This is a genomic window from Anabaena sp. FACHB-595 (assembly GCF_048568275.1).
Lineage (GTDB): Bacteria > Cyanobacteriota > Cyanobacteriia > Cyanobacteriales > Nostocaceae > Trichormus.
In genome coordinates this window covers 5,549,386-5,664,728 of record NZ_CP183473.1, presented here as the reverse complement: position 1 = coordinate 5,664,728, position 115,343 = coordinate 5,549,386, and the positions used below count along the sequence as shown (strand labels likewise).

105 protein-coding genes, 2 tRNA genes, 1 pseudogene and 1 CRISPR repeat array (2 of these 109 only partly in view) are annotated in these 115,343 nt (G+C 41.2%); of the genes and pseudogenes, 54 read left to right on the top strand and 54 right to left on the bottom strand.

Annotated features, from left to right (window positions below; translation table 11 throughout):
• On the bottom strand, positions 1 to 389 hold the 5' end (the start) of the coding sequence (gene pdxA / locus ACN222_RS23760) for a 4-hydroxythreonine-4-phosphate dehydrogenase PdxA (protein ID WP_010998886.1). It extends 700 nt beyond the left edge of the window; only the first 389 of its 1,089 coding nucleotides appear in the window; the start codon lies at positions 387 to 389; its stop codon lies beyond the left edge, outside the window.
• 273 nt (positions 390 to 662) lie between these two features.
• Here pdxA and ACN222_RS23755 point away from each other — a divergent pair, with 273 nt between their 5' ends.
• The 6 genes from ACN222_RS23755 (at position 663) to ACN222_RS23730 (ending at position 5,295) form a co-directional block, all read left to right on the top strand.
• Positions 663 to 767 carry a PetM family cytochrome b6-f complex subunit 7 gene (locus ACN222_RS23755; RefSeq protein WP_010998885.1) on the top strand — a complete coding sequence of 35 codons (105 nt, stop codon included), beginning with the start codon at positions 663 to 665 and terminating at the stop codon, positions 765 to 767.
• A 264-nt stretch (positions 768 to 1,031) separates the two neighbouring features.
• Positions 1,032 to 2,018, top strand: a complete 987-nt coding sequence (locus ACN222_RS23750; protein ID WP_010998883.1) for an SDR family oxidoreductase — start codon at positions 1,032 to 1,034, stop codon at positions 2,016 to 2,018.
• 131 nt (positions 2,019 to 2,149) lie between these two features.
• The gene (locus ACN222_RS23745) at positions 2,150 to 3,067 is read left to right on the top strand and encodes an NAD(+) kinase (RefSeq protein WP_010998882.1); all 918 of its coding nucleotides are present in this window, start codon (positions 2,150 to 2,152) and stop codon (positions 3,065 to 3,067) included.
• 82 nt (positions 3,068 to 3,149) lie between these two features.
• Entirely contained in the window at positions 3,150 to 3,836 is a 687-nt protein-coding gene (nblR, locus tag ACN222_RS23740; protein WP_010998881.1) for a response regulator transcription factor NblR, read from the top strand.
• Positions 3,837 to 4,041: 205 nt separating this feature from the next.
• Complete coding sequence (locus ACN222_RS23735) at positions 4,042 to 4,563, top strand: DUF192 domain-containing protein (protein WP_044522324.1); 522 nt, start codon at positions 4,042 to 4,044, stop codon at positions 4,561 to 4,563.
• 504 nt (positions 4,564 to 5,067) lie between these two features.
• Positions 5,068 to 5,295, top strand: coding sequence for a DUF2949 domain-containing protein (locus ACN222_RS23730; protein WP_010998879.1), 228 nt, complete (start codon positions 5,068 to 5,070; stop codon positions 5,293 to 5,295).
• 228 nt (positions 5,296 to 5,523) lie between these two features.
• Here ACN222_RS23730 and ACN222_RS23725 read toward each other — a convergent pair whose 3' ends face one another.
• The 3 genes from ACN222_RS23725 to lpdA form a co-directional block, all read right to left on the bottom strand.
• The gene (locus ACN222_RS23725) at positions 5,524 to 5,772 is read right to left on the bottom strand and encodes a DUF5340 domain-containing protein (RefSeq protein ID WP_010998878.1); all 249 of its coding nucleotides are present in this window, start codon (positions 5,770 to 5,772) and stop codon (positions 5,524 to 5,526) included.
• Between the two features lie 279 nt (positions 5,773 to 6,051).
• The gene (gene trpC / locus ACN222_RS23720) at positions 6,052 to 6,942 is read right to left on the bottom strand and encodes an indole-3-glycerol phosphate synthase TrpC (RefSeq protein ID WP_010998877.1); all 891 of its coding nucleotides are present in this window, start codon (positions 6,940 to 6,942) and stop codon (positions 6,052 to 6,054) included.
• Positions 6,943 to 7,049: 107 nt separating this feature from the next.
• Positions 7,050 to 8,477, bottom strand: coding sequence for a dihydrolipoyl dehydrogenase (lpdA, locus tag ACN222_RS23715; protein WP_010998876.1), 1,428 nt, complete (start codon positions 8,475 to 8,477; stop codon positions 7,050 to 7,052).
• 289 nt (positions 8,478 to 8,766) lie between these two features.
• Here lpdA and ACN222_RS23710 point away from each other — a divergent pair, with 289 nt between their 5' ends.
• Positions 8,767 to 10,608: an SWIM zinc finger family protein gene (locus tag ACN222_RS23710; RefSeq protein ID WP_010998875.1), complete on the top strand. Its 1,842-nt coding sequence runs from the start codon at positions 8,767 to 8,769 to the stop codon at positions 10,606 to 10,608.
• 174 nt (positions 10,609 to 10,782) lie between these two features.
• Positions 10,783 to 10,974: a hypothetical protein gene (locus tag ACN222_RS23705; protein ID WP_096637207.1), complete on the top strand. Its 192-nt coding sequence runs from the start codon at positions 10,783 to 10,785 to the stop codon at positions 10,972 to 10,974.
• Positions 10,975 to 11,180: 206 nt separating this feature from the next.
• On the opposite strand, the gene ACN222_RS23700 is transcribed toward ACN222_RS23705, so the two are convergent.
• From ACN222_RS23700 to ACN222_RS23685, 4 genes are all read right to left on the bottom strand, one after another.
• Positions 11,181 to 12,767 carry a hypothetical protein gene (locus ACN222_RS23700; protein ID WP_010998873.1) on the bottom strand — a complete coding sequence of 529 codons (1,587 nt, stop codon included), beginning with the start codon at positions 12,765 to 12,767 and terminating at the stop codon, positions 11,181 to 11,183.
• 810 nt (positions 12,768 to 13,577) lie between these two features.
• Positions 13,578 to 15,242 (bottom strand): iron uptake porin, encoded by a 1,665-nt coding sequence (locus ACN222_RS23695; RefSeq protein ID WP_044522318.1) that lies wholly within the window; start codon positions 15,240 to 15,242, stop codon positions 13,578 to 13,580.
• A gap of 167 nt (positions 15,243 to 15,409) precedes the next feature.
• Entirely contained in the window at positions 15,410 to 16,702 is a 1,293-nt protein-coding gene (locus ACN222_RS23690) for a hypothetical protein (protein WP_096637206.1), read from the bottom strand.
• A 158-nt stretch (positions 16,703 to 16,860) separates the two neighbouring features.
• Positions 16,861 to 18,333: a PLP-dependent aminotransferase family protein gene (locus ACN222_RS23685; RefSeq protein ID WP_010998869.1), complete on the bottom strand. Its 1,473-nt coding sequence runs from the start codon at positions 18,331 to 18,333 to the stop codon at positions 16,861 to 16,863.
• Positions 18,334 to 18,431: 98 nt separating this feature from the next.
• Between ACN222_RS23685 and ACN222_RS23680 the strand changes: the two genes are divergently transcribed.
• Together ACN222_RS23680 and ACN222_RS23675 are read left to right on the top strand one after the other, a co-directional pair.
• Positions 18,432 to 19,103, top strand: a complete 672-nt coding sequence (locus tag ACN222_RS23680; protein ID WP_010998868.1) for a pyridoxamine 5'-phosphate oxidase family protein — start codon at positions 18,432 to 18,434, stop codon at positions 19,101 to 19,103.
• Positions 19,104 to 19,287: 184 nt separating this feature from the next.
• A complete protein-coding gene (locus ACN222_RS23675; RefSeq protein ID WP_010998867.1) occupies positions 19,288 to 19,842 on the top strand; it encodes a pyridoxamine 5'-phosphate oxidase family protein in 555 nt (184 codons plus the stop codon).
• 379 nt (positions 19,843 to 20,221) lie between these two features.
• Positions 20,222 to 20,988: direct repeats of the CRISPR family, unit length 36 nt; unit sequence CTTTCCGATCACATCACCCCGAAAGGGGATGGAAAC.
• Positions 20,989 to 21,573: 585 nt separating this feature from the next.
• Here the strand turns inward: ACN222_RS23675 and ACN222_RS23670 are convergent.
• On the bottom strand, positions 21,574 to 22,116 hold the full coding sequence (locus ACN222_RS23670; protein WP_010998865.1) for an REP-associated tyrosine transposase: 543 nt from the start codon (positions 22,114 to 22,116) through the stop codon (positions 21,574 to 21,576).
• Positions 22,117 to 22,298: 182 nt separating this feature from the next.
• On the bottom strand, positions 22,299 to 25,985 hold the full coding sequence (gene bchH, locus ACN222_RS23665) for a magnesium chelatase subunit H (RefSeq protein WP_010998864.1): 3,687 nt from the start codon (positions 25,983 to 25,985) through the stop codon (positions 22,299 to 22,301).
• Between the two features lie 442 nt (positions 25,986 to 26,427).
• Here bchH and ACN222_RS23660 point away from each other — a divergent pair, with 442 nt between their 5' ends.
• The 10 genes from ACN222_RS23660 to folE all read left to right on the top strand — a co-directional run bounded on the left by ACN222_RS23660 (position 26,428) and on the right by folE (position 40,028).
• Complete coding sequence (locus tag ACN222_RS23660; protein ID WP_010998863.1) at positions 26,428 to 28,239, top strand: ABC transporter ATP-binding protein; 1,812 nt, start codon at positions 26,428 to 26,430, stop codon at positions 28,237 to 28,239.
• Positions 28,240 to 28,303: 64 nt separating this feature from the next.
• On the top strand, positions 28,304 to 30,088 hold the full coding sequence (locus tag ACN222_RS23655) for an ABC transporter ATP-binding protein (protein WP_096637276.1): 1,785 nt from the start codon (positions 28,304 to 28,306) through the stop codon (positions 30,086 to 30,088).
• Positions 30,089 to 30,944: 856 nt separating this feature from the next.
• Positions 30,945 to 31,655, top strand: coding sequence for an NYN domain-containing protein (locus ACN222_RS23650; protein WP_010998860.1), 711 nt, complete (start codon positions 30,945 to 30,947; stop codon positions 31,653 to 31,655).
• Positions 31,656 to 31,913: 258 nt separating this feature from the next.
• On the top strand, positions 31,914 to 32,630 hold the full coding sequence (locus ACN222_RS23645; protein WP_010998858.1) for a response regulator transcription factor: 717 nt from the start codon (positions 31,914 to 31,916) through the stop codon (positions 32,628 to 32,630).
• A complete protein-coding gene (locus ACN222_RS23640; RefSeq protein ID WP_010998857.1) occupies positions 32,627 to 33,742 on the top strand; it encodes a sensor histidine kinase in 1,116 nt (371 codons plus the stop codon). The genes ACN222_RS23645 and ACN222_RS23640 overlap by 4 nt, the downstream gene beginning before the upstream one ends.
• Before the next feature lie 112 nt (positions 33,743 to 33,854).
• Positions 33,855 to 34,865, top strand: coding sequence for a porphobilinogen synthase (hemB, locus tag ACN222_RS23635; protein WP_010998856.1), 1,011 nt, complete (start codon positions 33,855 to 33,857; stop codon positions 34,863 to 34,865).
• Between the two features lie 59 nt (positions 34,866 to 34,924).
• On the top strand, positions 34,925 to 36,157 hold the full coding sequence (locus tag ACN222_RS23630) for an FAD/NAD(P)-binding protein (RefSeq protein ID WP_010998855.1): 1,233 nt from the start codon (positions 34,925 to 34,927) through the stop codon (positions 36,155 to 36,157).
• 111 nt (positions 36,158 to 36,268) lie between these two features.
• Entirely contained in the window at positions 36,269 to 38,107 is a 1,839-nt protein-coding gene (thrS, locus tag ACN222_RS23625) for a threonine--tRNA ligase (protein WP_010998854.1), read from the top strand.
• Between the two features lie 110 nt (positions 38,108 to 38,217).
• Positions 38,218 to 39,279: a CobW family GTP-binding protein gene (locus ACN222_RS23620; protein WP_010998853.1), complete on the top strand. Its 1,062-nt coding sequence runs from the start codon at positions 38,218 to 38,220 to the stop codon at positions 39,277 to 39,279.
• 98 nt (positions 39,280 to 39,377) lie between these two features.
• The gene (gene folE, locus ACN222_RS23615) at positions 39,378 to 40,028 is read left to right on the top strand and encodes a GTP cyclohydrolase I FolE (RefSeq protein ID WP_010998852.1); all 651 of its coding nucleotides are present in this window, start codon (positions 39,378 to 39,380) and stop codon (positions 40,026 to 40,028) included.
• Between the two features lie 376 nt (positions 40,029 to 40,404).
• Here the strand turns inward: folE and ACN222_RS23610 are convergent, their stop codons facing one another.
• Positions 40,405 to 40,710 (bottom strand): hypothetical protein, encoded by a 306-nt coding sequence (locus ACN222_RS23610; protein ID WP_010998851.1) that lies wholly within the window; start codon positions 40,708 to 40,710, stop codon positions 40,405 to 40,407.
• Between the two features lie 553 nt (positions 40,711 to 41,263).
• On the opposite strand from ACN222_RS23610, the gene ACN222_RS23605 reads away from it, so the two are divergent.
• Complete coding sequence (locus tag ACN222_RS23605; RefSeq protein WP_044522314.1) at positions 41,264 to 41,941, top strand: sugar transferase; 678 nt, start codon at positions 41,264 to 41,266, stop codon at positions 41,939 to 41,941.
• Between the two features lie 116 nt (positions 41,942 to 42,057).
• Here ACN222_RS23605 and ACN222_RS23600 read toward each other — a convergent pair whose 3' ends face one another.
• The 5 genes from ACN222_RS23600 to ACN222_RS23580 form a co-directional block, all read right to left on the bottom strand.
• Positions 42,058 to 43,338 carry a DEAD/DEAH box helicase gene (locus ACN222_RS23600; protein ID WP_010998849.1) on the bottom strand — a complete coding sequence of 427 codons (1,281 nt, stop codon included), beginning with the start codon at positions 43,336 to 43,338 and terminating at the stop codon, positions 42,058 to 42,060.
• A gap of 240 nt (positions 43,339 to 43,578) precedes the next feature.
• Positions 43,579 to 44,229 carry a HupE/UreJ family protein gene (locus ACN222_RS23595; RefSeq protein WP_010998848.1) on the bottom strand — a complete coding sequence of 217 codons (651 nt, stop codon included), beginning with the start codon at positions 44,227 to 44,229 and terminating at the stop codon, positions 43,579 to 43,581.
• A 135-nt stretch (positions 44,230 to 44,364) separates the two neighbouring features.
• On the bottom strand, positions 44,365 to 45,771 hold the full coding sequence (locus ACN222_RS23590) for a sensor histidine kinase (RefSeq protein ID WP_010998847.1): 1,407 nt from the start codon (positions 45,769 to 45,771) through the stop codon (positions 44,365 to 44,367).
• An 84-nt stretch (positions 45,772 to 45,855) separates the two neighbouring features.
• The gene (locus ACN222_RS23585) at positions 45,856 to 47,607 is read right to left on the bottom strand and encodes an ABC transporter ATP-binding protein (protein WP_010998846.1); all 1,752 of its coding nucleotides are present in this window, start codon (positions 47,605 to 47,607) and stop codon (positions 45,856 to 45,858) included.
• 213 nt (positions 47,608 to 47,820) lie between these two features.
• Positions 47,821 to 48,519, bottom strand: coding sequence for a hypothetical protein (locus ACN222_RS23580; protein WP_010998845.1), 699 nt, complete (start codon positions 48,517 to 48,519; stop codon positions 47,821 to 47,823).
• Between the two features lie 297 nt (positions 48,520 to 48,816).
• Between ACN222_RS23580 and galE the strand changes: the two genes are divergently transcribed.
• The gene (gene galE / locus ACN222_RS23575) at positions 48,817 to 49,815 is read left to right on the top strand and encodes a UDP-glucose 4-epimerase GalE (RefSeq protein ID WP_010998844.1); all 999 of its coding nucleotides are present in this window, start codon (positions 48,817 to 48,819) and stop codon (positions 49,813 to 49,815) included.
• A 60-nt stretch (positions 49,816 to 49,875) separates the two neighbouring features.
• On the opposite strand, the gene ACN222_RS23570 is transcribed toward galE, so the two are convergent.
• Together ACN222_RS23570 and ACN222_RS23565 are read right to left on the bottom strand one after the other, a co-directional pair.
• The gene (locus tag ACN222_RS23570) at positions 49,876 to 50,562 is read right to left on the bottom strand and encodes a hypothetical protein (protein ID WP_010998843.1); all 687 of its coding nucleotides are present in this window, start codon (positions 50,560 to 50,562) and stop codon (positions 49,876 to 49,878) included.
• Positions 50,537 to 51,808 carry a sulfite exporter TauE/SafE family protein gene (locus tag ACN222_RS23565; RefSeq protein WP_010998842.1) on the bottom strand — a complete coding sequence of 424 codons (1,272 nt, stop codon included), beginning with the start codon at positions 51,806 to 51,808 and terminating at the stop codon, positions 50,537 to 50,539. The genes ACN222_RS23570 and ACN222_RS23565 overlap by 26 nt, the downstream gene beginning before the upstream one ends.
• A 178-nt stretch (positions 51,809 to 51,986) precedes the next feature.
• Here ACN222_RS23565 and ACN222_RS23560 point away from each other — a divergent pair, with 178 nt between their 5' ends.
• The 3 genes from ACN222_RS23560 (at position 51,987) to tmk (ending at position 54,423) form a co-directional block, all read left to right on the top strand.
• Positions 51,987 to 52,985: a M28 family peptidase gene (locus ACN222_RS23560; protein WP_044522310.1), complete on the top strand. Its 999-nt coding sequence runs from the start codon at positions 51,987 to 51,989 to the stop codon at positions 52,983 to 52,985.
• Between the two features lie 153 nt (positions 52,986 to 53,138).
• Positions 53,139 to 53,582, top strand: coding sequence for a hypothetical protein (locus ACN222_RS23555; RefSeq protein WP_010998840.1), 444 nt, complete (start codon positions 53,139 to 53,141; stop codon positions 53,580 to 53,582).
• 205 nt (positions 53,583 to 53,787) lie between these two features.
• Positions 53,788 to 54,423, top strand: coding sequence for a dTMP kinase (gene tmk / locus ACN222_RS23550; RefSeq protein ID WP_010998839.1), 636 nt, complete (start codon positions 53,788 to 53,790; stop codon positions 54,421 to 54,423).
• A 390-nt stretch (positions 54,424 to 54,813) separates the two neighbouring features.
• Here tmk and ACN222_RS23545 read toward each other — a convergent pair whose 3' ends face one another.
• Entirely contained in the window at positions 54,814 to 55,056 is a 243-nt protein-coding gene (locus ACN222_RS23545; RefSeq protein WP_010998838.1) for a hypothetical protein, read from the bottom strand.
• Between the two features lie 310 nt (positions 55,057 to 55,366).
• Entirely contained in the window at positions 55,367 to 55,618 is a 252-nt protein-coding gene (locus tag ACN222_RS23540) for a phage tail protein (RefSeq protein WP_044522307.1), read from the bottom strand.
• 234 nt (positions 55,619 to 55,852) lie between these two features.
• On the opposite strand from ACN222_RS23540, the gene holB reads away from it, so the two are divergent.
• Together holB and ACN222_RS23530 are read left to right on the top strand one after the other, a co-directional pair.
• On the top strand, positions 55,853 to 56,815 hold the full coding sequence (gene holB / locus ACN222_RS23535) for a DNA polymerase III subunit delta' (RefSeq protein ID WP_010998836.1): 963 nt from the start codon (positions 55,853 to 55,855) through the stop codon (positions 56,813 to 56,815).
• Between the two features lie 75 nt (positions 56,816 to 56,890).
• Complete coding sequence (locus tag ACN222_RS23530; protein WP_010998835.1) at positions 56,891 to 57,424, top strand: pyridoxamine 5'-phosphate oxidase family protein; 534 nt, start codon at positions 56,891 to 56,893, stop codon at positions 57,422 to 57,424.
• Here the strand turns inward: ACN222_RS23530 and ACN222_RS23525 are convergent.
• The 4 genes from ACN222_RS23525 to coaD all read right to left on the bottom strand — a co-directional run bounded on the left by ACN222_RS23525 (position 57,400) and on the right by coaD (position 62,347).
• Positions 57,400 to 59,091 carry a DNA repair helicase XPB gene (locus ACN222_RS23525; RefSeq protein ID WP_010998834.1) on the bottom strand — a complete coding sequence of 564 codons (1,692 nt, stop codon included), beginning with the start codon at positions 59,089 to 59,091 and terminating at the stop codon, positions 57,400 to 57,402. The two genes, ACN222_RS23530 and ACN222_RS23525, sit on opposite strands and share 25 nt — an antisense overlap.
• A gap of 171 nt (positions 59,092 to 59,262) precedes the next feature.
• On the bottom strand, positions 59,263 to 61,107 hold the full coding sequence (locus ACN222_RS23520; RefSeq protein ID WP_044522304.1) for a helicase-associated domain-containing protein: 1,845 nt from the start codon (positions 61,105 to 61,107) through the stop codon (positions 59,263 to 59,265).
• An 86-nt stretch (positions 61,108 to 61,193) separates the two neighbouring features.
• Complete coding sequence (locus ACN222_RS23515) at positions 61,194 to 61,886, bottom strand: DivIVA domain-containing protein (protein WP_190449749.1); 693 nt, start codon at positions 61,884 to 61,886, stop codon at positions 61,194 to 61,196.
• Positions 61,772 to 62,347, bottom strand: a complete 576-nt coding sequence (coaD, locus tag ACN222_RS23510) for a pantetheine-phosphate adenylyltransferase (RefSeq protein WP_010998831.1) — start codon at positions 62,345 to 62,347, stop codon at positions 61,772 to 61,774. The genes ACN222_RS23515 and coaD overlap by 115 nt, the downstream gene beginning before the upstream one ends.
• 227 nt (positions 62,348 to 62,574) lie before the next feature.
• Between coaD and lgt the strand changes: the two genes are divergently transcribed.
• From lgt to ACN222_RS23495, 3 genes are all read left to right on the top strand, one after another.
• On the top strand, positions 62,575 to 63,426 hold the full coding sequence (gene lgt / locus ACN222_RS23505; RefSeq protein ID WP_010998830.1) for a prolipoprotein diacylglyceryl transferase: 852 nt from the start codon (positions 62,575 to 62,577) through the stop codon (positions 63,424 to 63,426).
• Between the two features lie 251 nt (positions 63,427 to 63,677).
• On the top strand, positions 63,678 to 64,463 hold the full coding sequence (gene cobM, locus ACN222_RS23500; protein ID WP_010998829.1) for a precorrin-4 C(11)-methyltransferase: 786 nt from the start codon (positions 63,678 to 63,680) through the stop codon (positions 64,461 to 64,463).
• Between the two features lie 69 nt (positions 64,464 to 64,532).
• Positions 64,533 to 65,171, top strand: a complete 639-nt coding sequence (locus tag ACN222_RS23495) for a PAP/fibrillin family protein (RefSeq protein WP_096637204.1) — start codon at positions 64,533 to 64,535, stop codon at positions 65,169 to 65,171.
• Between the two features lie 57 nt (positions 65,172 to 65,228).
• Here ACN222_RS23495 and arfB read toward each other — a convergent pair whose 3' ends face one another.
• Both arfB and ACN222_RS23485 read right to left on the bottom strand, forming a co-directional pair.
• Positions 65,229 to 65,642: an alternative ribosome rescue aminoacyl-tRNA hydrolase ArfB gene (gene arfB / locus ACN222_RS23490; protein ID WP_010998827.1), complete on the bottom strand. Its 414-nt coding sequence runs from the start codon at positions 65,640 to 65,642 to the stop codon at positions 65,229 to 65,231.
• 63 nt (positions 65,643 to 65,705) lie between these two features.
• Positions 65,706 to 66,005: a hypothetical protein gene (locus ACN222_RS23485; protein ID WP_010998826.1), complete on the bottom strand. Its 300-nt coding sequence runs from the start codon at positions 66,003 to 66,005 to the stop codon at positions 65,706 to 65,708.
• 257 nt (positions 66,006 to 66,262) lie between these two features.
• On the opposite strand from ACN222_RS23485, the gene ACN222_RS23480 reads away from it, so the two are divergent.
• Complete coding sequence (locus ACN222_RS23480) at positions 66,263 to 66,724, top strand: CYTH domain-containing protein (RefSeq protein ID WP_010998825.1); 462 nt, start codon at positions 66,263 to 66,265, stop codon at positions 66,722 to 66,724.
• 83 nt (positions 66,725 to 66,807) lie between these two features.
• Here the strand turns inward: ACN222_RS23480 and ACN222_RS23475 are convergent, their stop codons facing one another.
• From ACN222_RS23475 to ACN222_RS23465, 3 genes are all read right to left on the bottom strand, one after another.
• Complete coding sequence (locus ACN222_RS23475; RefSeq protein WP_010998824.1) at positions 66,808 to 67,308, bottom strand: sterol desaturase family protein; 501 nt, start codon at positions 67,306 to 67,308, stop codon at positions 66,808 to 66,810.
• A gap of 636 nt (positions 67,309 to 67,944) precedes the next feature.
• Entirely contained in the window at positions 67,945 to 68,412 is a 468-nt protein-coding gene (locus ACN222_RS23470) for a MarR family winged helix-turn-helix transcriptional regulator (RefSeq protein ID WP_010998823.1), read from the bottom strand.
• 96 nt (positions 68,413 to 68,508) lie between these two features.
• Entirely contained in the window at positions 68,509 to 70,134 is a 1,626-nt protein-coding gene (locus tag ACN222_RS23465; protein WP_010998822.1) for an ArnT family glycosyltransferase, read from the bottom strand.
• 265 nt (positions 70,135 to 70,399) lie between these two features.
• Between ACN222_RS23465 and ACN222_RS23460 the strand changes: the two genes are divergently transcribed.
• The 3 genes from ACN222_RS23460 (at position 70,400) to ACN222_RS23450 (ending at position 72,640) form a co-directional block, all read left to right on the top strand.
• On the top strand, positions 70,400 to 71,044 hold the full coding sequence (locus tag ACN222_RS23460; protein WP_096637203.1) for a class I SAM-dependent methyltransferase: 645 nt from the start codon (positions 70,400 to 70,402) through the stop codon (positions 71,042 to 71,044).
• 108 nt (positions 71,045 to 71,152) lie between these two features.
• Positions 71,153 to 71,662: a hypothetical protein gene (locus ACN222_RS23455; RefSeq protein WP_010998820.1), complete on the top strand. Its 510-nt coding sequence runs from the start codon at positions 71,153 to 71,155 to the stop codon at positions 71,660 to 71,662.
• A gap of 90 nt (positions 71,663 to 71,752) precedes the next feature.
• A complete protein-coding gene (locus ACN222_RS23450) occupies positions 71,753 to 72,640 on the top strand; it encodes a hypothetical protein (protein WP_010998819.1) in 888 nt (295 codons plus the stop codon).
• A 1-nt stretch (position 72,641) separates the two neighbouring features.
• Here ACN222_RS23450 and ACN222_RS23445 read toward each other — a convergent pair whose 3' ends face one another.
• Positions 72,642 to 72,803, bottom strand: coding sequence for a hypothetical protein (locus ACN222_RS23445; protein ID WP_158303725.1), 162 nt, complete (start codon positions 72,801 to 72,803; stop codon positions 72,642 to 72,644).
• 359 nt (positions 72,804 to 73,162) lie between these two features.
• Here ACN222_RS23445 and ACN222_RS23440 point away from each other — a divergent pair, with 359 nt between their 5' ends.
• Positions 73,163 to 78,865 carry a trifunctional serine/threonine-protein kinase/ATP-binding protein/sensor histidine kinase gene (locus ACN222_RS23440; RefSeq protein WP_010998818.1) on the top strand — a complete coding sequence of 1,901 codons (5,703 nt, stop codon included), beginning with the start codon at positions 73,163 to 73,165 and terminating at the stop codon, positions 78,863 to 78,865.
• Positions 78,866 to 78,881: 16 nt separating this feature from the next.
• Here the strand turns inward: ACN222_RS23440 and ACN222_RS23435 are convergent, their stop codons facing one another.
• The 6 genes from ACN222_RS23435 to ACN222_RS23410 all read right to left on the bottom strand — a co-directional run bounded on the left by ACN222_RS23435 (position 78,882) and on the right by ACN222_RS23410 (position 85,740).
• On the bottom strand, positions 78,882 to 80,288 hold the full coding sequence (locus ACN222_RS23435; RefSeq protein WP_010998817.1) for a cytochrome P450: 1,407 nt from the start codon (positions 80,286 to 80,288) through the stop codon (positions 78,882 to 78,884).
• 21 nt (positions 80,289 to 80,309) lie between these two features.
• Positions 80,310 to 81,278: a terpene synthase family protein gene (locus ACN222_RS23430; RefSeq protein ID WP_010998816.1), complete on the bottom strand. Its 969-nt coding sequence runs from the start codon at positions 81,276 to 81,278 to the stop codon at positions 80,310 to 80,312.
• A 1,164-nt stretch (positions 81,279 to 82,442) separates the two neighbouring features.
• Entirely contained in the window at positions 82,443 to 83,213 is a 771-nt protein-coding gene (locus tag ACN222_RS23425; protein WP_010998815.1) for a hypothetical protein, read from the bottom strand.
• A gap of 242 nt (positions 83,214 to 83,455) precedes the next feature.
• Entirely contained in the window at positions 83,456 to 83,788 is a 333-nt protein-coding gene (locus ACN222_RS23420; protein ID WP_010998814.1) for an RNA recognition motif domain-containing protein, read from the bottom strand.
• Positions 83,789 to 84,010: 222 nt separating this feature from the next.
• On the bottom strand, positions 84,011 to 84,883 hold the full coding sequence (locus tag ACN222_RS23415) for a 3'(2'),5'-bisphosphate nucleotidase CysQ family protein (RefSeq protein ID WP_010998813.1): 873 nt from the start codon (positions 84,881 to 84,883) through the stop codon (positions 84,011 to 84,013).
• On the bottom strand, positions 84,880 to 85,740 hold the full coding sequence (locus ACN222_RS23410) for a sugar kinase (protein ID WP_010998812.1): 861 nt from the start codon (positions 85,738 to 85,740) through the stop codon (positions 84,880 to 84,882). Before ACN222_RS23410 ends, ACN222_RS23415 begins: the two co-directional genes overlap by 4 nt.
• Before the next feature lie 124 nt (positions 85,741 to 85,864).
• Between ACN222_RS23410 and rsmI the strand changes: the two genes are divergently transcribed.
• Positions 85,865 to 86,722, top strand: a complete 858-nt coding sequence (rsmI, locus tag ACN222_RS23405) for a 16S rRNA (cytidine(1402)-2'-O)-methyltransferase (protein ID WP_010998811.1) — start codon at positions 85,865 to 85,867, stop codon at positions 86,720 to 86,722.
• Positions 86,723 to 86,783: 61 nt separating this feature from the next.
• The gene (locus ACN222_RS23400) at positions 86,784 to 87,473 is read left to right on the top strand and encodes a Uma2 family endonuclease (RefSeq protein ID WP_010998810.1); all 690 of its coding nucleotides are present in this window, start codon (positions 86,784 to 86,786) and stop codon (positions 87,471 to 87,473) included.
• An 89-nt stretch (positions 87,474 to 87,562) separates the two neighbouring features.
• On the opposite strand, the gene ACN222_RS23395 is transcribed toward ACN222_RS23400, so the two are convergent.
• Complete coding sequence (locus ACN222_RS23395; RefSeq protein WP_010998809.1) at positions 87,563 to 87,763, bottom strand: hypothetical protein; 201 nt, start codon at positions 87,761 to 87,763, stop codon at positions 87,563 to 87,565.
• Positions 87,764 to 87,916: 153 nt separating this feature from the next.
• Between ACN222_RS23395 and mnmE the strand changes: the two genes are divergently transcribed.
• Complete coding sequence (mnmE, locus tag ACN222_RS23390; protein WP_044522294.1) at positions 87,917 to 89,308, top strand: tRNA uridine-5-carboxymethylaminomethyl(34) synthesis GTPase MnmE; 1,392 nt, start codon at positions 87,917 to 87,919, stop codon at positions 89,306 to 89,308.
• Positions 89,309 to 89,550: 242 nt separating this feature from the next.
• Here the strand turns inward: mnmE and ACN222_RS23385 are convergent, their stop codons facing one another.
• The gene (locus ACN222_RS23385) at positions 89,551 to 89,727 is read right to left on the bottom strand and encodes a hypothetical protein (protein ID WP_010998807.1); all 177 of its coding nucleotides are present in this window, start codon (positions 89,725 to 89,727) and stop codon (positions 89,551 to 89,553) included.
• Positions 89,728 to 89,967: 240 nt separating this feature from the next.
• Here ACN222_RS23385 and ACN222_RS23380 point away from each other — a divergent pair, with 240 nt between their 5' ends.
• The gene (locus tag ACN222_RS23380) at positions 89,968 to 91,371 is read left to right on the top strand and encodes an RNA-guided endonuclease InsQ/TnpB family protein (protein WP_010998806.1); all 1,404 of its coding nucleotides are present in this window, start codon (positions 89,968 to 89,970) and stop codon (positions 91,369 to 91,371) included.
• A gap of 83 nt (positions 91,372 to 91,454) precedes the next feature.
• On the opposite strand, the gene ACN222_RS23375 is transcribed toward ACN222_RS23380, so the two are convergent.
• Together ACN222_RS23375 and ACN222_RS23370 are read right to left on the bottom strand one after the other, a co-directional pair.
• Positions 91,455 to 91,539, bottom strand: a tRNA-Ser gene (locus tag ACN222_RS23375).
• 79 nt (positions 91,540 to 91,618) lie between these two features.
• Positions 91,619 to 92,578 carry a TIGR04168 family protein gene (locus tag ACN222_RS23370; protein ID WP_010998805.1) on the bottom strand — a complete coding sequence of 320 codons (960 nt, stop codon included), beginning with the start codon at positions 92,576 to 92,578 and terminating at the stop codon, positions 91,619 to 91,621.
• A 117-nt stretch (positions 92,579 to 92,695) separates the two neighbouring features.
• Here ACN222_RS23370 and nadA point away from each other — a divergent pair, with 117 nt between their 5' ends.
• Positions 92,696 to 93,670 (top strand): quinolinate synthase NadA, encoded by a 975-nt coding sequence (gene nadA, locus ACN222_RS23365; RefSeq protein ID WP_010998804.1) that lies wholly within the window; start codon positions 92,696 to 92,698, stop codon positions 93,668 to 93,670.
• 142 nt (positions 93,671 to 93,812) lie between these two features.
• Here nadA and ACN222_RS23360 read toward each other — a convergent pair whose 3' ends face one another.
• Positions 93,813 to 94,751, bottom strand: a complete 939-nt coding sequence (locus ACN222_RS23360) for a hypothetical protein (protein WP_010998803.1) — start codon at positions 94,749 to 94,751, stop codon at positions 93,813 to 93,815.
• Between the two features lie 391 nt (positions 94,752 to 95,142).
• Here ACN222_RS23360 and ACN222_RS23355 point away from each other — a divergent pair, with 391 nt between their 5' ends.
• Positions 95,143 to 95,724: an HD domain-containing protein gene (locus tag ACN222_RS23355; protein WP_010998802.1), complete on the top strand. Its 582-nt coding sequence runs from the start codon at positions 95,143 to 95,145 to the stop codon at positions 95,722 to 95,724.
• 76 nt (positions 95,725 to 95,800) lie between these two features.
• On the opposite strand, the gene ACN222_RS23350 is transcribed toward ACN222_RS23355, so the two are convergent.
• Positions 95,801 to 96,817, bottom strand: a complete 1,017-nt coding sequence (locus ACN222_RS23350) for a ribose-phosphate pyrophosphokinase (RefSeq protein ID WP_044522287.1) — start codon at positions 96,815 to 96,817, stop codon at positions 95,801 to 95,803.
• Positions 96,818 to 97,302: 485 nt separating this feature from the next.
• Positions 97,303 to 97,497, bottom strand: a complete 195-nt coding sequence (locus tag ACN222_RS23345; protein ID WP_010998800.1) for a hypothetical protein — start codon at positions 97,495 to 97,497, stop codon at positions 97,303 to 97,305.
• Between the two features lie 549 nt (positions 97,498 to 98,046).
• Here ACN222_RS23345 and ACN222_RS23340 point away from each other — a divergent pair.
• From ACN222_RS23340 to ACN222_RS23305, 8 genes are all read left to right on the top strand, one after another.
• Complete coding sequence (locus tag ACN222_RS23340) at positions 98,047 to 98,190, top strand: hypothetical protein (RefSeq protein ID WP_158629515.1); 144 nt, start codon at positions 98,047 to 98,049, stop codon at positions 98,188 to 98,190.
• Between the two features lie 216 nt (positions 98,191 to 98,406).
• Positions 98,407 to 100,089: a serine/threonine-protein kinase gene (locus ACN222_RS23335; protein WP_010998799.1), complete on the top strand. Its 1,683-nt coding sequence runs from the start codon at positions 98,407 to 98,409 to the stop codon at positions 100,087 to 100,089.
• Positions 100,090 to 100,301: 212 nt separating this feature from the next.
• Positions 100,302 to 100,979 (top strand): dethiobiotin synthase, encoded by a 678-nt coding sequence (gene bioD / locus ACN222_RS23330; protein ID WP_010998798.1) that lies wholly within the window; start codon positions 100,302 to 100,304, stop codon positions 100,977 to 100,979.
• Between the two features lie 210 nt (positions 100,980 to 101,189).
• Positions 101,190 to 101,564: a type IV pilus biogenesis protein EbsA gene (gene ebsA, locus ACN222_RS23325; protein ID WP_010998797.1), complete on the top strand. Its 375-nt coding sequence runs from the start codon at positions 101,190 to 101,192 to the stop codon at positions 101,562 to 101,564.
• Between the two features lie 507 nt (positions 101,565 to 102,071).
• Positions 102,072 to 103,166 (top strand): phosphotransacetylase family protein, encoded by a 1,095-nt coding sequence (locus ACN222_RS23320; protein WP_010998796.1) that lies wholly within the window; start codon positions 102,072 to 102,074, stop codon positions 103,164 to 103,166.
• Between the two features lie 125 nt (positions 103,167 to 103,291).
• Positions 103,292 to 103,795, top strand: coding sequence for a DNA-processing protein DprA (locus tag ACN222_RS23315; RefSeq protein WP_011318792.1), 504 nt, complete (start codon positions 103,292 to 103,294; stop codon positions 103,793 to 103,795).
• A 65-nt stretch (positions 103,796 to 103,860) separates the two neighbouring features.
• The gene (locus ACN222_RS23310) at positions 103,861 to 104,256 is read left to right on the top strand and encodes an MAPEG family protein (protein ID WP_010998794.1); all 396 of its coding nucleotides are present in this window, start codon (positions 103,861 to 103,863) and stop codon (positions 104,254 to 104,256) included.
• Positions 104,257 to 104,338: 82 nt separating this feature from the next.
• On the top strand, positions 104,339 to 104,830 hold the full coding sequence (locus ACN222_RS23305; protein WP_010998793.1) for a YajQ family cyclic di-GMP-binding protein: 492 nt from the start codon (positions 104,339 to 104,341) through the stop codon (positions 104,828 to 104,830).
• A 141-nt stretch (positions 104,831 to 104,971) separates the two neighbouring features.
• Here the strand turns inward: ACN222_RS23305 and ACN222_RS23300 are convergent, their stop codons facing one another.
• Positions 104,972 to 105,529 carry a glutathione S-transferase family protein gene (locus tag ACN222_RS23300; protein ID WP_010998792.1) on the bottom strand — a complete coding sequence of 186 codons (558 nt, stop codon included), beginning with the start codon at positions 105,527 to 105,529 and terminating at the stop codon, positions 104,972 to 104,974.
• A 12-nt stretch (positions 105,530 to 105,541) separates the two neighbouring features.
• Positions 105,542 to 106,006, bottom strand: coding sequence for a hypothetical protein (locus ACN222_RS23295; RefSeq protein WP_010998791.1), 465 nt, complete (start codon positions 106,004 to 106,006; stop codon positions 105,542 to 105,544).
• 377 nt (positions 106,007 to 106,383) lie between these two features.
• Here ACN222_RS23295 and ACN222_RS23290 point away from each other — a divergent pair, with 377 nt between their 5' ends.
• Positions 106,384 to 107,094, top strand: coding sequence for a tetratricopeptide repeat protein (locus ACN222_RS23290; RefSeq protein WP_010998790.1), 711 nt, complete (start codon positions 106,384 to 106,386; stop codon positions 107,092 to 107,094).
• 138 nt (positions 107,095 to 107,232) lie between these two features.
• Here the strand turns inward: ACN222_RS23290 and ACN222_RS23285 are convergent, their stop codons facing one another.
• On the bottom strand, positions 107,233 to 107,643 hold the full coding sequence (locus tag ACN222_RS23285) for a hypothetical protein (RefSeq protein ID WP_010998789.1): 411 nt from the start codon (positions 107,641 to 107,643) through the stop codon (positions 107,233 to 107,235).
• Between the two features lie 701 nt (positions 107,644 to 108,344).
• Entirely contained in the window at positions 108,345 to 108,467 is a 123-nt protein-coding gene (psaM, locus tag ACN222_RS23280; protein ID WP_010998788.1) for a photosystem I reaction center subunit XII, read from the bottom strand.
• Positions 108,468 to 108,628: 161 nt separating this feature from the next.
• Here psaM and ACN222_RS23275 point away from each other — a divergent pair, with 161 nt between their 5' ends.
• Complete coding sequence (locus ACN222_RS23275) at positions 108,629 to 109,879, top strand: FGGY-family carbohydrate kinase (RefSeq protein WP_010998787.1); 1,251 nt, start codon at positions 108,629 to 108,631, stop codon at positions 109,877 to 109,879.
• Between the two features lie 269 nt (positions 109,880 to 110,148).
• Here ACN222_RS23275 and ACN222_RS23270 read toward each other — a convergent pair whose 3' ends face one another.
• Together ACN222_RS23270 and ACN222_RS23265 are read right to left on the bottom strand one after the other, a co-directional pair.
• Positions 110,149 to 111,111: an N-acetylglucosamine kinase gene (locus ACN222_RS23270; protein ID WP_010998786.1), complete on the bottom strand. Its 963-nt coding sequence runs from the start codon at positions 111,109 to 111,111 to the stop codon at positions 110,149 to 110,151.
• 134 nt (positions 111,112 to 111,245) lie between these two features.
• Positions 111,246 to 111,429, bottom strand: a pseudogene (locus tag ACN222_RS23265) (MFS transporter); the annotation flags it as partial.
• 152 nt (positions 111,430 to 111,581) lie between these two features.
• Here ACN222_RS23265 and ACN222_RS23260 point away from each other — a divergent pair.
• A complete protein-coding gene (locus ACN222_RS23260; RefSeq protein WP_010998785.1) occupies positions 111,582 to 111,857 on the top strand; it encodes a GlsB/YeaQ/YmgE family stress response membrane protein in 276 nt (91 codons plus the stop codon).
• Positions 111,858 to 112,040: 183 nt separating this feature from the next.
• Here ACN222_RS23260 and ACN222_RS23255 read toward each other — a convergent pair whose 3' ends face one another.
• Positions 112,041 to 112,223, bottom strand: coding sequence for a CsbD family protein (locus tag ACN222_RS23255; RefSeq protein WP_010998784.1), 183 nt, complete (start codon positions 112,221 to 112,223; stop codon positions 112,041 to 112,043).
• Positions 112,224 to 112,409: 186 nt separating this feature from the next.
• On the opposite strand from ACN222_RS23255, the gene ACN222_RS23250 reads away from it, so the two are divergent.
• Both ACN222_RS23250 and ACN222_RS23245 read left to right on the top strand, forming a co-directional pair.
• Positions 112,410 to 113,294, top strand: a complete 885-nt coding sequence (locus tag ACN222_RS23250) for a TIGR02587 family membrane protein (protein WP_010998783.1) — start codon at positions 112,410 to 112,412, stop codon at positions 113,292 to 113,294.
• A complete protein-coding gene (locus ACN222_RS23245; protein WP_010998782.1) occupies positions 113,291 to 113,689 on the top strand; it encodes a TIGR02588 family protein in 399 nt (132 codons plus the stop codon). Before ACN222_RS23250 ends, ACN222_RS23245 begins: the two co-directional genes overlap by 4 nt.
• Positions 113,690 to 113,773: 84 nt before the next feature.
• On the opposite strand, the gene ACN222_RS23240 is transcribed toward ACN222_RS23245, so the two are convergent.
• The 4 genes from ACN222_RS23240 to ACN222_RS23225 all read right to left on the bottom strand — a co-directional run.
• Positions 113,774 to 113,847: transfer RNA gene (locus tag ACN222_RS23240), tRNA-Pro, on the bottom strand.
• A 50-nt stretch (positions 113,848 to 113,897) separates the two neighbouring features.
• Entirely contained in the window at positions 113,898 to 114,263 is a 366-nt protein-coding gene (locus tag ACN222_RS23235; protein ID WP_010998781.1) for a DUF1818 family protein, read from the bottom strand.
• A gap of 19 nt (positions 114,264 to 114,282) precedes the next feature.
• On the bottom strand, positions 114,283 to 114,822 hold the full coding sequence (locus ACN222_RS23230) for a hypothetical protein (RefSeq protein ID WP_010998780.1): 540 nt from the start codon (positions 114,820 to 114,822) through the stop codon (positions 114,283 to 114,285).
• Positions 114,823 to 115,147: 325 nt separating this feature from the next.
• Positions 115,148 to 115,343, bottom strand: the 3' portion of a protein-coding gene (locus ACN222_RS23225; RefSeq protein ID WP_010998779.1) for a DNA-directed RNA polymerase subunit omega. It continues 41 nt past the right edge of the window; only the last 196 of its 237 coding nucleotides appear in the window; its start codon lies beyond the right edge, outside the window — the gene reads right to left on this strand; the stop codon is at positions 115,148 to 115,150.

The window sequence follows — 115,343 nt, the reverse complement described above, 5'->3', positions numbered from 1 at the left end:
GTCACAATTCCATCAAAATTACCTGCTAGGGTTTGGGCGATCGCATAATCCATATAGGCGAAACTGGCTGCACCACTAGCCGCGTTACCAGTTCCTAAATTTATCTGTCTGGCAGTTTCTCTATCAACAGTGACATCAATAATTTTTAATAAATTAGGATCAGCCAACGGCAGTAAATTTTCCATCGAGCTTAATTGTTTATAAGTCTCTTGGAGTAAATTTTTATTACTTACTACAGTTAAGTCATAATTATGACCGATTTCTAAATCAGCCAAAGCTTTTAAAATCACTTCCGCCCCAATTCCGCCTGGATCTCCGACTGTTAGTGCTAAACGTGGGCGATATTTTTGAGGTGTATTTACTGTCTGATTCTGATTTAATTGGTACATATAAGTGCTTTGGAGAAGAATTTTTTGCTTGATTCCATCTCCCAATAGTAGGGATTGACTATCAAACTAGTTTAAAATTATTTACACAGGTCTAATCCAATAAAAGTAGGAGTGAGAGGCTAAAAAAGCGGGAGAGCAGAGAAGCAGATGGGGAAGGTGAATAAATTATCATTCAACACTAAATTACTCGGCTCACATTACTTAGCACTTCTGACTCCTGTGCCTAGATAAGACCAAAAAATCAAAATTTATTCGTCAAGGAGAATCACATTAATGAGCGGCGAACTACTGAATGCAGCTTTGTTATCTTTCGGCTTAATCTTCGTAGGTTGGGCTTTGGGTGCTTTATTATTGAAAATTCAAGGCGCAGAAGAATAATTTATCTGTATTTGCCTGCTTTCAACAGATGAGAAGCCTGAATATCACTGGCAAAATAGCTTGTCCAGGTACTCCTTTGAAGAAGCAGACTACCGCAGTCCACCCGGCGCTTCATACCGCGCGTGTGGCTGCACTCACCAGAAAACGCTGTTTTAGTGATTTTTTCAGTATCAATTCTGTTCCTTAAAAACCATTAATTTTTATTTACAGATATAATTCTGTTAAGATTCTTTTCATAAAAGTTTAAAATTTGTTACAACCCTCATGACATTATTAATAGTCGGTGCCACTGGCACCTTAGGAAGACAAGTGGCTCGTCGGGCGATCGATGAGGGATATAAAGTTCGCTGTCTTGTCAGGAGTGCCAAAAGAGCAGCTTTTTTAAAAGAGTGGGGAGCCGAACTCGTAAGAGGAGATTTATGTCAACCCCAGACTCTGGTAGAGGCGCTAGAAGGCGTAACAGCAGTAATTGATGCAGCAACCTCTCGTGCTACAGATTCGCTGACAATTAAGCAAGTAGACTGGGAAGGACAAATAGCCCTAATTCAGGCAGCAAAAGCGGCGGGTGTAGAACGTTTTATATTCTTCTCTATTATTGATGCCGATAAGTATCCAGAAGTCCCACTGATGGAAATTAAACGGTGTACAGAATTATTTTTAGCTGAATCTGGGATAAATTACACTGTTCTGCGCTTGGCCGGCTTCATGCAAGGGTTAATCGGTCAGTATGGCATCCCCATTTTAGAAGGACAGCCTGTTTGGGTAACTGGCGCATCTTCCCCAGTCGCTTATATGGACACTTTAGACATTGCTAAGTTTGCTGTGCGGGCGTTGAGTGTGCCAGAAACAGAAAAACAAGCTTTCCCTGTATTGGGTACTCGTGCCTGGAGTGCCGAAGAAATCATTAACTTATGTGAACGCTTATCTGGCAAAGAAGCGAAAGTTAGACGAATGCCCATCAACCTACTACGAGCCGTGCGCGGTCTTGCCAAATTCTTTCAGTGGGGATGGAATATAGCCGACAGACTCGCATTCACCGAAGTTTTGGCTAGTGGTAGACCGCTAAATGCTTCAATGGATGAAGTTTACACAGTCTTTGGGTTAGAAAAAGAGCAAAGTACTACTTTAGAAAACTATTTACAAGAGTATTTCAGCCGGATTCTGAAGAAGCTCAAACAGTTAGATTACGAGAAAACTAAAATTAAAAAGCAGAAAGACAAAAAAACGCCATTTAAAAAAGTCAATAGTTAATAGTCAACAGTCAGCAATCAACAGTTTTTTACCATAGACTATAGACTTTTGATGCCAAACTAATGACTGGTGATCCAAAATGTGTAACGATTACAAAAGACAAAGCGTCGCTTAAACCTGGATATTTGAGTGTGCCGAAAGTAGGCATTATATACAACGACATTAAACCGGTAGCCGGTCGTGTTGCTATCGAGTTAAAAGATAAGCTAACCGCAGCCGGTTGGGATGTATCTATCACATCTAGTATCGGTGGCATATTGGGCTACTCTAATCCTGAAAGCCCTGTGTGCCACACGCCAATTGACGGTTTGACACCCCCTGGGTTTGATTCAGAAATGAAGTTTGCCATAGTGCTGGGGGGTGACGGTACCGTTTTAGCCGCATCGCGTCAGGTAGCGCCTTGCGGTATTCCGATTTTGGCCATAAATACCGGACACATGGGGTTCTTAACGGAAACTTACCTGAATCAATTACCCCAAGCTATAGATCAGGCGATCGCAGGTGAGTATGAAATCGAAGAACGAGCCATGCTCACGGTCAAAGTGCTGCGAGGAGAGTCAGTACTTTGGGAAGCTCTATGCTTGAACGAAATGGTTTTGCATCGTGAACCATTAACGTCAATGTGTCATTTTGAGATTGCTGTAGGTCGTCATGCGCCAGTTGATATTGCCGCAGATGGGGTAATTGTTTCTACACCTACAGGCTCCACCGCTTACTCTTTAAGCGCAGGTGGGCCAGTTGTTGCCCCCGGTGTACCCGTATTGCAGCTCGTTCCTATTTGTCCCCATTCTTTGGCTTCCAGGGCTTTAGTATTTCCCGATACTGAACCAGTCAATATTTACCCGGTGAACATTCCCCGGTTGGTGATGGTAGTAGATGGCAATGGGGGATGCTATATTTTTCCAGAAGATAGAGTATATCTAGAGCGATCGCCATACAGTGTCAAATTTATTCGCCTCCAACCACCAGAATTTTTCCGTATTTTGCGAGAAAAACTCGGTTGGGGTCTACCGCATATCGCTAAACCAACTTCGGTAGAATTACCTTAGTCAACAGTCAATAGTTATTCTCCTTTTCCCCACTCCCCATTTATTGCCTATACAATTAAACATCCAAATATCCCAAAATCTTATGATAGCTACTCATAGCCCCTGTGTTTTGGTGATCGAAACTGATGATAGCCTAGCGAATCAACTGTCTTTTGATTTACAAGAAGCTGGTTATGATGCTATTTTGGCGAACGATGCGACTACTGGGTTACAATACTGTCGCGATCGCCAGCCTGCTTTAGTTGTATTAGACAGAATGCTGGCGGGCGAATCTGGTCTTTCGTTGTGCAAAAATCTAAGGAATACTGGAGTGCGATCGCCGGTATTAGTCTTAATGGCTAGGGACACAGTTGATGATCGGGTTGCTTGTCTAGAAGCAGGGGCTGATGATTATATTCTTAAACCTTATCGCCCAGAAGATTTTTTAAGACTGATTCGCCTCTACTTGAAACCCGATGTCGATACCACAGAACAGTTACGCTTTGGCGATTTGATTTTAGACCTAGCTAATCGCCGTGCTGTTTACAGTGGACGGAATGTCGAGTTAACAATGAAAGAATTTGAACTTTTAAAGTACTTAATGGAACATCCCCGTGAAGTATTAACCCGCGAACAAATTCTCGAAAACGTCTGGGGTTACGATTTTATGGGTGAATCTAATGTCATAGAAGTATATATTCGCTACTTACGCTTAAAAATTGAAGATGAAGGTCAAAAGCGCTTAATTCAAACGGTGCGAGGCGTTGGTTACGTCCTCAGAGAGTCCTAAAAATTTAACCCTGTAGTAATGCAAATTACATTCTATAATTAAGCACTCCCACTCTTCTACAGGTAAGTGGGATATTTGTTTTATGACAGGCTACATCCAAATTTAACCAGTCTCTTCAACGTGACAGAAAACATAACCCAGAAGCGTGGGCTTTTTCGTTTAATTTCTGTAAAATCGAAGTCTAAATTACAAAATTAAAAATTGTATGATGCGTTGGTTAAGTTTAATTCCGATGCTATTGAGTATTTTACTGATGGCTTGTTCTTCACAAACCACAGCCGAAACACCTACAGATACTGCTAGTTCTCCGCCTGCACTAGTAGTGAATTCTGGACAAACATTACCAATTTCAGCCAAAGCAACTGTTCCTAATGGCACAACTATTGAATTAGAAGTGGCAAAGACACAAGAACAGCAGCAAATGGGACTGATGTATCGGCCAGCTTTACCAGATAACAGGGGAATGCTGTTTCCTTTTTCTTCTCCACAACCAGCTAGATTTTGGATGAAGAATGTACCGGTTGCTTTAGATATGGTGTTTTTGCAAAAGGGTGTAGTCAAGTATATTCAGGCTGCTGCACCTCCTTGCCCTAGTGAGCCTTGTCCTAATTATGGCCCTGACGTACTTATTGATGCAGTCATAGAGTTACGTGCAGGCAGGGCAGCCGAGTTAAATTTGCAGCCAGGCAATAGTATCAAAATTGAGTTTTTAAATAACCGTAATTAACAGTATTAGATCTCTCAATGGCTTGCATTGCAAGATAACCCTGATTTTTACTTCATGATGTTTACGTAAAAAAAATATCAAGTATACGTAAAAGGCAAATTCTGCGGTTACTATTTAGTATGATGTCAAACACAACACAATCTATACACTCTCAAGTGCGATCGCAGCCTAGAGAAACTTTATGCAAAAAATCTTCCTTTTGGCATAAGTGTTACTAGTTGTTTGTAAGGCAGTATTAGCTATGGAATCTTTGCTACTAAAAGTGTATCTAAGTGACACACTAAAGTAAAAAAAGATAAAACATATTTGACCAGAACAACTAACAGCTGCAAAATAAAGCATCTAGATGAAATGACAGCTAAGATTAGCTATAATTCTCTAGTTTTCGTTAGAAAATAGCTGTGTTTGCAGAATTTAAAAAATCGCTCCAGTGATTATCCGGTCATCGTATATTCACGGGTGAAGTAATATTTGCAAAGTTATAGGGAAACAGGAAAACACTAAATGACGATTCAGACTAAACAAGGAGGTGAGTTACAGATGTCACCATCTACTTATTCAAGGCTAATTCATTTTCTACAGGAAGATTTAGCAATTTCTGCGGCATCTTTGGCTGTGGCACTACGCCATCGAGAACAAGACCCAGGGCCTTTGCCTATGATTCTTTGGCAGTACGGTTTAATTAGCTTAGAGCAGTTAGAAAAAATTTATGATTGGTTAGAAACAGCGTAAGGTATGAAGTTCTCGTTGAGGAGAATTAAGATATGTTACAACTGCTCTGTCTTGTGCCGAGACTGAGATACAAAAATTCGGCTCCCGTAAGTTATACTCATTTCAATACAAACAAGCTAAAAGAGCGAGTTGAATGATTAACTCGCTCTTTTAATTTAGCTTTTTTGAAAAAGGGACTAGAGAGAATTATTTCCTACCCAATACCCAATCCCTTATCCCCAATTCCTTTTAATCGGGAGTTGCAACTTGCTGATCATGATGATTGATTGACCAACGATGTTCTACCGATAGGGAAGAACCTAGACAAGAATTTTCTAAGTGTTTTTGCTGGGCTGCCGCTTTTCTTAATGTAATAATTAATTGATTTACTTGATGTCGCAATTCAGGGTTTTTACTGACTGCTGACATGGTTTGCCTTTCTAATAATTGGAGTATGAGTTCGTAATGGATGGGCGAAGGTAGGGGAATTTGCTCCATGTAGTCGATGGGTGGTGTTAAATTAAGGATTTTGTGATGCTTCGTAGTTGTATGTTATTAAGTTAATTTTTACACAATAAATAAATATTAACTATATTTTTTGATATTTAAATAGCTTGATAAAGGTTGTTAACTGCTGACTTTTGATAGTCAACGGTTAACGGTCAATAGATAATAGAATTCAAACAATCAGAAGCATAGGTACGACAGTACACCACCCGCTAGAATTGCAGCACCTACTTTTCTGGTTATAAGTTTCTACATCTGTAAGAATAACTTTTAAACATCACTGGAGTATAGGTTAGCGATCGCTAATTCTGGATCTGGTTGTTTGACTAAAGACTCACCGATTAACACAGCACTAGCACCAGCTTGGGATACTAAACTTAAATCTGCTGGGTTATGTAATCCTGACTCACTCACAACTAAAATATTTCGTTCTTGTAACTGGCTACCTCTGGCGGCTAAAAGTTGACAAGTAGTTTGTAAGTCTACAGAAAAATCTTCTAGATTGCGATTGTTAATTCCTACTAAAGATACACCATCTAAAGCTAATACACGGTCAAGTTCTTCCAGATTATGAACTTCAACCAAAGCTGCCATATTCAAAGCCTTAGCAATTTTGATGAAGTACTGTAAATCTTGATCACTGAGGATGGCGGCAATTAACAACACAGCATCTGCGCCTTGAATCCGTGCCAAATACATTTGATAAGGATAAATGACGAAATCCTTGCAAAGTAATGGTAAATCTACGGCGGCGCGGACTTTAGTTAAGTTGTCAAAACTACCTTGAAAAAACTTTTCATCAGTTAAGACGGAAATACAACTAGCGCCACCTTGTTGGTAGGATAAGGCGATCGCTACTGGGTCAAAATCTTCTCGAAACACGCCTTTACTGGGTGAAGCCTTTTTCACTTCGGCAATTAACGCAGGTGTGGTTCTACCTTGTTTTAAAGCGGCGACAAAATCGCGGGTAGGTGGCGCGATACGTGCCTTCTTTTGCAATTCCAGCAAAGGCAACTTTTCCCGCATTTGGTCAACTTCTACTTCCTTTTGCCAAACGATTTCTTCCAAAATATGTTGTGGTTTGGCATCTGGTACAGCGACTTGGTAGCGCAATATCGATACATTGATAGCAGGATTTGGTTGTCGGCGACGGATTTGCATAGTTGGGGATTGGGGATTGGGGATTTGGGATTGGGCAGGGGGCAGGGGGCAGGGGGAGTATCTTTTTACCCTTACACCCCTACACCCTTACACCCCTATACCCTTATCTAAACGATCGCTCGTTTATACGCTTCATCCAACACTTCGGATAATGTTGGGTGGGCGTGGACTAAATGGGCTAGGGTTTGGACGGTTTGACGATTGGCGACGGCGGCGGATGCTTCGTGGATTAAGTCGGAGGCGTGTAAACCAAAGATATGTACGCCTAAAACTTCCCCGGTATCTTTGCGGTAGATGACTTTGGCTATACCGTCGGCTTCGTTTTCAGCTAAGGCTTTGGAATTGCCTTTGAAGTAACTTCTGCTGGTGGCGACTTCAAAACCTTCAGCTTGGCCTAATTCTTTAGCACCTGTTTCTGTTAAGCCGACATAGCTAACTTCTGGATGGGTAAATGCGGCGGCGGGAATGCTGCGATAGTCTACTGTTCTTTCCCTACCGATGATATTTTCCACGGCGACAATGCCCTGGGCTGAAGCCGCGTGTGCCAGCATCATTTTGCCGTTGGCATCACCAATTGCCCACAAATGGGGTACTACTTCACCTGCTGATAACACTGCCATGCGATCGTCTACAGGAATAAAGTTGCGGCGGTCAAGTTCGACACCAATAGATTCTAAACCCAGGTTTTTTGTAGCTGGGATGCGTCCTGTCGCTACTAGGCAAGCATCTACTTCGATAACATCGACAACTTCCTTGGTTTTGAAATCTGCCAATTCAATTACTACTGGCGAACCAGGAATAACTTTTTTGGCATATATGCCAACTTTGGTTTCAATGTCGCGGGGTGTAATCAGCACTCGTTCCGCGAGTTTGGCAATATCGCGGTCAAATCCTGGCATTAACTGGTCGAGGGCTTCAATCAAGGTGATTTCACAGCCCAAAGCTGAGTAAATATCCGAGAATTCTAAACCAATGTAACCACTACCAATAATTGCTACCCATTCAGGTAAGGTTTCTAACTTTACGCCTTGGTCGCTGGTGAAGACGGTTTTGCCATCTACTTCAATACCTGGAGGTACGAAGGGGACAGAACCAGGGGAAAGGATAATATCCTTAGCGGTGATGGTTTTTTCACCACCATCGCCTGTAACGGTGACTTTTTGTGTCCCCGCGATTTTGCCCCAACCCCTGATGATATCGACTCCCAGACGTTTCAGGCTATTTGTTAAATCTCCTTGAATTTTGGAGACGAGATTATTAGCATGATTAGCGATCGCTTGACGATCAAACTCCACATTACCAATTTGAATCCCCAGAGACTTCAGGTGATGGGCATCGCGTAATTCCCGCACACGTCCAGAAGCAGCTAACAGCGCCTTCGATGGAATACAGCCTCGATTGACACAGGTTCCCCCCATGTCAGCTGCCTCGATAATCGCCGTCTTTAAGCCGCAACTTACCGCGTGTAGGGCTGCGCCATGTCCCCCTACACCAGCGCCTATTATGACTAAATCGTAATCAAATTCATGACTCACGTTAGTTTCCCCGTGTGCTTCGCCTATCTATTTTCAACCCGTCTAGCCATCCTTGCAAGCCTTTAGAGGTGTGGAAGTTACTAAATTGGGGATTGGGGATTGGGGATTGGGGACTGGGGATTGGGGACTGGGGATTGGGGACTGGGGATTGGGGATTGGGTGAAAAGTCTTTTTGTGTCTAGGTTGTATCATCTATTGATGTCCTAACACTACTGGCGACGGCTATAATTTTGAATTTTGAATTTTGAATTGGAGCAAAGTGACTTGACCAATCTCCTAATTGCAATCAATGAGCGGAAAGCCTAAGCTTGATCTAATATTTATCTACGCACAGGTTTTTGCAGGCGATCGCTCGATGTCTCTACCCCAAATCAGTGAATTTACAGTCCGTCGCTACGCTAACGCCAAATCTTTCCAACGTGGGGAGGCTTATTTTGAAGCGGGTGCTGTCACCACAATTACTCAGCGTGGTCAGCAATTGCAGGCAGAAGTAGAAGGCAATGAACGATTACCTTATCGTGTATCTCTAAATTTTGATGACAAGAATATCACTTCGGCCAAGTGTACTTGTGCTTACAATTTGGATGGTTGGTGTAAACACATTGTGGCGACGATGCTTGTATCTACAAGACAGCCAGAAATTATTGAGCAGCGTCCTACGTTAGAACAATTACTAGATCGTCTAGATCATGTCCAGACTCAAAGGCTTGTACAGGAATTAGTTGCCGAACAACCCCAACTAATAGATGTGATTGATCAGCACGTTAGTTGGATGAATAGTCCTGTAGCTAAACCTATATCTACTCAACCAGGACGAGAAATAAGTGTAAATTTGGCAGCCTTTCGCGGACAAGTCAAGCAGATTTTGCGGGAAGCAGTCCGCTACTTTGAAGAAGGGTATGAGGAAGACCCGATTACCGAAGATTTGTTTAGTTTGGTGCAGACTGCTTTAGAATTTTCTCAGCAAGGTGAGAGTAATAATGCGATCGCTATTCTTGAAGCCATTACATCTACCTGTGCGGAAAATTGGGATGAGGTGTCAGAATACGGGGCTGACAATGATGAAATTGCCTGGGAATTAAATCTGGCTTGGTGTGAAGTGATTCTCTCGTCCGAACTGACATCAGCAGAAAAAGTTGATGTGCAAGTGAGTTTGGAAGCTTGGCAAGATGAATGGAATGCCGATTTCAGCATGAGTTTAGATGCGTTGCGCCAAGGTTGGGATGATTCACATTTGCTGCGAGTTCTCCAAGGCGATATCGCCGAAATGGGTGTATGGGAACGGGAAGTTCCTAATTACGCTGATGATTTGGCACAAATTCGCCTCAAAATTCTCGAACGTCAGGAACGCTACCAAGAATATTTGTATTTAGCCCAAGTAGAGGGACAAACCCAAGAATATTTAACGATGTTGGGGCGTTTAGGCAGGGTAGAGGAAGCATTAGCGGCGGCGGAAATGCAGATGAGTTCCACGGAAGAGGCTTTTGCTTTAGCTAAAACCTTAGCTGAACAAGGTTCATTACCGGAAGCATTAGACATAGCCCAAGTTGGTTTTAAGTTACCTGGTAATTGTCGGTATGAATTAGGTATTTGGACAAGCGATTTAGCCGAAGCTGTGGGCAATCCAGAGATTTCTTTACTCGCACTCAAGGAAGCTTTTCAAGTTAAACCCTGCTTTGTTGATTATCAAAAAATGGCAGAATTAGCGGGTGAAAGCTGGGAAAATGTCAAAACAGATTTATTAAGGATTATTCAGAGTTGTAAGACTTGGGGAATAGAATCAGCCAAGGTGGATGTATTTTTATATGAAGGACTGATTGAGGATGCGATCGCTACTGTCAGTGAACTCAGTTCCTATCATTCAGCTTTAATCCACCGAGTCATGGAAGCGGCTATATCACATAAGCCTGATTGGGTGATAACTAATGCCCGTCGCCGTGCTGAAAAAATTATGGATGAGGGTAAGGCAGAATACTATAGCGAAGCAGTGGAGTGGCTAAAAAAAGTACGTGCTGCTTATATACAATCTGGTAGACAAGCAGATTGGTCAAAATATCGAGAAAAGTTAATAGAAATCCACGCCCGTAAACGGAAATTGATGGGAATGTTCAAGGAACGGGGGATGGAATGAGAAAGCAGGGAAGTATAGCATCACGGAAGGGGGAATCATCGCCGTCACTTATAGCACAAACAGCGACTCATTAGACTATGTGATTAAAAAGATACATTTATTTAACAAAGCTTAAAGTTGCTTTATTATATTATTTACCAAGAGGTGTGAGTTGAGTTTTGGAATTTAAAAAAGATGGCTACTGCTACATCTACTGTTTCTGAACGTGAATGCCAAGCTGCTTGGACACGTCATTTAAATAAGTCTTACTACCAAGACGACCAGCAAGTTAAACTGATGAACTTACAAGCAGAGGTGGACTCTCTGCTGGAACAATTACAAAATCTCAAAGAACAACGTTTAGCAGCTACTACCAAAGAAGATTGACACTCCCCTGACTATTTTATGGAGTGTCTTTATCATCTGTTTTTGGGAACGCGCAACTTTAAATCATGAATCTTCACTTTCAAGTTTAGCGATCGCTATCGATACTTGATAAAGATTGTGTGAAGACATCATAAAAAACCTTAACATTATCCAATCAATTTAGTAAATGGGGGGCGGAAAATTTTCTGCCCCCATCATTTTGGCAGTTAATTATCTATATCTGAACTTGGCGCGGAATCATCAATTATGTCTGCTTGAGGACGGAGTTGCTTTGTCAGACCTTGGATATAACTGAGGTTGGCTGTAGAGGTTTTTGCTTGTTCTCCTAACCAGGAATTGGCTTTTACTTCCCCTTGCTGGACTGTTAAAATCAACGCCCCCCAAGCTTGGACGGCTTTTCTGTTGGGGTTAATCTGCATAGCTGCTACCACACGCCGCCATAATCGCCCCTTGTCTGTTTTTAACAAGATGGCTATTTCTTGTGCATTCTGTGGGGATGCGCTAAATACTTGCAAAGCTTTTTCCCAGCGGCCATCGATTAAATCTGCCAGCACTTGTTCACTGGGACTAGCCCATGTTTTATCGGCTTGGATTTTAGTTACTTCGGCGTGGATGCGAATTAAGTCTAATTGTGATTGGGCTGCTGCTGGTAAGCTATTGTTGCGTTGTTTTTTAATAGATGCTAGCCAATCAAAAGCTGGTGTCCATAAGCCATTGCGGCTAAATAAGAGCGCATTTTTGTAACCAGAATCTTTCAACACGGGATTTTGTAGAGAAATTTCTTCCAGTTGAATGGGATTCAGGTATAAGTTTACAGATTTGACTTGGTAAACCTGTAGTCTCGGTTCTAAACCTATAGTTTGATCAACAACTAATTCTTTAGCTTTACTACCTGTGACTTGTTCCCATTTAGGAATGTGTCCACTGGGACTAGTCCAAGATAACATCAGTTGTAAGTTGCTACGGTCTGGATTGTAATATACTATTTGACCGTAGGCGATAGTCCCCGAACCAGAAGTTACCGAGTGATTATCTTGCTGTCGCTGTCCACGCAAATTTAACCAGACACCTGCTGCTGGTGTTCCGGCTTCAAAGCGGTTAACCACATCTAACGGTAAAGGATTGCTCACATCTTCATTTTCTGGTGTATTCTCTACCAAGGAAGCGATCGCATCCTGCCCACCTCTGCTAATTGCAAATGATTCTTCAGGGCCAGTAATTGGTAAACTATTCGCCAAGCGATAAAATTTTTCTGGTTGTGATTCGTATTTTAAATTTTCTAATTGATAAACCCTGAGTTCTACTATTTCCTTACAGTTAGATAGACAATCGGGGCGCTGACGCATGACTGGTAATAGAAATGATTTTTCCTCATCATCTAGAGGAATGGTTTCCCCTGGTATTTGTTGTTTTTGACTCAAACTGATTTGGATTTGAGGTAGGGTTTGGGGATTTTCGCTGTTACCGGGGATGTGCGCCCACTCTGGAAGGAAATTATTCAGCCAACTTACCTGTTCAGGGTGAAATATCAACAGAATCCCAATCCAGGTAGAACTCAGCACTAAACCAGCACTAATGAGTAAAATTGCGATCGCAATTATTGAGGATGGTTTATAGGATTTTGATGGAGAAATCGCTTTCTGTATCTGGGTTTGATTAATTTTTCCCTCACCTTCTTTTGGCAAATCGGTATTACCTACCTGTTGTTGCTGGATTTGAGGTTTCTTCCCTTCCAAATCAGAGCCGTTTTGCTTAGAAGATTTTGGCGTTAGCTTGCGCGAGCGATTTGCCATGTTATTTCTCTGTTAATTTAAGGTATTAATTTGTGTTTGTTTTTTCTTTTATACTCGCGCTTTGATTAGTTGCCTAGAAGTAGGTGGTTTAATTTTCTACACAAAAAGGATGAGTAGATATTTTGGGCGATCGCCTTTAGGTATTGCTTTGCCTAGCACGTTGGGTTTTCCGCAAAATTAGGGTTGTAGTTTAGAGTACTTACGCACCAGAGTCGTTTTAATCCCTGATAGGGATTTTAGAGGGTTTTAACTTTAAGTGGTGGCAGCGCTGCTAGGATTCCTAATAGGTTTCAATCCCTGATAGGGATTTTAGAGGGTTTTAACAATAACTGGATAGCACTAGCAGAAGGGCTAGAAGGTTTCAATCCCTGATAGGGATTTTAGAGGGTTTTAACGTATATCAAGCGGGTACAGGTAACTCAGGAAAAAGTTTCAATCCCTGATAGGGATTTTAGAGGGTTTTAACCGCTCGGCTCTCAAAGCCTTGCTGTATTTGGTTTTCAAGGTTCAGTTGCGTGAATTATGGAGCAAAGATAACTTTTCAGACATGGGATTGTCAAGAGGCGCATGGCAAAAATTAACTCAAAAGCTGTTACAGCAAAGGTTAGAGGTAATTGCGTCAACCACAGTTTTAATGTTATGGGCTGTAACCTAATCAGGGTAAGGCATAGAGGCAAGAAACTGAATCTGTGCCGAAAAACATCTATGGGTTGACCGGAAGAGGCAGGGCGAGGCTTGTACAAGCTTCCGTCACGGATTTCCCCCTTGCTCCCTGCCCCCTGCCCCTTTTCCTCTTGCTGACGCAATATTTTAAAAACTAAAGGTGGTACGGATAGCACCGATGAAAATATCATTGTTGCTGGAAATATGACCAGGGTCAGTGACGAGAAAAAAGCCAGGAGTGATGGCGATATTATCATTGACTAAATAGCGGTAAAAAACTTCGTAGTGAGTGGAATTGCCAGTATCTGCGGTGGGGATTAATACGCCGTTATTTAATTTTGGTGGTAAGCCGTAGAGAAAACCGAATAAGTCGCCTTTTCTGCCAAACGGGTCATATATACCTAAGGAAACTGTATAGGTGCTGCTGAGAACAACTGCATCTGATTTGAGGGAATCTGTCACCATAACACCACCCCAAGCACCAAGGACTAGTTTATTAGTTAGTTGCCATCTCATGCTAGCGTTGAGGGCGTGGATTTGCGAAGGTTCGTTAATTCCCCCTGAAGTATCGGCGTTACTGCTACCAGTACCCGTATCTAAATGACCATTGCTGGAATAGGCGTTGACATAAGCTAAACCTGTGATGAGTGAGGGAGTTGGCTTGTATAAAAACTGCAATCCTAAGGCGCTGTGATCTGCACCAAATAAACCTTGGTTGCTGTCGCTGCTACCCCTTGTACCATAGGCAAATTGCAAACGGATTTCGTCTGACAGTAACCAGTCAAAGCCTAAACCAGCATCTAAGTTACCAATTCTCAAGATAGGTGTTGAACCTGCAAATGCAGATATCGCTCCTTGTCCTGCATCTGCATAGATGGAGTTAGAACTAAGTACACTACCTAAGCTAAATCCTACAGGTTTAAAGGTGAAAACAACGCGATCGCCTAAACCTGCAACTCGATATTCAACGGAGTTAATACTAACTTGATTGTCGTAATTTCCTTGCCAAGCTAATCTCGCCATGTTGGTATTGAAAGCTTGGAGGTTTTCAAAGCTATTATTAGCGGCGTTTCCTGATATTAAGCCGATACGAAAACGGTCTTTTCCTGTGAAAGAGGAAGCTAGTTGTAATTGTGTCAAATAAGTAAAAATTGTGTTGGCTTCTCCATCACCTGGACGATTCCCACCAAAACCACCAGCTAGTCCAAAAATGGTTTGTCCTCCTAATACGACGTTAGGGGAAAATTGTTGAGCCTGGATATCAGCACTACGGGCTTCTAAGGCATCAACTCTACCTCTAGAAATAGCTAATTCAGTAGCAAATTCTTCTTGCAGTTTTCGTAATGTTTCTAAATCAGCATTAGTGACTTTATCTGTTAAGCCAGATGCAATTAATTGATCGACTTTATCTAAAGCAGCATTTAATCCAGCCGCAAATTCGTAACGTGTAATGGCGCGATCGCCTTTAAATGTACCATCAGGATAACCTGCTATAACTCCATAACGTTCTACTAAGGATTGCAAGGCCGCAAAAGCCCAATCACTTGGTTGTACATCAGATAATTGTGATACTGATGTCACCTGTGCCATAGTTTGTTCAGGCGATGTTTGAGAGTAAATATCTGGATTAATAAAAACTTCTTCACCTAAATCTTGAGCATCTTCACTAATCACTTCAGAAGATAAGTTTTCAACATCAGATTTATCTGGCGATCGCCATTCATTCTTGACTATATCTTCCGCCAAAACAGGGACATTTAGTATCAATACTACTATCTGGGATAGTAGCAATAAGTTTATTTTATTTTGCATCACTCCTCACACCTGATCAAAATTAAAATTCTCAATAAGTTATCGTTAAAAAATAGAGAAATCAATAATTGAATACTTTCACCAAATTTTAACAAAATTTAAAGTTTAGGGGGTTAAATTCCCTGCTTCTATCAAGCTGCAAATTTCGTAGTAGGCTATTTAAAAGATTAGCGATCGCGGGCTACACCTGTTGTCAAACTACCACGATAAGGAACTCCTTCTTGTGGATTTTCCCCGTTCACAGCAAAAACTTCTATTTGAGTTATTTGACCGTTAGCATTAATTACAGAACCACTAGCATTATTCCCACTTAATCCCGCCCTATTAGACACGCCTGTATTGCCACCAATATCAATAGTTCGCTGATCAAAATCTACGGAAATATCAACTGGAGAGTTGGGATTATTGTCAGGAATGAAAACAGCATTATTGCCTTGTCTTCGATAAAAAGTACCTGTAACAACTTGTGGGTTTGTAATCCTTACGGAAACTGATGGACGAGGATTCAAATCACCTTCTGTACCATTGAGTGCATCGGCTAAAAATGTCCTGGTAAATCCTCTAAACCTGTCGGACTGTCTTCTCAAAGCGGCTAATGTTTCTATGCGTACAGCTTTGATTGTTTCTTGCACCGGAGTAGTTTCTTGAGCAACTAAATTTTCCTGTCCTGCACCTAGTCCAGAAGCGAGGGCGATACTTTTATAAAAGGCTGGTAAGTCAAATTCTTGAGGATTTCCCACTACACCATTTGTCACTGCTACCGTTTGACCACCAAGCAAAGATACAATTTTTCGTCCTCTTTGATCTGTAATTTTAATATCTCCATCAGTTAGGGCAAAAACTTGTGTTTTTTTGCTTTCTTGATTATGTATTACCATCACTGCACTAGCTTTTTGTGCAGGTGCATATAAATCATTATTTTGGGTTAATTTTGTATTTTTAGAATTAACAATAACAGGGTGGTTAAGTTTGGCAATGGTGTTTTTTCCATTGGAGGTAATTGCTGGATTTGCTGCAAAAATAGTAATCTGACTTTCTGGTGTTTCTATTGCTGTCCCCACACTTCCCGGTGGACTTAAAATTAAAGCTGTCCCACTTTCTAATTTAAATATCATTTCATTCAGGGCAATCAGATTTCGCAACTTAAAGCGACGTAACCCTGGTTCAAAGCGAAAGATACTACTTTGGTCTACCCGAATGAGGGATTTATCATTAAAGAATAGTTGTGCCTCTGAACTGACACCCGTTTTTACTGCATCTTTAGGAACGACAACATCCTTGGGGCGTGCTGGGCGTTGAGTTTGGTTGTGTAGTAGCAGTTCCACAATCTTAGTAAGTTTGTAAACTTCGGCACGAGTCAGAAGCGGATCTGATTGAGCTAAAACGGGAGTTATCCAAGATACCGTAATCACTGTACTAATCAGTAATTTTTTTTGTAATGACCAAATCTGCCCTCTCATCACGATTTACCTTAAGTGATGTTAAATCTACTGATAATGACTCGATTTCATACTACATAGTTTCATATTTATTGTTCTGTTTTGATATTAAGTTTAATTGCAAATTACGTAAGCCTAAGCCTTGCCCTGGCTGCGTAGCTGAATCTGTAAAGGTAGTATTAGCCTTCTAAATTATGAATTACTCTAGCCAGTCGCCGTACCCCTTCTTGAATTTGCTGTTCATTGAGTTCTGCATAGCCAAAGATAAATTCACTACCAGGGCTATCTTTTAAATACTGGGGATAGGCTGCTCCAATACTGACACCGGAAAGATCTGCACTCTGGACTATTTCATCATCGCTGATTTGAGTATCTATTTTTACCATGAGGTGCATTCCTGCATTCTCTCCCAGAATTTTTGCCCTATTGCCAAAATGAGAAAACAAAGACTGCACTAAAGTTTGCCTGCGTTGGTTGTAGAGCGATCGCATTCTTCTGATATGCCTTTCTAAATGTCCTTCTGTAATAAAATCGGTTAGGGCATACTGTTCTAGTAAACTACATTGCCTATCCGCCAACCATTTTGCACGAGCGAATATATTTACTAAATTCTGCGGTAAAACTAAATAACCCAAGCGCAAAGCGGGAAAAAGGACTTTAGAAAATGTCCCGACATAAACCACTGAGTTACCCTGATCTAATCCTTGCAAGGCTGGTATGGGACGCTCACCATAACGGTACTCACTATCATAGTCATCTTCAATAATCATCACCCCTGTTTTGTGCGCCCAAGCCAGTAACTCTAATCTGCGAGGAAGGGATAACACTGCACCTGTAGGAAATTGATGGGAGGGGGTGACGTAAATTAGTTTAAGCTTAGGAATTATACCTGTTGTCAACTTGCTGACTATTAACCCTGATTGATCTACAGGGACAGGAAATAAACTAGCCCCCTGAGCTAAAAAAGCTCGTCTAGCACCTAAATAACCTGGTTCTTCTACAGCAATCCCATCATTAGGATCAATTAAGATACGTGTAATTAAATCAAGACCTTGCTGAGAACCACCGACAATAATAATTTGTTCTGCTTGACAATTAACGGCTCTGGAGCGCGAAAGATAAGCAGCGATCGCCTCCCTTAATGGTTGATATCCCAGGGAATTATCTGTATAGTCAAGCACCTCCGCTTTAGAGTGGCAATGACGCGAGATTAACTTACGCCATAAATCTATCGGGAACTGATCAAAAGCTGGTCGTCCATAACTAAAGCTGATTTCTACTGCTTGTTCTGGTATACGTAAAAACGCTTTATCACTCAAACTTTTACCATAAGCTGATAAAGGTACAAGTGAGTTACTTGGTTGCAATTTTGACTCAATTGGTGCAGTATTTAGTAATTCATCGGGAAGCTGACGACAAACAAACGTCCCCGAACCCACAATAGTTTCTAGATAACCCTCACTCAGCAATAACTCATAACCTTGAGTCACAGTAGCACGAGAAACACCAAGTAATTGAGCAAGCGATCGCGTAGATGGTAGTTTTCCCCCTGAAGTTAACCGTCCTAACAAAATAGCCCGACGTAATTCCTCATAAACTTGGCGATGCAGAGGTAAAGGTGCATCTGGGTCGATATTAATAGCAAAATCCATAAATCACACAAGTGGACTGGTCATATAACTAAAAAGTGGCTCTTGTTTCATGCCAATTACCTGATTACTCTAACCGTATAGAGTAGAAATTTTCCATCATGACTCAACAAAAAGCCCCCAGCCAAAGAACTACAGTTAAACGTGTACCAAAAAGAGCTAACTATGAAAGTGAAACTATTTATCAAATTTTGGACGAAGGATTAGTCTGTCAAGTGGGTTTTGTGGTTGATGGACAGCCTGTTGTGATTCCTACAGCCTATGGAAGAATAGGCGATACATTATATATTCACGGCTCACCGGCTAGCCGGATGTTAAAAACCCTGCAACAAGGTCTTGATGTCTGCGTCACCGTGACTTTAATTGATGGGTTAGTCTTAGCGCGATCGGCGTTTCACCATTCAATGAACTATCGCTCAGTGGTAGTATTTGGGAAAGCCACACTAGTAGAAGATGCAGAGCAAAAATTAGCTGCTCTCAAAGCATTTACAGAACACGTTATTCTAGGGAGGTGGGAAGAAGTGCGATCGCCTAATCGTCACGAATTAGCTGGAACTATAGTATTATCTCTACCCCTAACAGAAGCCTCAGCAAAAGTTCGCACGGGTGAACCGATTGATGATGAAGCTGATTATCAAATACCAGTCTGGGCAGGACAAATTCCTTTAAAATTAACTGCGGCTACACCCATAAATGATTCCCGCTTAGATTCAAGCATAGAATTACCTGTATATGTAAATAATTACACTAGACCACAAAAAGGTGCTGCGTGAAAGTTTGTAATTCGTAGTGGCCTGGCAAGGCTAAATTTGTGCAATAACAGAAGTTCTATCCGCGTTTATCCGCGTGTATCTACGTTTAATTACATCCAAGTCCATTGCATCATTTTAGTCGTGTCAGTCCACTACTTAAGATTTATTTTATGTATAGCCTCTCAGCACTTAATACTTACCACTTATGGCTAAACTTTTCGACCACATCACCAAAGAACTACAAGAATTTATTGCAGCCCAACATCTGTTCTTTGTAGCTTCTGCACCCCTGAGTCCTGATGGCCATGTGAATATGTCTCCCAAAGGACTAAACTGTTTTCGGATTCTTTCCCCTCATCAGGTAGCTTACCTAGATTTAACAGGTAGTGGTAATGAAACCTCAGCCCATCTCCAAGAAAACGGGCGAATTACTCTCATGTTTTGCGCCTTTGAGGGATCACCATTGATTTTGCGTCTCTATGGAACAGGAGAGACCATTTTACCCAGTTCTCCCAATTGGGATTCCTTGTATTCATTATTTCCCCCAATCCCTGGAACTCGGCAAATTATAGTTGCAGATATTGAGCGCGTGCAAACTTCTTGTGGTCTTGGTGTCCCATTATATGAATATCAAGGACAAAGACAGGCTTTAGTTGATTGGGCGCAGAAAAAAGGAGTGCAAGGAGTTAATGACTATCGAAAGCAAAAAAATGTTGTGAGTATTGATGGTTTACCGACTCCACTCAGCAAATTATTTTAAATGGGTTTTAGTGGGGGATTGGTAATTGGTAATCGTAAAAAGCAGTTACCTTTTACCAACCATCTTGTAGCCAGACTTGATATTCATTGAAATGGGCGTGCAATTGCTCAAAATCCACTGTTTTTGTAACGATTATGTAACAAATTTGACAAAAATGACTAATAAATTTTATTTTAAACACTAGCGTATGTCGTTCATCGACACCACTCGCCCGAACCTTGAAAACCTCATAACTTCGTTGACTGGTGTCGATTGCTTACACAGTAAGGATTTCCGGCTGCAAAATTCCCCACTTCTGAAATTTATTTGATTAAATAAAAAAGTGGTGTCGAATTTGGGGTCTGAAACCCTCTCTATACAAGCGTTGTAGAAGTGAACTCTTTCCGATCACATCACCCCGAAAGGGGATGGAAACTTGTCATCTAGAAATGCAGCTTTGTATGCAAGACTTTCCGATCACATCACCCCGAAAGGGGATGGAAACTTATATTGGTAGAGGCTTTTTTAGCTTCGTTTATATCAATGTGCACTTTCCGATCACATCACCCCGAAAGGGGATGGAAACGCAGGTATTGCTGCTTGCACAACGCTTGCAGTAGTTACTTTCCGATCACATCACCCCGAAAGGGGATGGAAACGTTTTTAATCTCCGAAGGACTAATGCTTGGAGCAGGACTTTCCGATCACATCACCCCGAAAGGGGATGGAAACCGTTCCATCTGCTGTTCGTGCAAAAAGCGATGGTCGCTTCTTTCCGATCACATCACCCCGAAAGGGGATGGAAACTCGACGTCCTATTTTCGAGATTCCTCGATAATCATCTTTCCGATCACATCACCCCGAAAGGGGATGGAAACAACAGTCACAAATCCTAGAGTGGCTAAGGGAGCTTTCCGATCACATCACCCCGAAAGGGGATGGAAACATCTTGTAATTTCAGGATATAATGCAAAGATGATTGACTTTCCGATCACATCACCCCGAAAGGGGATGGAAACATCCGACATCGCTATAGAAATTGTTTCCAGTCTCTCCTTTCCGATCACATCACCCCGAAAGGGGATGGAAACCCGATAGCGAATGCCGTTTATCTCCAGGCAAAAGATAAAGCTTTTCGATCGCCTCACCCCGAAAGGGGATATAAACTAGCGATCGCACTTTGCGATCGCATTGTTAAATACGGCGGAAATATTATTTACCTATCAATTAGCCTGAGAAAATATCAGCAAAGATGTAATTGCTTTTGCTACAAAGATGATATTTGTCATAAATAAGTAATTGCCGAAAACAGAAAGCATTTACAACAAATGAGAAAGCAATATCTCTAATTGCTTGCGGAAAACACTGAAATGAATACGCGATCTACTGAAATGAGAAAGCATTTACAGCAAATGAATAAGCAATATGTCTAATTGCTTGCGGAAAACACTGAAATGAGAAAGCATTTAAGGCAAATGAGTAAGCATTTAAGCATTTTGCTTTCTCAAACAGGCAAATTATATAGCTGTTGACGGTTGACAGTTGACAGTTGACGGTGAGGCAGTCGCAGTTAGTTAGTAGGTTGGGTGGAACGAAGTGTAACCCAACAAATAATATTGATAAATTAGCAGATTAAACTACAAAAATACCTCAATTTAATAAATCAAATTAATGCAAAAATCATTTCACTTATTAAAATAAATTTTTACTAATGCTTGTAGCTTAACATTAGATTAAGTACCTACGGATGTTTTATTCATTTCCTATGTCTTGAGAAAATTTGATATCTTCTCCTGTACCCCAGTCAATATTATATCTTTCTCGTTGAACATATAAAATAAAGCTTGAATATTGCCAATCTTTAGGTGCTTTTACATATCCATGCTTGACAGGATTGTAATGTATATAATTAAAATGGTGAGTAAAATCAACTTCATTTTTGATTTGATGTTCCCAAAATCGGCGTTGCCAAACTGCTAATTCGCCTTTATTTTGACGCGATGTGGATATAGTTTCTTGATATTTAATACTGCAATGACGGGTGAAATAGTTTTTAATTAATCGCCAACGATTGGAAAAATTGCTATCTCCTGGTGGTAACGTCCACAGGCAATGAATATGGTTTGGTAAAATGACAATTGCATCTACAGTAAATGGATATTGTGCAATAACTTGTCTGAATGCTTGTCGTAACAACCGAATATTTTCTGGTTCACAAAGAAATTCTCGGCGATTGTGAGTAACAACTGTGAAGAAAAATGTACCCCCTTCTATTTTTGCCCTACGATAGTCCATAAAATAATCTTGGGTAATAGTATTTTGTTTTTTTGAGTAAAAGCGCAATCTCTATTTTTTGTAATTTAATGAAAAAGCTGATTTAGCAATTTAAACTTTGGTGTTGGGTTACGGCGCAAATATAGATTTACCGTTTTGTTGTTAATTTCTCTCACGCGCCTCCACCCAACCTACAACTATATTTAAACCGTTACGCCTTCTAATTGTTCATCAGTCAATTCATACAACTGACGCAACTTATCTAACTTATCTGTATCAGCTTGCCATAAACCCCGTCCATGCGCTTCTAACATCCTGCTGAGGATATTACGAAAAGCTTCTGGGTTGGCTTGGCGTAATTTCTCTGCCATTTCGGGGTCTAAAGCATAAGTATCAGCAGCCTGGTCATAAACCCAATCATCTTTAAAATCAGCCGTACCACCCCAACCAATTAAGGCTGTCATGCGTTGGGAAATTTCGTAAGCACCACCGGAACCTTGACTCGCCATTGCATCAGCCCATTTGGGATTGAGTAACTTGGTGCGGTATTCCATCCGCAATAAATCCTCTAAGTTGCGGGGTGTGGTGTCTTTGGAAAAACTTTCCACAAAGCTAGCCGTAACTTTCTTACCGCTTTGCTTTTCGGCTGCTTTTTTCAAACCGCCGGTGTTGGCGTAATATTCTTGAATATCGGTTAAACCATATTCTACCGAATCTATTTCTTGAACGATGCGATCGCTCGTTTTCAATAATTGCTGCAAAACTTCCGGTCTAGCTTGTCCTTTGTCTTGTCTGCCATAGCTAAACACATTGCGACTTTGCCAAGTATTACCTAACTCTTCCCCAGATTCCCAGTTACCATCAACAACTCTATCATTGACCAAAGAACCAAAATCCCCCGCAGGATTGGAAAATAATCTCGCGGAAGCATTTTCTACACCTTGGGCTTTTAAAGCTAAAGCGTGTTTTCTCACAAAATTCTGGTCTTCTGGTTCATCAGCGTCAGCAGCCCTTTGAAATAAATCATCTAATAATTCGATGATGTTGACGAAACTATCTCTAAAAATCCCTGATAGATTTCCTAATACATCAATGCGCGGATGTCCGACCTCTGCTAAAGGCTTTAATTCATAACGAACAATCCGACCTGTTCCTTCTTTCACAGGTTCAGCCCCAACTAATTCTAAAAGAATCCCCAAAGATTCACCCTTAGTTTTAATTGCATCTAATCCCCACAATAAAACCGCCACCGTTTCAGGATATGTATGATGTTCTTGTAAATGCTGAGCGATGATTTTTTGAGCAATTTCTCGACCCCGTTCATAAGCTGCGGGGGATGGCATTCTATAGGGGTCTAAAGCATGAATATTTCTCCCTGTAGGTAACACACCAGCGCCATCTCGTAATAAATCCCCTCCCGGTGCTGGAGGAATATATTCACCATTTAATCCGCGTAGTAAATTAGTTAATTCATCTGTGGTTTGCATCAACAAATCTGTAATTTGCTTTTCCATTTCTGGTTGTTTTGCTTGTTCTTCACCAAAATAAGCTTCGAGATAAGATGCTAATTCTTCTTGATTTGGTGCTTCACCTAATGTATGTAAGCCAGAGGAAAATAACCGAGTTTCTAAAACTTGCAAATACTCATATAATTTCACCAGATAATCATCAAAAGCATGGGCGCTAAACATCCTGATATTTTCAGGAGTGAAGGGAATACCCAAACGTTTGGCATCTTCAAAAGGGCAATCTGTGTCTAAACCCGTATCAACAATCTTTTTACAAATCGCTTCTTTGAGAACATAATTCTTGTTGGGGTCTTCTCGATATTCCGCAATTAAATCGCGCAGTGTAATTAATTCCTTATATAAACCAGCACGACCATAGGGGGGGACATTGTGAGAAATTAGCACCCCATAACCGCGACGCTTGGCCAAAATCGACTCAGAAGGATTATTTGCCGCATATATATATAGATTGGGCAAATCTCCTAACAAAATATCCGACCACGAATAACCAGTATTACCCAAAGGTGAACCAGGTAACCATTCTACAGTCCCGTGCATTCCAAAATGGACAACAGCATCAGCTTGTAAATCATTTTGCAACCATTTATAAAAGGCAGCATATTGGGGATGGGGTGTTAAATCACGTTCAAACATCAGGCGCATGGGGTCGCCTTGTATCCCCAATGGTGGCTGGACACCTATCCACACATTCCCTAACTGCACACCACCAACATGGAGTTCATCACCATAAGTTTTAATTCCGCTACCTGTCAAAGACTTCCATTGTTTTTCGATGCGGGAAGTGCGGAGATATCCTAACCATTTTTCTAATTTACGGGAATTAACAGTATTAGCTGAAGAGGGAAAAGGTTTATTTTTCTCCCATCTTTCCATCTCTTCATCAGTTTCCTTCACCAGACGAATTAATTCTTCCCCATCTTCTGGGATATCGCCGACGTTATAACCTTGGTCTTTGAGGGCGTGGAGTAATTTAATCAAACTGCGGGGAACATTTAATAATGCAGCCGTACCCGTAGCCCCATAACCAGGAGGGAAGCCATATAAGATAATGGCAATTTTCCGTTCTGCTGCTGGTGTTTGACGTAAAGCAATCCAGCTTTTAACTCTACCAATGAGGCGCTGTACCCGTTCAGGAACTAAATAAATATCTTCACCCACCAAACCACCAAGGGGAACAGTATCAATTGCACCGTCTAATTCTGGTAAGGCGTATAACACCACGCTTTGCAAACCACCCACACCTTGACGTGTCCATGAATGGATATCTTGAATTAATAAAGGTGCAGCGACGATGTAAGGGACATTTTTGGCGGTGAGGATGCGCTTGGCTACTTCTACTTGACGACCTGCTTCCATTGAACCAGCCGGGCCACCGACCAGGGGAAAGCCAATGGTGGAAACAATTGCATCAACTTTAACGGCTTCTGGAGATAGTGAAGGTGTGGCGATATTACCGATTTGTCGTTGCTGAAATTCATAGTCGGTAGTCATCCAATCCCGTACCGCAACGTGTCCTTCTACGCCGTTGATAAATATGGGTAAGGGGATTAAACCCGCATCTTCAAAGCGGCGAATCAGTTGGGGAATATAGGGTTGTTTGGTAATGACGTGTTTACGGTAAAGAAGAATACCAACAACAGGGTTTTTTTCCCCCCTGCACCCTGCCCCCTGCACCCCTGCCTCTTCCCTCTTTTGATACCATGCCAAATATTCGCGTGGGGATTCAAAAAACCCTGGATAATCGGGATGCAATAAACCTATGTTGGGGGTTTCGATTGGTGGGGGAATGTCACCGATTTTTAAATCTAAATATTTTTCTGCTAGTGTCCAAAATAAAGCAGCCACGTTTTCAGTGCCGCCGGCGTTCCAATAACCATAGATAATTAACCAGTTGCGTAAGTCTTGGACTTTCTGCACGGGAACGAATTTGAGGAGTTTGGGGCCGATTTTTAAAAAGCTAATATAACCAGCAAGTTTGTCTTCTTCTCGTCCGTTGCTAAATTTGTCGAGAATAAATTTAACAGGTTTGGGCATTCCCTTTGGTTTATCACCAATGGCAAAAGCACCCAGCTTAGTTAAACTCATCAACTCCAAGGCTGACTCGAATACTAAGCGGATAGGAATTTGGGAAACACGATCGCGCAACCACACAACTTGGTCATAATCAAATAGTAGGCTACCAAAAAACACATCCGCGCCTTGCAATGCCGCTTCCACTTCTAGGCGCTTGCTGGTAATATCGCGATCGCTAAACACACGAATATCTAAATCAGCACAGCGAGAATTAGCCAAAAAGGCAGCCTTTCTGTACAAGTCAGCATTAAATGATTCAAATCCAGCAATCAAAACGATGCGTTTCATTCCCGTAAGCCAAGAAACATTTCTTTACCTAAAATTTTACATAAAGCTCTTGACAATTGGGCATCAGTTACAAAAAAGGGATTAGGGATTGATTTGTCCCTAAGCTAATACGTGTCTAAATTGCATAACTACTAATAAGGGCTGTTAACAATCAACAATCAACAGTCAACAATCAACAGTCAACAGTCAACAGTCAACAGTCAACAGTCAACAATCAACAGTCAACAGTCAACAGTCAACAGTCAACAGTCAACAGCAGAATAGCTTACCTGCCAATTTTGGCAATTTGGCACATTTGATAATTACCAGGTTGGTATTCTGAGGTTCACGAATGTTCTTTGTGCGACCATACAGACTTGCAGAATCCCTCGGTTAACCACCGGGGGTCTTTTTTTAACCTTTGTAGGTGATAATTTTTAAAAGATATCAGGGATAAATTCCAGTGGTTCCACAATCAGAACTTCAGGAAAACTCATCAATGCAGGCAATTGGGCGTGTATTGGAGAGTTTGCGGAATTATAGATTGATTTCGCTGGGGGCTTTGTTTAGTCTTTTGCTGTTGACGGTGGCGAATGCGGTGACGCCCCAACTATTTCGCTGGGGAATTGATCAGGGCATTGTCAAGAAAGACTTACAGATAGTGCTTTACAGTGCTGCCTGGATGGTAGTTGCGGCGATCGCTCGTGGTGTGTTTAATTTTGGTCAAAGTTATTTGGCAGAGGCGGCTTCCCAAGGTGTAGCCTATGAATTGCGAAACAAGATTTTTAGCAAGATTCAAAATCTCAGTTTTAGCTATCATGACCAGTCACAAACTTCTCAACTCTTAACCCGTGTCACTAGTGATATTGAGCAAATTCGTACTTTTATCGGTACTAGTTTGATTCAGGTGATTAGTGGAATAGTGACGTTGATTAGTGCAGCCGTAATTTTGCTAATCATGAATTGGCAATTAGCAATAATTACCTTAACAGTAGTACCCATGTCAGGGTGGTTAATGGCGCGATTCATCACTCAAAATGACCGACTGTTCCGGCAAGTACAAGAGCAGCTGAGTGACCTAAATGCTGTATTGCAAGAGAATCTGATTGGTATCAGGGTAGTTAAAGCTTTTGTGCGGGAGTCGGCGGAAAGGTCACGTTATACAGGTCTGAATGATGCCCTTGTTACGGCTAACATGAAGACAATTCGCGCCATTCGTAATACCTTCCCATTTATCTTTTTACTGAGTAACTTGGTAACCCTGGCGGTGTTTGGCTATGGTGGGGCGCAGGTGATTGGTAATACTTTCTCTATTGGTGAACTAGTAGCCTTTAACGCCTATCTCATATTAATTTTGCAACCAATTTTACTGATTGGCTTTGCTGCACCAGCGATCGCCCAAGCAGCCGCTTCTGCTCAACGAGTCTATGAAGTTGTAGATGCAGCAGTAGAAATCCGCGATCGCGCTGATGCCATTCCCTTTGAAACTTGTGGTGGTAGAATCACCTTTGAAAATGTGTCTTTCCGCTATCCTGGTGCAGCTACAGAAGCCCTCAAAGATGTTTCCTTTGAAACTAAACCTAACGAATTAATAGCCATTTTAGGCATGACAGGTTCCGGAAAAAGTACCGTCATGAACCTGATTCCCCGCTTTTATGATGTCACCAAAGGCGCAATTCGCATTGATGGGCAGGATGTGCGAGACTTCACCCTCAACAGCCTGAGAAAGCACATCGGCATTGTATTTCAAGAAACCACCCTATTTTCGGGAACCATCCGCGAAAATATCGCCTACGCCAAACCTAAAGCATCATTAGAACAGGTGATGGAAGTAGCGAAAACTGCTCAAATTCATGATTTTATTATGAGCCTGCCCGATGGTTACGAAACCATAGTTGGTGAACGTGGCGTAGGTTTATCTGGTGGACAAAAGCAACGCATAGCGATCGCCCGCACCCTCCTCACCGATTACAGTATTTTGATCTTGGATGATAGTACCTCGGCTGTCGATGCCAAAACCGCCGCCGAAATACAAGCCGAACTGGATAGCATGATGCGGCAAAAAGCTTGTGTCACCTTTGTTGTGGCTCAACGTATCAGCACAGTCAAGAACGCTGATCGCATTTTTCTCATAGATAAAGGACGGTTAGCAGCCCAAGGTACTCACGAGGAATTGATGCAAACTAGCCCACTTTACGGCGCGATTTTGGAATCTCAGGTGAAGAAGAGACAGGAGGCAGAGGAGCGGGGGAGCAGGGGAGCAGGGGAGACATAAGAAGTAATGATTGTTTACTCCTAACTCATTACCCATTACCCATTACCCATTACCCATTACCCCCATGAGAACTCCAGCCCCAGTTATTGCCTCCGAGCAACAAGCAACTAAGCAACTTTCAACCTTACGACGCTTCTTACAATACCTGCGTCCCTTTCGCAAAGAAGTTCCCATTGCTTTGAGTTTAGTATTAACTGGCGCTGCCACCCAGGCGATCGGGCCGTTTTTACTGGGTTGGTCAGTTGATAACCTGATAGCCAAAGGGAATTTACAAGGATTACTACTGTTATTAGTATTATTAGGGCTAAATTATAGTTTTGGTATCTGGGCAATCCGTGGGCAAGTTATTCGCGTCGGCTGGATTATGCAGCGATTACTGGCTCAGTTGAGGCAAGACATTTTTACTAAAATTCAGAGTTTACCACTCAGCTTTTTTGACCGTAGTGAAGCCGGCGATTTAATGAGTCGTCTGCTAAATGATGTCAACACTGTTAATCAAGCCTTTGGGCAAACAGTGGCACAAATGCTAGGTAATACCTTCAGTTTGGTGGGTATTGTCATTGCTATGCTCTCTATTAATTTACAACTTGGTTTGTTAAGTAACCTAGTCGTCCCTCTGATGATTTTTACCACCAGCTTATTTGCCCGGTGGGCTAGGACTAAATTTCGCGTCACCAGACAAACCATCGGAGAACTTTCCGCCAAGTTAGAAGAAGACATTGGCAGTGTGCGAGAAGCCCAAGCCTTTAATCGGGTACATCTCAACATCGCAGAATTCGACATTCTCAACGCCGCTAATCGTGATGCCAACGTTGAGGCTGTGGCGATTACGGCAGCATTTTTACCATCAATTGATTTTCTCAACACCCTAGCTACAGCAGGTGTCCTTGCCTATGGTGGTTATCTTGCTGTGACAGGTGCAGCTACAGTAGGTGTAGTGACATCATTTTTACTTTACGTCCAGCAATTCTTCCGCCCCATCCAAATTCTCAGTCAGTTTTACACCCAAGCTCAATCTGCATTTGCCGGATTAGAGCGAATTTTCCTCTTACTAGATGAACCATCCCAACTCAACGACGCACCAAACGCCACCCAAATGCCTGCTATTCAAGGCAAGGTGACGTTCGAGAATGTCAAATTTGGTTATAACCCAGAACAACTAGTCCTCAAAGGAGTGAATTTACAGGCTAATCCAGGACAAATGGTGGCATTAGTAGGGGCAACAGGCTCAGGCAAAACAACAATTATTAACTTGATATTGCGTTTTTATGATGTGTCTGACGGTGCAGTAAAAATTGATGGCGTTGATGTGCGTAGTGTGACTCAAGCCAGTCTCCGCCGTCAGATTGGCATTGTCTTGCAAGATAATATTTTGTTTAGCGGTACTGTTGCCGAAAATATTGCTTTTGGTGCGCCTTATGCCACTCAAGCCGAAATTGAAGCGGCGGCACAAATGGCAAACGTCCATGAGTTTATCACTTCACTACCACAAGGCTACACAACCAAATTGGGTGAACGGGGCGCGCCTCTCAGCCAAGGACAAAGACAACTCATTAGTATTGCTCGTGCCGTATTAATTAACCCCCGCATCTTGATTCTTGACGAAGCAACTAGTAGTATAGATACCCGTACAGAAGCTCTAGTACAAGATGCGATCGCTCGTTTATTACAAGGTCGCACCAGTTTTGTTATTGCCCACCGTCTCAGCACTGTCACCCAAGCTAATCAAGTATTGGTTATTCAGCAAGGGCAAATCATAGAACGGGGTACTCATGCAGAACTTGTCAGCCAGCAAGGTATTTACGCTAATCTTTACGCACTCCAATTAGGGGCAGCAACAACACAATAACTTATTATTAATTGGTAATTGGTAATAATCTGGCAGACTGCGGGTGTTCAGATCCCCGACGTTTTTACAAAGTCAGGGATCTAGGGTATCTATGAAAAAAATCACCTCTGGATTTTATACCTCAAAGGTGATTAGCAAAGACATCTGATTGTGGACTAGTCTGTAATTTAAATTTAACTTTGAAATTACATATCTCCCCTCCATCTGAAGGCGCAAGGAAGGTTAAGTTGATTTGTAATTAGCAGTACAAAAATCAAAATACTAGTATTAAATTAATCTTAACCATACTCTATAACGAACCGTACATAATCACTGAATATTTAAACTCCATAATTATTACTAAAAAGGTACTAAATACCTAATATTTTTTCACCAATATTACCAATATATTCTCTAAATTAAATTAGAAACTTTAATAATACATTGTACATTACTAAAGATTAAATAGTAATTTATTTTTGTCAGTGAATCAACATGAATATATACATATTAGCTTAATGTAACTCTTTTTCAAGTCAGATATACAATAAGAAGAGATGCCAATGACTTATGCTTTGGTTGACCATCACAGCAAACTATTCTCCCTCTCAATCGCTTGCCTTTTATGGCAAGTTGATGTGCTGTAGTGGTAAGAGATGAACAGCATATTTATAGGCAGAGGGGATATCTCGTAAAACTTTTCCTGAAAAGAGTTTAATACTCTGGGTCGTTAAACTTTGAAATCTACACAGTTAGACCAATTTGAGTGTATTTCAAGTGACTGAATATCATTTATTGTTTTGCTGATTTATCAGCACAGATGGTCTATTGTCTATTGCCTCAAACGCTTCGCCAGATTTAAAATCCAGAGGACTCAATGACTAACTCCAGTTTTACGAAAGGAAAAAATTCATATCACCACCAAGCGGAAGAACCGCATTTACCGACAAAAATACAGATAAAAAATGGTAGCAAGCATGAAGTTTCTAGGCAGCGAGAACCTAGAAATGATGTATCTATTACTAATGACTTAAATCGAGGTCGAGTAGCTATTTTCATCGATGGTGCTAATCTATTTCAAGCCGCTTTACAACTTGGTATTGAAATCGATTACCTCAAATTACTTTGTCGTTTAACTGCGGGTTCCAGATTATTACGGGCATTTTTCTACACCGGAGTTGATATGTCTCGACCAACTCCTACACGTCAACGTACCAATGATAAGCAACAAGGTTTTCTCTTTTGGATGCGCCGTAACGGTTATCGTGTTGTCACCAAAGAACTCCAAGTCACAGATAACAACAAAAAACCAAATTTGAACGTAGAAATTGCTGTAGACATGATCACTTTAGCACCACATTATGATACAGCCGTCTTGGTTAGCGGTGATGGTGATTTAGCATACGCAGTCAACGCAGTCAGTAGTACCGGGGTTCGTGTAGAAGTCGTCAGTTTACGAACAATGACTAACGACTGTTTAATTGATGTCGCCGACTACTTTATTGACCTCGATAGCATTAAACAATATATCCAAAAGGATTCCCATCTAGGATATGGCTATCGAACATTATCTAATTCTAATCTTTAGGATTTAAAAGTTAGAAATATACGTAGGGTGAGCAATGCCCACTAAAACCTTAATATGGTGGGCATTGCCCACCCTACTGTCTTGAATTTTGAATTGATTCATCCCTTCTACCCTCTGCTTTTCTTTGATAACCTAAAAGCTATATCTAGCTCAAGTAGAACTAAAAACATAAGTGTTAAATTAATTACTATCAGAACTCTTGCAGTTGCTGGAATAAAATAACAACCAAAGAAATTACGCTGCGTACCTTACGTCAAAATGGACATTCTAATTGTTGAGGATGAATCAGAAATTGCTCAGTTAATTCAACATTCTTTAGAAAAAGAGGGCTTTTCCTGTCGGACTAGCCGCGATGGGATCAATGCTCTACAAATGTTTCACGAACGACCACCAGATTTAATCATCCTAGACCTGATGATTCCTGGGCTGGATGGGTTGGAAGTTTGCGCGAGAATTCGCCAGAAACCTGGGGCAAAAGACCCTTATATACTAATGCTCACAGCTAAAGGTGAGGAAATAGACCGGGTAATCGGCTTGTCTACGGGTGCTGATGACTATATGGTTAAACCCTTCAGCCCTAGAGAGTTGGTGGCGCGTGTCAGGGCGCTTCTACGGCGCAGCTTACGTCAAGGGGGACAAAATCAGGTAAATCGGACTCAACACTTTATAGTAGATTTAGACCAACGAACTGCCAGTCGTCAAATAGATTCCCATCAACCAGAAGCTTTAGATTTAACCACTTTAGAATTTAATTTATTAAGCACTTTTGTCAGCAATCCTGGGCGAGTGTGGAACCGTACCCAACTAATTGACAAATTGTGGGGAGATAATTTTTTTGGTGATGAGCGTGTTGTAGATACTCATGTAGCTAGGCTCAGGAAAAAAATTGAACCTGATCCCACCAATCCCAGTTTTATTAAAACTGTTGTCGGAGTTGGCTATAAATTTGAAGACTCTCCTGTAATTTCCGCATGATTAAAAAAGGTTGGCGTTGGACAAAATCCCTACCTTTAGCATCCCGCTTGTTTGTCTCCCACTTAGTGGTGATGATAGTGGGATTAATTAGTCTTGTCATTATTAGTAAAGTTTCGTCGCCCCGCTTTTTTGTCCTGCACTTAGAAAGATTGGAAAGTGAAGGGGTGAATTTAATTAATGTTCGTGCAGATTTAGTCCAAGGGTTTGAGATAGCTTGGCGCAGCAGCACTATTTGGTCAGTCTTAGTCGGTAGCACGGCTGCGGGAGGCTTGAGTTACTGGGTTTCTAAAAGGATTATGCAGCGATTAACTGAGATGGAACAAATAACTCAACAGTTTGCTGCTGGTCATCTACAAGCGCGGCTACCTTTGTCTGACATCCCCGAACTCAATCGCTTGGGTACGAGTTTTAACCGCATGGCTGCCAGTTTGGAAGGGGTGGAAGCACGACGGCGGGAACTGATAGGTGATATGACTCATGAACTACGCACACCGTTAACAGTTGTGCGTGGTTATTTAGAAGAACTTGCCGATGGTGAAATTGAACCATCCCCAGAGGTTTATCGGCGCTTGGCGAAAGAAACTAGACGTTTAGAACGATTAGTCAACGATTTACAAGAATTATCGAAGGCAGAAGCTGGTTATTTACCTATTAGAATACAGTCTGTCAATTTATATCCTTTATTAGAGTCTTTAGTTGAAAGATTTAGCGATCAATTGTTAGAGGATGGCCCAGTATTACTTGCGGAATTGACACCCCAAATGCCTCTTGTATTAGCAGATATCGATCGCACAGAACAAATATTAGTCAACTTGCTAGGTAACGCCATCCGTTATACTACAACAGGTTCAATTACTATCCGTACATGGACAGAAAACAGGCAACTCTGGATTGCTGTGATTGATACAGGTATTGGTATTGCTTCCGAGGATATACCCCATGTATTTGAGCGTTTTTGGCGAGCTGATCAATCGCGCGATCGCCACTCCGGTGGCACAGGTATTGGCTTAACTATCACTAAACACCTAGTAGAACTACAAAGTGGCGAAATTCATCTAGATAGTGAACTAGGTATTGGCAGCACGTTCCGCTTTTGTTTGCCTTTAGCATAAGCACGAGTTCATAGATCCCCGACTTTTTAAAAAAGTCGGGGATCTGAGCGTTCCTACAACACAAAATGAACGGCTTCCATTATGATAATGGTTATCAATCTTGTGAAGTCTTATGTCAGTTGAAAATTCATCTACCGCCAAACCATTGAACCTGTTGCAACGCCCCCGTCGGTTGCGTCGGACTGCAACACTGAGGCGGATGGTGCGGGAAACTACCCTGACAGTGGATGATTTGATTTATCCGATGTTTGTCATGGAAGGAGAGGGGCAGAAAGTAGAAATTACTTCCATGCCAGGATGTTATCGCTACTCCCTAGATTTGTTGCTCAAAGAGATAGCCGAAGTATCACAGCTAGGAATTCCGGCGATCGCACTTTTCCCTGTCATCTCCGAAAATAAGAAAGATGACATCGGTGCAGAAAGCTACAACCCAGAGGGATTAGTACAGCAAACAGTCAAAGCCATTAAACAAGCAGTTCCCGATATTGTTGTGATCACTGACGTAGCCCTTGACCCCTTCACCACACATGGACACGATGGTTTAGTTGATGAAAACGGCACAATCTTAAATGACCCCACAGTGGAAATGTTAGTGAAAATGGCACTTTCCCAAGCCGCCGCCGGTACAGATTTTGTTGCCCCTTCCGACATGATGGACGGCAGAATTGGCGCAATCCGTCAAGCCTTAGATGCAGAAGGCTACATCAATGTAGGGATTTTGGCATACTCCGCTAAATACGCCTCCGCCTATTACGGCCCCTTTCGGGATGCGTTAGATTCCGCCCCCAAATTTGGCGACAAAAAAACCTATCAAATGGATGCAGCCAACGCCAGAGAAGCAATTAAAGAAGTAGAACTAGATATTGTCGAAGGTGCAGATATTGTTATGGTAAAACCTGCCCTAGCTTACCTAGATATCATTCATCAAGTCCAGCAAGCTACCCAGTTACCAGTTGCAGCCTACAACGTCAGTGGCGAATACGCCATGATCAAAGCTGCGGCTCAAATGGGTTGGATTAATGAAAAACAAGTGATTTTGGAATCTTTAACCAGCATGAAACGCGCCGGCGCAGATTTAATTCTCACCTACTTTGCCAAAGAAGTAGCACTGATGTTGCTTTAGACGTGGAGGGCAGAGGGGCAAGGGGGGCAAATAACAACTGACAACTGACAACTAACAAAATGACCAAAAAAACCGACTTAGCTATTGTTGGCGCAGGGCCTCATGCTCTAACTTTGACTACCCATCTACTGCAAAAACGGCAGTCTCTGAGGGGGAAATTTCTGGTATTTGACCCCAGTGGTAGATGGATGAGTGGCTGGAATCAGCAATTTGCAGCTTTGGAAATTCCCCATTTGCGATCGCCCGCAGTTCATCATCCAGACCCCAACCCCTTTGCTTTACGGAAATTCGCTGAATCTCGTCCTCATGAGTTATTTCCCCCCTATGATTTACCAGGGACACAATTATTCGAGGATTTTTGCCAAGATGTGGTTCGAGTTTGGCAGTTACAAGAGCGAGTCATTCCTTTAGCCGTTACCAAAATTGAACCCATTCCTCATCATCTGCGTCCCCAATTTTGCCTTAGTTTACAAGATGGGCAGAAGGTAACAGCAAGACGGGTAGTGTTGGCTACTGGTAGCGCTCAACGTCAAATCCCGACTTGGGTAAACGAGATTCAGACACCATACCCACAAGAGAGAATTTGCCACTCACAAACCATTGATTTACGAAAATTGTCGTTAATGGGGAAGAGAATTTTGATTGTGGGTGGTGGGTTAACTAGCGGACATTTGGCTGTGGGTGCGATTTCTCACGGTGCGAAGGTTCAGTTAATGATGCGGCGACAGTTAACAGAAAAGTTATTCGATGCAGAACCAGGATGGTTGGGGCCAAAGTATCTCAAAGACTTTTTTGCTCAATCTGATTGGGAACAACGCTGGACGACGATTCAGCAAGCTAGAAATGGTGGTTCCATGACTCCGGCGATCGCTACCCAAATAAGACGACAAGTCCGTAGTGGTAACATCAAAATTGACGAAAACTGTCAAATACTCAAAGCCCAATGGCTCGGCAAAAATTGGCAAGTCGAATGTAGTGATGGTAGTCACCATGAATGCGATTATATTTGGCTTTCCACAGGTACTAAATTCGATGTCACCCATGAACCCTTATTAAAAGATGTTCTCGTCGCTTACCCTATTCCCATAGTTAAAGGTTTACCAGTTTTAGATACTTGTCTACGTTGGCCTGGCTGCGAATTATTTATCATGGGCGGTTTGGCAGCTTTACAAGTAGGGCCAACAGCACGCAACTTATCAGGCGCAAGAATGGCCTGTGAAAAAATCGTCCCTGCCATAGCTAAACCAAGCATAGCTTTTTCCCCCAGCATCACCGGAGTACAAGCCAGCTGAAAGTTGAGGGGGTGTAGGGGTCAAAGAAATCATAACTTTGACGTTTTTATAGTCATTCCCAATCCGCCCCTTTTTGCGCTAACATGATAACGATTCTCATTATTTATTAATATGGTCAGTTCCTTAACCCAGTCCCAGAGAGACTTAGACCAGCACAACAGCGAGCAACTTGTGCGGATTCGTCACACCTGCGCCCACATCATGGCGATGGCAGTACAGAAGTTATTTCTAGGGACAAAAGTAGCAACTGGCCCAGTGACAGACAACGGATTTTACTACGACTTCGATTGTCCAATCAGCATCACTCCCGATGACTTGGGCAAAATTGCAGCAGAAATGCGGCGCATCATCAAAGCCAACCTGCCAATAATCCGCGAAGAGGTGCAACGAGAAGAAATCCGCACCGAAATCGCTCAGTTAAACGAACCTTACAAGTTAGAAATCTTAGACCGTATCCCCCCAGAAGAAACCATCACCCGCTACTTTATTGGTAGCCCTGACACCAGCACACCAGAATCTTCCTTGTTTGTTGCAGATGTCAAACCAGCCAGTAACTATTGGTGGGACTTGTGCGCTGGGCCGCATATTAATTTTACTGGTGAAATTGACCCCAATAGTTTCCAACTATTAAACATTGCCGGTGCATATTGGCAAGGCGATGAAAGCAAGCCCCAACTACAACGCATTTATGGCACAGCTTGGAAAACAAAGGCAGAACTAGAGGCTTACCTCAAACAAAGAGAAGAAGCTTTACGCCGCGACCATAGAAAGTTGGGTCAAGAGCTAAACTTATTTAGTATTCAAGAGGAAGCTGGCGGTGGTTTAGTTTTTTGGCATCCCAAAGGCGCGAGTATTCGTTACATCATTGAAGATTATTGGCGAAAATGTCATCTAGAATCTGGCTATCAATTACTCTACACACCTCATGTAGCCAACCTCGATTTATGGAAGACATCTGGTCATTTTGACTTCTATCAAGAGAATATGTTTGACTCAATGGAAGTGGAAAATCAGGCTTATCAAATTAAGCCTATGAATTGTCCCTTTCATGTCCTCACTTATAAACATCAATTACATTCTTATCGAGAATTACCCTTAAGATGGGCTGAATTAGGCACTGTTTATCGTTATGAACGTTCAGGGGCGCTACATGGTTTGATGAGGGTCAGAGGATTTACCCAAGATGATGCTCATATTTTTTGTTTACCTCATCAAATCGCTGATGAAATTTTAGGAGTTTTAAATCTCACTGAACATATTTTGTCAGATTTTGGTTTTAAAAATTATGAGGTTAATCTTTCAACCCGTCCCGATAAATCAGTAGGAAATAATGAAGTTTGGGAACTAGCCACATCAGCCTTAAGACAAGCCTTGGATGCTAAAGGCTGGAATTATATTGTTGATGAAGGTGGTGGTGCTTTTTATGGCCCTAAAATTGATATCAAAATTCAAGATGCTATTGGTCGTCTCTGGCAATGTTCCACTATTCAGGTAGATTTTAATTTACCTGAACGTTTCGATATGGAATATATTGCTACTGATGGTAGTCGCCAAAGACCAATTATGATTCATCGCGCGATTTTTGGTTCTTTGGAACGATTTTTCGGCATCTTAATTGAGAATTATGCAGGTGATTTTCCTTTATGGTTAGCACCAGTACAGATAAGATTATTACCTGTGAGCGACGATGTGAGAGGATATACAGAATCTGTTGCCATAGCTTTGCAAAAAGATGGATTTAGAGTCGAAATAGATATCAGTGGCGAGCGTTTAGGAAAGCAGATTCGTACAGCAGAGTTAGAAAAGATTCCCGTGGTTGGTGTCGTAGGTAAAAAAGAAGTGGAAAATCAAAATTTAAGTGTAAGAACTAGAGCAAATGGTGATTTGGGAGCGATTAATTTAAATGATCTGACAAATCACTTACGAGAAACTATAATTGCCAAGAAGTAATTTACAAATACAAAATCCTTAAGCAGATTGCTGAAGTTGAATATACGTACATAGCCACAATTATTCAACAGCGTCATTGATTTCATAGTTCACAAACATCTCATCACCCTATGAATACCCTAACCGCAGAAACAACAAACATAATTCCTGAAATTCCCAAACGAGGAATGCCAGTTACAATCATTACTGGCTTTTTAGGCAGTGGTAAAACAACTCTACTCAATCAAATTCTTAAAAATAAGCATGATTTAAAAGTTGCTGTTCTCGTCAATGAGTTCGGTGATATTAATATTGATAGCCAGTTGTTAGTGTCTGTAGACCAAGATATGCTCGAACTGAGTAATGGCTGTATATGCTGCACTATCAATGATGGTTTAGTTGATGCTGTTTATCGGGTTTTGGAACGAGAAGAACGCATCGATTATTTAGTTATTGAAACTACCGGTGTTGCTGACCCATTGCCCATTATTTTAACGTTTTTAGGTACAGAGCTTCGGGATTTGACCAATCTCGACTCAATCCTGACAGTCGTAGATGCGGAAGCCTTTGAACCAAATCATTTCGAGAGTGAAGCTGCTTTAAAACAACTTACTTATGCAGACATTATTCTTCTGAATAAAACAGACTTGGCTACTTCAGAAAAAATTCAAGCATTAGAAGACTATATCCAAACTGTCAAAGATAGTGCAAGAATCCTACATACAAAATATGGTGAAGTGGCTTTACCCTTAATTTTAGGTGTTGGTTTAACCCCAAAAGATGATTATACTGCTGATGATGCAGAAGATGCTCACGAACATAATCATGAACATCATAGCCATGAACACGACCATGACCATGACCATCATGAGCATAAACATCATCATGAACACCACTCTCATCATTTAGACAATGATGGATTTGTTTCAGTATCTTTTCAGTCTGATAGGCCGTTTGATGTTCATAAATTTGAGAATTTTCTCACAGAAGAAATGCCTCAGAATGTTTTCCGTGCTAAGGGTATTTTGTGGTTTAGTGATAGTGAGTTACGCCATATATTTCAACTGAGTGGGCCTCGTTATAACTTACACGCTGATGAATGGCATACTTTACCTAAGAACCAATTGGTTTTCATTGGTAGAAAATTAAATACTAATCAAATTTATACACAACTTAACAATTGTTTGGTATGATTAAGAAGTGTTAAGTAATCAAACAATTCAGTTAATAGATTTTTGCCAATCTCTAACTATTAACTAACTCACAATCTCTACCAACTAAACGAAATAACATGACTTTATCGATTCGTCCCGATACAGTTTCTGCTGCTCAGATGGTGTCATCTTTATCTACTCAGCAAACACCAACTGTCACAGAAGCAGAAATGGTACAGGCTGTGCGTACTTTACTAATTGGATTAGGGGAAAATCCTGACCGTGAAGGTTTGCTAGATACTCCTAAGCGAGTTGTAAAAGCTTTGCAGTTTTTGACTAAGGGATATAATGAATCCTTGGATGAACTGTTAAATGGTGCAGTATTTACAGAAGATGCCAATGAGATGGTATTGATTCGGGATATCGACATTTTCAGTTCTTGCGAACATCATATTTTACCAATTATTGGTCGCGCTCATGTTGCCTATATTCCTAACGGTAAGGTGATAGGGTTATCTAAAATTGCGCGAGTTTGTGAGATGTATGCTCGACGTTTACAAGTACAGGAACGTCTGACACTACAAATTGCTGATGCACTGCAAGGTTTACTCAAACCTCAAGGGGTAGCAGTGGTAATAGAAGCAACTCATATGTGCATGGTGATGCGCGGTGTACAAAAGCCTGGTTCTTGGACTGTTACTAGTGCAATGCGTGGTGTATTTGCGGAAGATGCTCGTACTCGTGAAGAGTTTATGAATTTGGTACGACACAATGCTAATTTTCACTAAATAACCAAAACTTAGGGAACACCAAAAGATAAATTACCCGAAATTGATTATTTGGTAGGGTGCGTCAGTATGAATGATTTCTGAGTATATTTAGGTTCTATCGCACTGACGCACGCTACATTTTGGATATTTTTTATCTGGAAGTCCCTTACATACAATAGGAGTCCAAGGTTAAAAAAGTTCTGTAATAGCGCGTCTGTCCTGAAAATTAATATCATAAATTAAGATACAGATGCGCTGCTACTGGCTAAAATTTTCATGTATTCCACAACTCTGCAACGCTAAAACTTCCTATAAAGATGAAAGATGAATGTGGAGACAAAAGATATTTTGTCTCTGTGTTCGTATCTCTGTTGAAAGATTTAGCAATTATTTCTCACATCTCTTCATCCTCTCCTTGAATTAAAGAAGTCAGTCTATCTAAAGTTTGTGTTAGTTGTGTGAGTTTTTGTAAGGAATCATCTTGAGATTCAGCGAGGCTCTGCACTGCATCACACAATGCAAAAATTTGATATCCCTGTTGCTGTAGTTGTTTTCCTTGTGCTTCTACTTGGCAACTCAGATTTTCCACTCTTTCTGCCAGACGTTCAATGGTTTCAGTAGTAGATAATACTGCTTCCCCTATTTGCTCCACAATGGACTCTAGACGACTAATTTTTACCTCGACTCCAGATGCAACCATTTCTTGACTACCCCGATTGTAAGAGAGAATTTTAGTAATTTATGGATATTAATAATTGACTAATCTAGTCGAACAAATACAGCTTTATATAAATGCTCTTTTCATACTATTGATGATTTTATTGATAGCTGCTTCTGGCAAATGGTAGAAGAATTTTTGCAACTTCAATGATAGTTGAGCTAGTTTAATTGCTTTACCTTGTATCTGTCACCTGCATTTGATCTTGGTAAGAGAATCCTTGCTTAGGGATGTCTATCTGGACTTAATTTTTATCAGATGAAGTTGAGATTTTTCACTCATACGATCGCCTGGTAACATTATTTGCGACTATAGGCATTTTTAATACATATTATTGTGTTTTAACCATCCTCCTCATGAAATATTTATTTCTCTTTATTTTAAATTTATAAAACTTCATGATCCCCAGAATGTTGATGAAGATTACGTAAATATACCGTAAAATGTCCGAGTCTTTGATGAAGATGAGTTTATATTTTGAGTGAAACTCAGTGTTCTTACCCTTTCTGTTAGGCATTCGGCTAGAAAACGTACCATGTATCAAACACAATTACAAAGCGTCTTGCAAGGTACTACTTATAAGGATTGGGAGTTCGGGCTTATGCCGCATCCCTCAGCGCAATCTAAGTTCAAACGTTGTTTAGATATTTTAGGCAGCTTAGTGGGATTGGGAATTTTAGCGATCGCATTCTTACCAATTGCGATCGCTATCAAGCTCGATAGTCCAGGCCCAATTTTCTTTTCTCAAGAGCGCTATGGTCTTCGGGGTCGTCCCTTCCACATTTGGAAGTTTCGCTCGATGGTGAATGACGCGGAGAGACTGAAAACCTTAGTAGATAACGAAGCAGACGGACTGATCTTTAAAAATAAAAACGATTTTCGTGTAACTAAAGTGGGGCGTTTATTGCGTAGCACTAGCTTAGATGAACTACCCCAATTCTGGAACGTCCTCATGGGTGACATGAGTTTAGTCGGAACACGTCCACCCACTGCTGATGAAGTAGCCAAATATAACGACCGCCACTGGCAAAGATTAAACGTCAAGCCTGGCTTAACCGGCGAATGGCAAGTTAACGGACGCTCTCATGTGAAAGACTTTGAACAGATAGTAGATTTAGATTTGCAATATCAAAATAATTGGCATCCTCTATACGACCTCCTACTGATTGGTAAAACAATTTACGTTATCGTCGCTAGAGTCGGAGCCTTCTAAAGCGATCGCTCATACTAACGATTGAGTAATCTTGGCTCTCATAAATTACCCATTACCCATTACCGAAAACTCTACCCCCTTGTGGGTAGAGTTTTTCATACTTTCTTTTGTACGTATTACCTTTTTCCAGAATTAGTTAAACGTTTTTTCCCTGATTTCTTTGGCACACCTTGAGCAGCAGAGCGAGGCTGATGCTGACTATCTTTGGGTTTTTGCTTGCGTTCATCCTGAGTTGGTTCGGGTTTAGCTTGGGAATTAGCTCCAATACCCGCTACCAATTCAAAAGGCAATCGCTTTTCAATCAGTTTTTCAATATCTGCCAACAAATGATATTCATCGGCGCTCACCAGCGATACAGCCTCACCTGATGCACCAGCGCGACCAGTGCGACCAATACGATGAACATAATCTTCTGGTACATAGGGCAAATCGAAATTGACCACATAAGGCAATTCGCTGATGTCCAGTCCTCGTGCAGCAATGTCAGTTGCTACTAAAACTTGTAAACTACCATTTTTGAACTTTGCCAGAGCGTGGGTACGCGCCGACTGGCTCTTATTACCGTGGATAGCTAGAGCTTGAATGCGCTCATGGCCTAATTGTTTAACTAGACGGTCAGCACCATACTTGGTACGAGTAAATACTAGTACTTGATACCAATTATCTTTCCGAATCAGGTGAGCCAGTAAATCTCGTTTTCTATCGCGCTCTATTTTGTAGACTTTTTGTGTCACAGTATCGGCTGTAACGTTACGGCGTGCTACTTCGATCATCTGCGGGCGATTCAGTAGACCGGCGGCGAGTTCCTTGATTTTGTCTGAGAATGTAGCGAAGAATAGCAAGTTTTGTCGCTGTTTGGGCAACAGGGAGAGGATACGACGGATATCACGAATAAAGCCCATATCCAACATCCGGTCGGCTTCATCCAGCACCAGAATCTCAATCTGTGAAAGGTTTACCGTTCCCTGCTGCACATGGTCTAGCAGTCGCCCTGGGGTAGCAACCAGAATATCTACACGACCCTTTAAACGCTGTTTTTGGGGATTAATGCTGACTCCACCAAACATCACCATTGAGTTCAGCTTCAAGTACTTGCCGTAGTCACGCACGCTTGACTCCACCTGTGCGGCGAGTTCACGAGTCGGGGTAAGAATTAGCGCCCGAATGGGTGAGGAAGCATTGGAGGCGCTTTTAAGACTATCTTGGGATAATAAATGTAGGAGGGGGAGAGTAAAGCTGGCAGTTTTCCCAGTTCCAGTTTGAGCGCCAGCTAGCAAATCTCGTCCTGATAAGACAGCAGGAATAGACTGCATCTGGATGGGTGTGGGTTTGGTGTACCCCAACTCAGTAACAGCATTGATAATTTCATTGGACAAGCCGAGATGAGAAAAAGACATAGAACTCCAGATATAACATCGGCCTGTCACCAGTAGCGGTATCAGTCTTAGGCGGACGGACAAAGGTTTGAGGGGCGGGATGGGCAGTAGCGCCAAGACTGATAGCGAATACCCCAATGGTGAATCTTAACAGAGTACAGGTTACATATAATCCAATTTCTCTAAACTTTAATATTAATAGTTGGAAATGACGATTCGATGGACTAGTAGGGGCGCGAAGATTGCACCCCGTGAGATATGTTAAAAATTACCAGCCCCTAAAAAATTGATGAAGTTACCGCAAAATACAAAACCGATCGCTATAAAAGCAAAACCTACAAAACGAACAATGGTGGATAGACTATCGCTAACTAGTCGTCTGGTGCTAGTGGCGATTGCATACTGAGTTAAACCGAAGCCTAAAGTATAGGTAAGCAGGGAGATGATATCAATCCCGTTGATAGCTTGTCCAGAAACGTAGCCTTGCAACAAACCAGCGATCGCTCCCAAGATCACTACAACCAGCCAGTTAGGTCGATAGGGCATGACTAACATAGCACCAAAGCCAATAGTAAAAATGGCGATCGCTATTTCTGCACCTGGTAAATGGAACGTCGATAAATGTGTAAGTATGCCCAGTATGGATGCTAAGACAAAAGACATGGTGATGAATGAACCATGAACAATGCCTGTTGAGATTAAGCCAATGCCTAAGATCCTTGCTAAACTGTCGAGGTGCAGCACCGGATCAGCCACACCCCATAAAAAACCATCCCAGCCATTAGTTATTTGATGATGCAGAGATAATCCACTTACAGAGCTTAATAAACTAATTAGTATTAAAGCTGCGATCGCTCCCAGGTGACGATGCTGTAACTTTCTGACAGCAGTAGGTATGGATGTAGTTAACATAAAGATGCACAAGTAGTTTTTTGATACCTTATACTTCCCTGGCAATCAAAACAACTAACATCTCATGGGAAACAGGGGTACAGACGTTGTATATAAAGTCTCTTCTGTTAACACCTGACAACTGAAACTGGATTCTTATATAGAAGACTTGAGGCGAGTTGGGATGTAAATGATAAACTCAGTCCCTTCATTGGGAGCAGAAACACACTTTAGGGTTCCACCATGCTTATCTATAATTTGATAGCTAATTGACATCCCTAGACCCGTGCCTGAACCAATAGGTTTAGTTGTGAAGAAAGGATCAAAAATTTTATTTCTTATCTCCTCCGTCATACCACAACCGTTATCAGAAATCTGAATCATCACTTGATCGCTATCTAGAGCCTCAGTCTGAATCCGAATTAGCGGATTGTTCACTGATTCCTTTGCTGCTTCAATAGCATTGGTCAGGATATTCATAAATACTTGATTCAGTTGCCCAGGATAGCACTCGACTAGAGGTAAGTTATTGTATTCTCTAACGACTTCAATATCTGGATGTTTGCCCTGACCTTTTAAGCGGTTTTTTAGGAGCAATATTGTATTATCAATACCTTCATGAATATCTACTTGTTTAATTTCCGCTTCATCCAAGCGAGAAAAATTGCGTAAAGATAAAACTATTTCCCGAATGCGCTCGGCTCCATTCTTGATAGAGGCTAAAATTTTTGCAAAATCATTTTGTACAAAATCAAGATCAATTTCTTGTGTATAAGCTGCAATTTCCCAAGCAGGTTCAGGATAGCATTGCTGATAAAGAATAATTAGTTGCCACAAATCTTTGGTATATTCATAGATGAAATGAATATTACCGTAGATAAAATTAACTGGGTTATTAATTTCATGGGCAATACCCGCAACTAATTGACCCAAAGAAGACATTTTTTCTGTTTGAATCAGTTGGACTTGAGCGTTAGCCAAATCGTTCAAAGCGACTTGCAGTTTTTCTGCCTGGTCTTTAGCTTTAGCAGCTGTAGCCAAAGATGCCAACATACTTTGCTGTAACTGATTGGTGCGTTCCTCAACTCTATTTTCTAAGTCTGCTTTAATTTGTAAAAGAGCTGCTTCTGCTGTTTTGCGCTCGATGATTTCGATTTTGAGTTGGTTGTTAGCAGCTTCTAATTGTGCGGGACTAGGTAAAGCTAATAATTGAGGAACTATGGGTACAAGGACAATGGCTGTATATATAGAAATAAAAGCGGTGATTGCCTTCATGAAACCAGACAACCAATAGGTTGGATGCCAAAGTGTCCAGATTTCCATCACATGGGACGTAGCACAAGAGATAATGAACGCCCCAAATAGTAGGAATATCCATTTAAAAGGCAAATCTTGTCGCTTACGCACAAAATAAATCAGAGTGATGGGGATGGAATAATAGGCAACAGCGATGAGAAAATCTGAAAGTAAATGTAACCAAACTAATCCAGGCTGCCACAGGTAGCAATGGCCGTGGGGGATAAATAAATTATCTGCAAAAATATTATGTATAAATTCTAACATTAAATACTGCCAAAGTATACTTCACTACGATAATTTACATGGCAAGTATAAAATTTTGTAAATAAAGATGCTACAGAGAAATTACTAACTTAGTAATTCTGCCACCTGATGCTGGCTCCACAATTTCCGGTAAAGACCTGCTTGCTGCAAGAGTTCCAAGTGATTACCCACCTGGACAATTTGCCCTTTATCCATGACAAAAATCCGGTCTGCTGCTGCCGCCGCCGAAAGTTGATGAGTGATAAAAACTACAGTCTTACGTTCAGTACCACTAGATAGATTATTGAGAATTTGTGTAGCTGTTTGATTATCCACACTAGAGAGGGCATCATCCAAGATTAAGACTGGAGCATTAACTAACATTGCTCTAGCTAGTGCAGTACGTTGTCTTTGACCGCCAGAAAGGGTAATACCACGTTCTCCCACGATAGTTTCATACTGTTGGGGAAAATTAATAATTTCGGGATGGATTTGAGCTAGTTTAGCAACATACTCTACATTTTCTGGGGGACTGACAGGATCGCTATAGCGGATATTATTTTTAATTGTGGTACTAAATAAAAAGCTATCTTGAGGAACATAAGCGATCGCACTACGTAAATCGGCCAAAGCTATCTGAGTAATATCCTGCCCATCTAAAAACAATTGTCCTGGAGCAACTTCCAACAATCTGGGCAAGGCATTAGCTAAGGTAGACTTACCAGAACCGATTGCTCCTACAATCGCCACAGTTTCCCCAGGAGCAATAGTAAAGTTAACTTTGTTCAAAGCTGGGTTTTCAACACCCGGATAAGTGTAACTGAGATTCTTGGCGGTTAATTCCCCTTTTACCTCACCTAATTCTAAATGTATGGCTGCATCAGCATCTTGAATTTTAGCTTCTACGCTGAGGATAGCTTCCAAACGATCTACACTCACCTCACCCCGTTGGTAAGCAGAAATCGTAAAACCTAATAGCGCTGTGGGAAAGACTAGACGTTCTATGTATATGAGAAGCGCCAAAAAATCGCCAACAGCTAAGGTTCCCTCCGCAATTCGTGATGTTCCCAACCAAATAACTATTAGTGAACTCAGACTGGCTAAACCCCCAATTAGAGGAAACAGAATATTACGACTTTTGGCTAGTTCCAAGTTAACCCCTAATAACTTTTGATTTTGTTGGGCAAAAGCGCGCCGCTCGTTTTCTTCTTGGGCGTAAATTTTAATTAAAGCGATGCCACTAATATCTTCTTGAATCAGCTCACTAATGTCAGAGAGTTGTTCTTGTACTTTTGCCTGTTCTTGACGTAAACGATTGCTAAATAAATTAACTAAAACAAACATAAAGGGATAGACTGCCAAAGCTGCGAGTGTCAAATCGACACTAATTCTTAGCATGACAGGTAAGGTAAGAACGTAAGCAAATAGGGTGTTGGCCAAACTTAAGACCGCAAAACCTAATAAGCGCCTGACATTATCGACATCACTAGTCGCTCTGCTAATTAAATCACCAATTGTATTGGTAGCAAAATAAGCTGGTTCTAGCTTGAGTAAATGTTCAAAAATCCGTTGTTTAAGGTCAAATTCTACTTGTCTACCCACTCCAAATAACCAAATCCGCGAAGCCATACGGATGAGCAACATGGCAGAACTAAGCAAGATAATAATTACTACGTAACGTAATATTTGATTCCAGCTAAAGTTGGTAGCAAGTAGTTCAACACAACCCCTAATTAACCAAGGGATATAAACACCCAGCCCATTGACAGACAACAAAGCCAGGATGCCCAATGCTGCTTCCCGCCAATGGGGACGCAGATAAGCAGCAAGTTTAGTAATTCGTCGAGATTTTGTCATGAATTGGGGGACTGGGGTTTGGTGACTGGGCTTCCGCCGTGAGCGTCAGCCGAACGGGACTGGGAATTGGGGACTAGTGAGTGGAGAATGTTGAGTGGAGAGTGCCGAGTAAAATTTCTTCACCTCTGCTCCCCTGCTCCCCTGCTCCCCTGCTCCTCTACTTTTTTCTAGTCCCTAGCCCCTGTTCTCTTTTTCAAGATACTTATTTTACCCTTATGTCTGGCGACCACGTAAGAAAAAGTAAACTTGATTGAGGTAGCTTTCCCAGACTTGTGTTGTCAGTTGCAGTGTTGCAGCACTGGGTACAAAGTCTTCCAGGCGTAGCCCTCGTTCCTGGATTTGTTGAGGATTTTGCAACAAATAGGGGGGAATTTGGCTATTTAAAGGGTTGAAAGCTATGGTTGCCCGTCCTAGTTCTGGGCTAGGTAAAATAGTGTCCCCCAAGATATCGGAAACTGGTGTTTGGTTGGCTGGTTGTGCCAATGCTACCAATGTTTCTGATGGGGCAGATGACATGAGTTGATAACTGGGAATCATTGCGCCCGTTGCCAATGGCGCTCTAATTAAGAAGTAGGCGATCGCTGGCGTACTTGCAAACAGCAAAATAGTCAATGCCCAGCCTACGAGATATCCTCCGGGTTTATCGATGCCACCACCCTTGATTTTTTGGGCAGCAAACATCATCATCAAAACCGATGCTCCTAAAGGCTTAAGTGGAAAGGATATTAACCGCCACAAAGATGCCACAGCTGGTTCGTTGGGATTAATGAACGACAAAGCTATGACTATCAACACAATCACTAAGACTAATCTGCCAGCAAAAGTGCCGGAAGGATAAAATCGCTGGAACAGTGAGTATACGATAGTACCAATCAGTAACCACAGCAGTACCCGGCTTAACAGTAAAAACATAGATTTACTCTCAAATCTCCTTTTGCAGTGAGCCTAGAGGTTTTGCGAAGTGGATTTATTTTAGCCTCAACTGTAATTGCAGCATTTGACATAAAATACTTCAACCCTCACACAAAAGACCACCGTCGTAGTGATTTTAGTGCAATTTTTCCACACTGGGTCTAATATTTATAATTTTCCAGATTATTAATACTCTGGGGGTTGGGAATTGGGTACTCACCACTCATTACTCAGCACAGTACTTTCTACCTTTCTTGCTAAATTAATTGAGTAGTTGTCAACTCAAAAGGAAAAACTATGTCGCCTGGAAAGCCCAGCATTTTGGTAACGGGGGGAGCAGGATATATTGGTTCGCACACTGTCCTGGCTCTCAAGCAAGCAGGTTATGACGTGGTGATACTAGATAATTTGGTCTATGGACATCGTGATTTAGTAGAAAAAGTTTTACAAGTTGAATTGGTGGTGGGTGATACAGGCGATCGCCCTTTATTAGATGAGTTATTTAAATCACGCCATTTTGATGCAGTAATGCACTTTTCCGCTTACGCTTATGTAGGCGAATCTGTGAGTGATCCTGCCAAATACTATCGCAATAATGTTTTAGGCACATTGACGTTATTAGAAGCGATGCTGGCTGCTTCAATTAATAAGTTTGTCTTTTCTTCCACTTGTGCCACTTATGGAGTGCCAAAAACTGTTCCTATTCCCGAAGATCATCCCCAAAACCCCATTAATCCTTATGGTGCTACTAAGTTAATGGTGGAAAGGATACTGGCGGATTTTGATGTGGCTTATGGTTTGAAATCAGTCCGTTTCCGTTACTTTAATGCGGCTGGTGCTAATCCTGATGGGTTGCTAGGTGAGGATCACAACCCCGAAACTCATTTAATTCCTTTAGTACTACTAACAGCCTTAGGCAAACGTAAATTTATTTCCATTTTCGGAACTGATTACCCCACACCCGATGGCACTTGTATTCGGGATTATATTCACGTTAACGACTTAGCCGATGCCCACGTTTTGGGATTGAAATATTTATTAAAAGGTGGAGATAGCGAAGTTTTTAATTTGGGTAATGGCCAAGGTTTCTCAGTCAGAGAAGTAATTGCGGCTGGTGAACAAGTCACAGGATTACCCATAACCGTTGAAGAATGCGATCGCCGTCCTGGAGATCCCCCAAGTCTCATTGGTAGTGGTGAGAAAGCCAGAAAAATTCTTGGCTGGCAACCCCAATACTCATCAATCAAAGATATCGTTTCCCATGCCTGGCAATGGCATCAGAAGCGCCATCAATAGCAATTCAAAATTCAAAATTCAAAATTACTAGATCCCCGACTTCTTCAAGAAGTCGGGGATCTAGGGCTTGTTTTTATTTCGCCAAATAGCCAATACTATACCCAAGACAGCTAAAATCGGCAGTGCGATCGCCCAAGGTGGTATGGAGTTGGATTCAGCTGCTAAATCAACTGAATTGTCATTATTGACATTTTGAGTTTTTTGTGTATTTACTGCATTGCCACCGGCTACTGTCACTTCAAATGTAAATTCAAATGGTTTGAAGTTTGCCCCAGTTGCGGGTTTACCACTTAGCTGTAGTTGATAAATTCCGGGTTTGGGAAAGGTAATATCTGCACCTGGGATGCCTTGATAGCGTTCAGCATTCACTGGTTTGAGGGATGGTTCCAGTAGTGCCGGTTCTCCTGGTGTGTGGGGTTCGGCGTAAATAACTAACTGACAATTACATTGCTGGAGGGGTAATATTGTGCCACCTTTGCGGGTGAGGGCAAACCAAGCTTGTGTCGGTTCACCTGCACGAGGATTATCGTTGGGTTCAATGTGCAGCGTCCCGCCAATATCTGATGATATCTGCACCTTATGGGCTGTGGCTGGGTGAATATTGGTGATAGATAGAGTTAAACAACTGAGAAATAGTATGAGGTATTTATTAACTCTAAGATTTGCTGTTGATGCGGGGACTTTGAATTGATAATACACTAGGTGTTTTTCTTTGGTTGCTTTAGCGTGATTTGGTAGGGGGAACATAAAACTTCTTTACGGCTAACTTTGACCAAAAAAAGTGCGAGCGAACGAGCAACACGCTAAGAGTTATTATTCCTAACAGCACTGTTGCTATCATATTCCCCCACGTTGACTGTAGAGAACCCAAATAGTGGGAACCAATCAACACCGCATGAATCGCACTCAAAAGCAAAGCTGGTACACTCAATAAATGAATCTGTCGCCAGTACTTGCCTAAGGATTTTTGCCATGATTCCCAACTTGTGAAAGCTGCGGGGGTCATTAATATCAATGCTACAGCACCAGCAGCCATGCCTATTTGAAATTGTGGCGGTAAAAAGAAAAAGGCGGCAAAATTCCAGTCTAATGAATGTTGAATCATGTGGGTGGTATGCACCACAGACAACACAAATGCCCCTACCCCCAAAGCGCGACGATAATTTAAAGGTGATGCCCAGAGTTTGCTGATGGGGCGAGCAATCAAAGCTAGAATCAAGCACAGTAAGGCTGCGTGTCCGGTGTAATCTACCATTGTGTCACCAGTCCGTAGCAAAGTAATTGTCCCAATAGTTAGGGTAATCCAACCACCTAAACGAAATAATTGACTGCGCCTATCTTGACTCACCAAGGAAGTAGACACGCCTACACCTAACATAGTGGGGAGTGTCCCCAAGCCAAAAGCCAGCATAGTAGCTCCACCCATCCATAAACTACCAGTTTCCGCCGCCTTAATCTGAGCAGCGTACAGAAAGCCACAGGGCATCAAACCCCAAGTCATGCCCAAAAGTGTGGGTGTCCACCAACGCGGTTGTAAAGAAAGTTTGACCATTCCCGCACTTAGGCGGTTGTGTAAGTTGCCTTTTAAGAGGGGATGCAATAAAGGAATGTGGGGTAGTAAATTTGGTGCTAGCTGTCCTAAGCCAAACCAAATCAACATCACACCTGTAATAATTGCCATGACACGGCGGAAGTCGCTACCTACACCCGCTAACTGTCCGCCTTGCAATAATACAGAACCGACTCCCCTAAGGCCAGCACCAACAAGGGCATAACTCAACATTCGCCCCAAGTTGAGCAGAAAATGAAACTTTAATTGCTGCTGCCAAGTCGGATTAGTTTTTGTAGGTGATGTCTGTTTCTGAGAATCTTTTTCAGAAGTGGTGTGTTGATGAGATAGAGAAAATGCTACTGTTAACGGCCCACACATCCCAAAACAATGCCCAAAACTGCCCAAGAACCCCAGGATAGTGATGAGTGATAAATCTAGCATAAAAGAAGTCCTGAGGCAGTTTTTTAGTAAAGGTGGGGAGTAGGAAGTGGGGAAAGAGTTATTTTGCTAAAAATTTTTATCTCTTGCAAAGTTTGCTCAACAGAATACTAGGGCAAAACATTAGGTCATATTGGTCACTTTGTCAAAAGACGAACTGTCAAACTTATGTATTCTCATGATGAAAAAACGGATTTGGTTGACATTGTTGATACTGGTGATAGTTGTGATTGTGGGTAGTAGGAGTAGCGCTTTTTTTGAACAGCGTTCTTCGCCTGAAATGGTTGAGATTGTTCCAGTACAAACGCCGCCGCCACAACCAGAGCCTCAGGAAGTAAAGAATGAGTTACAAATATCTGTTGATAAGTTATTAGCTCATATTCAAAAGTTAAATTTTCAACGTTATACAAAAACAGAGCGATCGCGCACTCGGACATATATCATTAATGAACTGCGAAAATCTGGCTGGACACCGAAACTGGAAAAGTTCTCTGGTGGTGTCAATGTGTTTGCTGAACGTCCAGGGACTGACACCACAGGCGACGCGATTTTAGTAGCAGCTCATTATGACACTGTAGCTGGTTCCCCTGGTGCGGATGATAACGCCAGTGGTGTGGCTGTAATCTTGGAAATCGCCAGACTGTTCGCTTCCCATTCCACACCCCGGACTTTGCAGTTAGCTTTTTTTGACCTTGAGGAAGCCGGACTAGTTGGTAGTAAAGCTTTTGTCACCAATACTCAACGTCTGGAAAAACTCCGGGGTGTGATAGTGATGGATATGGTTGGTTACGCTTGTTACACCGCCGGCTGTCAGCAATATCCACCGGGATTACCTGTTACCCCACCCAGCGACAAGGGTGATTTTTTAGTAGCCGTCGGCGATATCGAAAATTTGTCTTTACTCAAAGCTTTTAATCATGCAGATACAAAAAATCTACCCAGTGTCTTAACTATACCGATTCCTCTGAAAGGTATACTCACGCCTGATACACTGCGTAGTGATCATGCTCCATTTTGGTATCAGGGAGTAGGTGCAGTATTAGTCACCGATACAGCTAATTTGCGTACACCTCATTATCATCAACCTACTGATACACCCAGCAATATTGAACGAGCATTTTTTGTTGGTGCAGCGCAAATTGTAGTCAATGCAGTTAATACTTTGATCAATAGTCAATAGTTATTGGTCAATGTTAACTTTTCTCTATGCCAGGGTAATTACATACACTTCTTGGGAAGGATGCAGTATAAAGTGACAGGACTAAACAAAGTCAATCAATAATGATTTGCTTAGTCTGTTTTTTGCATCATATATTTGGAGATTATAGTAAATATGCTGAGTGTCTATAAACCCAGTGCTACGCTTTCCGTTGCAGCTGCGATCGCCTTATTATGTACAAGCTGTGGTGAAAGTAAGGTTGCTCAATGTAATAAAGTTATAAAAATTGCTAATGAAGCAGCTTTATTAGGTCAGCAATATGGTAAAGATCCCAAATCAGCTAAAGGTTCTCAAGGCTTAACTGAATTTGCTAGTAAAATAGACCAAGTAACCACAGAAATGAAAGGTTTGGCAATCAAAGATGAACAGTTGCAAGGCTTCCAGGGGCGATTTATCAAACTCTATGAAGATATTAGTAAGGGTTTGAATGAAGCTGCAACAGCCATAAATCAAAAGAATATTAAACAGGCAAATCGATTTTTAGTAACCTTGCAAAAGAGTAGTCTTGAAGAAGGTGTCATAGTGAAAGAAATTAACGGCTACTGCTCTGGTAAGTAAAAATATACTTCTCATGAATTTTTTATTTTGATGTGAGCGAACAGTTTGCTGGTAGCTTATTAAAACTAGGACTGAAGCAGGAAAATGAAAATCAAGGGTTTCGGCTAAGAGTATAAGTGTTCACAACTCTTACTCCCCTACACCCTTGCACAGCTAAAAATCTTGTTGAGCCAGTCCTCAAAACATCGGCGAACATAAAAACAGCATGGGTGGCAGATTCATTGTATTTGAAGGGGTTGAAGGTTGCGGCAAAACTAGCCAAATGCAGCTTTGTGCAGAGTGGTTGCAAAGTTTGGGGATTTCTGTGGTTCTCACCCGTGAACCAGGAGGAACAGAATTAGGTTTAGATTTGCGGCGCTTGTTGTTACAGAAGGCGGAAGATAAGCCAATCGCTGAGGTGACGGAGTTATTATTATATGCTGCCGATCGCGCACAACACGTTGCCCAAGAACTCAAACCTAAGTTAGCTCAGGGTAAGTATATATTATGCGATCGCTATGTTGACTCTACCATTGCCTACCAAGGTTACGGTCGCAATTTGGATATGAATCTCATCCATCAGTTAAATGACATCGCCACTGGTGGATTAACCAGTGACATCACCATCTGGCTAGATGTGGATGTTGAAGTCGGATTAGCTCGTAAACGGGGGGACAATGTAGGACTAGACCGAATTGAACAAGAAACCATCGCTTTCCATCGTCGTGTACAGCAAGGCTATGCAGACTTAGCCGCATCCTCTCCGAAGCGAATTATCAGAGTTGATGGTCAATTGAGTAAAGAAACTGTACATAAAACCATTCAGGAAATTCTTAGCGTACATCTCAAGCAATGGCTGTAGTCAGTCGTTTGATAATTTTGTCATCGAAAAATCATTAGATTATTTATATCCAGCCCCAGCAAAACTTTATTTACTGGGGAATTTTTATTCTCAACAAAAGTTTATCTAAATATAGAAATTGCCAGGTTGTTAACTTTATAATTCTAATTTACTTTTATGGCTCTTGCGTTGGTTTTATGGTGGAGCATTAAAATCACAGTTTTATAGAAAGGCTCAAAAACTTAAAACCCAGTCACAGCAATGAATACAGGCTATCTTTGGGTTTTATTTATTATTCTGTTCCATAAAATGAACTGAAGAGCCACTTTTATTAGCATCATATGAAAAATTCCTGCTTTTTCTTTTTACGAATATCGTTATAAAACGATAATCTGCTCCTTTATTTAGAGCTTAACACCAGGATTTATTGTAGTAGCCACCATGCCCAGAAAATCCGCCAGAAAATGAATTATAAGAGCCACTATTTCCTGAGTAACCACCGCCAAACAAGGAGTTATACCCGTAAGATTTACCCCAATAACCACCTCCTAAGGATGACGTTTCCTGATAAAATAGTTTATCAAGAAAGCTGTCAACATCATACAACAAATCATAACCTGTAAGATGTAGTGTATCGATTGCGATATTAGCCATTTATCTTACTCCTTTCTCCCAAGGTTAAACCCAAGGAGATAATGTATGCAAACTAATTATTATGTTTACAATTTATTTTTTATAAATCAATATATAGATTGCATAAAAACAGACAAAACGTCTTAAATTTTGTCTAATATATATTTTCACCAAAATGGCTAAGTAGCTAGGTGAAATTAAATTAGGGCTTACCTATGAAAACGAAACATCCAGGGTTTGCATAAGAAGGGTGTAGGGGTGTAAATATTTAAAACCCTTATGCCCCTATAGCCGTTCTCAATCAACGACCTGGGTGCGTAGGTTATGGTTACTACCAACGGGAGGGGTAAATTCCATAAAGGCAAATGATGTATCGAGATTCGCCTTTTCCATCTGTATCCGGAACAATAGGCAGATTGGGCAGAGCGAAAGTTTGAACACCATCACCACCAAAAGTCGTGCCAAGAATAGAATATACGGCAGTGTATTCTTGTATAGATAATAACTGTCCATTACATAATGCCCAGCCGTGTGGTGCAAAATTTCCGGCAAATAATACAATTTGTCCAATTAGAGAGTCCATCTTTTTCCTCCAAAATTTGATAGATATAGCAAATAACTGCTTTATATGCAGCATTTAGCCAAATCTAATACAAAATATTGGGAAACGACGATTATTAAGACAATTAAGTGAAAAATTAAATAAGCTTTATATAAAATTTTAATTATTTAAGTTACACAATCCATCATGAGATCTTTTGACAGTTAACAGCCCTGATGAGTAGTTATGCAATTTAGACGTGCATTAGCTTAAAGAATGACCAATAACCCATTTGCACCACTGGTAGGACAAAAGCAAGCTATTGAGCTACTAACTCAGGCTGTTAAGCAAAACCGAGTCGCCCCGGCTTATCTATTTGCGGGGCCAGATGGTGTAGGACGGAGTTTAGCGGCGCGTTGCTTTGTAGAGTTGTTATTTGCATCTGTTGTGGAAGCGCGACTTCTCCCATCTCTACAACAGCGTTTGCGTCAAGGTAATCACCCTGATTTACTCTGGGTACAGCCGACTTATCAATACCAAGGACAAAGATTCACAGCCGCCCAAGCAGCAGAAAAGAAACTCAAGCGCAAAGCACCGCCTTTAATTCGTTTAGAACAAATTCGAGAAATTACCGAATTTCTCGGCCGTCCTCCCTTAGAAGCACCAAGGAATGTGGTGGTGTTGGAGGAGGCACAAACAATGGCGGAACCAGCAGCAAATGCCTTGTTGAAGACTTTAGAAGAACCAGGACAAGCTACCATAATTTTGATTACGCCTTCTCCTGAGTCCGTATTGCCGACTTTGGTGTCACGCTGTCAACGTATTCCCTTTTACAGCTTAGATACAAAATCTTTGACTCAAGTACTGACACAAACAGGGAATCAAGAAGTTTTACAGCACCCAGCAGTGTTGAGTTTAGCATCTGGCAGTCCGGGGAGTGCGATCGCCTCTTATGAACAATTACAAATTATTCCCCCTGACTTACTGCAAGATTTAACAACAGCACCAAAATCTCAACGTCACGCGTTGGAATTAGCGAAAAGAATCGACAAGGATTTAGAGACGGAAGCACAATTATGGTTAGTTGATTATTTACAGCAATCTTACTGGCAAAAGCGGCATCAACCAGGGATTATCAGTCAATTAGAAAAAGCTCGTAAATACCTACTTGTCTATGCTCAACCGCGTCTTGTGTGGGAATGTACTTTATTATCTGTATATCAGGAATTTAATATCTAACTACTGGACAATTGATCCTCAACTGCGATACATCTTTTCTGGAGGAATGCAATTGTACAAAACCCAGTTATAGAAATGATGGAAACCGCAACTGCTGATAATGGATGGGTGAATACTATCGATGCCGAAAATATAGAAATTATAAGTAAAGCGCATTCTATCATTGCCGATAATATTTACTGCTCACTATCCACTTGCTCAGTTGATGGTTTTCCTTGGGTGTCGCCTGTATTTTTTGCTTATGATGACAGTTGGAATATTTACTGGTCTTCAGCTATTACCTCTAAGCATTCACAAAATATTTATCACAATGATGGACGAGTAGCGATCGCTATTTATAATTCTAGTTTCCCAGAGGGTAGTCCAGAAGGGTTGTATTTTCAAGGTATAGCTTGTGAGTTAGACCAAAACCAAGCCGAAAAAGCTTTTCCTCTGCTAGCAAATCGTGCCAGAAAACCACTTCTCAAAACGGCTGCGGATTATCTAGACGATTCTCCCCGGAGAATTTATCAATTTCAACCTCAACAAACTTGGATTACAGGTAGCCGATTATTAGTTAATAATCAATTGGTTGATACCAAAATTCAGATCAATTTGTTCTCAAACTGATCCACAATTTGAATATTATAACTGTAACCTTGCTCTGTTAAAAATAACTGCCGATGACGAGCAAAATCCTCTTCACAGGTACGCAGAGATACTAGAGTATAAAATTGGGCGGGACGACCATCAGATTTAGGACGCAGTACTCTACCTAGACGCTGCGCTTCTTCCTGGCGGGAACCATATTTTCCTGAAACTTGGATGAGGATGTCTGCGTCTGGTAAATCAATGGCAAAGTTACCCACTCTCGATAATACTAATCCCCCTAGTTTTCCCTCCCTAAAGGCTTGATAAAGCTGTTCTCGTTCTTTTTCAGGAGTTTTGCCAGTAATTAGGGGTAGTCCTGTGACTTTGGCAAGGGTTTCTAACTGAGCCAGAAACTCACCAATAATTAAGATGCGGTGTCCTGACTCTTTCTCTAATAACTCTTTAACTACTTGTACCTTGTGGGGATTTTCCGCCGCCACCCGAAACTGGTTGCGTCTGGGTGCAAGAGCGTAGGTCATTTGCCTTTCTGCGTCTTGGGATACACGAATTTCTGTACAACTGGCGGTAGCAATAAAGCCTTCTGTTTCTAGTTCTCGCCAAGGTACATCGTAACGTTTTGGGCCGATCAGAGCAAAGACATCGCCTTCTCTACCATCTTCACGGATGAGGGTGGCTGTTAACCCTAAGCGTCTGCGTGCTTGCAGTTCAGCCGTGATGCGAAAAACTGGGGCGGGTAAGAGGTGAACTTCGTCATAGATAATTAAACCCCAAGAACGGGCGCTGAATAAGTCAAAGTGGGGAAAATCATCTTCGCGGTTAGGACGATAGGTAAGAATTTGATAGGTTGAGAGGGTGATTGGCCCTGTGTTTTTTACTTCTCCACTGTATTCAGCGATCGCCTCTTCTGGTAAATCTGTTTTATCTAACAATTCTCGTCGCCATTGCCTCACAGAGGTTAAACTCGTACTTAGTATAAGTGTATTCTCTTGGACGGCAGCGATCGCACTCATCCCGACAATGGTTTTACCAGCACCACAGGGAAGCACAATCACACCACTCCCACCTTGTACTCTTCCAGACTGATAAAATGCTTCTGCTGCTTGACGTTGATAGTCTCGCAGCAGAAATTTTTTACCTGTGCGTGTCTCCTCACGCAACTTGATAGATAAAGCATCCCCACTCACATAACCGGCAATATCTTCCGCCGGATAACCCACAGCCAGCAAAGCCTGTTTCAACGTACCGCGTAGACCAGCTTCTACTTGAAAAGAAACCTCAGAAAGTCGTTTACCTAGTAACGGCGCTACTTGTTTATCTCTCACTAATAGTTCTGCCAAGGCAACATCGCTCACCCGCAAGCGTAAACTATCTTCATCACGTTCAATCACTGTTAATCCATACCTCTCCCCCAAGGTGGAAATTTCCTGTGCCACCGCTTCTGGTATGGGATATTTAGCATAGTCACGCAAAGCTGCTACCATCGCCTCAACCTGCATCCCCGCCGCCCGTGCATTCCAAATACTTAGGGGTGTAATTTGGTAGGTGTGGATATGTTCGGGACTTTTGATTAGTTCAGCGAAAGGAGCGATCGCTTCTCTGGCTTTAGCGGCTGTGGGAGAATGCACTTCTAGTAGTATGGTGCGATCGCTTTGAACTATCAATGAATTTTCTGGGTTATAGGACATGAATTTTGTCAGCTTCAGGTAAAGCTTATGATTAAAAATGGTAGATAATATAGCCGTAGCCAGATAGATTAGGACATCAAGTCAAGATCAAACCCTGACAACACGAGACTTTCAAGTCTGTCAACCGTCAACCGTCAACTGTCAACAGCTATATAAATCACTTTGGCTACCCTAACCCCCTAAAGGAATGCTGTAGCCTAACTTTTTCACAGCATTGCGGAATTTAGTTTCTGATTCAGTCGGGACAACTAAATGCTTTTCTCCAGCGAGGAAACATAATTTTTTAGTTCTAGAATCATTGGCAATTAACACAGCTAAGGCTGTATCGGCACACTCAATCAGACGTGCTTGACCGCGATCGCGTAAACTGTTGCCTTTTGCCTCCACATCAGCTAAAAATTGGTTTACAGTCTCCGGTAATTCGTGACCACTCCGCGCTTGCAGAAATTCTTTTAATTGGGTGACAGTACAACCTTCTTCCATTGCACTCAACAACTTAGCTGTTTCTAAGCGCCACACAGCATCAGAAATCTTTTGGGCATAAACATCCAACATCAGGGTATCCACCGGCTTTAAGGGTTCTCCAGTGGCAGCTATTTCTAAGTTTGGTAGCACCCGGAATATAGAACGTAACTCTAATGGGGGAGGAGTGTAATTATGATCAACACCCAGACAGTATGCACCTAAGGGTGTTAGTTGCAAAGCAGCTAAACCGTCATAACGACTAAAAAAGAACAAATCATCTGTCCCCCATAAATCGCCGTAATCAGGACGAACGCCACTAGGATGAACGTAAGCGATATTGATCATGCCCAAAGTGGCAGCATATTCAAATAGTAGACATAGGGTATATCTGCCTTGGAGAATTGCCCAATCGTCACCGTCAAGATTGCCCAAGCTGCCGTAATTGGCTTCGCTAATATATAAATTCCAAGGGTTGCGAGTCACTTCAAAATCGTAGCCTTTGGCGAGGATATAGCGAAAGAATTCTTCAGTGGTCATCCAACAACCTACAGGACAATCTTTTAAAGCTTGTGTTATGGCTTCGCGGCGCTTGTCTGGTGCGGTTAAACCTTGCTTACCTTTGCCTGTTTGCCCTTTGATGCTATCTATGCGCCGGAGTTCGTCTAAAAGCTTATTTTTCAACCACTTTTTCCAGATGGTGCGGATGGTATCGGCGGCGGGGGCTGTAAGGGCTTTTTGTCCAGCTTTGGTTAATGTTAGCCGCTTGTTGGAGAGTTCAGCCAAGCCACCAGCTTGTACTAGTAGCGCCCAAGCGAAGGGTTTAATAAAACCGATTTTTTCTTCTGCATTAACTGTTTCATCATCATTATAATAATCACCATCGGTTAATACGGAGGCGATCGCATTCATACTCGCTGTGCTGGGGAATCCAGTTTTATCACTTACGGAAACTTTCCCCCCATTAATCAACCGCAGCACTGCTAATAAATCTTGTTGCGCCGCAGTTTCCATTTCACACTGCTGGATGGGAATTTCTTTTTCCTTAACTACCCGCTTACCAGTCTTATGGTCCCATTCTCGCCAAGTAATGTGGAAAAACTCCGGACACTTGTCAACGCTGCTTACGGAAACTTCTTTTGGTTTGCTAACAAATGCTTGCAGGCGTGTTTGCAAATCCTTGGGGATAATCTTCTTACCGTAGATAAATAAACACAACACCGATGGTTGACGCTTGTAGCCGTATTGATCAGATGTCCCCCAGTTAGGCTCTGCCAAATATTTAGCATAAAAACGAGTTGCATTAAAAAAACCGTCTGGACTATGAACGGTTTCAGCGACTGCTGCTTGTTGTAGCTGATCTAATTCCCGCCACAATTGGCGCAGATTTTCTCCGATTAGATGGCGTTGAATAAATGCCACAAGTTCAGCTTTGCGAGTCGGTTTATTATTTGTACTAAGTAGAGCAGCTAACTTTTTTAACTCATCAACTGATGACTGTTGCAGAGCTTCTTCAACAGTGGCGATGCTTAACTGATCCTGATAATAAGGCATAATAAGGCGTTGGAAATAGCCTACAATTTGTACCCCGAACACAAGATGGGGCTAAAAAAATATTACAGTAACTCAAGTATCAGCGTTTACTTCTTTTTCTGAGAGTGAGAATTACGCTGTGCTTGACTATCACTTCTTAGTTGTTGCCTGCCATTTGTAATAACTCGTAACATATCTTTTAGGTCTTGTTCGATCCCTTCCAGAACATGATCAGCATATTCATCAGCACCATTTTCGATTTCTTGAGCTTGAGCGATCGCAGTTTGTCGCATTTCTTCTAACTCCTGCTGACAAGCACGCCGCTTGCGGTCAATTTCTGCAAGGGTTTCCTGCATCATTGCCTCACACTCTTGCTGCACTTGTCGGCGCATTTGGTCAGCTTCTTGTTTTGCCTGTCTGACAATATCGCTTTCAGCTAAGATTTGCGCCCTTTTAGCTTGAGCCGCATCGACCAATTGCTGTCCATATTCTTCCGCCTCTAGCAATATTTCTTGCTTTTGTTCCAAGGTTGCAGCTGCATCCTGAAACACCGATGGTAAAGAAACTCTAATAAAATCTAGCTGTTCTAATAATTTTTCTTCATCTATCAGCGTCCGTCCCGTTAAGGGTACGCGGAAGCTAGATAAAATAATTTCTTCTAGGCGATCGAGTTCTTGCTGAATATCTACGTTTCCTGTTCCTGGAGTATCTCCTGGGGGGCTACCGTTGCCATATTCTGGTGAGGGGGGGTAATTTCCATTGTAGTTGGATTCGCCGTTGGATAATTGTGGTTGTAGCATTTGTATATATCTAAAGCTATGTGTGGGGGGACAAGATGATCGACGGAACCACCAAATCTTGCAATCTCTTTTACCACACTACTACTTAAAAAACTATACTCATTTGATGTTGCTAAAAAAACTGTCTCAATTTGAGTAGAAAGAGTTTTATTAGTATGGGCCATTTGTAACTCGACCTCAAAATCAGAAATCGCCCGTAAACCCCGTAATAAAACCTGTGCTTGTCGCTGTTGGGCATAATTAACGGTCAGACCATCAAAACCATCGGCTTCTACGTTTGGTAAATGCTTAGTGGTTCTACGAATCTGTTCTAGGCGTTCCTGTACGCTAAATAATGGTACTTTACTCGGATTTCGCAAGACGGCGACAATCACCAGATCAAACAAACGGCTACCACGCTGAATAATATCGAGGTGTCCTAAAGTGATCGGATCAAAGCTACCAGGATAAATAGCAATCACAATCTTAGATGTATCAATGTTATTGAGGTGATTATATCCGGGGAATGGGGAATGGGGAATGGGGAATGGGGAATGGGGAGAAGGAGACTGTTGACTATGGACTGTTGACTATGGACTGTTGACTATGGACTGTTGACTATGGACTGTTGACTATGGACTGTTGACTATGGACTGTTGACTATGGACTATTGACTATGGACTCATAATATTTATTTGGGTAATTTTACATGGCATTGCCTTTGGCGTTTCTGTTTACTTCTCCAGGGCCGGTTCTGGTAGAAATAGGCCCAATCACTATTCGCTGGTATGGCTTATTGATTGCTACGGCTGTGCTAATTGGTGTTAGCCTTTCTCAATATTTGGCAAAGCGCCGACAGGTAAATCCTGACTTACTCAGCGACTTGTCAATTTGGCTGGTGATTGGGGCGATTCCGGCAGCCCGGATTTATTACGTTTTGTTTCAATGGTCAGAGTATGCCCAGCATCCAGAACGGATTATTGCGATTTGGCAGGGGGGAATTGCGATTCACGGAGCGATTATTGGCGGGACTCTAGCAGCGTTAATTTTTGCCAAGCTCAAGCGAGTTCCGTTTTGGCAATTAGCTGATTTGGTGGCTCCTTCACTTATTTTAGGGCAAGCGATCGGGCGTTGGGGTAATTTTTTCAACTCAGAAGCTTTTGGTCGTCCTACAAATTTACCCTGGAAGCTATACATTCCCATAGAACGCCGTCCGCCAGATTTAGTCAGTTTTGAGTACTTTCACCCCACGTTCCTTTATGAATCCATTTGGGACTTAATGGTTTTTGCCTTGTTAATTACTTTATTCTTTCGTAGTTTAGCTGGCAAACCACGCTTAAAAGTAGGTACATTATTCATGGTTTACCTAGCAACTTACAGCTTAGGACGCTTATGGATTGAAGGTCTACGGACAGATAGCTTAATGCTTGGGCCGCTACGCATCGCACAAGTTGTCAGTCTGACAGGTATTGCTTTAGGATTAGCCGGATTAGCTTGGTTGTACGTTCGCAAACGTCCTTTACCTGACGTTGTTCCTTCTGCCAAAGATACTGGGGAGTAGAGGCTGTAGGGGGCAGGGGGAGCAGGGGAGGTAGAGGGGTAGGGGGAGAATTTATATCCCTTCCTAATTACCAATTACCAAAAATAAAAAATGCCCCAGAATGATTTCTAGGGCTTAACCAGGGTGCATCTACCATTACTCTCTACTATGGCTAGAGGGATAATCCGGAAAGATACCGAGCAAATTCTCAAAAAATTTTTTGATTTTTTTATGTCTACTGATAATTACTTAGATTTTATATAGAACTTTGTATGCAAAATCATGTAAATTCCCTAGCTTCCGCCGTGTATATTGTAGGCGCAGGGCCTGGAGACCCAGATTTACTGACAATTAAAGCCCAAAAATTACTGTCAGTAGCAGATGTAATTTTATTCGCAGATTCGTTAATACCAGAAGAGCTTTTGCAGTTTTGCCGCAAAGATGCAGAAATTATTCAGACTGCGAACAAAACTTTGGAGGAGATTATACCTTTGATGATCGCAAGGGTGCGATCGCAAAAATCTGTAGTACGTCTCCACTCAGGTGATCCCAGTCTCTACAGCGCAATTAATGAGCAAATGCAGCTCCTGGCGGCAGCTAATATTCCTTTTGAAGTTATTCCTGGTATTAGTGTTTTCCAAGCCGCAGCCGCCAAACTGAAGGTAGAATTGACTGTTCCTGGTTTAGTCCAGACAATCATTCTGACGCGCATTAGTGGACGAACACAAGTCCCACATACAGAAGAATTAGCCAGCCTCGCAGCACATCAAGCTAGTTTATGCTTATATCTGAGTGCGCGCCATGTAGAAAATGCTCAAGCTAAACTACTAGAACACTATCCCCCAGATACACCTGTAGCTATTTGCTTTCGCATAGGATGGCCAGATGAAAAAATTCGTGTAGTTCCTCTCCAGGAGATGGCAGACTGTACTCAGCGAGAAAATCTGATTCGCACCACGTTATATGTGATTAGTCCTGCATTATCACACACCACCGGGCGATCGCGCTTATATCATCCTGAGCATAGTCATCTGTTCCGCACGGCTGGAGATAGCTGATAATTCAGAATAATTTTTTATCTGCAAGTCCCTAAAAACTATGAGTTCTCAAAAGGAAATATTCAAGCCTTGACTAACCGATTTTCATTAAAAGAAAAACTACAAGCGAAACTGGCGGAGATTCAAATTAACCTTTCTGGCTCTCCTGTTACTAATGTGAAGCTAGATAAAACTATCGCCGCAGAAATCGAACAGATAACAACGGAATTAGAAAGCTGCAACCCCAATCCCCAGCCCCTGTTGAATGCTACTGCTTTGCTGGAGGGTGCTTGGCAACTTCAATACTCCACAGCCAGAGAAATCCGGTCTTTGGATTCCCTGCCATTAGGACTCAAGGTAGGTAAAGTTTATCAAGTGATCGATGTTGCCAATAAATTGTTTTTTAATTTAGCTTTTGTGCAGCATTCTCTGGGATTAATATCAGGATACGTGAAAGTTACAGCTAGGTTTGAGCCTGCGATAGATGATAAATCATCTGCACCGGACAAACGTATCAACGTATATTTTGACAAACGCTATCTATCCATCGAGAAGATTATTGGCTTTGATACCCCCCAACTCAACCCATTTAAGGTTGTGTCAGCGAACAATCCTCAAGGTAGAGTTGCCAGCCTTGACATTACTTACTTAGACGAAACCTTAAGAATTGGACGCGGGGGCGACGGTAGTTTGTTTATTTTGCAAAAATCTGATGAACTATGTAAGTAACGATCATCAGTCAACCGTCAACAGTCATCAGTAATTTTTCCACTCCCTACTTTTCCTCTAATCGGTAACCTGCCTTCTCATCGACTTAATCTCTGCTCGCTTAGTTTTACTGTCAAGTCGTCTTTTTTGAGAACCACGAGTTGGTTTAGTAGGTTTGCGTGGTTGGGGTAGTATGACCGCGCCTTTGATGAGTTCTTTGAGGCGTTGCAGAGCTTCTTCTTTGTTTTGCTCCTGGCTACGGTGTTCTTGAGCCTTGATGACAACGACTCCCTCTTGGTTAATGCGTCGGTCATTCAACTTCAAAAGCTGCTCTTTATAGAAGGTTGGTAAGGATGAAGCTTCTATGTTGAAGCGTAGGTGGATAGCAGTGGAAACTTTGTTGACATTTTGCCCTCCCGCGCCTTGGGAGCGAATGGCGCTAATTTCAATTTCGCTATCGGGGATGATGATTTTCTGGGAAATTTGCAGCATAACTTTATGTATAGCATTAAAGGGGCGATCGCCTTTGGTTGCTCAAAGACCATCGCCTCTAAATTACTTTTGCTGGCGTAGCTGCTCTACTATATGGTCTTCGAGTTCTTGTTTTTCTCGGTTACTGGCAGAGCGTTGATAGTTCTTCCCTGTTTGTTGAATAAATTTACGTTTCTCGGCTGGGGACAATTTACCAGAAAAGTTTTTTTGCATTTCTTCCCAGGTTTGCAGGGCTACAGCTTCACCATGCTGGACAAGTGCAGCAGGGAGTAATTTTTTGGCTTCAATACGCAAATCTTCCTCGGTTTCCAAAGAAGATAAGTCTACATGGCTAAAATCAATATCGATAGAAAATTTACTCATTCAAATATTAAAACTCACTATTGGCTATTCTTAGGGTTGAACGCTTTTTTATTAAACCCTATTAGGGTGGTTGTTGGTTAATTCCTTTTGCTGCCAAAGAAGCCCTAAACTTAGATGGGGTAGTTCATCTTCTATCTATGACGATGGCAAAACAGTTGACGGGAAGGTAATTTGCCAGGGAAAACCATCAAAATACCCGTAAAATCAGAGTTAACAGTTCGAGACAGTAGCTCATCGATAAGTAATCTCAAGGCACAATGGCACAAGAAATCGAGCGAAAATTTTTAGTCAACGGAGATGATTGGCGACAGCTAGCTGAAGGTAGTGCATATCGTCAAGGATACATTCCTTCTCAGGGGGCTACTGTGCGTATTCGTGTAGTTGGTAATCAAGGTTATTTAACTATTAAAGGCCCCACAGTCAATTTCTCCCGTTCAGAGTTTGAGTATCTTATTCCTCTTGCAGATGCCCAGGAAATGTTGGATACTTTGTGCGATCGCCCCTTTATCGAAAAAATCAGGTATAAAATCGAGGTAGCTGGTTTAGTTTGGGAAATAGACGAGTTTGCCGGAGTCAATCAAGGCTTGATATTAGCAGAAGTTGAACTTACCGATGAAGCACAACAGATTGAAATCCCTCACTGGATTGGCACAGAAGTCACTGGAGATAACCGATATTTCAATAGTTATTTAGTTAAACACCCTTTTTCGCAATGGTGATATCTGTAATTAGGTAACACCAAAAAAATAAGTTATTCCAAATTGACTCCCCGACTTCTTGAAGAAGTCAGGGATATTTAGCATTAGATACGGGAGTAACGCAAACGCACTCTTAATAATCTTAACCAACGCAGCCAAACTTGTGCTGGTTGCTCAAAGACGGTGAAGATATCACCAAAACCCAGGTTAGTTTTTTGATGATGTAACCAGTGTCTTTCAGGAGTGGTGATAAACAGAATTTGACATAAAATATTCACCAACTTTGGAGTTTGCCAACCTAAAGCTGTTACGTGTCTCCACCATACATGAAATTGTCCTAACAATAATCCAGAAATAACGCCAATGGGAGAGAAAGGATAGAGAACTACTGCTACTATTAAATAAGGCAAAGCTCCCAAAATACCATCTAAAAGAACTTGGGTATTGGACGTTAAAATAGCGTAGTGACGGAAGTTTTTCTTCCATGAATGATGCGTCTTTAAATGGAGACTGCCAAAAACGTGTTCAGGTACGTGGTAAAAAAATGTAGACAAGAAATCGCCAAAAAATAACAATAGCCAAGCAACAGCGATCGCCTCAAGCATTTGTACTCCTCAAGTTCCGTAAAAAACACCACACCAAGAAGGTGAATATCATTGCTGTTGACGCAGACACACAGCTTTAATAATGCTTCTGCGAGTAAGTTTCAGATTGTTTTGTTGAACATTTAAGTAATTGTAAAAGCTGCATTTTCATGAATTTACGCTCCTAATTACACGAAGCAGCAACCGTTGATAGCCTGTTATTTGGCTTCTGGATTGGGGCAGATAGAATCGATACATCTAAACACCGATAGATTTGCCGTATTTTATGGTAAACACCTTATAATTTTCTTATGAAGGCATATACTATAAGCAAAGAATGAGTTAAAGTTCGTACAAATTTAGGTTAAGGTTCTTCTTTTAATCTACAGTTCAGTAACCGTATAATAAATTACATCTACATACGTGGCTATATCCAGCCTAAAATAAATAATTTTAATTCACTTTGTATAGTGAAAGTTGTGATTACTTAATGTCTTGATTGAGCAAGTTATTTAGAGATATTTCTTGAACAGAAATAGGAATTACGCACTGAGGTTGTCTGTGGGGACTGAGTATAATAGTTTTAAATATTTACACCTCTATATCTTTGTCCAAACCCTTGGTTTTCCGTTTTCATGGGTAAGTCCTAAGAAATATTTAAGAGAGGTTAGCGATCGCCCGGTTTAAAAGCTGAGAAAATAGTTCACGGTCAGCATCAGAAATCCCTTGCATCGCCTCATCCCGTAGTTCTGCGGCCAGTGGCGGTAAAACCGTTTCTAAGTCCCTACCTGCATTTGTCAACCAAATCCGCCAAATTCGGCGATCGTGTAGATCCCTTTCTCGACGCACCAAGCCCCGTTCTTCCATGCGGTCTAGTACACCTGTCAGCGTACCTCCAACTTGCTTGAGTTTATCCCCAATACTCGAAGTAGGTAAACCATCTTCTTGCCACAGACAGCATAAAACTAGCCAATGAAATGGAGTCAGTCCAAAGGGTTCTAGTACTTCAGTAAACCTGCGGGTAAGCAGTTGTGAAAGTAATTTAATTCTATAGCCCACATTGTAGGGAGCCAGATTTTGCTGCCATGAATCTAAAGCTGGTGAATGATCTGGTTGGGCAATCATGAGACAATTACTTAGCGTGCGTAATATTTATTATAGGGGGGTGAAGAGTTAATAGTCAATGGTAATTGGTCTTTTTCCTCTACACTCTGTCTCCTCTTATGGGGTTACTTGAATCAACTCATAGTTCCGCACTTCACCAATGAGGCGGTGTGGTCTGGATATTTCAGGTGAGTGATTTTTATCTACCCAAGCATAGCTATAGGGTGGTAGTTGAGCGATTGTGTCTAGTTTTTGACCATGAACAGGAGTGTAAAAATTGAGCAAGACAGAGTTCTTATCGTGTACTTGTACAAAGTTGATGGGGTGATTTTGTAAGATAGAGGCGATCGCTGGTTGTTGGAAAAAAATGCGAAAATCCGGATTATAGTCACCTAGTAAGCCAAAGTCACCAGCAAAGGCCAAAGCTAACCAGCAAGGAATTAGCCAACCTGCAATCCAATAGCCTGCGGAAAGAAACTTCAAACCATGTTTATGGCGGCTAATCCAGACTACTGGCACAATAAACCAACTTAAACCTACAACCCAAGCAATAACTGCATACTTGCGATCGACAAAGCCCCAGATGAAGTTAGCTATAGCAGCTAACAAAAATAAAATGCCTAATGCACCAGAAGTATAACTGAGAATCTGAGGAATATTACCCTTGCGCCACAAGGATTTTCTTTTTGTATATTCCATCTCATACACTTTACCCAACCAGTCCAAACCAACAGCTGCTAGTAAAGCGATGAAAGGATAAAGACTCAAAGCGTAGTGAGATAAACGAGTAGAAAAAATGGTGAGTTCTGCCAATAATACAATAGGAAACCCAATCAGGATCAAATTATAACGATGCCAAGGACGACGAATAATTAATAATAATCCTAAAAGACTAAAACATGGCCAGGGGAAAGCTTTTAAAAGGGTATTCCAAAAATAAAATAATATCCCATTACCATCACGCTCTTCTGAGCCAAGAAGAAATACAAAGTTAACTAGATGAGTGAAAGTATTATTGCCGTCGCGTTGCCAATTGAACCATGACCAAATCAATATGGGAATAAAACCAATAACTACACCCAAGTACAACCAAGGGTTAGTCAAATGACGATGACGACGATGTTCTGTTATTAAATAAGGTAATAAAGCTACAGTCGGGAGAAAAATCACAAAGCTTCTCATCAAGAAACCTAAACCCAAACTTAACCCAACAATAAAACTAAAATAATCTCTATATTGAGGATGTAATTCTGCTTGAATAAGTAAGTAAATAGCTAAAAGTACCAAGAAAATCATCGGCAGATCAGGATTGCCTAAACGGCTATATTGCAGCCAGAGAAATTCTACACTCAAAATTGCTGCACTTAGCCAAGCTAAGGTTTTACCAAGCATAATCTTGCCAATTTCATAGACAAGAAATAGGCACAAAACACCAAAAATCATGCTAGGTAGTCTGACACTAAATTCATTGACTCCAAATAACTGGTAGAAACTAGCAATTAACCAATAAGGCCCAGGGGTTTTATGGTGCATGGAACCCCAACCGGACACCCAATTACCAGAGTCCAATATTTGACGCGATCGCCAAGCATAAAGCCCTTCGTCATGAGCGATTAAACTATTTTCCCCGGAACTAAAAAGTAATAAGGGAACTGTCCAAATCAGCAAACTAATGTAAGGAAAGGCTGCTGATAAACTGATTTGTCGCCAAATATTTGGCAACGACTGCGATTTATACGACATTAACGCACTGGGTAAATGATACAAATTCAAAATTCAAAATACCCTTCTCCTTTGGAGAAGCTACGCGTAGCTTGCTTCCCCGTAGGGGTAAGGGTTCTCCGCAGGAGTACAAAATTAAGAATCAAGAGATGACAAGCGTTTAGGACTGTATAACTGTCGCATTCTTTTTTCAAATTGGTATGAGTTGATTTACCTTAACTTTATTAAAATATGTTAAGGAGAATTTCTCTCCAAGAAGAACTGAAAGTTTTCCATACAGGCATCTATGTTGCTAAAACCAGATCAACGTTTGAAATTAGACGATACAGATGACAACTTATTTTATGCCTATCCCCGTTTTGTCACTCATGTGGATGAAGGTTTTATTCAACAGTTGACTGATTTATATAGAGAACGATTACAGCCCAACACACGCATATTAGACATGATGAGTAGTTGGGTGTCACATCTACCAGAAGAGATAAAATTTGCCCATGTGGAGGGACACGGACTCAACGCTGAGGAACTAAAACGCAATCCCCGACTTAATCATTACTTTGTGCAGAACCTCAACGAAAATCCGGGTTTACCCTTGCCAGATCAAGAATTTGATGCTGTTCTCAATTGTGTTTCCGTACAGTACCTACAATATCCAGAAGCAGTATTTTCCGAAATTCATCGCATCCTCAAACCTGGTGGTGTAGCAATCATCAGCTTTTCTAACAGAATGTTCTATCAAAAAGCAATCCAAGCTTGGCGCGATGCTTCCGAGCCAGGACGTTTAGAATTAGTGAAACGCTACTTCGCCTCAGTACCCGGATTTAGCACTCCAGAAATTATTGCTCGTAAGTCAACAGCACCCAATTTCTTGCAGTGGTTAGGTGCGCCAGGGGGAGATCCCTTTTATGCTGCGATCGCGCATCGAAAGTAGCGTCAACATTGATCACCTATTCCCGAATTGGATCAAAAGATAAATTTTTGGGTATGAATTGACAGCAGCGCAGATAATTGCCTCAAAGCTCAAGCATCAGGAGTAGACATGAACTTTCCTCGTTCCCGTAGAATTCTAGCAGCTGTATTGCTGTCTGTTTTGTTATTGACTACCGCCTGTACCCCTAAAGCACCAGGGCGATTTGACCAAGCACAGCAGGAAAGTAGCCGCCAAAAAACTGGCCAAGCGGTAGCTAAAACTGCAACTCAGGGTGAGAAATTTAACAAATTTTTCCCAAAAGAAGAAGCCGGATATCAACGGGTTTATACCCAGGAGAAAAAGGGCTTTGCTGAAGCCAAGTTGAAAAAAGATGGCAAAGATTTAGCAATGTTATCTATTTCAGATACTAGCAGTACACCTGGAGCCGCCGCGAAATTCTCTAATAGTACCAAGAACATCGGTGGATATCAGGCGGTGGAAGTAGGTAATACGCAAACAGCAGTTTTAGTCGGTAAATACCAGGTAAAAGTCCTGTCACGTTCTCCGTCATTTACTGCAAGCGATCGCGCCGACTGGATAGAAAAATTTAATCTCGATGGCTTGGCTAAACTCAAATAAGTACCGTTTCTCTGCGTTTAAGACTCAACCCTGAATTCGCTACCATTCGACCCAAAACAGATAATAAAACCTCATAATTAGGAGATTGTTGTGAGCAAACCCATTTTCGAGTTGGTTGATCAACTACCAACTAGTGGTTTAACTGTATCTATGCTAAACGCCTTAGATTTTGTTGCTCCTGGTGAGTGGCAAAATACGGTTGGCTTCGTTAATACCATTAAGACTGTCACTGGTGAAACTGATGAAAGCTTGATTCAGCAAATTGGTGAACGGGCAATTTATCTCTTCAATGATCGCTCCCAAGGATATCAAACAGCATTGTGGCTCTATCAAACTGTTGATAATACAGATAAAGCCTTAGGTGCAGCTGCTTTAGCTAACAAGGTCGGTGAAAAGTTACCCCTGTTGGGTTTTCTCAACTCAGTTACACCCAAACCCGACAAAGCTCAAACTATAGACTTATGCCTGAAATTAGTGGCTGAACTAGTGGCTTTCTGCCAAATCAACGGTATTCCTGGGGACAGTATCGGCGATTTCGTTGGCTCACTTGGTGAGTATAGTGGTGAGTCGCTGATTCGCATGGTAGCTTTAGTTTGTGTTGATGGTTTAATACCTTTAGGCCCAGATTTTATTAGTAAGGCTATATCTGCTTTAAGTCAAACTAATCCTCAAGAATTAGAGAAAAATTCCACTTTTCAAGGTATTAAAGACGTGATTCCTGGTGGAAATGCTGGCAGTAAACTCAACTTTATGGGAGAAAGTTTTGATTCGGTAAAAGGTTGGATGAATGGTCTAGTTAGTAGTAACAATTTAAGCCCACAAAAAGTAGTTCACAACTTGAGTCACTTTGTAGAAATCGCTGATGACAAACTAGATTATTTGGCTGCTTTCTTAGATGTAGCTACTAATTACTACGAACACACAGGAACACAAACCTTGGCAAGACGATTGATTGAAAGAGCCGTAGCGGAGATTTAAGCTAAGAGATAGTAGCAAAATTTCTACCTTTGCTATAAGAATCAGATTTAATTTCTGTTGGCGTAGCCTGCACTTGTGCATAAAATTCTTCAGTATCTGTAGGGTGGGCAATGCCCACCAAAACCATGAGATGGTGGGCATTGCCCAACGCCACTTGCTCCAAGCCGGGAAACCCTTTCAGCAGTTACTCCACTTGGGGAAACCCCAAGACCGTACTGCTTCACCAACGCAGTGGCTCCCCTACGTGTATTTCAAAAATCCAGTATGAGTTCTATATGATCTCTTCAACTATTTCCTGAATATCTTGACGGTTGACAATTGACAGTCCTTATTAGTATTAGGCTAATTAACCATTAATAAATAATATTGATAAATAATTGAATTTACGTAAGTAAAAACCCTCAAGTATTCAGAATTTAATGAATCTCCAAAAATATTAAATTTGTATGAATTAGTATTGAGATAATAACAGCATAATAGGGAATACTAAAACGGAGTTATCAATATCTCAAGAGCGCTGCAATGTTAGTATTGTCTGATCCAATATTCCCCCTTTCTGGATATCGCATTACAGAACAACTTTATTTTGGTAGCAAAACCATAGTTTATCGAGGTCTGAGAAAACAAGACCAAAAACCTGTAGTTATCAAATTGATGCGGAATGAGTACCCAACTTTCCAGGAAATTGCTCAGTTTCGTAATCAGTACACAATCACCAAAGATTTGGATATTCCAGGGATTGTGAAACCCCTGAGCTTAGAGACTTATCGTAACAGCTATGCTTTAGTGATGGAGGACTTTGGTGGCCTATCGCTGAAGGACTGGGGGCAAATTAGCAAAGATGGCAACGAATATGGCACAGTTCTCAAGAGATTTTTTCACATTGCTATAGCGATCGCATCTACTTTAGAAAGTTTACATCGTAGTCGCATTATTCATAAAGATATTAAACCTGCTAACATCCTCATTAACCCTACTACCCTGGAAATCAGAGTTACTGACTTTAGTATCGCTACTCTCCTACCAAGAGAAGTCCAAGTTCTCACAAATCACAATGTTTTAGAAGGGACTTTAGCTTATTTATCCCCTGAACAAACAGGTAGGATGAACAGGGGAATAGATTACCGCAGTGATTTCTATTCTTTGGGTGTCACGTTTTTTGAACTCCTAACCGGACAGTTACCCTTCATGACTATTGAGCCGATGGAGTTAGTTTACTGCCACATTGCCAAGCAACCACCAAAAGCAAGCGACATCAACCCAAAGATTCCCACCATTTTGTCTGATCTTATCAGCAAGCTGATGGCAAAAAATGCCGAAGACCGCTATCAGAGTGCTTATGGACTAGCATACGACTTGGAAATTTGTCATAAACAGTGGCAGGAAACAGGTAACATCACATCCTTTGAGTTAGCAACGAAGGATGTCTCAGATCGTTTTCTCATTCCCGAAAAGCTTTATGGTCGTCAACGTGAAGTGGAAACTTTACTTGCTGCCTTTGAAAGGGTAACAAAAGGAACGACAGAAATGATCTTAGTTACTGGCTTCTCTGGCATCGGTAAAACTGCCGTAGTTAACGAAGTCCATAAGCCTATTGTTCGCCAACAAAGTTACTTTATTAAAGGAAAATTTGATCAGTTTCAACGAGATATTCCTTTATCAGGCTTAGTGCAAGCTTTTAGGGACTTAATTGGGCAAATACTTTTAGAAACCGATGCTCAGATTCAACTTTGGCGAAGCAAAATTCTATCGGCTTTAGGTGAACAAGCTCAAGTAATTATTGATGTAATTCCTGAACTTGTAGAAATTATCGGTCAGCAGTCAGAGGTTAGTGAACTTTCTGGTAGTGCTGCTCAAAATCGATTTAACTTATTATTTCAACGATTTATCCAAGTATTTAGTAGTAAACACCATCCCTTGGTGATTTTTCTGGATGATTTGCAATGGGCAGATACGGCTTCTTTAAAATTCATCCAGTTATTGATGAATCAAACAAACTTACTGAATAAAAATCCTGCCACGCCGCCTGCGGAAACCAAAGAAAATCTCTGGATTCCTGTTTTTGATGGAGAACCTTGGACGGGTTCTGATTTACAGAGGAATAATGAAGAAGAGCATAGCTTATTTCTCATTGGTGCGTACCGTGATAATGAAGTTTCTCAAGCACATCCACTATTTTTAACAATCAAAGAGATTGAAAAAGTGCGGGGTAATATTACACGTATTTCCTTATCACCTTTAAATCAAACTAATTTAAATGCTTTAATTTCTGATACCCTACGTTGCCAAGAGGAAATCACTATTCCTCTCAGTCAAATGGTGTTTGCAAAAACGAAAGGTAATCCTTTCTTTGCTACTCAATTTCTTAAATCTTTACATCAAGATGGCGTAATTAAGTTTAATTTTGATGTTGCCTATTGGCAATATGATATTGCTAAAATCCAAGCATTATCGCTAACAGATGATGTCGTAGAATTTATGGGGCAGCAAATCGAAAAGTTGCCCACAATGACACAAAGCATATTAAAATTAGCAGCCTGTATTGGTAATGAGTTTGACTTAAAAACTCTGGCGATCGCTCATGAGAAATCTGTGATCGATACAGCATCTGACTTATGGTCAGCATTACATGAGGGAATAATTTTACCTCAGACAGAGCTTTATAAATTCTTTCAAGAAAATAATAATTCAATAGAGATTCCTGGGAGTAAGAAAGCTCAGAAACCACTATTAAATCATTTCCAAATTCCCACATACAAGTTCATTCATGACAGGGTACAACAAGCTGCTTATTCCTTAATCCCGGAAAAAATCAGAAAGCAAATTCACTTAAAGATTGGATTATTGCTTTTGGATAAAATCCCAGTCGCCGAAAGAGAAGACAAAGTTTTTCAACTGGTAAATCAGTTAAATGTTGCAGTGGAATTAATCACGCATCAAAGCAAGCGTGACGAATTAGCCCAGATGAATTTAATTGCTGGACGTAAAGCTTTAGCATCAACAGCTTATACAGCAGCAGTTAAATATTTAACAACGGGAATTGAACTACTGGCTGGCGATAGCTGGGAGAATCAATATCAACTAACTTTAGCTTTGTATGAAACAGCAGCAGAAGCAGCCTACCTAGCTGGCAATTTTGAGAAGATGGAATCCTTGATTCAAGTAGTGTTAGTACAAGCTAAAACGCTACTAGAACAAGTGAAAATTTACGAAATCAAAATTCAGGCTTATGGAGCGCAAAACCAGGCGATTGAAGCGGTCAATATTGCATTGACATTTTTAAAATTACTGGGATTAGAGTTTCCTGAAAATCCCAGTCAGTCAGATTTTCAATTAGCAATGGCAGGGATTACAACAAATCTCAATGGGAAGGTAATTGAAAATTTAATTAATCTCCCAGAAATGAGAGATAAAAAGTCACTAGCAGCAATTCAAATATTATCTAGTGCATCTGGTTTGGTATATCAAGCTGCTCCTCAACTGTTTCCACTGATTGTTTTAAAACAAGTTGAACTATCTCTTAAATATGGAAATACTTCCTTATCAGCTTATGCTTATGTACTTTATGGATTAATGCTTTGTGGCATTATAGGGGATATAGAATCTGGTTATCAATTTGGCAAACTGGCATTACAACTAACAGATAAGTTTAATGCTGAAGAATTGAAAGCTAAAATAACAGAAATTTTCTACGCTACTATCAGCCATTGGAAAGAGCATAGCAAAGAAGTACTATCTCCTTTATTAGAAGGTTACTCTGCTGCGTTACAAACAGGAGATTTGGAATTTGCCAGCTATTGTCTCTATACTCATTCTTATACTTGCTACTTTATAGGAACAGAACTAACAGGATTAGCATCTGAAATGGCAAGTTATAGTCATGCAATATCACAAATTAAGCAAGAAAGGGTATTTAATTGGCACGCTATTTATAGGCAAACAGTTTTGAATTTAATACAAGCCAATGAAAATCCTTGTGATTTAATTGGTGAAGCATATAACGAGACAAATCTGCTGCCAATTCAAGAGAATGCCAAAGATGGCATAGGCTTGATATATCTATATTTTAATAAGTTATATCTCTGTTACTTTTTCCGAGAATTTACCCAAGCTATTGAGAATTCATCTCTAGCACTTAAGTATTTGGATAATGGAGTAGGGAATTTAGTTATTCCTCTTTTCTATATGTACGATTCACTAGCAAATTTAGCGGTTTATCATGAAGAAAAATTAGCAAAACAAACGCATATTTTGAAGACAGTAGAATTTAATCAGCAAAAAATGAAATGTTGGGCAAATTATGCTCCTATGAATTATCTACATAAATTTTATTTAGTAGAGGCTGAACAATGTCGTGTAAAAGAACAATATCTTGAAGCAATAGATTATTATGATCGCTCTATATCCCTTGCTAAAGAAAATGGATACACCAATGAAGAGGCTCTAGCTAATGAACTTGCTGCCAGATTCTATCTTCAATGGGGCAAGGAAAAAATAGCCCAAACTTATCTCACTGATGCTTACTATGGTTACAGTCGTTGGGGAGCAAAAGCAAAAGTTGATGATCTAGCAAAACATTATCCCCAACTACTTGCGCCCATACTCCAACAAGAAAAATTGAGCTTGCAAACAAGTGATAGAATTACATCTGCTACTTATCAATCTATACAAGATCGGAGTATCCAGCAGACAGTGATTGGTTCTAAAACCAGTATTTCTGACTCTTTAGATTTAGCGTCTGTCATTAAAGCTTCTCAAGCGCTCTCCGGGGAAATTGAGTTGGAACAATTACTTTCCACCTTGATGCAGGTTGTCATGGAGAATGCCGGCGCTTCTAAATCAGCGTTGATTTTAACTGCGTCAGATACTTCAGAATTAGTAGTTACTACATTAAGTCACAGTACAAATTCTGCTTCTGTCTTCACGTCTTTTCCTTCTAGCAGTTTAGATTCTAGTTTTGAGCTTCCTTTAACCTTGATTAAGTATGTCAAACGCAATGAAGAAATCTTCGTTATCGATAATGCCCAGACTGTTGATTTCTTAGCTAGCGATCGCTATGTTCTCCGTGAGAAACCCAAGAGTCTATTGTGCATACCTATTATCAATCAGGGCAAATTCTTAGGCATTCTTTATCTAGAGAATAATCTGACGACAGGAGCATTCACACGCGATCGCGTAGAGGTTCTAAAACTCCTGACTACCCAAGCAGCAATCTCCATAGAGAATGCTATGCTTTACAAAAATTTAGCACAAGCTAATCAAAACCTAGAAGATTACAATCATAGATTAGAAGAAAAAGTAGAAGCTAGAACACAGGAACTTAATCACAAAAATCACCGATTACAACAAACTCTCCAAGAATTACAACGTACACAAACTCAATTAATTCAAAGCGAGAAAATGTCCTCTTTGGGGCAAATGATAGCGGGTATTGCCCATGAAATAAATAACCCAATTAATTTTATTCATGGCAATATTACTCATGCTAGTGATTATGTACAAGATTTGCTCAATTTAGTTGCTATCTATCAAAGAGAATGCCCTAATTATTCTGATATCCTCGCAGAAGAATCCGCACAAATTGATATAGATTTCTTAGCAGAAGATTTGCCGAAAATTCTTAACTCTATGAGAGTTGGGAGTTCACGAATTCGCAACATTGTTCTGGGTTTACGCAATTTCTCTCGGCTAGATGAATCAGACATGAAGCCTGTAGATATTCATGAAGGTATTGATAACACCTTGATGATTTTGCATCACAGACTTAAAGAGAATAGCGAACGTCCAGCAATTACCCTCATCAAAGAATATGCACAATTACCGCTTGTGAATTGTTACGCGGGTCAACTCAACCAAGTATTTATGAATATTATCAGTAATGCGATCGATGCTTTAGAGTCGTCAGTCGTCAGTCGTCAGTTGTCAGTTGGCAAAACAAATGACATGGAAAACATGACAACTGATCATCCTACTATTCGCATTTGTACGGCACTACAAGGCTCAACCACTCTACAAATTCGCATTGCTGATAATGGTCTTGGGATGACTGAAGCAGTTCAGCAGAAAATCTTTGACCCCTTTTACACCACTAAGCCAGTAGGCAGTGGTACGGGGTTAGGATTATCTATTAGCTATCAAGTAGTTGTGGAAAAACACAAGGGTCAGTTAACTTGTAATTCCGTCTTAGGACAGGGTACTGAATTTGTAATTGAGATTCCTGTGTAATAGTAGAGTAACTATACTATGCGTTGAATGTTGTTGAGGCAGCCATTGAGTAGTTTTGACGCTTATGTTGTCCTGTAATTAACATCTTGACTCCATTGGTAGGTGTAAGAGTAAAACCTTGACGTTGAGGACGTTCTGGTTTTCTATCTGCCAGTGCAAGTTGATAACGTGATAAGACTGTTGCTAATACTATCTTCATTTCAAACATAGCCAGAGCCTGACCAATACAACCACGTACACCACCACCAAATGGCATGAATTCATACTGGGAAAATTCACGTTTGAGAAACCGCTCTGGTTTAAATAACTTTGATTCGGGATATAAATCTTCTCGGTGATGAGTCAGATAAATGCAACCAACTACTGTTGTACTGGTCTCTAGTCTATTTCCCAATAGCTCAATTGGTTCTTTTACTACTCTAGGTAGTGTTAACATGGCAACAGGGTTAATTCGCAAGGTTTCGTTACAGACAGCTGTAAGATATGGCAATCGAAAAATACTCATAGGATCAGGAGAATCACCAAGGCTGTCTAACTCTTGGATCAGCCTTTGAAATACTTCTGGCGTTTGCAGAATCCAATATAGAGACCATGCCATAGCTGTCCCTGTAGTTTCATGTCCAGAAATCATTAAGGTAATCAATTCATCTCGTAATTCTTTATCTGACATGGAATCACCTGTCTCATCTCTAGCTGATATGAGTAAGGAAAGAATATCAATACGATCAGAATTTATTTCCTGTCTGCGTTCAGCAATTTCTGCATAAAGCAATTTATCAATTTTCTCTCTTTGGCGGACAAATCTTCCCCAGGGAGTCAAATTACCTAAGTCTTTTTGGAGTGAAGGGAAAAAGAGTATACTAGAAGCCAATGGGGACTGAAATAATTCTGAAAGAAAAATTGGTAATAAATGTTTGAATTGTTGACAACGTTCTCCCTCATAAAAACCAAAGACAGCTTGCAAAATAACCTGCATCGAGATTTCCCGCATTGCTGTGAGAGCGGAAAAAGTAACATCCTGTTGTAGCTGACTAAAAAGGTTTTCAGTAATATTTCTGATTAAGTGGCCATACTCGCGCATTCTTTCCCCATGAAAGGAGGGCATAAGGAGTTGTCTTCGCTGCTTGTGTTTTACTCCTTCTAGTAGGAACATAGAATTGTTACCCACTAAAGGATACAAAATTCTGTTTGCTTCCCCAACAGCTACTAACTTTTTTCTGTCATTAGCAAAAAGTGTCTGGATTCCCTGAGGGTGGCTAACAAACACTACAGTGTCACCAAAACCAATTACCTCTGCTGTAAACATATCGGGATGTTGCAGAGATGCTTTTTTCATGTATTCTACAGGGTCAGCTATCCATTGTAGTTTTTGCAGGAAAGGGTGAGTTTTTAGTGGATTAGGTCTCTGTATTTGATATTTCATAATAAAATTCTGGTAACTTTTTCAAGAAGCCATTAATTCTAGTTTCTCTGTTATTTGATAGCGCCCTGAATGAGCGTACCAATCTAGATTCCCACGTATCCATGCGTGTAATCCAGATATGTACTTTGTAATCTCCGCATCAATTTCTGCACTAAAATATGTAATTTGTGATTCTAATTTCACAAGGTTTTCAACTTCTTGATTGTGCATTGCAGCAGCCGCTAACATGGCTTTTTCTAAAGGAATTTTTTGATGATGATGTATGACAAAAACTAAATTATGCACTTCACCATTAGCTATTTCTCTAGGAGCAGAGAAAATATCATTCGACCAGGCAAGAATATTAATCGTCATTTGAGTTAATTTGTTGAGAGTATCATGATTTCTTAAAGAATAAGGAATCATTACTCTGTCACAGAATTCAATTAAATTGAGACACAGAGCGGCAGCTGCGTTTGCACTACGGATTTTGATATAAGCTTCAACATCAGGAATTGATACAGTGACACGGTTATGAGCTTCTTCAATACATCCGTAAAAATAATCCTCAAAGTTACGTACAAAATGATGGAAGAATGTTATGCTTCCTCTGTTAATTATGCGGTTTCTAATATCTCTTAATGCAAATCCAAGGGGCAGATCATCGGCAGTAAGTTCTGCTCCATTTAGTATTTCTAGGAATCTGTTACACCAGATTTTCAGTAGTTCAGGTTTTTTCCCTAAGTCTGAAATGTCACATTGGTCGTCCCAAATGAATAACCAGCTGATTACATCATTAGCAATTTTTAATTCTTCCAGTTGACAATGAGGATAAGCACCTGCTGTGAGTAAATAAAATTTTGCTTTTGAGAAACGCTGGTATAGTGATTCACTATCAATTAGCTTGAAGCGAAGTACCCATTGAAGCGCATAGTCTTGTAGAACTTCAAAATACTGATTTTTCCTTTCTGGAAATGGGCAATATAAATTTGGGAAAGTAATTTTTTCCATAAGTCATTTGTGCTTCCAAGAAATGCCAATTTAACTAACTTAATAACTAGAAGCCTTGCTAATCAAACTAAGCTCTTTTGGTTGAACCACACAGATGCGCTGCGTGCAGCCTAAGGAATAATTTGCCAATTCCTTGGGACTGGCAAATTATTCCGCAGCACAGTCTTGCTATTGAACTTTGGCTAACTAAAGATAAAATCTCTGTTTTACGCCCTAAGTGCTACACGAAGTTTAGAGTAAACTCAATAGACTAGCTACTTAGAGGAAATGCCGAGGCGAATACTCGTATAGCCAGGCTAATAGATTGTGAAGTTTCCTCAACTTGTAATCGTTAGCAGAAGATATGGAATAAATTTTTGGCAACCCCTTTGTTCAGAGATTTAAAGTTCGTTTTTTACTAAAGTTTATCCTTTCGTATTACCGCAACTTTCATGAACAGCACTTCATAAATCCACATTTACACTGCCACCAAACAGCGTAAAAATCACCAGTTATCACATCACTTATGTAACTTAGTGTCAGCCTGCTTTTGACTAAGTTTGAGTTATGTGTACCTGTGGTAACTACTTAAGTATTTTTTTATATTTTCCTTAAAAAAAGAACTGTATTTTTATGTAATTACTAAGAAATCTTAAATCTTATTAATACATTGATGAAAATTATACTTAATGCAAACCATAAAATTAAGTATGTGATTTATTTTCACCAATCGTTTTTATCTAAGCATCACAAAAGAGTTCTATAAGTATGCGTTTATTGAAATTTTCGTGAAATAAGCTGTGTATCAACCGCATATTTACACACAACAATGAGTTATTTTAATAACTTAAAATTTAAGTATATTCAAGTAAATGTGATGATATCATCACATTTATGAATGATTAAGAACAAATATTTGACCGAAAAACTAAATATGATGTTGATACAATCCAGTATTTACAATATTTTCTATCGAATGATAGATGTATATGAGTAAAATTAACTACGTAATAAATAATACGTTGAAATAAATATTCTATTAGGTCTGGTATTTATCATCCATAGTGATGATGACAAATATGAGACTTGTATTGTAACTGTACTAACTATGCCACTAGGTATCCTATATAAAAAATTTTGGTAATCTAACATTCTTTATATTTATTTAAAGAAATTATTTAATTCCTAAGGTTGTGCTGATGTTTGATTGATGGACAAATTCAAATTTTCAGCGATCGCCGACAAGTATGGTTGAAAAATTGCTAAGTTCTCCAGGCTATCAAATTTAGCTTTTGATGAACTTGGGTTAAAGGATGTGTTAATTACGTACAGTTGTGTACCATCTGAGGTAACATAACCAATATGTTGCTCTTGCACACCGCCCTCTGGCTTAAGTCTGACAAAACCATAACGTATTCCAGGCTGTTGCCCGACGCTTACCTGTTGCGGTGGATAGGTCGAGAAAACGATTTTGTCTGCATATTTAGCTTGGTGGTTTTTTGCAAAGGTATTGTATGAGTCCGCCACCCAGGCTTGCAGCGCCTTGATCAGTTGGCTTTGGGACTGAGGATTTTGTAAGTTGATTTGAGAACCTTGAGGGATACCAACCTCTGTTAGGTGCTTTTGAAAGTCGGGATTGTCTTTTACTGGGTAAATATCAATCTCAACTGTACCCAATGTTTTGCCTTGAGAAGAAACGCATAGTAAAGCGGCTTCTCCTTGACAAGGTATGACTTGCCAATTGTTCGGTGCAGAGGTGCTGCGTAACAATCTTTGCCAAGTATTATCTTTTTTGAGGTTGGCTGGTTTTGATGGGGTAGCAGTTTTCGTTGCTGTAGCTTCAGTATTGGGTTGTGTATGTTTATTTATAAAAAGGTTAGGGAAGGCAAATCTTGCTCCCACTGGTACAAGAATGAGTAAAATAGTAGCAATTATAAGATGATAAACACGTAACATTTTGCTGATTGTCCCAAGGCTGAGATTGCAGATTAATTGTATCTACAATACTTTGTGAGTATACAGGAATCTACATGATATGTATTGGGTTCAGCACGGTAAGCGCTGGAGTATAGGCGATCGCTGAGATATTTTTATCTCTAAAGTTTTACAATTGAAGACCGGAGAAAGCAAAAAATAATCCAGCAGATTTAACCTGCTGGAGATTCGGCTATTTAAAGCTTGCGTTTCAGCAATAGGATTTAGTAACTACGGCGATTACCACCGCCGCCACCACCACGGTTATTATTACCCCAACTACCGCCGCCACCACGAGGAGAAGAACTTCTTTCTTCACGGGGTTTAGCTTTGTTGACTTTTAAATCACGTCCCATCCATTCAGCACCATCCAGTGCTTCAATGGCTGCGGTTTCTTGAGCTTCTGTTTCCATTTCCACAAAAGCAAACCCACGAGGACGGCCAGTTTCACGGTCGGTTGGTAATTGAACGCGGCTAACTTTTCCGTACTCTGCGAAGGCCAGCTTTAGGTCTTCCTCTGTAACTTGGTAGGATAAGTTACCGATGTAAATTGACATACAATGTCTCCGAATTCAGGAAATGTAGAGAGTTAAATTCGGAGAGATACTTTTTATAAATCAAAATGAGTCACTCAACCGAAAATAATTCTTATAGACTCAACTATAGCACAGCTCTTAAATGTTGGGAGAACTTGACACAGCATCACAAATTAGCGATTTATGGTCGGTAATTTGTGGTTAAGACTTATGGATTTCATCTAGGTTTGGGGACAAACTTTATTACATCTCGTCGAACTGCATCAATATTTTTTCTATTTTCTGGCAGAGTTCTGTATGATATTGGCCGTTACTAGCCAGTAAGCCACCCCATTGATTAATGTCTCCGGTACTGTATTGTAAGTTCGTGCCGTCAAAATGAGTAAACTTACCACCAGCTTCTGTCAAAATTAACTCTGGAGCGGCTATGTCCCAGTCTTTAGGTGCAGATTTACCGGATAGGGAAATGTAAAGGTCTGCTTGCTGTTCTAGAATAGTGGCTATCTTGCAACCAACGCTACCCACGGATTTTTGCTGCTGACAAGGCAACCTTTCTAGTAAGTAGTCTAACTTTTGATTACGGTGAGAACGGCTGACAACTATCGTGAGATCCTCTAATGACTTGTTTGTGTTTTTTAAAGATAGTTGTAAAAGGTCGGAGTTGTTGCGTGTTTCTACAAATGTACCACTATTTTTGAGCGCGAAATATAATTTTTCTGCTTCCGGTATCGCTACCACCGCTAAAACTGGTCGATGTTCTTTAACTAAAGCAATATGAACTGCGTAATCTCCAGTTTTTTCAATAAAACCACGGGTTCCGTCTAAGGGGTCAATGATCCACACCCAATCAGTTGTAGTCTTTGTATTTTCCGATAATTCTGATTTATAGGTTTCTTCGCTGACGTAGACAAAATCTTCTTGTCCTAAAGCAGCTTGTAGCTTTTGTAAAATATATTGACTGACAGTGATATCGGCAACGGTGACAGGCTCATTCTGTTTATACTGGACGTTGAGATTTGAGTCTTTGGCTGTGCCGTGATAATAGGATTGTAATATTTCGGCTGCACCCCAACCTACAGCACGAGCGATCGCTAATATCTCTTGTAAGTCTTTCATTTCACATCCATCCAACGGCGTGTACCAAAGAGTTTACAAGCATCAGCCGCAATTTTGGCTGCTCCTTCTAGTGCTTTAGTAAAACTTGCTTGTAATATGTAGTGGCAAAAAGCACCGTGAAAAATATCTCCAGCCCCCAGGGTATCAACTGCTGTAATCTTAGGTACAACTACAGTACCATGTTCGCCACAACTTAGATATTCAATCGGCTGTTCGCCGTGGGTAATGGCGATGTGGGGAATTCCTAAGTTATGGAGATATGCGAATGCCTCTTCGCTAGAACTACAGTTAGGGGGATAAAAGTTAGCAGAACAAATGGCGTAATCAACTAATGGTAAGATTCGCTCGAATCCTGGTTTCCAACTACCGCCATCAATTACTACAGGGATATTATTAGCTCTAGCCTTTTGCGTGATGACATACCCTACAGTCATTTGATGCCCATCAATCAGCACGATATCAATATTATGTAAGATATCTGGTGGGATAGAGTCTTCACTAGCTTGAGTTTTGACAGCATTGATAGAAATGACAGCCCGTTCCCCCGTGGCTTGGGTGACAATAATTGAAGATACAGGCGGTGGTGTATTAATAGTAGGATCAATGTCAGCGATCGCTACTTGATATTTAGTCAAATCACTACGAATAAGCTGCGTCATCGGGTGGGAACCAACTACACCCAAAACTGTGGCTTGATTACCCAGATAACTAAAAGTCACAGCCGCATTAGTCGCAGGCCCACCTGCTGCTACAGTGTAATCAGTCGCTACTAATTTCTGATTATTTTGAGGAGCAGATTCAGCCAAGTAAATTAAATCTAATGTCACCAAACCTACAAATAAAGCGTGATTTGTCATTAGTCAGAGACGCGATTAATCGCGTCTGTACAGTTTTCAGTCAACAGTCAACAGTCATCAGTCAACAATCCCTAATATTTTTTGAATACTTCGACAAGCTCAGTACAAGTTTTGAATTGATTAAATGCAGACTGATCCCAAACCAGGAACACTATATATAGTTGGTACACCGATTGGTAACTTGGAGGATATCACCTTTCGGGCAGTGCGGATATTGCAAAATGTGGATTTGATTGCGGCGGAAGATACGCGCCATACGGGGAAGTTGCTCCAGCATTTGCAGGTGAAAACACCACAAGTTAGTTACCATGAGCATAATCGTACCAGTCGTATCCCAGAATTATTAAAGCATTTGCATAGTGGTAAAGCGATCGCTCTTGTGAGTGATGCCGGTATGCCGGGAATTTCTGATCCTGGTTACGAACTGGTGAAAGCCTGTGTGGAAGTCGCCATTCCCGTAGTTCCTATTCCTGGGGCGAGTGCGGCAATTACAGCCTTGAGTGCGGCGGGACTACCAACGGATAAGTTTGTATTTGAGGGTTTTCTACCAGCTAAAGGTCAACAAAGACGAGAGCATTTAGAGGCTTTACAAACAGAATCCCGCACTTTAATTTTCTACGAATCGCCCCACCGCCTGCGGGAAACTTTACAAGACTTAGCAGAAGTATGGGGGAGCGATCGCCAAATTGTCCTGGCAAGGGAGTTAACTAAATTATATGAGGAATTTTGGCGGGGGAGTATTGGGGAAGCGATTGCCCATTATCAACAAAAGGAACCCCAAGGTGAATATACACTTTTGGTAGCAGGAAACCCACCCAGCGAAACCCTACTGACAGAGGAACAACTCAAAGCTGAATTGCAACAATTAATGATGCAAGGAATATCGCGATCGCAAGCTAGTCGTCAACTAACTAAATATACCTCCCTCAACCGTCGCCAAGTCTATCAAATTGCTCTTTCCATAGTCATAAATCCTGAATAGTTACGACTGCAATCTGTATTTATTGTTAGGCTAAACTTATAAGACTGAGACACTTGTTACTATGTCTGTCACCGAAGAATTTGTTACCCCAGAAGATGTTATCTTTCCTCCAGGGGATTTATATAGTGACGAACCACCTTTGGAAAGTTATTTACATTTACAACAATTAATACTGTTATTAAAGTGTTTAGAGTGGTGGTGGCAAGACCGCAATGACTTTTTTGCCGCCGGGAACCTGACTATTTATTACAGTCCCACTCAGCGTAAGTCAGAATATTTTCGAGGCCCAGACTTTTTTGTGGTGCTGGGAACAGAACGCCGTCCCCGCAAAAGTTGGGTTGTCTGGCAAGAAGAAGGTAGATATCCTAACGTGATTGTGGAAATACTATCAGATTCTACCGCCACTACAGACAGAGGTTTAAAAAAGCAAATCTACCAAGACACATTCCGCACACCTGAGTACTTCTGGTTTGATCCTGATACTTTGGAGTTTGCCGGCTTTGTGTTGATGGCTGGTAAATATCAACCAATTGAAGCAAATCCCCAAGGTTGGCTATGGAGTCAGCAGTTAGAGTTATATTTAGGAGTGAATCAGCAAAATTTACGCTTTTACACGGACGAAGGAGAACTAGTCCCCACACCAGAAGAAACTGCACAACAAGAAAAACAACGCGCTGATCAAGAAAAAGAACGCAGCGATCGCTTAAGAGCGAAGCTGCGAGAATTAAACATAGATCCAGATACTATTTAACCCAAGTTGCTAGTTATCTAGATATAGTCTCTTTAGTTGGTAATTGTTAATTGGTAATTGAAAAGAGATTTTTACCCATTACCCATTACCTATGAATCTTCAGGAAGAACCCATTTAGGTGGTTCCATCCTTTTTTTCCGCAGACGCTCTTCCGCCATTTGCAGCATTTGGTCTAAAGAAGTCTCGGCAATGAATTGAGAAGTAGCCTCTCGAAACTCAATGTTCGGACATTTATCCCCTAGAACACAACCGTTGACGCAAGCTTGAGCGCAGTTAATTTTCTGCTCCACTGTCAATTCCTCTCTACTCAGGGTCTTTTTCTGCCCTCCAGGTAAATTTTACCTTGGTAGTTAAAATCAAATTAGTCTAAATATCTACCATTTTAAAAAAAGTACAGACGCGATTAATCGCATCTCTGACAACTGACCAATGACAACTGACAAATGACTCAACTTTTGGCTATTACTGGAACTATTGCGGCGATCGCTACAGCTATTGTCCCTCAACAAGGTAGCGTCGGTATCGTGCGGGTGTCTGGTTCCCAGGCAATAGCGATCGCCCAAACTCTGTTTGATGCGCCTGGTAAGCAAGTTTGGGAAAGTCACCGGATTCTTTACGGTTACATCCGCCATCCCCAAACGCGACAAATCGTAGATGAAGCCCTGTTACTGCTCATGAAAGCGCCTCGTTCTTACACCCGCGAAGATGTGGTAGAGTTCCATTGCCACGGGGGAATTATTGCAGTGCAGCAGGTGTTACAATTATGTCTGGAAAGCGGCGCTAGACTTGCTCAACCGGGGGAATTTACCCTCAGAGCCTTTTTGAATGGCAGACTAGATTTAACCCAAGCCGAGAGCATTGCTGATTTAGTCGGTGCGCGATCGCCCCAAGCGGCTCAAACGGCTTTAGCTGGTTTACAAGGCAAATTAGCTCATCCCATCCGCCAGTTACGCGCTAACTGTTTGGATATTTTGGCAGAAATTGAAGCCAGGATTGATTTTGAGGAAGATTTACCCCCGTTGGATGATGAAGCCATCATATCAGATATTGAAAACATTGCCGCAGAAATATCGCAACTACTGGCAACTAAAGACAAAGGTGAACTACTGCGGACAGGCTTAAAAGTGGCAATCGTAGGTCGTCCGAATGTAGGTAAATCCAGCTTATTGAATGCTTGGAGCCAGAGCGATCGCGCCATTGTCACCGACTTACCCGGCACAACCCGCGACGTTGTAGAATCGCAGTTAGTCGTCGGAGGCATTCCCGTACAAGTGCTAGATACAGCAGGCATTCGGGAGACTAGCGACCAAGTAGAAAAGATAGGCGTAGAGCGATCGCGTCAAGCAGCCAACACCGCCGATTTAGTCTTGTTAACCATCGATGCTGCCACCGGTTGGACGACTGGCGACCAAGAAATTTATGAACAAGTAAAACACCGTCCGTTAATTCTCGTGATGAATAAAATTGATTTGGTAGAAAAACAATTAATTACATCTTTAGAATATCCCGAAAATATTACTCAAATTGTTCACACAGCCGCAGCCCAAAAACAAGGAATTGATAGTCTAGAAACGGCAATATTAGAGATAGTTCAAACTGGAAAAGTCCAAGCGGCTGATATGGATTTAGCCATTAATCAAAGACAAGCCGCAGCCCTCACCCAAGCGAAAATGTCTCTAGAACAAGTGCAAGCCACAATTACCCAGCAGCTACCCCTAGATTTTTGGACAATTGACTTACGTGGTGCAATCCAAGCACTGGGAGAAATCACCGGGGAAGAGGTAACAGAGTCAGTGCTTGATAGGATTTTTAGTAGATTCTGTATAGGAAAGTAAATATTGTAAATAATTATCTATCGCGATCGTCTCGCATTAATTCTGTATTATCAGTCCATGTCACGTCCTTGCAGATACTTCTACGACGCAGATGACTTGCCGCTAAAGGGTAAAAAATAAAAAATGCACTTCTATTTACTAATAAATCAGAAATGCAAGTACAAAGAAATTAGTTAAATAAAAACTACTGTGGTGCAATTATCAATCATCTATTTAAAACACCATGAAGCTATTAACATCTATTACGATATCATACTACCACCGAAAACACCTCCAGCAGTTACTTTGCCTGCCATTATACCAAAGGCAGGGTTAGATGTAATTGCAGTTACTGCAACACCGACTATGACACCAACTACAATCCCTGAAGTAGTATTCACTGCAAAATCAGCAGCATATTCTTTCCAATTTTTTGCCATTTCCAACTCCTGATAAGGCTTGAGATAATTTACTCTTTCTGTGAATATTATTGTCTAATACAATTATTATTTCTCCCGTATATTTTCTGAAAGTAATTTAAAGATTTATAGTGAAACCATATTTAATTATTAAAATTAGATATATTTTTTATCTCCGAAACATTATATTGCTTGGAGCAATGTCAAGATGTAATAAATATCAAATAATTAACTTAGCGTTGCAATGTATTGCTTTCTTTTATGCTTCTGTCCTACGTATATAAACTGAATCCCTCATTGAAACAAGCTGAAACAATGGAGCGTTGGCTGCATCTGCTTCGCCTCCAATACAACTTTCGAGTTAGGGAAAGAACGGAAGCATACGAGCAAGCAAAAGCACCTGTCATGGGTAACTACTGCATTCTTCAAACTCAAGCTGAATGCTGTCCATTAACTTGTTCCGTTAGCAAGGGTGCTTTGTACGGAAATCCCTGGAGTACAAAAGGGAAAAAACGTAGTCCCCTTGCTCAACAGGATGCCAATTTAGTAGACCTGAAAAAAGAGCGACCTTGGTACGGTGAGATTTGCTATCACGTCTTGCAACAAATGCTCAAGCAAGTTGATACTGCTTTTGTGAGGTTTTTTAAAGGCTTGGGTAAATATCCTAAAACAAAAAGAAGGGGAAAACTTCGCTCTTTCACTTACCCAACAGGGGATGTTGGCTTTAAAGGGAACAAAGTCAGACTACCTGGACTTGGCTGGATGCGATTTTTTCAATCTCGACCGTTTCCACTTGGCTTTAAAATTCGTTCTACCACTGTGCGGAAAAAGGCAAACGGTTTTTATATCTCCGTTCTGTTGCAAGATGACACAGTTCCCCAGGCTTCTGCATCCCAGCAAATACAAACAGCGTTGGGAGTGGATTTAGGAATTAAAAAGCTGATATCTCTAAGCACTGGTGAAACTATTGCCAATCCTCGATTTTACAAGCAGATGGAACGCAAGCGATCGCGTCTTAACTGGGCGGCGAATCGTAAAGTTTTAGGTTCCCGTCGTCGCCAAAAAGCATATCAGCAAATAGCGCAGCTAGAACAGAAAGTTACCAATCAAAGAGAGGATTATCAATGGAAAATAGCTCATAATTTAGTTAAGCGATTCGACCTGATTGTATTTGAAAATCTCAACGTTCAGGGTATGATGGCTCGTTGCAAGCCTAAGCAAGATGAAAGCGGTAAATACTTACGCAATGGCCAGTCTGCTAAATCTGGACTAAATAAAGCGATCGCTGATGCTGCTTGGGGTTCCCTCAAACTGAAAGTTAAAATTTTGTCCGAAAGGGCTGGCGTTCTAGTACATGAGGTTAAGCCAAACTTTAGCTCCCAAGAATGCAGCGAATGTGGCTATATCAGTCCTACAAACCGAGATAAAGAAAAGTTCCTTTGCGAACATTGTGGTCATCACGCAGATGCAGACATTGATGCAGCAAAAGTCATCTTAAAGCGCGGTTTAAGTGAACTGGGAATTAATTTAGATGCTGTATCGGGAGTCCCTCGAAAACAGGATAAAAGTACGTCCAAGGAGCCTGTTGCAAGACAGGGAATATCAACTGCGTTGGCGGTTGAGCCTGGGAACCCTCATCAAGTGGAGGAGAGGCTAAGTAATTAGCTCTCGGTGTCTTTTAGCATGAGCTATGTCAACACCGTCGATTGAAATCGGGTGGCTTACAGCAATATCAATAATCAAATCAACGGAGAGGGGGAGATTCGAACTCCCGGAGGTTTTCGCCTCGCTCGATTTCAAGTCGAGTGCATTCGACCACTCTGCCACCTCTCCAAATAAACTGTCGAGCCACTGCCACCCGTGTTTTTGTGGGTGAGCAATAAAGCTGACAGATAATACTATATCCTATCATCTACACAGATGGTACTACTGGAGTTGATCGCTCATAAAAAATTTCCTCTTTCGCCACCTGAAAATCTTCGCCCACCCAAATTAATGAAGCTTGCGTCACCTCACCCGCCTCTAGGGAAACCAGGGAAAAATTCCGCAATTTGCCGCTTTCACCTTCTACAATCCTGGGTACACTGGCGGCGTTCAGGTAAACTATCCCCTCTGGACTTTTAAAGATGGGTTTGCGTAGTTCTTTTTTGGTGTGTCGTAACGTGTGGTGCATATGACCAAATGTCACCAGGGCAATTTGTTTACCAGCCGTCATCGTCAGAGAAATCGCTTCGGCTAAATCTGGGTCGCCAAAGTCGCCGCCTATGGGATGCCAATCTTTACCACATGGGTCTTCTGGCCGATCGCCTAATCCACTCGGCCCGTTATGACCAAGAAAGATAATTGTCTCACAGGCTGCACTTTTTACCGATGCAAATATTCTCTGTGCTGATTCTTCCAGGGTGGTCACACCATAACGCTCTTTACAGATATCAGCAAATCTCCATTCATGACCACCCCAACTAAAAGGACGACCACCCACCACGGTTAAATTCCATTCGGGGAAATCCAGTTTACCGTAACCCACATGGGCTGAACCAAGTAAATCTAATTGTTCCTGTACCCAGTCTTCTTTGGTGCGATCATAAGGGCATTTCTTTCGTCCCCATTCTGTGGCAGTGTACCACGCATCATGGTTACCCATAACTGCCGCTTTGGGAATATTCAGGGATGCGATCGCTCTTACCACTTCCACCGACTCATTACCAAAATCCCCCACAAATAGCACCAAATCCACACCCAAATGCTTGAGTGCCATGCCATCTTCTACTTCCCACTGATCATGGATATCTCCAACTACAGCAATTTTCAGAGTTTTGGATTGATATTTTTGACTGGTCATGCCACTTTCCTTGCCGTATATTTCCAGCATAGGAAACTCAGCCGGATTTGGACACTATTTAGGGGTATTAACCCAGCATCTACTTTTGGTAAAAACTACTATAATTAAATAACCAGACAAAATTTGTAATAAAAAGTAACCCTAACTGTGTTTACCACTGCCTTTGCTCAACGGGAACAGACTCAACCAGGTGGACTACCACTAGATTTATTTGCCGCTATTGAGAGTCTGAAAAAAGAACTCAATGCGGTTATTTTGGCGCATTATTATCAAGAGCCGGATATTCAAGATATTGCAGACTTTATAGGCGATTCATTACAACTAGCTAGAGCCGCAGCTCAGACTAATGCAGATGTGATAGTCTTTGCTGGTGTTCATTTTATGGCAGAGACAGCCAAGATTCTTAATCCCGAAAAATTGGTACTGTTACCAGATTTAAATGCGGGTTGTTCTTTAGCAGATAGTTGTCCACCAAAAGAATTTGCCGCTTTTAAAGCAGCACATCCCGATCATTTAGTAGTTTCCTATATTAACTGCTCTGCTGAAATTAAAGCTATGAGCGATATTATCTGCACCAGTTCCAACGCCGTGAAAATTGTGCAGCAAATCCCTAAAGAACAGCCGATTATTTTTGCTCCTGACAGAAATTTGGGGCGTTATGTGATGGAGCAAACGGGACGGGATTTGGTACTGTGGCAAGGTAGCTGTTTGGTGCATGAAACCTTTTCTGAGAAGAAGATTGTACAATTAAAAGTCGCTCATCCCCAAGCAGAGGCGATCGCTCACCCAGAATGTGAAAGTAGTGTCTTGCGTCACGCTAGTTTTATCGGCTCTACAGCAGCCTTACTCCAATACTGTCAAACCAGCCCCAGTCAAGAATTTATCGTGGCGACTGAGCCAGGAATTATCCACCAAATGCAGAAACTAGCACCTAACAAGCATTTTATTCCTGCGCCACCCATAAATAATTGTGCTTGCAATGAATGTCCATTTATGCGGTTAAACACCCTAGAAAAACTCTACTGGGCAATGAAAAATCGTACTCCGGAAATTACCATGTCGGAAGATATCCGACTCGCGGCTCTGCGACCAATGCAACGAATGTTAGAGATGAGTAATTAGTCAATAAATTCTTATATTTTTTACAAATAAAATGGGGAAATCACGTTTCCCCATTTTCCATATCATCTCTGTTTTCCCAATCCTCAAATCTAAAAATTCTCTCTGCGTGACACAGTTCATACGCTTTTGAATCGCTTAGTCATCATGGAGATTTATCAGCTTCTTTTTGTGCCGCCTCACTATATTTCTTATATAGCTGAGTACGTATCTTAGCTTCCTGGTAACGCTTGTGATTGGCTGGTACTGCACTCATTAAATCAGATGCTCGTTGCCACATAGCCGCTAACTCCAACCATTGAGTTGCACTAGTGGCTGTTTTACCAGATGCGGAGGCTTGATTAGCAAGGCGTACAGCCGAAGCAAAGGAGTCTTCAGATTCGTTAGTAGCGCCACTATTAAAAGCCTTGTTCAGTACTGCTGATTTTTTCCCGTTAGTGTTGGCTGTAGCTAAAGAATTGTGATTGTCTAGCTGCGCTGAATTTTGGAGTTGTTCACCAAACTGACTATAAAAAATCCACCCAACCGATAGCAACAAACATAAAGCAAATGCTGACCGCAACTTAACCTGGGAGACCTTTTTTTGTTTACCTTTGTTATGCAGTGGTGAGAGTTCGCGTAAATTTACTTGTCCTTGTTCGGCTTGGGCTTCTTGGAAATCGCTGATGAGTTGCTTGAGGACATTGGGTTGAGCAAGGGTAATTTCTTGTGACCAGAGTAATTGATTCTCGCGATCGCGGTCAATTTCTGTCAACCATAGCAGTTGTTGTTCCCGAACAATCCGACTGTTAATTTTGATGCGGCGAATATGGCGCGGTGCAATTGATTCCAGAATATGCTGGATTTGCTCTACCAGACTAGATTGCTCAAGTTGTTCTACCTTGGCTGCTTCGCATAATAGTTGTAGGACACCATCAGCAAAAACAGCCCTGATTCTCACACCAGATTTGGTGAGCTTTTCGTTTAATAGTTGAATAATTGCCGCAACGCTTCCTTGGTGAGCTTGCCAAGCAATATCGTTTATCCGATCTACCATTGGAGATTTAGTAATAGCTTTTAACCCTGGATTTTTTAAAAGAATCATAAATTTAGGCTGTTGTTCTATTGAACTTTACCTTGTCTTCGATTTTAGGAGTAAAAAGATCCGGTTGTCACATAAAATCTTAAAAATCTAGCCTCCCTATACTGATATCTAGCAAGCTCTATCTTTACCGTTTTGCCTGTGTCAGTGGTCAGTTGTTAGAGACGCGATTAATCGCGTCTGTACAGTTGTTAATTTCAGTTGTTTTTTATTGCGTTGCGCGTGTCAGTTGTTAATTGTTTTACCTCTGACTACTGACCACTGACAAAATCGAAGATATTTACCGCACTACGATCATACTTAACCAAAACTAAATAACATCAGGGTCAACACTTAACACTTTTAACTTTTCTGCCAATATTTTTCTAGTTCTAAACACCACCCTCTCTTCCTTATGCTTTCAGAACGCTTTACCCAAGCTTTGACTTACGCTACTCAACTCCACGCTCACCAAGTCCGTAAAGGTTCGGGTATCCCTTATGTGGCTCATTTGTTGGGTGTCGCCAGTATTGCCTTAGAATATGGAGCCAATGAAGATGAAGCCATAGCAGCACTTTTACACGACGCGGTGGAAGACCAAGGTGGCGCAGCGACAAGAGAAGAAATTCGTCGCCGCTTTGGCGAAACTGTCACGGCAATTGTTGATGGTTGTACAGACGCTGATACAATACCAAAGCCTCCTTGGAAACGACGCAAGGAGGCTTATATTGCTCATATTTCTACCGCCTCTCCATCAGTGCTACTGGTATCAGCTGCTGATAAACTCCACAATGCTCGGTCAATTCTCCAAGATTATCGCCTTGTGGGTGAATCCCTTTGGGAACGCTTCCAAGGTGGTAAAACTGGTACTCTTTGGTATTACCGATCGCTGGTGGATGCTTATCAAAAGACTGAAACTAGGGCCATTGTTGCAGAACTAGCACGGGTAGTTACCCAAATTGAGGATTTAGCATCTCAGAAAAAATCTGAAGCATGAAGGCTGAAATATTCCTCACTTCATACTTCATATATTTTTTTGTTTGACTGTAACAGGAAAGACAGTCTTGTTTGGGCTAGCGGAACATACTACTTATAGATGTATCTTCATGAATCCGCCAGATGGTTTCCCCTAACAAGTTAGCGACTGATAACACTACTAGTTGGGGAAAGCGATCGCTTTCTGGTATGGGTATTGTATTGGTGACAATTACTTCCTCAAACAAGCCACTGGACAATCGTTCAACAGCAGGAGGAGAGAAGACTGCATGGGTTGCACAAGCGTATACCTGACGCGCCCCTTCTTCACGTAATAATTTAGCGCCGGCGGCAATTGTGCCACCAGTATCGATCATGTCATCAACCAAAACTGCGGTTTTGCCTTTGACATCACCAATCACATTTAAAACTTCGGCGACGTTATGAGCCTGACGGCGTTTGTCAATAATTGCCAGTGGGGCATCATTGAGCTTTTTCGCAAATGCTCTTGCTCTCGCTACACCACCAACGTCGGGGGAAACCACTACAATATCATGCAGTTGTTTGCTTGTTAGATAATCTAGCAAGACCGGTGAACCGTACACATGATCAAACGGAATATCGAAGTATCCCTGAATTTGAGCAGCGTGTAAATCCATTGCCAAGACGCGATTAGCTCCGGCTTGAGTAATCAGGTTAGCAACCAACTTGGCAGTGATTGATTCTCTCCCTGCGGTTTTACGGTCAGCACGAGCGTAACCATAGTAAGGAATTACTGCTGTCACCTGTCGCGCAGAAGCGCGCCGACAGGCATCAACCATAATTAGTAATTCCATTAAGTGATCGTTCACTGGTTGACAACATGGTTGGATGAGGTAGACATCGCAACCCCGAATCGATTCCTGAATTTGAACATACAGTTCACCATCCGCAAATCTTTTGCGGATCATGGGGCCTAAGTCCATACCCAGGTAACGAGCGACTTCTTGAGAAAGTTGTACGTTAGAAGAGCCAGAAAACAGCCGCAGGCGATGATTTTCAGTCAGTCCTGTTGCAGTTGGCTGCAGTTTAAAAGTTGCAGAACTGAGCACAGCAGATCCTCGATGTGCATTCATGGCAATCTTAGCATTAGATATTTGGTGGATTTAACTGAAAGAGAGCAAAAAAAACATCTGTGTGTTTTTTTGAAGCTTTCATAAATACTTTAAATATTTCTCAATATAATCATCATCTGCTCACTTTTCGTTCCTTTTGATAAACAAAGCATCATGCCGATTAACCCACGGACTAGCAGAAACTAGTTTAATTCTTGTGCATTACCAGCAAAACCAGATTTTCTGAGTCTATTTAGACTGAGAGACTTCTTCTATATATTGCTGACGGAGGATCAACCATTAAATTAGTTAGTTGGTTTTATCCTAATAGCAATTAAGAAATAGAATCATTAACAGACGAAAACCTTAATGAATTTTCAAGGTTCATTCAATATTCTACGATATTAGTCTCAAAATTATAATATAAACTGACAAACTAAATTTTTGACTGGTCATCAACAATTTTTTTCAGTTTATAAATTCATCTTAACTATCATCCATTCAGATTATAGTTGATGAGTTATTAGCTTACCGACTGAAAGCTGATATAGGACTAGTATTTGATTTCTGAAATATACGTAGGAGAGCCACTGCGTTGGTGAAGCAGTACGGTCTTGGGGTTTCCCCAAGTGGAGTAACTGCTGAAAGGGTTTCCCGGCTTGGAGCAAGTGGCGTTTGGCATTGCCCACCACAACCATCATAAGTGGACATTGCCCACCCTAAAGATACTTAGATCCAGAGTGAGCGATCGCCCATTTTAGAGCGAAGGGAGTATGAGTCTAACTACAAAATTTTTCTGCTATTTTTCACAAGCTTATTTAAATCTACGAAATGCGTGGGAATGATTGTTGCCTGCCTTCAAAAAGATTTTTTTGAGTCTATTGAACTGTTTTATGAAAGTGCCTGACAGACATCGGCATGAAAGTAGAACAAATTCTACCACGACAATTAAAACCATCAATACCGTATTTCTATGAATTGAGAAATTTCTGTGGAAAAAATTGTAGTTAATTTCCACAAGCTCCCCTTTTTGATTATTACCTCAGGCTTTTGATCGAAATTGACAAAAAATTCCCACCTGAATTGCAACCAATAAAAGGTGAAACCCTTGCTTGAGGAGGTTATTGGCTGCCAGAAGAAGAAAGCTGGTTACGCCTTATGGGTGACGTTGTTTAAGAGATAGGACTTACGCAGAAAAATAAAACATCAAGGGTTTGGACAAGGGTATAGGGGAGCCAGTTGCGTGGGCGGTGAGTGCAGCCACACGTGCGGCTATGCCGCCGGGTGGACTGCCGAATCCGAAGGAGTTTCCCGACTTGAGCAAACTGGCGTGTATAAATATTGGAAACCCTTACACCCGGTCTCAACAGACAACCTGGGTGCGTAAGTCTTAAAAGAGTAGACGATCGCCTTTCATTTGAGGCACCATTGTTGATGGTAGATCCAAAGGTTGCCGAGCGTTGCACAATAGTCATACAACACATTAGTTGCCAGTTTACCTGCTGTGTAGGGTAGAATATCGCCGCAGGTAACTGTCTGTCGCCGCTTTGATTTATCTTGGTGGGTGACTTACTCCCTCCTGAGTTGCTATTACACTCTACTGATTGATCATGCAACCACCAATTTTAATTGGCACTGTCCTGCAAAATCGTTACCGCATTGTGCAAATTCTCGGACAAGGAGGATTTGGTAGAACCTATCTAGCGGAAGACCAGAGACGCTTTAACGAACTGTGTGCGATTAAGGAACTGATTCCTACGGCGACAGGGACTGTTGCTTGGGAAAAGGCTCAAGAGCTGTTTCACAGAGAAGCGGCTATCTTATATCAGATAGAAAATCCCCAAGTGCCAAAATTCCGCGAAAAATTTGAGCAAGACCAACGCTTATTCTTGGTACAAGACTATGTAGCTGGGAAGACTTATTGGGATATATTGAAGGAACGACAAGCTATCGGTCAAGCTTTCACGGAGTTAGAAGTATTACAGTTAATCCGGTCATTGTTACCAGTTCTGGAACATCTCCACGGGCGCGGCATTATTCACCGAGATATTTCTCCAGATAATATTATTTTACGGGATAGTGATTCTAAGCCAGTGTTGATTGACTTTGGGGTAGTCAAAGAACTAGCGACGCGCTTGCAGTCTCCAGAGATGACAACGCCAGTTACCTCCGTCGGAAAATTGGGCTACTCCCCTAGTGAGCAAATGCAAACAGGAAGGGCTTATCCTAGCAGTGATTTGTATGCTCTAGCAGTCACCGCGATAGTCTTATTGACGGGGAAGGAAGCATCAGAATTATTTGATGAGAACCAACTGAGTTGGACTTGGCAAAGGTGGGTGAGAGTAAATCCCGTCTTTGCTCAGATTATAAATCGGATGTTGAGTCATGCACCAGGCGATCGCTTCCAAACTGCGGCAGAAGTATCCCAAGCATTACAAGCCATAGACCAACCCAATGTTGGTGTTTCTCTTCCTAATGTTTCCCGTGTGCAAACAATTGCGGTCGGTCGTCGTCCTGACTTTGTAGCACCACCACCTGCACCAAACAAATTTGAACCCGTAATTCCCCCCAGTCGTAGTACTTCAGTTTTAGATAACCCTTTGGCTTTGGGGGCTATAGGTACTGCTGTAGTCATTTTGGCTGGTGTCGGTTCTTGGGCGCTGGTAAGTTCTATTCGCAGCCACTCATCATCACAGCCAGGTGAAACACCACCACCCCAAACCTTCCCCTCACCAGTAGTTACAGGTGGTACTACTTTCTCAACCGAAACTCCAGAACCAGTAGTTTTAAACAAGCGTCTCAATTTAGGAAACTCTAATACAGCTACGGTTGCAGATACTATCCAAACAAATCAGATTATTCAATACAGTTTTTTTGGGGAAGCAGGAGATAAGGTAACTACCTTTGTTGACCAAAGTGAAGGTGTGTCGTTAACTATTGTGGGCAGGAATCAACAGCCAATTGATAGTAGCGCCCAGCAAGTGACCAACTACGTAGGTACATTACCCAATACTGGAAGATATACTATTCAGTTAACTTTAGCTCCAGGGGTGGCTGCAAGTGACTACAGTTTGAATGTAGCCATAGAAAAAGCCATTCCAGCAACACCAACCCTCACGCCTACGGAGACCCCAACACCAACCCTCACACCAACGCCTACGGAAACTCCAACACCAACCCTTACGCCTACAGAGACCCCAACACCGACACCAACGCCTACGGAAACCCCGACACCAACCCTCACGCCTACAGAAACTCCAATATCTATTCCTGAGGCACAAAGTTCACCCTAACAGAACTTACTCATACACACAAAAAAATCAGAGCTTGATGCAAAAATTACATGGGCATACGTAGTCAACATCCCTATACCCGATCAAAGCAATGCCTAAATGCCAGCGCCAACAGTGTATTACAATATCTGTGAGTTCTTAACGATCAAAACTCGGAAGTAATGCGATTTACTTCATCACTTACCCGTCTTCATTCAGATTATTAAACCAGATTGTTGAAGTCACTACTAATTACTGGAACTGATACAGAAGCTGGCAAAACTGCTCTGACTACAGTTTTGGCAGCTTACTGTCAGAAATATTACCCCCAAGGCAGTTGGGGAATTATGAAACCAATTCAATCGGGAATTGGCGATCGCGAATGGTATCAAAATCTGTTTACACTAGAGCAAACGATCGCCGAAATTACACCTCTGCACTTTAGCGCACCTCTAGCTCCTCCCATCGCCGCCGCCAAGGAAAATCGTTCCGTCGATTTAGCTATAGTTTGGCAGACTTTAACCCAGTTGCGATCGCGTCTTGATGTGTTGTTAATTGAAGCTTTAGGTGGGTTAGGTTCACCAGTCACCGACGAGTTAACAGTGGCTGATTTAGCCGGAGAATGGCGCTTACCCACAGTATTAGTAGTACCAGTAAAATTAGGTTCACTAGGACAGGTTGTAGCGAATGTAGCATTGGCTAGACAAGCGCGGGTGGATCTCAAAGGGATTGTGTTGAACTGTACACAACCTCTATCTGATGAAGAAATTGCCGACTTAACACCAAAAGATTTAATTCAATCCCTCACGAATATTCCAGTTTTAGGCTGTCTACCTTATATAGATAACTTCTCTGATTTCGATAAACTGGTGCAAATCGCCTCAAATTTAGATTTAGAAACGCTGAAGTAAGTAAGTTTAAGGGTGTAAGGGTTTAGGGGTGTATGGGTGTATGGGTTAGTCAAATGATGATTCTCTCATTAGTTTGAGCGTCACAATTTACCGCTTGCTAAAAAGTCCCCAATCCCCAATCCTCTCATGTGTACAACTGAAAATTTTTGGGAATACTATTCACAGCCACCAATATCTCCAGTTGTCAATTAACTTGAGGAATGTCCAAAAATGTCTATTGAGCAACTCCAGCCTGCCACTCAGCAACAAGCGAGTGTCTACTTGCCTTATATTCAGGGTACTAAACGCAATTTTTTGCCCTTTGCTATCAGTCTTTATCAAAAAGGCATTGTGGAAGGTCAACGCAAAATAGAAGCCGGTGAAAATGTTCCTTTTGTCGCTTCTTGGAATGTTGCTACTCTACCTTCAGATTTGACACGTTGCCGGATACAGTTTGATGGCAACGCTGAATTAAATTATGAAGTGATGATGGCAAGTTTTGAATTTATGAGTTTTCTCATCGAATTAATGGAAAATCATAAACGTTATAAGCTTACAGATTTCTCACAATCTTTTTACCGCAAACTCCTGCGTATAGATGAATGAACGTCTGTTTGCGTATATGAGTGTAGGAGTTTAGAGACGGAAACATATTCTGGAAGCTATGCTCTTATACTCTGGAATTTATTAAAATTTGCTAATTTTTGGGTTTCTTTAAACAACATTAATTGTGTTATTTAAACAAGATTAATTTTTTTAAATTTAACATAAAAACTCTCTGCCCGTAAGAGAAATCGTGATTTGCTCTGTGAACTATATAGAAGAATGTTTTCGACAGGGTACAAGTGGGTAGGACATTAGACCACCAGAGCAACAATAATCTCTCTACTGAGGATTTGACCAAGCCCTCACGCAGAAGTATTCACCTCAACTACGACAACTGACACGCGTAGCACAGTAAAATTATTTAGTATTTATATTCATTTAAATACCTGAAAAAAGTACATTTCAAGAAATTACCTTGTGAGAGCGTCTGAGGTTTCTGCCGGAACCAACTAAAATTAGTAAACACCTGGCTGGGTTTTACTGCCTTTTGAAATTAGGAGTGCGTGTGTGCCAAAATCTGCTAAATATTTGCTGATTGGCTCGACTGAGACTTATAGCGGTAAATCCGCAACAGTTCTGGGATTGTCTCATCAGTTACAGCAAAAAGGATTAGATATTGCTTACGGCAAACCATTAGGCAATAGTTTGAGTACATCTGAAGGTACTTTAGTTGAAGAAGATGTCCAGTTTATTACCCATAGTCTCAACTTATCGGCAAATCGTATTGCTCCCACAATATTGGCTTTAGATGAAGCCAGTATGCAGAAACGTCTATTTGGTGAAGACACAACTGACTATCGTCAGACTTTGGTGGAGCAGTATTTACAAGTTCCTCGCGGGGATTTGGTTGTGCTAGAAGGCCCTGGGGATTTAGCCGAAGGTTATCTATTTGATTTGTCTTTATTGCAAGTAGCAGACGTTTTGGATGCGTCTGTACTATTGGTGAGTCGTTACAGTTCGCTGATTTCTGTAGAGTCTTTATTATCGGCTAAAAAACGTGTGGGCGATCGCTTGATTGGTGTTGTGATCAATGATATCCCGCCTGCTCAGTTAGAAACCGTTAATAATTTTGTCCGTCCTTATCTAGAACAGCAAGGTATTGCCGTAATGGCGATGCTGCCCAAAAATGATTTACTCCGCAGTGTCAGCGTGGGTGAATTAGTCAAACAACTCAAGGCCGAAGTTCTCTGTCGTAGCGATCGCCTAGATTTGATGGTCGAGAGCCTAGCTATTGGGGCGATGAATGTGAATTCGGCGGTCAAGTATTTCCGTAAGCGCCGGAATATGGCAGTGGTGACAGGAGGCGATCGCGTGGAAATTCAGCAAGCAGCCTTAGAAACCTCTACTCAATGCCTCATCCTTACCGGACAATTACCCCCCCCACAATTTATCCTCAGTCGTGCTGAAGAGTTAGAAATTCCCATCTTGTCCGTTGATTTAGATACCCTCACCACTGTAGAAATTGTTGACCGCACCTTCGGACAAGTGCGTGTCCATGAGCCAATTAAAGTACAGTGTATTCGTCAATTAATGGCTGAGAATTTTGATAGCGATCGCCTGTTATCTAAACTAGGTTTAACACCCGCTACAGCTTTACCTTAGATTTCCAATCTCTTCCCACACAAATCTTTTGATACAAAATGAAAAACTTTACGACTCAAATTCGCTTCCTACTTACACGCTCTTTGGTAGAATAGCTTGGTCGTTTAATCTGAATATCTCCGTCTTTGAGCCAGTCAACAGACCTTATTAACCTCGATACGTTAGCGCAAGAACTGGCGACAATCCAGCAAACAGGTTCTAAACGAATTGCCTTGCTGGGTTCCCGTCATGTGCCAATTACGCATCAAAATCTCATTGAAATGATGACTTACGCCCTAGTTTTGTCAGGGAATCGAGTCATTACTTCTGGTGCTACAGGTACTAACTCGGCTGCCATTAAGGGCGCAATGCGCGCTGACCCCAATTTGCTCACGGTAATTTTACCTCAAAGCTTAGAACGTCAGCCTCAAGAATCTCGCCAGCAACTAGAACAGGTGATGCACCTAGTAGAAAATCCTAGTAATGATAACTTGTCTCTTGCTGAAGCTAGTTACTTGTGCAACAAAGAAATTGTCTCCCGATGTCAGCAGCTCATTTGCTTCGCGTTTCATGACAGTCGTACTCTCCTACAAACTTGTGGAGATGCGGAAGAACAGAGAAAGGTTGTCACACTTTTCTACTTTGATTAGTCAACAGTCAATAGTCAAATATTGGGACTATAGACTGTTGACTAATGACTAACTAACCATAAAGCATGATTATTTTCTTATATTCTATTGCCGCAGCTGCGGTTCTAATTTATCTGCCATTTTTGGTGGTGGGTTATGCTCGTGCGCGTGCTGGGTATGATGTTTCTGCTCCACGGGCGATGTTTGATAAGTTACCACCTTACGGACAGCGAGCTACATGGGCGCACCAAAACTCATTTGAGGCGTTTATGGTATTTGCCGCAGCTGCACTAATGGCTTATGTCACTGGTGTGAATTCTCCTACAGCCGCATGGGCGGCGATCGCCTTTTTGGTGGCGCGTTTGCTATACTCTATCTTCTATATTTTGAATATACCGCTTTTGCGATCGCTCATGTACGCTATTGGCTCCCTTGGCTCTGGTACTCTCTTTGTCCTGAGCATCATTCAAGCTCAAGGTTGATTAAGAACTGGGGACTGGGATTTTTCTCAATCCATGTTCTAACCTTAATCTAAAATCCAAAATCGCAAGTTAGACATTCTTTATGGCTTCCACTTATTCCTTTGACATTGTGAGCGATTTTGATCGGCAAGAACTAGTTAACGCTGTTGATCAAGTCATCAGAGACCTGAAAAGTCGTTACGACCTCAAAGATACTCAGACAACTGTCGAGTTGGGTGAAGAAAAAATCACTATTGGTACGGATAGCGAGTTTACCCTAGAGTCTGTTCACAACATTCTTCGGGAAAAAGCCGCCAAGCGTAATCTCTCACAAAAAATCTTTGATTTTGGCAAAGTAGAATCAGCCAGTGGTAATCGCGTCCGTCAAGAAATAACTCTCAAAAAAGGTATCAGTCAAGACATCGCCAAGCAAATTTCTAAATTGATTCGGGACGAATTCAAAAAAGTCCAAGCTTCAATTCAAGGTGATGCTGTGCGAGTATCTGCTAAAGCAAAAGATGATTTGCAAATTGTCATCCAACGCTTGAAACAAGAAGACTATCCAGTGGCTTTGCAGTTCACTAATTATCGTTAAAAGGTAATTTCAAGACATGAAAAAGCGGGGATATCTGACGATACTTTCCCCGCTTATTTGTTAGTTGACAATTTTAAGTCAGCTAAAACAATGCTACGGAGACATGAGCCTAACCGTAGGCTATTTTGAATTTTGAATTGTTTATGATCTTCCAGCAATGCTTTTTTGAAATGCTGGTCGCTCAGTCATTTGCTTGATATAGTTGACTACGGCTGGATAATCGCCCAAATCTAGTTTCAGCATGATGGGAATATAAGCCAATATAGAACCCACAGCAACATCAGCAACGCTAAATTCATTACCCAGCAAAAAGGGTTGATGCTCAAAAATTTCATTGAGAGGAGTCAGCAAACGGGGCATTTCTTTTTCTCGATTTGCTTCGACAAAAATACCAGTTCCCAGGGTGGCGTTAGCAAATACTACCCATTGGGAGAGTATTCCTCGTTCCTCTGCTGACAGGGAAGTTTTACCGTACTTGTCGTTCAGATAAAGCAAAATTGCTCCTGATTCCCAAAGCTGAAAATCCCCGTCTACAATTGCGGGTACTTTCCCAATGGGGTTTATTTTCAGGTATTCCGGCTGAAGGTGTTCCCCCGCCTGCATATCTAACAAAACAAACTCGTAGGGAACTTCTAGCTCTTCTAAATACCACTTCACGATTGAAGCGCGGCTAAAAGCCCCTCCATAAAGTTTCAGCATAGCTACCTGATATTAAAGTACTTTGTGAGTGTGGGAATGCTGTTTGACGTTATCGTCTTTTGTTACTACTCTATTAGCATTTAATACCCGCTTACGGTCAAGGGAATATTTAAAATCCGTATGGGTTGTACCGAGAGGAATCAGAGTTTTGGCACTATCTCGACGCTTGTATGTACGAGTGGCTGCAAATACTCGTGACGCAAATTCATCGGCAAACTGAGCCGAATCGGGAAAGCCTGCGGGTAAAATTGGCTCATCTCCATGCAAAACTGAACCCAAGGTGGTTGCACAGGCAAATTTATAAGAGGTGGGAATACCCTTCATAATCGCCTCTAGAGAAGCTGAGGGAATTGGTTCGATCACATCGACTTGATGAACTTCGCCATCTTCCTTAACGAAGCAGGTAGCCAGACCAATGACAATATAATCATCAGCATTGAGATCGCCTGTGTTTTGCTCAGAAATCGTAGTTGTCATAGGGATTGGGGAGTTTTAAGTGTTGAGTGCTGTAAAGCCCTGTGGGCATAGCCGCGCTTTAAGCGCAAGGCATTTAGTCTGTGCTGAGTAGGAAGCTCTTATCTCTTAATTTTGAATTTTGAATTTTGAATTTTGAATTGATTGCCCTTCTGTCTCTTCCCTGGCATTTTACCGAATTTGTCAGTCTTACTACTTGAATAGTCTTAGAGATTAATATTTCTTGTTTCAGGAATTTACCCTGAGGATGACGTATGTATTACTAGATTGGAGCGTAAATAGTCTGTATCAGGTGTGCTTGTCTGCAAGAAAATTTCTGAACAAGCTACCACAACAACTCTAATTTAATTTCTCAGACTAAGCAGCTAAGGTAGGAAAACATGAACAGTCACTCATTTTTAGCCTCCGGTGATCAGCAGAATAACTGTTACCAATTTATTACTAAAACTAAACTTGACCCTCAAGAAAATGGGGCTAGGGGTGATGAGTCGGGGTTCGGTGATGGCTACTTACGCTCTTGTGCTTTGAGATCAGCACAACAGGGAAATTATAGCGAAGCGATCGCTCTCCTTAACCAATTGATTAACCGCCATCCTGACAACGCGGTTGACTATAACAACCGGGGGTTAATCTATTTTCAAAGTGGACGTACCCAAAAGGCGCTACAAGATTACAACACTGCATTACAGTTGAATCCTGATTTAGCTAGCGCTTACAACAATCGCGCGAATTATTACGCAGCTTGTGGACAATTAGCATCTGCCCTAGCTGATTATGATCGTGCTATTGATTTAAATCCTCGTCATGTAAGAGCCTGGATTAATCGCGGCATTACTCTACGCGATTTGGGCGAATATGACCAAGCAATTGAGAATTTTGATATTGCCCTGGTTTTTGGTCAGCTAGAGGGACATATCTGGGCTGAACGTGGTAGAACTTACCATCTTTGGGGTGATTGGAATTGTGCGATCGCCGACTATCGTCGTGCCGAAAATCAATTACCTTCGTTGCATGGTCGCAGAGATGTTCCTGGCTACCGTTTGCGGTTACAGATGGAAAATTGGTTAAATGAATTGCTGCCTTCGGCGTAATTCACAATTAGTCAATAGTTATTAGTTCTTCTCCCTGCCCCCTGCTTCCTGCCTAATCTGCACTACAACCCTGTATTTATAAGCCACTACATCTATAAAAATAATTTATATTATCCCAACCCCAAGGTAATACTTTTCTTAGGGCAAAGATTCTGAGGCTTCGGTATCTACTTGCTCTTCATTCGTCAATACGATGGGAATTTGATTAGGAGCAAATCGGAATCCTTGCTGTTGTCTAATACTATTAGCTTGACTCGAATCAAGATTGCGGCTCAATTGAGCTTGTAAATCGCTAACGCGCTTTTCCATCTGCTTGACCTCAACACGCACTTCGCGCAACTTCGTTTGCTGTGACGAGTGATGAGGCACAAGCTGCATCAAAGCACCTGCTGCTGCGGCTGAAATCGCTATATTAGCCCCTATTTTAACTGTGGCTTCTATAGCCATTACTCGATAAGAGCGTTGGCGTAGATGCCGTTTTGGGCGGGGTACAGGCCGATGTTGCGGTGTAGGTTGTTGCGGAAATTGGGAAGGTTGAAAAGCGTTCATGATGCTCTAGAGAAAATTGCCTGATTGAATAGCTTAACCGTCAAGAGCCTACTGGCATAGATAACGGCTGAGATTAGCTGACATATTACTTCATTTTTTCCAAATTGCTACACGTATGCTATTTGTCAAAAGTACACAAAACATACTTAGGTAACGAGTTGGCACGACTTTCTGGAATTCAGCCACCAGTATATGGAAACTGCTCCCGGTATGCCAGGATTATTATTCTTTTAAGGGTTAATGTCAATTGCAACGTGTATCTCACGTTTAAAGCGCAAGTTACTGTATGGTATGTAGTTTTGTATGTTGTGATTCCTCAGGGAAATTAAACCACTCTAAAGTATCAATCAAAACTTGCTTCTGTCAATTTTATTCTCATAACAGATGTTACTTTTCTAGCAATTACTGCCGTTTTTGAAAAATATGCGTTTATTTTTAGACTCATAAATGAGGCTCTATTTCGATATTGATTTTTGTCTTATATCGTATATATACTTGAAGTTAAAGCATAAAAAAATACAGAAAAGCATCTACTTAGAGAAACCTTGTTTAATTCTCGTGGAAACAAAACACAACAATCCAAAGTATCTGGATTGTTGTGTTCAGCCATAAGAAGCTTGAGTTTACATCAAGGCTGTTTGACGACTCATCATGACAAATTTTCATGACAAGTACCTAAGCAGACTTGATGCCAGGCTTCATTATTTGTAAAGTTCTGTTGCTAAACGCCAAGCTAGAAGACCTGGAATCAGCGCTACAACTAGAGCGATGTACACTTGGGTATCCGAAATGGAAGACACTTGAGCAAGGTACAGAGTAGGCATGGTGGGAAACCTCCTAACCTTAAATTGATGTTGACATAGTAGTTCGTTTACTACTTTTCCTTGTTTTGCTGGAAATATGGAATATCTTGTTACAAGATGCAACAAAAGCACTTGTTAGTCAGTAGTCTTAGTTATCTTTCATTAAAAAAATTTATAAAAATATGGATTTTTATTTGGGGATAGACTTTGGTACGTCTGGTGCTAGGGCTGTGGTAATTGATGAATCAGCCCATATCCAGGTGCAGGTGCGTTATCCTTGGCTAGAGGTAGATTCCTTAGTATCTAGCTGGCAAAAGGCTTTGTTGACGCTGCTAGGACAAATTCCTGAACAGTTGCGGCGAGAAATCAGAGCGATCGCTATCAACGGAACTTCCTCTACAGTCTTATTATGCGATGTAAATGGCAACCCTGTAGATACTCCTTTACTTTACAACGATGGGCGGGGATCACTGGTGTTGGAAGAGTTGAGAGATATCGCACCAGCAAATCATACTGTTTTAAGTGCTACTTCCAGCTTGGCTAAATTGCGCTGGATGATGCAGTTACCCTCTTTTGGTGAAGCGCGATATTTTCTGCACCAAGCCGACTGGTTAGGGTTTCTCCTGCATGGACAATTGGGAATCAGCGACTACCATAATGCTTTAAAGCTGGGGTATGACGTGGAAAAGTTGAAGTACCCAGAATGGTTAGAAAGTTTGCAAACACCAATTCAGCTACCCAAAGTTTTACCGCCTGGGACTCCCATTGGTGAAGTGCGTCCCGAAATTTCCCAACAGTTTTTATTCCCTGATGATTGCGTGGTATGTGCGGGGACAACAGATAGCATTGCGGCATTTTTGGCGAGTGGTGCAAAATCACCAGGGGAAGCGGTGACTTCCCTGGGTTCAACATTAGTACTCAAACTTTTAAGTCATACCCGCGTAGAAGATGCACGATATGGAATTTATAGCCATCGCCTTGGAGATTTGTGGCTAACTGGTGGCGCGTCGAATACGGGGGGTGCAGTTTTACGCGAATTTTTTACTGATGCTGAGTTAGAAAACTTGAGTCGTGAAATTAATGCCACAAAAGCCAGCCAATTAGATTATTATCCCTTGTTGAAAGTAGGGGAACGTTTCCCCATCAATGATTCCAATTTACCCCCACGCCTCACACCACGCCCAGACAATCCAGCCGAATTTTTACATGGCTTATTAGAAAGTATCGCCCGCATAGAAGCCCAAGGATATGAACTATTACAAAAATTGGGTGCAGATAGCTTAAATCAAGTTTATACAGCCGGTGGCGGCGCAAAAAACCCCACCTGGGCTGCAATTCGGCAAAGAAATTTAAAAGTCCCCGTCATTTCCTCACTTAATACAGAAGCCGCCTATGGAACAGCATTGCTGGCGATGCAGAGAATAAGAGAATAAATCTCCCTTCTCTCTGCACCTCTGCGTACACAAATCACGCCAACGTTCCCTTCCCAAATATTCAGTATGATTTGTTCATAAATATCGTTTAAATCCGTATCTATCCCAGTGACAATAGACATATCTCGACTGATACTGGGTTCATTAGATACCAGATTATAGGGTTCCAGGTTCGTCATCTGGGCAGCTATTTAGGGATGGATGCTTCGCAGTAAGTGAATGTCATCTATCCCTTTAATTATTGCGGATTTTATAAAAATTGCGATCGCCTAAATTTCCTGTTTACTTGTGAAACTTTGCAAAGCCAATAAACCAGCACCATAAGCAGGTTCATCGCGGGGGAAAATTACCTTCACCTGGGGAAATCTATTTACCATAGCTGCTGTAAATCTCTCCTGTATCTTACATCTACCCTGCCATACACTTCCTGTTGTCACTATTTCCAAAACTGAGTTAGGAATAAAAATTGCCTCAATTACTGTAGATGTAGCTTTGACTAATTCTCTGACAGCATCATCAATTATATTATTGGCTACTTCATCACCAGAAGCGGCGGCTAAATCAACAACGGGTGCTAAAGCTGCTATTTGTTTCACTCCCCATCCTCGACGATAAACAACCTCGATTAAGTCTTCTATATTTTCTAAATCCAGATGCTGTTTAAAAGCTTCTATGAGACTGGTAGATTTCTCACGCCCATCATAAGATCTTAATGCTGATTGTAAACCAGCCACAGCAATTTTATAGGCGCTTCCTTCATCACCTAAAATATATCCCCAACCACCAACTCGCTTGGTTTTTCCTTGATGATTGCGACCAAAAACTATGGAACCAGTACCAACTGCGGCGACAATTCCCACGGGATGACCAATTCCGCCGACTAAAGCAATCAAAGCATCGTTGCAAATAACAATATTAGATGGTTGCAAGTTCCAGGTAATAGGTAAAGTTTTGACATTAATTAATTGTTCTATTATACGTGTAACTACCTCTATATCCTCTGGACGACCAACACCAGCTAATCCCAAACATATAGCGTTAATTTCGATGGTTTTGATTAATTTTACCGCCTCATAAATGGCAGATTGAATAGATGTAAATGCTGCTTCTATGCCTATACTTTGATAATTAGCTGCACCCGCTTGACCACGACCAAGTACTTGATGTGTATCGTTCATTAAAATACACACAGTTTTACTACCGCCGCCATCTATTCCTAAAATATAACTCATACCCCACCAATTGATTTTGACAGGTTGAGGGTGTTCAGACAACCGACTTTTTTAAAAAAGTCGGTTGTCTATGACCTATCATAATGTGTTTGGTGGATTACTAGTTTTGTGATTGGTTTATGCTGGTCAAGGAATAAAAATAAGGAATTAATTTTTAGCAGCATCGCCTCACCAAATCTGTAAAGTAGGACAAAAGCTAAGATGGCGAGAATTTTTTGTTGCTGTAAATATGAGGTAATTTTTTTAAAAAAAGGAGATTTTACTAGTGGCTTGTGGTTCTCTTGAGTTATCTGATTCTGGGAAGGGTAAAATTAGGCGATCGCTACCATTACTATAGTAAGATAAACCAACATTTGGAGTAATGAATGTAGCAAATCTATAAATTTAAATACTATACTTATCTCTTCTGGTAGAAGGAAAAATTATTGGTAATTAATAAATTACTGGTAAGTCTTTTACACAATAGAATTATGAACATTATCGCCTGGATTATTCTTGGTCTCATCGCTGGAGCTATAGCCAAAGCTATTTACCCCGGTCGTCAAGGTGGTGGTATTTTGGGAACTATGATCTTAGGTATTATTGGCGCTTTAATCGGTGGTACAATTGTTACCCTGCTAGATACGGGAACACTACAATTTACCGCAGCTAGCCTTAGTATTTCTGGGATAATCGTGGCGATTATTGGAGCCATAGTAGCTATCTTTTTGTGGAATCTAATCACTGGAAGCTCCAGAAGCTATTAGTCAGATAATAGCAATGATGGTTAGAGTGAATTTATTCAATGCTAACCTTTTTTACATGAAAAATTTAAAACAAAAATACTCCACTACTTATAAAAGAGTGGAGTAAAAAATGACAAAATATTAATTTGGAAAATTTAAGCTGTAACTACAGTAATTAAAAGGTAGATATCCCTTTCAATTTTTTTAGTCAATAGCCTTCTTCAATTCATCCTTGATATTTTCTGTAGTATGGATAACCTGAGATTCAGCTTGTTTAGCTTTACCCTCTGCTTTATCTGATGGATTCCCAGTTACTTCGCCAATTACTTCTTGTAATTTACCTTCGATATTTTTAGCAGTTGCTTCAATTCTTTTTTCAGTACTCATATTTTTCTTAAATTATTGGAAGTATTAACATAATGTATGCTACCAGGAAAAAGCTTTTTATTTGTCTATCATAGGAAAGATATTATTTAGTTTTTTTGTATACCTGGGATAGATGATTAAATAGGAGATATCATGAGATGGTTTACAACACTGAAAATGTCAAAATTAAATAGGTAAATCTTAGGAGTGACTAAAAGATATCAGAAAAATGGGTGGAAACGCGAGATAAATGATATTGTACGAGGTACTTGTGGAGGCTTTCTATTTGGTATACCTTTAATATATACGATGGAAGTCTGGTGGATTGGCTCGCTAGCAAAACCAAGATTAATTGTAATAGCGATCGCCTTGATGTTTATGGTAGTTTTCCTCCTCAATTATACTGAAGGTTTTCGCAAACGCAAAAATAACTGGCGAGTGGATGAAGCCGTCATAGATACTGTAGAAGCAATGGCGATTGGATTCGTTTGTTCTGCATTTATGTTGTGGTTATTGCAAGAAATAACGCCAGAAACTTCATTAAAAGAATCATTGGGTAAAATTGTTTTTGAAGGTGTACCTTTTACTTTAGGTGTAGCATTAGCTAACCAGTTTCTTGGAGATACTAATCAAAATAATTCGCCATCCAGTAATCATCAAGAAAACGGACTTAGTAAACATAAACAAAATAGTTTATATGGAACTTTGGCGGATTTAGGTGCCACTCTCATCGGTGCAATTGTCATTGCTTTTAATATTGCGCCTACGGATGAAGTTCCCATGTTAGCAGCCGCCATTTCACCGCCTTGGATATTCATATTAATCGCTGCATCCTTAGTTATTTCCTATGCTATTGTCTTCCAAGCTGGTTTTTCCGACCAGAAAAAACGAAGACAGCAAAAGGGGATTTTTCAACGTCCATTAAGTGAAACAACTATTTCTTATTTAGTATCTTTGTTAGCAAGTGCATTAATGTTGTTGTTCTTCCAAAAAGTAACATTCGCAGACCCTTGGAGAATGTGGCTAGAACATACTTTAGTTTTAGGTTTACCTGCAACAATTGGTGGTGCTGCTGGTAGGTTAGCAATATGATGGAAGCAGAACCAAAATCGGAACGTTCTCTGGCTGAGTGGGTAACATTCGGTATTGCTTTGTTTATCCTCGGAATTATTATGAGCTTAGTAGCTTATATTTGGCTACATGAGGAAAATAAACCCCCAGTTTTATCTGTTACTAAAAAAGAAATAATGCGGGAAGTTAATGGACAATTTTATATTCCATTCGAGATAGTAAATACTGGTGGAGAAACTGCTGAATCAGTACAAATTATTGCTGAGTTACAAATTGCTGGCAAGGTTGTGGAAACAGGAGAGCAACAAATTGATTTTTTATCTGACGGTGAAAAGGAAGAGGGAACATTTATCTTTAGCCAAAACCCTCGTCAAGGACAACTAATTGTGCGCGTTGCTAGTTATAAGTTGCCGTAATTTAAGTTGACAAACAAAACCCTCACCACTTGTGGTGAGGGTTTTAGTTAAATATTACACACCTTATAATTAAGGTCTTATCAATCGGAGCGGCGGGATTCGAACCCACGACCTCCACTACCCCAAAGTGGCGCGCTACCAAGCTGCGCTACGCCCCGGTCAGAATTACTATATTATCGCAAACGCTTTGTAAAATCAAGGGGTAAATTCAAAAAACTTTGAGCATTCCCGTAGCTTGCAACAGACTAGGTACAGCAGAGGCATTCCATTTACCTTCTGCACAACGTCCTGTGTTGAGGATAAAGCGCAGACTGTATTCATGGGGATAACCCTCTACCTCCATCCATAATAAATCGCTCTCGGCTTCACAGGCAATTTTCTCTTCATCCATTAACTCGGCGGTGAGTTGTTTCATCGTGTTGGCTAGCTTAGTTAAGAGACGACAAAAATCATCTAACTCAGCTTCGGTTAACTCAATTGCCCAATCGTCAGTACCGACTAAACCTTGATATTCGCTTGCGTTGGGGTTCCAGCCAATACGCCAGCCAGCACCGCTTTTAATGAGACGTTCCATGAGAATCTTGATGAAAGGGTTATTTGAGGAGTTCAGCGCCTCCTGTTTGGGGTGGGGTTGGGGTTGTGGGGGTGCTGGGGCGTGAGGTTGGTTGAGTGGGGGTATTGGGATTAAATATATTGGTTAATACTTGTACTAAAGCATTGCGTTGAGTGCGCGTGAGGCGAGAAATGATCGCGCGATCGCCTTTTAGGGGATTCTGCCGCAATGTATCATTACCTGGATAGGTAGTTTCGTACATAATTTCATTAGCATCCAAGTAATCGGCGAGAGTTAATTTCCAATCTAGGCGATAATTGGGAGCGCGTTCTTTGACATATATGTGATATCTAATTAGGCGACTTGCCAAAGTATTATTTTCTGCAACTCTTCCCGATGCTTTGGTGATATATTGATTTTCTTTGGGAAAGTCAGGCAATTGTTGATACACTAGCTGCCAAACGTCACCAGGACTAATTCTTTGGGCTACCGCAGGTTGGATGTTGGTTAAATTACCCGCACTAAAAACAAGAACACCCGCTACCACAAAGGTACTTATCAACGCTGAGTTAAACTTCACAACTACAAACTGAAGGGTTGACTAAAACACAAGCTTGTTTTTGATTTCACAGACATCCTGAGAAGAAAGTGCAAAACGATTGGTTATCAACTCAGCACGGGCTGAACGCCCCGCTATCGCTAATAGCACTCTCAACTCAGCAATATATTGGGACTTACGCATAAAAACGAAAGATCAAGGTTTTGGAGAAGGGTATAGGGGTATGAATCAATTCAAAATACCCTACGGGAAGCTAAAGCTACAAAATTCAAAATAAATGTTTTACACCCCTATACCCTTACACCCGGTCTCAACAGAAAATATGGGTGCGTAAGTCCTATATATTTTAAATTTCACCAATGATTTCTGGTTGTGTCAATTCATCAGACATTTCAATAATTGCCCTGAGTACTGGCTTCATCATGGCATCTTCAGCACTCTCAAATTCCTCATAACGCCGACGTTTAGCCCGATTTGCCACCTGAACCGTAATGCGGTAGCGATTGGAAGCTGCACTAATTAAATCCTCAGCACGGTGCATA

What these genes read in the sequence shown, in the direction of transcription:
- ACN222_RS23705 (WP_096637207.1), top strand. Translation starts at nt 10,783, where the DNA reads ATGGCTACTGCTACATCTACTGTTTCTGAACGTGAATGCCAAGCTGCT.
- ACN222_RS23670 (WP_010998865.1), bottom strand. Translation starts at nt 22,116, where the DNA reads ATGGACTATCGTAGGGCAAAAATAGAAGGGGGTACATTTTTCTTCACA.
- ACN222_RS23255 (WP_010998784.1), bottom strand. Translation starts at nt 112,223, where the DNA reads ATGAGTACTGAAAAAAGAATTGAAGCAACTGCTAAAAATATCGAAGGT.
- ACN222_RS23270 (WP_010998786.1), bottom strand. Translation starts at nt 111,111, where the DNA reads ATGAGTTATATTTTAGGAATAGATGGCGGCGGTAGTAAAACTGTGTGT.
- ACN222_RS23600 (WP_010998849.1), bottom strand. Translation starts at nt 43,338, where the DNA reads ATGTCTTTTTCTCATCTCGGCTTGTCCAATGAAATTATCAATGCTGTT.
- ACN222_RS23455 (WP_010998820.1), top strand. Translation starts at nt 71,153, where the DNA reads ATGAACTTTCCTCGTTCCCGTAGAATTCTAGCAGCTGTATTGCTGTCT.
- ACN222_RS23260 (WP_010998785.1), top strand. Translation starts at nt 111,582, where the DNA reads ATGAACATTATCGCCTGGATTATTCTTGGTCTCATCGCTGGAGCTATA.
- ACN222_RS23355 (WP_010998802.1), top strand. Translation starts at nt 95,143, where the DNA reads ATGCTTTCAGAACGCTTTACCCAAGCTTTGACTTACGCTACTCAACTC.
- ACN222_RS23750 (WP_010998883.1), top strand. Translation starts at nt 1,032, where the DNA reads ATGACATTATTAATAGTCGGTGCCACTGGCACCTTAGGAAGACAAGTG.
- psaM (WP_010998788.1), bottom strand. Translation starts at nt 108,467, where the DNA reads ATGCCTACTCTGTACCTTGCTCAAGTGTCTTCCATTTCGGATACCCAA.
- ACN222_RS23695 (WP_044522318.1), bottom strand. Translation starts at nt 15,242, where the DNA reads ATGCAAAATAAAATAAACTTATTGCTACTATCCCAGATAGTAGTATTG.
- ACN222_RS23350 (WP_044522287.1), bottom strand. Translation starts at nt 96,817, where the DNA reads ATGAATGCACATCGAGGATCTGCTGTGCTCAGTTCTGCAACTTTTAAA.
- ACN222_RS23735 (WP_044522324.1), top strand. Translation starts at nt 4,042, where the DNA reads ATGATGCGTTGGTTAAGTTTAATTCCGATGCTATTGAGTATTTTACTG.
- ACN222_RS23530 (WP_010998835.1), top strand. Translation starts at nt 56,891, where the DNA reads ATGATGGAAACCGCAACTGCTGATAATGGATGGGTGAATACTATCGAT.
- ACN222_RS23560 (WP_044522310.1), top strand. Translation starts at nt 51,987, where the DNA reads ATGAAAAAACGGATTTGGTTGACATTGTTGATACTGGTGATAGTTGTG.
- ACN222_RS23540 (WP_044522307.1), bottom strand. Translation starts at nt 55,618, where the DNA reads ATGGACTCTCTAATTGGACAAATTGTATTATTTGCCGGAAATTTTGCA.
- ACN222_RS23470 (WP_010998823.1), bottom strand. Translation starts at nt 68,412, where the DNA reads ATGATTGCCCAACCAGATCATTCACCAGCTTTAGATTCATGGCAGCAA.
- ACN222_RS23650 (WP_010998860.1), top strand. Translation starts at nt 30,945, where the DNA reads ATGACTAACTCCAGTTTTACGAAAGGAAAAAATTCATATCACCACCAA.
- ebsA (WP_010998797.1), top strand. Translation starts at nt 101,190, where the DNA reads ATGTCTATTGAGCAACTCCAGCCTGCCACTCAGCAACAAGCGAGTGTC.
- ACN222_RS23555 (WP_010998840.1), top strand. Translation starts at nt 53,139, where the DNA reads ATGCTGAGTGTCTATAAACCCAGTGCTACGCTTTCCGTTGCAGCTGCG.
- ACN222_RS23595 (WP_010998848.1), bottom strand. Translation starts at nt 44,229, where the DNA reads ATGTTAACTACATCCATACCTACTGCTGTCAGAAAGTTACAGCATCGT.
- lgt (WP_010998830.1), top strand. Translation starts at nt 62,575, where the DNA reads ATGGCATTGCCTTTGGCGTTTCTGTTTACTTCTCCAGGGCCGGTTCTG.
- ACN222_RS23460 (WP_096637203.1), top strand. Translation starts at nt 70,400, where the DNA reads ATGTTGCTAAAACCAGATCAACGTTTGAAATTAGACGATACAGATGAC.
- ACN222_RS23605 (WP_044522314.1), top strand. Translation starts at nt 41,264, where the DNA reads ATGTATCAAACACAATTACAAAGCGTCTTGCAAGGTACTACTTATAAG.
- tmk (WP_010998839.1), top strand. Translation starts at nt 53,788, where the DNA reads ATGGGTGGCAGATTCATTGTATTTGAAGGGGTTGAAGGTTGCGGCAAA.
- galE (WP_010998844.1), top strand. Translation starts at nt 48,817, where the DNA reads ATGTCGCCTGGAAAGCCCAGCATTTTGGTAACGGGGGGAGCAGGATAT.
- ACN222_RS23310 (WP_010998794.1), top strand. Translation starts at nt 103,861, where the DNA reads ATGATTATTTTCTTATATTCTATTGCCGCAGCTGCGGTTCTAATTTAT.
- mnmE (WP_044522294.1), top strand. Translation starts at nt 87,917, where the DNA reads ATGACTCAACTTTTGGCTATTACTGGAACTATTGCGGCGATCGCTACA.
- ACN222_RS23465 (WP_010998822.1), bottom strand. Translation starts at nt 70,134, where the DNA reads ATGTCGTATAAATCGCAGTCGTTGCCAAATATTTGGCGACAAATCAGT.
- ACN222_RS23295 (WP_010998791.1), bottom strand. Translation starts at nt 106,006, where the DNA reads ATGACAACTACGATTTCTGAGCAAAACACAGGCGATCTCAATGCTGAT.
- ACN222_RS23425 (WP_010998815.1), bottom strand. Translation starts at nt 83,213, where the DNA reads ATGTTACGTGTTTATCATCTTATAATTGCTACTATTTTACTCATTCTT.
- ACN222_RS23480 (WP_010998825.1), top strand. Translation starts at nt 66,263, where the DNA reads ATGGCACAAGAAATCGAGCGAAAATTTTTAGTCAACGGAGATGATTGG.
- ACN222_RS23435 (WP_010998817.1), bottom strand. Translation starts at nt 80,288, where the DNA reads ATGAAATATCAAATACAGAGACCTAATCCACTAAAAACTCACCCTTTC.
- cobM (WP_010998829.1), top strand. Translation starts at nt 63,678, where the DNA reads ATGCAAAATCATGTAAATTCCCTAGCTTCCGCCGTGTATATTGTAGGC.
- thrS (WP_010998854.1), top strand. Translation starts at nt 36,269, where the DNA reads ATGGTCAGTTCCTTAACCCAGTCCCAGAGAGACTTAGACCAGCACAAC.
- ACN222_RS23685 (WP_010998869.1), bottom strand. Translation starts at nt 18,333, where the DNA reads ATGGATTTTGCTATTAATATCGACCCAGATGCACCTTTACCTCTGCAT.
- ACN222_RS23245 (WP_010998782.1), top strand. Translation starts at nt 113,291, where the DNA reads ATGATGGAAGCAGAACCAAAATCGGAACGTTCTCTGGCTGAGTGGGTA.
- ACN222_RS23360 (WP_010998803.1), bottom strand. Translation starts at nt 94,751, where the DNA reads ATGATTCTTTTAAAAAATCCAGGGTTAAAAGCTATTACTAAATCTCCA.
- ACN222_RS23515 (WP_190449749.1), bottom strand. Translation starts at nt 61,886, where the DNA reads ATGCTACAACCACAATTATCCAACGGCGAATCCAACTACAATGGAAAT.
- ACN222_RS23290 (WP_010998790.1), top strand. Translation starts at nt 106,384, where the DNA reads ATGAACAGTCACTCATTTTTAGCCTCCGGTGATCAGCAGAATAACTGT.
- ACN222_RS23645 (WP_010998858.1), top strand. Translation starts at nt 31,914, where the DNA reads ATGGACATTCTAATTGTTGAGGATGAATCAGAAATTGCTCAGTTAATT.
- ACN222_RS23475 (WP_010998824.1), bottom strand. Translation starts at nt 67,308, where the DNA reads ATGCTTGAGGCGATCGCTGTTGCTTGGCTATTGTTATTTTTTGGCGAT.
- arfB (WP_010998827.1), bottom strand. Translation starts at nt 65,642, where the DNA reads ATGCTGCAAATTTCCCAGAAAATCATCATCCCCGATAGCGAAATTGAA.
- ACN222_RS23700 (WP_010998873.1), bottom strand. Translation starts at nt 12,767, where the DNA reads ATGGCAAATCGCTCGCGCAAGCTAACGCCAAAATCTTCTAAGCAAAAC.
- ACN222_RS23525 (WP_010998834.1), bottom strand. Translation starts at nt 59,091, where the DNA reads ATGTCCTATAACCCAGAAAATTCATTGATAGTTCAAAGCGATCGCACC.
- ACN222_RS23565 (WP_010998842.1), bottom strand. Translation starts at nt 51,808, where the DNA reads ATGCTAGATTTATCACTCATCACTATCCTGGGGTTCTTGGGCAGTTTT.
- ACN222_RS23300 (WP_010998792.1), bottom strand. Translation starts at nt 105,529, where the DNA reads ATGCTGAAACTTTATGGAGGGGCTTTTAGCCGCGCTTCAATCGTGAAG.
- ACN222_RS23345 (WP_010998800.1), bottom strand. Translation starts at nt 97,497, where the DNA reads ATGATGGTTGTGGTGGGCAATGCCAAACGCCACTTGCTCCAAGCCGGG.
- folE (WP_010998852.1), top strand. Translation starts at nt 39,378, where the DNA reads ATGACTTTATCGATTCGTCCCGATACAGTTTCTGCTGCTCAGATGGTG.
- ACN222_RS23580 (WP_010998845.1), bottom strand. Translation starts at nt 48,519, where the DNA reads ATGTTTTTACTGTTAAGCCGGGTACTGCTGTGGTTACTGATTGGTACT.
- hemB (WP_010998856.1), top strand. Translation starts at nt 33,855, where the DNA reads ATGTCAGTTGAAAATTCATCTACCGCCAAACCATTGAACCTGTTGCAA.
- ACN222_RS23590 (WP_010998847.1), bottom strand. Translation starts at nt 45,771, where the DNA reads ATGTTAGAATTTATACATAATATTTTTGCAGATAATTTATTTATCCCC.
- ACN222_RS23410 (WP_010998812.1), bottom strand. Translation starts at nt 85,740, where the DNA reads ATGACAAATCACGCTTTATTTGTAGGTTTGGTGACATTAGATTTAATT.
- ACN222_RS23680 (WP_010998868.1), top strand. Translation starts at nt 18,432, where the DNA reads ATGACTCAACAAAAAGCCCCCAGCCAAAGAACTACAGTTAAACGTGTA.
- ACN222_RS23275 (WP_010998787.1), top strand. Translation starts at nt 108,629, where the DNA reads ATGGATTTTTATTTGGGGATAGACTTTGGTACGTCTGGTGCTAGGGCT.
- ACN222_RS23545 (WP_010998838.1), bottom strand. Translation starts at nt 55,056, where the DNA reads ATGGCTAATATCGCAATCGATACACTACATCTTACAGGTTATGATTTG.
- ACN222_RS23655 (WP_096637276.1), top strand. Translation starts at nt 28,304, where the DNA reads ATGAGAACTCCAGCCCCAGTTATTGCCTCCGAGCAACAAGCAACTAAG.
- ACN222_RS23690 (WP_096637206.1), bottom strand. Translation starts at nt 16,702, where the DNA reads ATGAGAGGGCAGATTTGGTCATTACAAAAAAAATTACTGATTAGTACA.
- ACN222_RS23370 (WP_010998805.1), bottom strand. Translation starts at nt 92,578, where the DNA reads ATGCTGGAAATATACGGCAAGGAAAGTGGCATGACCAGTCAAAAATAT.
- ACN222_RS23520 (WP_044522304.1), bottom strand. Translation starts at nt 61,107, where the DNA reads ATGCCTTATTATCAGGATCAGTTAAGCATCGCCACTGTTGAAGAAGCT.
- ACN222_RS23305 (WP_010998793.1), top strand. Translation starts at nt 104,339, where the DNA reads ATGGCTTCCACTTATTCCTTTGACATTGTGAGCGATTTTGATCGGCAA.
- ACN222_RS23335 (WP_010998799.1), top strand. Translation starts at nt 98,407, where the DNA reads ATGCAACCACCAATTTTAATTGGCACTGTCCTGCAAAATCGTTACCGC.
- ACN222_RS23585 (WP_010998846.1), bottom strand. Translation starts at nt 47,607, where the DNA reads ATGACAAAATCTCGACGAATTACTAAACTTGCTGCTTATCTGCGTCCC.
- ACN222_RS23420 (WP_010998814.1), bottom strand. Translation starts at nt 83,788, where the DNA reads ATGTCAATTTACATCGGTAACTTATCCTACCAAGTTACAGAGGAAGAC.
- ACN222_RS23415 (WP_010998813.1), bottom strand. Translation starts at nt 84,883, where the DNA reads ATGAAAGACTTACAAGAGATATTAGCGATCGCTCGTGCTGTAGGTTGG.
- ACN222_RS23620 (WP_010998853.1), top strand. Translation starts at nt 38,218, where the DNA reads ATGAATACCCTAACCGCAGAAACAACAAACATAATTCCTGAAATTCCC.
- ACN222_RS23570 (WP_010998843.1), bottom strand. Translation starts at nt 50,562, where the DNA reads ATGTTCCCCCTACCAAATCACGCTAAAGCAACCAAAGAAAAACACCTA.
- bchH (WP_010998864.1), bottom strand. Translation starts at nt 25,985, where the DNA reads ATGAAACGCATCGTTTTGATTGCTGGATTTGAATCATTTAATGCTGAC.
- ACN222_RS23725 (WP_010998878.1), bottom strand. Translation starts at nt 5,772, where the DNA reads ATGGAGCAAATTCCCCTACCTTCGCCCATCCATTACGAACTCATACTC.
- ACN222_RS23730 (WP_010998879.1), top strand. Translation starts at nt 5,068, where the DNA reads ATGACGATTCAGACTAAACAAGGAGGTGAGTTACAGATGTCACCATCT.
- trpC (WP_010998877.1), bottom strand. Translation starts at nt 6,942, where the DNA reads ATGCAAATCCGTCGCCGACAACCAAATCCTGCTATCAATGTATCGATA.
- ACN222_RS23630 (WP_010998855.1), top strand. Translation starts at nt 34,925, where the DNA reads ATGACCAAAAAAACCGACTTAGCTATTGTTGGCGCAGGGCCTCATGCT.
- ACN222_RS23285 (WP_010998789.1), bottom strand. Translation starts at nt 107,643, where the DNA reads ATGAACGCTTTTCAACCTTCCCAATTTCCGCAACAACCTACACCGCAA.
- nblR (WP_010998881.1), top strand. Translation starts at nt 3,150, where the DNA reads ATGATAGCTACTCATAGCCCCTGTGTTTTGGTGATCGAAACTGATGAT.
- ACN222_RS23485 (WP_010998826.1), bottom strand. Translation starts at nt 66,005, where the DNA reads ATGAGTAAATTTTCTATCGATATTGATTTTAGCCATGTAGACTTATCT.
- ACN222_RS23640 (WP_010998857.1), top strand. Translation starts at nt 32,627, where the DNA reads ATGATTAAAAAAGGTTGGCGTTGGACAAAATCCCTACCTTTAGCATCC.
- ACN222_RS23610 (WP_010998851.1), bottom strand. Translation starts at nt 40,710, where the DNA reads ATGGTTGCATCTGGAGTCGAGGTAAAAATTAGTCGTCTAGAGTCCATT.
- ACN222_RS23235 (WP_010998781.1), bottom strand. Translation starts at nt 114,263, where the DNA reads ATGGAACGTCTCATTAAAAGCGGTGCTGGCTGGCGTATTGGCTGGAAC.
- ACN222_RS23755 (WP_010998885.1), top strand. Translation starts at nt 663, where the DNA reads ATGAGCGGCGAACTACTGAATGCAGCTTTGTTATCTTTCGGCTTAATC.
- ACN222_RS23430 (WP_010998816.1), bottom strand. Translation starts at nt 81,278, where the DNA reads ATGGAAAAAATTACTTTCCCAAATTTATATTGCCCATTTCCAGAAAGG.
- ACN222_RS23400 (WP_010998810.1), top strand. Translation starts at nt 86,784, where the DNA reads ATGTCTGTCACCGAAGAATTTGTTACCCCAGAAGATGTTATCTTTCCT.
- ACN222_RS23440 (WP_010998818.1), top strand. Translation starts at nt 73,163, where the DNA reads ATGTTAGTATTGTCTGATCCAATATTCCCCCTTTCTGGATATCGCATT.
- holB (WP_010998836.1), top strand. Translation starts at nt 55,853, where the DNA reads ATGACCAATAACCCATTTGCACCACTGGTAGGACAAAAGCAAGCTATT.
- ACN222_RS23675 (WP_010998867.1), top strand. Translation starts at nt 19,288, where the DNA reads ATGGCTAAACTTTTCGACCACATCACCAAAGAACTACAAGAATTTATT.
- ACN222_RS23385 (WP_010998807.1), bottom strand. Translation starts at nt 89,727, where the DNA reads ATGGCAAAAAATTGGAAAGAATATGCTGCTGATTTTGCAGTGAATACT.
- rsmI (WP_010998811.1), top strand. Translation starts at nt 85,865, where the DNA reads ATGCAGACTGATCCCAAACCAGGAACACTATATATAGTTGGTACACCG.
- ACN222_RS23380 (WP_010998806.1), top strand. Translation starts at nt 89,968, where the DNA reads ATGCTTCTGTCCTACGTATATAAACTGAATCCCTCATTGAAACAAGCT.
- ACN222_RS23710 (WP_010998875.1), top strand. Translation starts at nt 8,767, where the DNA reads ATGAGCGGAAAGCCTAAGCTTGATCTAATATTTATCTACGCACAGGTT.